Origin of the sequence: Thiorhodovibrio litoralis, from assembly GCF_033954455.1 — a bacterium.
GTDB lineage: Bacteria > Pseudomonadota > Gammaproteobacteria > Chromatiales > Chromatiaceae > Thiorhodovibrio > Thiorhodovibrio litoralis.
In genome coordinates, this window is the sequence record NZ_CP121473.1 from 3244981 (window position 1) to 3360323 (window position 115343).

Sequence of the window (115343 nt, forward strand, 5' to 3'; positions counted from 1 at the left end):
ACGGGGGCCGACCCAGAGCTGACTTCAGCTCCGCAGCTGACTGCGGCGGCAATGAAACCCGTGGCCGACGCTGCGAAAGTCGTAACTCTCGTTGCCGAGGCCACCAAGGCCTATTGCACCCGCGTGCGAACCAGCCACTCGGGACCATGCGCAGTTGTCTTTGAGGGTTTGCAGGCTGTAGCGATGATCATTGGCCCAGTCGCTGTGACGGCGCATCTGGAGCACCAGGCGGTGCTGGTTGGCCAGCTCTTGCACCCGGTCGTAGTCGGCATTCAGGCCCAGGCGCAAGGTCCCAAGGACCAGAATGCGCCATTGCGACATGCCCGGAGCCCGGTCTGGTCGCTGACGCACTCCTCGCCGTCGGCGCGCACCGGAAGCACATCGGCGAGGATGGCGAAGACCTCATTGCGCAGAGCGTCGTTGGTGTAGATGTGCTGCAAGCGCGGGATATCGTCGCGGGAGGAGCAGTCGAACTCAATCGCGGCGATGTCACTTTCGCCAAGCTGCATCTGGGCACGGAGGATGTCACGCATGGGAGAAGCTGCTATGAACGAAGTTTGGTGGAAGAAAACCGGTGGTGAGGCTTGACTGATTCAAAGTCAGGCCAGATTTTCTCAATCGATCAATAGCTTACCTCTTTGCACCTGGGCCTTGCCAGGACTTTTCCTAGTGGGAGGAGCAGGAAAACCATCAAACTTCACCAATGAGCGCGTATGCTAACGCATTGTCTTTCCTTGTGAAAATCACTTTTCGGTCAGGCACTACTTAGAGCCCTCTATCCGGACAGCACAAAGCATTTTCCAACCTTTTGTTTATCCATTTTTCGCAGTATTATTGCGGATTGATGCACTCGTCAGACACTCTTACTTGGCAGCAAGACCTGCTGGAGTTGGTCAAGGTCTCCCAGGCGCTTCCCATCCCATTCCCTATAAGTCCTGCGGTCATGGTTGCGACACGGTCCAAGTGGCTGTTTCAGCACGGCCCACCATGATTACACGCCCAGCGCAGCAGCTTGGTAACCCTCTGAGCGGTCGGACACGAAGGACTTATGGGGAATGACATGGGCGCTTCCTGATCGAGACAGGAGGGCTTTCGGGATCATACATCCAGCTCAGTCGCGGCAAGAAACAGCCAAAACACTAGGCCCGCATCGAGAAAATCGCTTTTTGAGCATGGCACCATTAGATCGCTCGAGCAGTTCCGGGCGCGCACTTCCGGCAACGCTTAACGCCTGGACGAATTTCCTCACCGACACCGAGCTGCCGGCGTTCGCGCGCACGGTCAGCGAAGTCACGCGGATAGCCGGCGACCCGGAAGCCAGCGCCTACAAGCTGGCCAGCGCCATCACCAAGGATGCCGCCATGGCTGCCCGGCTTGTCAAGCTGGCCAACAGTCCGCTGTTTCCGAGCAGCCACGGCAATATACAGACCGTCGACCGCGGTGTTGTGCTGCTCGGCTTCGATGCGGTGCGCGATCTTGCAGTATCACTCAGCGTCATCGAGCAGGTGATTCGTGGACAGAGCCGCGATGCCCTGCTTGAGGAAATGGCGCTGGCGTTTCATACCGCCACACAATCCCAGACCCTTGCCCGTTTGGCGCAGGACAAGGAATCCGCAGAGATCTTCGTGGCCGGTCTTCTCTACAGGATCGGCGTTCTCGCGGTGCTTTCCAGCCCGGACCCGAGAGTCGAGGACTACCTGGCTGAAAAAGCCGATTTTGATCCCAACGAAGCGGTCCAAATCGCGCGCATGGAGAAGCGCGTCTTTGGCTGTGATATGACCCAACTCTCGCGCCGCCTGGCGCAGCACTGGTCGCTCGGTCAGGTTCTGCAAGAAGCACTGGCGCCCGACCCAAGCCAGGCTGGCGAGCGCATAGCCGCGGGTCGGCGCATCGCCGAAGTAGCCATGCGCCGCGGCTGGGAGTCGAAGGAAGCCAATGAGCTGCTGTCGCGAGTCGCGCGCAAAATCGGACTCAAGCTCAGCGACATTCGCGAGAAAGTACACGAGAGTTCCGAGGTCGCACGCGAAATGGCAGCGCAGTTCGGCGCAACCAAAGTCGCCCCACTAATTCCGCAAACCGCGCAGGGGATAGCCAAGAGCAAACAGGCTGAGTCCGCTGCCCGCGATGGCAGGGGAACCGCAGGTAGTGCTAACACCGATGCTGCGGAGACGGAAGGGGATGCGGGGACTGACGGCCGATTCCTGCGCCCTGACCCGTTGCTGCAACTGCAGATGCTCGGGCGTATGGCGGAGCTCCTTAACGGAAAGCCGGATCTGAACCGCCTAGTCCATACCGCAGTCGAGGGCGTTCATCGCGGCATTGGCATGGACCGGACCGTCTTTGCGCTCCTAACCGGCAAGCAGGATGCGGTTGCCGCCAAGTTTGTACTCACGGAAATTGAGGAGCGTCTTCAGGCAAGCTTTCGCTTCAGTCTGCGACCCGAGGTCAACCCCTTGCTGGCCGCTGTGATCGGGCAGCGCAAGGCGTTCTGGGTGCGCAAGGACTCGCCGCCCGATGAGCGCAAACTGGTTCGCGGCCCTTTTGCTCAATTCGTCGCCAAAGAAGATTTTGTGATCCATCCCGTCTTGTTCGGCGACAAATGCATTGGCTTTCTGTATGCCGATCGTGCTAACTCGCATCGCCCGATCGAATCATCGGACGAAGCCAGCTTTCGGCAGTTCATCCAGCAACTGACTCTCGGTCTGCGCTTGCTTGGAGTGCGTTGAGGTTTCCCGTATCGCGAAGGCACTGCAGGACGAAATTTTTCAACGACTCCTCATGGGTTCCGGCTGATTGGCGCAGAACAGAGCCAACGCGATGGCATCCTGTTCGTGCGCGAGTGCATGTCACTCCGAGCTTGAACAGCGGATGACCCGAGCGTAATAGACCCGAGTTGATCCTGTTCTCTGAGGTAACGATGGTCGGTGCGACGTCATGTCGAAGTCTGTCAGTGCAATCTGAAGGTGATGTCCTTTTAGACCCGATTGGAGGTCGCAACACCGAACACACTAAGGATTGACCTGCCGGTCGCGGGCTTCCCAAACGCTGCCGAGTTGTCGGCCAATTTTGATAAGGAGGTGCGTTTCCTGCTTATCATCGAACTGTGTTAGTAGTAGTGCCGCATTTCTGCGGATAATGGGCGATTAGGCTTTCATCGCTGCCGGTGGGAGCCGAAGGGGCAAGGTCTGTTCATGGCCGGAAAGCGCCCGAGAAAAGGGCGACACCAGACCGGTAACTCCGCCCACTAGCTCGGCCGGAGAGCGGTCAATGCTCCCGGCCGAGACGCTCAGGCTTCGATATGCTCAGCGATCTCCAGAGCATCGTCGACCTCAATGCCAAGATAGCGAACCGTGCTTTCCAACTTCGTGTGCCCAAGCAAGAGCTAAACGGCGCGGAGGTTCTTGGTGCGGCGATAGATCAGCGTCGCCTTGGTTCGGCGCAAGGAATGGGTGCCGTAGTAGGCGGGCTCGAGTCCGATGAGCGCAACCCAGCGTTGCACAATCCGAGCATACTGGCGTGTCGAGAGATGTTGGGATTTGCGACTTCGACTCGGGAACAAGAAGCTCCCGGCAGCAAGGTGCTTCGCGTCGATCCAGGCGCGCACTGCCTCGCGAGTCTGCTCGGTCAACTCGAACCGCACTGGCCGGCCGGTCTTTTGTTGGATAACACTCGCGCGCGGCAGGATTTGGTTTCCATGCGCGATATCTTGAACGCGCAGGCTGACTAGGTCGCACCCGCGCAGCTTGCTGTCAATGGCCAAGTCGAATAAGGCAAGGTCGCGCAACCGCTTGGCCAACTGCAGGCGAATGCGGATCGCCCAGATTTCCTGGAGCTTCAGTGGCGGTTTTTGACCGATCAGTTTGCCTTTGTTCCAAGGCACGTGGCCAGCAGGATGCGTGCTTTCATTTTTGGTTGTCGACATCGACTGTTCCCTCCTGGGGGTTGAGGAAACAGCAGTATCTTAACTTTCCTGGCTGGGTGCGCTTATCGACCCATAGCAGACCGTCACAGAGGGACGCGCCTGGTTGGCGAGTTGTTTCGGCGCTTTGTGCAGACGAACCAGCGCCTGCAATTGGTGAACCTCTCGATCGGTGATGTAGAGTGGCTCTAGTGTTCGGAGTATCATCCTCGGTGATTTGCTTCATCATGCAAGAAATACCAGATGATAATGTATCGTTGACAGTTCACAAGATGCATCAGGGCTTTCATACGAGATCACTAGTCCGAGCCAGCGAAAAATTGACACTAAAGCGCCATTTCTTAATGCTGTTTTCAGAATCAGGAAACCTTTCTAGCCAGAGATATCAACAATCACAGTCTTGAACATCAATAGGTCGAAAACCCTCGATTTAGATCTGCATCAGAGTATTTAGACCCTGAATTTCCATATCCAAGGTTTAAACCCCCGCCTTTCAGGCGGGCAGATTTCATCTCAAGCCCTCTGGCTGGTAGGTTGGCAGGGAGTCAGCCGCAGAGGGAGGGACGATGGATTACCGTCATGGCAGTCACACGGTTTACAAGATTGAGTACCATTTTGTTTGGGTGACGAAATATCGTTACAAGGTGCTGCGTGGAGACGTTGGGCATCGTGTCCGCGAGCTTGTTCGTCAAACCTGCGAGGCGTTTGAGATTCGGATCATGAAAGGTGTGGTGAGTCAGGATCATGTCCATATTTTGGTCTCAGCGCCACCGGAATTAGCGCCTAGCGAAATCATGCGTCGGATCAAGGGCAGGTCGTCGAACAAATTGTTTGAGGAATTTCCGGCATTGAAGAAGCGCTATTGGGGCCGTCACTTTTGGGCGCATGGATACTTTTGTGCCACGGTTGGAGAGATGACCGAGGAGATGATTAAGGAGTATCTTGAGCACCATTTTGAGCCAAAGCCAGCACCGGATTTTCGGGTTGAGCCCTAACGACGCGTCGTTCAGTCGACGCGTATCCGGACTTTCAGTCCGTTATTTTAACCCACCGGCTTTCAGCCGGTGGTTGTTAAGTTCAATAGCTTCATGAAACCAATTAATTTGAGCTAGAACGATCATCTCCACGATGATCAAGGTCATTTTGTCACAGCTTTCAATCCATCTGGGCCGAAGGTGTAACATTTTTCACTAGAGAACACGTCTTCAGCTGCCTTAATATGCGAAAAAGGATTAATTTCCATATACTGAAAATCCTGCCACTGTTTTTTGAAATAAATATCTGCATTTATGCAGATTTTCGGCCTATCGCATAGATCTTGTTCGCATTTTGGAACCCATGCGGTCATCGTCGGCTCCCATAAAAAGACTGATTTTACAGCTTCGGCAAACTTTGGGTAAATAGTCCAGAAGAAATTCGGTTTTATAAACTCGGCAACCCATTCCATATGACTTTTGATATCATTCGTTTTACTGAGATCATACGCTACATCCTCGTATTTATAAGTCTTCGAGTATGAGGCTTCGCCCCCCCCAGGTTTAATCCGATCGTAAAGGTTGCGGTATGTTCTTGGTTCTTGACCCTAGGCAGCCATTCGTCCAATGTTGCACCGGAAAGTTGAGCCGCAAAGTCATAACGGTCGGTCCACCACCCACAATGATATTCACTGCCTTTGCTTTTGCACCCTATATATTTCGGCGTGGATGTCAAGCGAAAATCAAAGCGATACCAGTCTTTTTTAACTTGTGTTTCAGAGGTGAGCTTATAAAGCTCAATACTCCAGCGACCTCCATTGTCTTCAACGGTTGGGAAGCGGGTGTCGTCTTGATCGAGTTGTTGCCATCCGCTTCCACTTGCCGCGCGGCCAATTACAACAGCACCCATCTCTTTTACATCGACGTCAATCTCATCCGCCCAATCAATCGTCGCCTGCAGGATCTGTTCAAGGGGTCGGCCATTTACCGGTAGAAGTAGCTCCTCCCCACGATATAGGCATACGATTACCCATAAGTCGATGATGTCTTCAAGATCAAAGGTTTACGAGGGCGCGTTTCAGGCCGTGTCGCTAAGATGCGCTAAGCTGGAACAAGCACTTACGCCGCATTGCAACCTTAGCTGCCGGACTTATGGGTAATGGTATGACGATATAGGAGGTAGTACATCGGGCCTTCATACTCATAAGCATTGAATACAATAATGCTTTCATCCATGCCAAGAACATCGCGGAGTACTGTACCATCGGTGGTTTTGACACTAACTAAGGCGCCGGCATTGAAAAGAGTTTCTAATGCAAGTAAGTCCACGCTGCCAAGCTCGCTAATTACTCTGTTACTCGTGAAATGCAGAGTTAACTTTGCGTTGCCAGTTCTGAGGTCTTCCAAGGAATCATGATAGGCGGTTTCTACTTTGGCAAGAGTGGTATACGTTTCACTTGAATCCCACCACTGCCCATCAGAAAAGAGTTTGATTAGCTTCGCGTCATTATAACGCCTTAATAAGCTAGGGGATACGATAATAAGGTCGTAAGGCTTTGCATCTGAATCTACTTCCTCGTAGGAAACCTCAGCGCATACGTTGAGCGGTGCCGCGATTAGAAGGACTGCCATCACTACAAATAGCATGCGAATTAAAGCTTTCACTAGCGGGTCTCCTCAAAATTTTTTCTGATCCCATCATGTGACTATTCACAAGCAGTATCGACATTTATGGGGCGCAATGTGCTAGGCATCGGCTTGTCACATTGAGCAGGTGTCATTCTTCTTGAGTATAGCAGTCAGCAACGACATTTTCTGTGACTTAAAGTCCGCACCTGGCCGGCAAGCGCCCTGGGAAGGAGTCGCCGCGCATCCAGAAAAAGCGCAAGCGCCGCCTTTTGCCGCTAGGGACGGTTGCCGACCCGAACCGGTCATTGGCTCTGTGAAAGCAGACGGTGGCAGGATATCCCAAAGCAGACATAACGCCAGCTGCGATGTCGGGCTGCCAATGTGGTCGGTAATTACGAAAACTGGCATCGGGGCGAACGCAGGCCCCTCGGTGGCAGAAGCCCCTTGCATGGATCAGCGCAAAGGCAAGCCCGTCTTACCAGGACTACCTGATCCCATTCCATTCCATCCCGCCCCAGGCCCTAGCCATTTCGCGCAAACCCGCACCAAAATGGCGGTTTTAAACAGTTCGAGCTCGGCTGGGACTGCGGGAGCCTCGGCAGTCTTGGCTCTTGGCGCAGGTTTATCCAATTGGGCGCATGCAGGCACAGCCACCCGTCGCACTCGGGCACGACACAAAAAAGCCCCCGAGGGCGAACCCCGGGGGCTGGAAAGTGAAAGCCGGCGGTCTGGTAGGATCGGGAGAGCAATTCAGTAAGCTCTCCTCGGAACTCCAAAGAAAAACCCCGCCTCCTTGTGAGAGGCGGGGTTCGATGGGGTTACCTCTTGTGGAGGTTAGGGCTTGGACTGGAAATTAATTCGAGCCGGAGAGTAAGCCGGGAACTTGTCCGCGTTTAGCTGAGCGTAATCACGATAATTGCGGGACCCATTTCCAAGCCATTTGAAGGACATGGAATGCGTGTGGGATCACGGGGGCCGTTACTGGCCGACAGCGGGAAGCCGGAATCGTGAACCACGCTCCCCCCCTGAGGGGGGAGAGACGCAGCGGGTTCAGTTGCCTCTAGCGCTCTGGCGAATGGCGCGAGCGAGGGTGTAGCGGGCATAGCGCTCGGCATCGGCTCCGCGACGCGGGGACGCGCGCTCGAGCAAGCGTTGGTAGACCGTGGTCGGTGCAAGGCCGGCCTCAAGAGCGCCGCAGACCCAGCCCCATTCGCGGGCAGATTCGGACGGATCACCGGTGGATAAGCGCGCCCGTGGAGCGCAGTTGACGACCGGCGGCGGAGCCGGAGCCATCGTTGGCAAGGCCGGAGTTGGATCCCAGACGCGCTCCTGCGGGCTTGGTCGCCGAAGGACATTGACCCACTCCCCGCCACGCTTGGCATTCTTCATCCCGGCGAGCCGACCGAGGTGCTCACCGGAGACCGAGCCCGGATCGGCGCCAACGCGCGGGATCAGCCAACGCTGCACATCACAGCGCTGCGCCTCATCGAGCGCGCGGGTCAGCCGTAGCCACAGGTGGCAGCCCCCGAGCGTCGAAGTCTGCACCACCAGGGCCGCATAGTGCCGAGCGATGCGCTGCGCCATCGGCCGTGCGACATCATCGAGAAACACCATTGGCCAGGGATAGCCGCGGGCTGGACGGATATAAATATCGGCCTGTTGGACATTGCGCGCTCTGGCCAGCCCCAACGGAAGCTGATCCAAAGAGCGATCATGGAACCACAGCATCGTCGCCTTGGCGGTGCGCACCGCCAAATCGGCACGCACGATGCCAGCGTCGTGCCATGCCTCAAGCATCACGGCGGTGTGTCTTGCCGCTGTCATGGCCTGGTGCGGGCGCTCAGCGCTCAAGCGGCTCATCAGGCGCCCGCCCTGGCACTCGGGCGTTGGCGGGCGTTGCCCGCCGCTGAACCAAACACCTCAAGGTAGAGTTGTTCATCGAGCTGCGCGCGTTCGAGCCGAGCAGCCTGCGCCAGCAATTCTGCCGCCATGGTCGTGAGCACGCGATAATTGCCCAACGCATGCTCAGCGAGCGTCTTCATCAGCCCTGCGCTCATCAGACTCGCATTGCCGGCACTGTGTTGTAAATGCTCCAGGCAGGCGACCAGCGCCTCGCGACTGGCATACTCCATACTCAGGCGCGTACGGATACGACTGCCCAGCGGCAGCAACTCCTCACGGCGCAGCTTGGTCGCCAGGCGGCCATCGCCGGCCAGGATCACGCTCAACAACGTGCGCGAATCGAACTGCATGGAGGTCAGCAGACGCAGCTCATTGAGCACCGTCGGATGCATCTCCTGCGCCTCGTCGATGAGCAACACCGGGCGCAACAGCGTCGTCTCCAGATGCGCCAGCCAGCGCTCGCGCAGGATCTTGAAGCCACCCCAGCGGTTATGGGGCTTGAGGTCAACGGCGAACAGATCGCCCATCTCGCGGTAGAAGTCCGCCACCTTCGAGCTGGGATGCGTGAGCGCCCCAACGCTGATATCGGGCAGCTGGCGCAGACGCTCATCGAGCAGGCGCAGTACCGCACTCTTGCCGGTACCCGGATCACCTTGAATGAGCGCAAAACCGCCTTCGCGGATCAGGCTCTGCTCGATGCGCCAGCAAAACTGCTCCACCGGCGCGCTGCGATGCAGTGCCGCCGTCGGCAGCTCCGGGGAGAACGGATTGAACTTCAGTCCATAGAGGGCCAGCAGGGTCTTGTTCATCGACTGGATTCCAGGTCATCGTGTTTTGGCAGATAGGCCGGCGGCAGACCGGTGGCGGCATACTCGGCGAGCAAGTCGCGCAGCAACGGTGGCAGCGTCGTGGCGCGTTGTGATGGCGGTGGCGGTGCGCCGGCGGGCTCAAGGCGCCGACGCTGCCCGGAGGCATTGGCGGCTTTATCGAGGGGATAGAGGCGGCAGAGGATGGCGCCCGAGTGGGGATCAACCACGTCCACAGCACTCAGATCCCAGCGGGCATAAGCGATATGCAGTTGCTCAAGGTGACGCAAGCGCGCCGGCACCTCGAAGCGCTTGCCCGCCAGGCTGAGCGTCCCATCGCTGCGGCGCTGACGGCGTTGGACGCGACAACGAAAAGCGGCGCGGACCTGCTCGCTGTCCGGACAGGGGCGCCCCACGTTGGGCGCATCGAGAAGACGCGCAAGCGGCGTGGCGGCGGTCTCACTGTGGACCTTGCGGTGGTACTCCTGCTCCACCCACGCCTGAGTGAGGGTGTTGAGCTGAGGCAGACTCAGCTCCGCGATGTCCTTGAGCATCGCCATCAGGCGGCCTTCCAGCGTGGCCCAGAAGCGCTCCTGCTTGGCGTTCTGATACGGGCTGTACGGCAGGGTCGGCTCATGGAGGATGCCCAGGGCGTGCAATCCGGCGGTGAACTCCTCGGCCTGCATTGCCGCGCCGTTATCGCTCATCAAGGCGCGCGGCAGCCCGCGCTTGTGCAACGCCTGCCCCAGGCCATGGACCAAGGTCTCGGTGGTCTCATCGAGGTACCACTGCAGATGGCAGATCAGGCGGGAGTGATCGTCAATGACCGCCAGCAGCAGGGGCTTGACCCAGACGCCACCCCGGGTGAGGACGTTGCGCGAGCCATGATGAAAGTCCAGATGCCACAAGGCATGGACATACTGGGCTTCATAGCTGCGCACCTCGCAGGCCTCCAGGCGCCGCGCGGCCTGTTCAGCGCCCGGCGTCTTGCGCGCCGGGACACGCCGGCGGTGCAAGCCCGCGCGCTTCATGAAGCGGCGCACGGTGGCATAGGAGGGCAGCGGCCCCAGGGTCTGATCGCCCGCGCACAAGGCGGCGAGGTTGTCGTAATGCAGCTGCACCGTCCAACCGGGGTAGTCGCGGTACTGGGCTTGCACCGCATCCATCAGGCGCGGACTCAGCGCGCGCTGCTCCCCGGCATCGCTGCGCCGGCGCGGGCGCAGTGCCGCCACCGGGTCTTGGGCATCGCGTGCGAGGTAATACCAACGCTCCAAGGTGCCAAAGCTAAAACTGACCGCCCGCCCAGTCACCGGATGGCGCCATGACTTGGCCGCTAGCGCCTTCAGCCGCGCGCCCAGCGCGTTCGCCGGCGCAGGATCAGCCAATAAAGGACCAATAATGGCAAAGCGCAACCGCGCCCAACCATCGGGATCACCGAGGCCGTTGTCATCGGACATTCGTCTTCACCTCCCAGTTGTTTCACACATCACCGGGAGTCTAGAAGGCGCCGCCCAGCGGCGCGATGAGGTCTTCTGCGGGTTGGCGTTGCCCTACAGCGAGCCTGTCGCTGTCGTGCTCGGGGCGATCAATATCAGCAGTTGCACGACGCGCTCGGACAACGCTTTTGCGCTCAATTTTTCCAGCAGGGATCCTGGCAGGTGCTCGGTGGCGATCGGCGGCATCAACAGACCAGCCAAGGATCGAAAGCAGCGGGTTTGCACAAACTGCTCACGCCACCAGTGCTGCCACCGCCGCAGGGTTTGGACGGTGACACCGAGCGTCTTGATCAAGCGCTGGCGACGCGATGCGCTCAGCCCGCAATGCAGGGCGGAAATCAGCACGACGATGACCCCGAGATAGACCTTGCGGCCCAGAAACCGAACGGAAGGCGGGGTGCTGCGCCGCCGGCACCCGTCCGCGGCACAGCAGAAACTCAGACGGCTCTGGTAGCTCTCATCCAAGACGCCACGCACAACACCTCGGGGCTTACGCGGATAACGGGCGCTGTGCAACGCACCACCGCAGTCACAGCCGCCCGCGCGGACTTCCTCGGCAATCGACTCGTCGATCCGGGTGAGCAGGTGGTAAAAGTTCGTGTCGGCAAGAAAGGCGTGACACACTGGGACTGTCTCCTGGTTTTTGGCGAAATTCGGAGACAGCCCTCTCGGGCAACTTGCGTCAAGTTGTTTGAGGGGGTTTTTTGTTTTCCCTCACTGAATTTGCTCAGAATCGCGGCCGATTCCCGCAAATAGTCTGCTCAGGCTCACCCACCAGTCTGACGGCGATGTCGCCCTGTGCATGCCCCTGGAACACCCAAGTTCCAGTTTCATCATCGATATCGTAGTTAAAGGCAACCGTATCACCTTCAGCGAGCTCGTTCCCTAGGTACGCCAACGCAGCCGTCAAAGCATCTAGGCTATTGATTGGTGCAAGGGCACCAGTCTCATTATCAAACGTCACAACACCGTCTGTGATGGTCATCTCTCCAATTGTGACAGAGCCATGAGTCACGTCTTCTGCGGGACTGACGTTGCCGCTATCACTGACATTAGAGGCTACGGTCGCAGTCGGCAGGTCCAGCTTATCCGTACCCGCCTGGAAGTTGATGATGGTGTCAGCATCTCCAACGTTGGCTGGAGAGTCGGCGGCGACGCCAGTAGCTCCAGGGGTAGTATCGGCCTTCGTTGCCCCTTGGTCGTCCGTACCCCCGGTGATATTCGCCGCAGCAGCCGTCACCGCGAGCGGTGTGCCCTCGGCTGCGCCGGTGAGCACCACCGTGTCCGCGTTGGCTTCAACTGTAGCAGCAGCCTTTACCGCCACAGCCGCAGTATTCTGGGGATCGGCATTGTCAGCAGCCGCTGCGTCCAACGCGGCGACGATGGCCGTCGCAAGGTCGGTCGCATTGGCCGGCGCGGGATCCGGCACCGTGTAGGTGAAGGTTTCACCACCAACCGTCAGGGTGTAGGTGTCACCAATCTCAATCGTGCCCCCAAGCGTGTAGGTGTCAATTTCGGGCTGGGCAGCAGCCGCTTGACGATTTCCCGCAGCAGCCGTCACCGTGAGCGGTGTGCCATCGGCTGCGCCGGTGAGCACCACCGTGCCTGCGGTGGCTTCAACTGTAGCAGCAGCCTTTACCGCCACAGCCGCAGTATTCTGGGGATCGGCATTGTCAGCAGCCGCTGCGTCCGACGCGGCGACGATGGCCGTCGCAAGGTCGGTCGCATTGGCCGGCGCGGAATCAGGCACCGTGTAGGTGAAGGTGTTACCACCAACCGTCAGGGTGTAGGTGTCACCTGCCTCAATGGTGCCCCCAAGCGTGTAGGTGTCAACCTCAGCCTGCGCAGCCTTATTCCCGGCGTCCATGGTCACGGCAAGAGCTGTGCCCTCGGCTGCGCCGGTGAGCTCCACCGTGCCCGCGTTGGCTTCAACTGTAGCAGCAGCCTTTACCGCCACAGCCGCAGTATTCTGGGGATCGGCATTGTCAGCAGCCGCTGCGTCCAACGCGGCGACGATGGCCGTCGCAAGGTCGGTCGCATTGGCCGGCGCGGGATCCGGCACCGTGTAGGTGAAGGTTTCACCACCAACCGTCAGGGTGTAGGTGTCACCAATCTCAATCGTGCCCCCAAGCGTGTAGGTGTCAATTTCGGGCTGGGCAGCAGCCGCTTGACGATTTCCCGCAGCAGCCGTCACCGTGAGCGGTGTGCCATCGGCTGCGCCGGTGAGCACCACCGTGCCCGGATCCGTGGAGTTGGCTGCAACTGTAGCAGCAGCCTTTACCGCCACAGCCGCAGCATTCTGGGGATCGGTTCCATCGTCAGCCGCTGCATTCAACTCGGCGACGATGTCCGTGAGCCTGAGCAGACTATTTGCGGGAATCGGCCGCGATTCTGAGCAAATTCAGTGAGGGAAAACAAAAAACCCCCTCAAACAACTTGACGCAAGTTGCCCGAGAGGGCTGTCTCCGAATTTCGCCAAAAACCAGGAGACAGTCCCAGTGTGTCACGCCTTTCTTGCCGACACGAACTTTTACCACCTGCTCACCCGGATCGACGAGTCGATTGCCGAGGAAGTCCGCGCGGGCGGCTGTGACTGCGGTGGTGCGTTGCACAGCGCCCGTTATCCGCGTAAGCCCCGAGGTGTTGTGCGTGGCGTCTTGGATGAGAGCTACCAGAGCCGTCTGAGTTTCTGCTGTGCCGCGGACGGGTGCCGGCGGCGCAGCACCCCGCCTTCCGTTCGGTTTCTGGGCCGCAAGGTCTATCTCGGGGTCATCGTCGTGCTGATTTCCGCCCTGCATTGCGGGCTGAGCGCATCGCGTCGCCAGCGCTTGATCAAGACGCTCGGTGTCACCGTCCAAACCCTGCGGCGGTGGCAGCACTGGTGGCGTGAGCAGTTTGTGCAAACCCGCTGCTTTCGATCCTTGGCTGGTCTGTTGATGCCGCCGATCGCCACCGAGCACCTGCCAGGATCCCTGCTGGAAAAATTGAGCGCAAAAGCGTTGTCCGAGCGCGTCGTGCAACTGCTGATATTGATCGCCCCGAGCACGACAGCGACAGGCTCGCTGTAGGGCAACGCCAACCCGCAGAAGACCTCATCGCGCCGCTGGGCGGCGCCTTCTAGACTCCCGGTGATGTGTGAAACAACTGGGAGGTGAAGACGAATGTCCGATGACAACGGCCTCGGTGATCCCGATGGTTGGGCGCGGTTGCGCTTTGCCATTATTGGTCCTTTATTGGCTGATCCTGCGCCGGCGAACGCGCTGGGCGCGCGGCTGAAGGCGCTAGCGGCCAAGTCATGGCGCCATCCGGTGACTGGGCGGGCGGTCAGTTTTAGCTTTGGCACCTTGGAGCGTTGGTATTACCTCGCACGCGATGCCCAAGACCCGGTGGCGGCACTGCGCCCGCGCCGGCGCAGCGATGCCGGGGAGCAGCGCGCGCTGAGTCCGCGCCTGATGGATGCGGTGCAAGCCCAGTACCGCGACTACCCCGGTTGGACGGTGCAGCTGCATTACGACAACCTCGCCGCCTTGTGCGCGGGCGATCAGACCCTGGGGCCGCTGCCCTCCTATGCCACCGTGCGCCGCTTCATGAAGCGCGCGGGCTTGCACCGCCGGCGTGTCCCGGCGCGCAAGACGCCGGGCGCTGAACAGGCCGCGCGGCGCCTGGAGGCCTGCGAGGTGCGCAGCTATGAAGCCCAGTATGTCCATGCCTTGTGGCATCTGGACTTTCATCATGGCTCGCGCAACGTCCTCACCCGGGGTGGCGTCTGGGTCAAGCCCCTGCTGCTGGCGGTCATTGACGATCACTCCCGCCTGATCTGCCATCTGCAGTGGTACCTCGATGAGACCACCGAGACCTTGGTCCATGGCCTGGGGCAGGCGTTGCACAAGCGCGGGCTGCCGCGCGCCTTGATGAGCGATAACGGCGCGGCAATGCAGGCCGAGGAGTTCACCGCCGGATTGCACGCCCTGGGCATCCTCCATGAGCCGACCCTGCCGTACAGCCCGTATCAGAACGCCAAGCAGGAGCGCTTCTGGGCCACGCTGGAAGGCCGCCTGATGGCGATGCTCAAGGACATCGCGGAGCTGAGTCTGCCTCAGCTCAACACCCTCACTCAGGCGTGGGTGGAGCAGGAGTACCACCGCAAGGTCCACAGTGAGACCGCCGCCACGCCGCTTGCGCGTCTTCTCGATGCGCCCAACGTGGGGCGCCCCTGTCCGGACAGCGAGCAGGTCCGCGCCGCTTTTCGTTGTCGCGTCCAACGCCGTCAGCGCCGCAGCGATGGGACGCTCAGCCTGGCGGGCAAGCGCTTCGAGGTGCCGGCGCGCTTGCGTCACCTTGAGCAACTGCATATCGCTTATGCCCGCTGGGATCTGAGTGCTGTGGACGTGGTTGATCCCCACTCGGGCGCCATCCTCTGCCGCCTCTATCCCCTCGATAAAGCCGCCAATGCCTCCGGGCAGCGTCGGCGCCTTGAGCCCGCCGGCGCACCGCCACCGCCATCACAACGCGCCACGACGCTGCCACCGTTGCTGCGCGACTTGCTCGCCGAGTATGCCGCCACCGGTCTGCCGCCGGCCTATCTGCCAAAACACGATGACCTGGAATCCAGTCGATGAACAAGACCCTGCTGGCCCTCTATGGACTGAAGTTCAATCCGTTCTCCCCGGAGCTGCCGACGGCGGCACTGCATCGCAGCGCGCCGGTGGAGCAGTTTTGCTGGCGCATCGAGCAGAGCCTGATCCGCGAAGGCGGTTTTGCGCTCATTCAAGGTGATCCGGGTACCGGCAAGAGTGCGGTACTGCGCCTGCTCGATGAGCGTCTGCGCCAGCTGCCCGATATCAGCGTTGGGGCGCTCACGCATCCCAGCTCGAAGGTGGCGGACTTCTACCGCGAGATGGGCGATCTGTTCGCCGTTGACCTCAAGCCCCATAACCGCTGGGGTGGCTTCAAGATCCTGCGCGAGCGCTGGCTGGCGCATCTGGAGACGACGCTGTTGCGCCCGGTGTTGCTCATCGACGAGGCGCAGGAGATGCATCCGACGGTGCTCAATGAGCTGCGTCTGCTGACCTCCATGCAGTTCGATTCGCGCACGTTGTTGAGCGTGATCCTGGCCGGCGATGGCCGCCTGGCGACCAAGCTGCGCCGTGAGGAGTTGCTGCCGCTGGGCAGTCGTATCCGTACGCGCCTGAGTATGGAGTATGCCAGTCGCGAGGCGCTGGTCGCCTGCCTGGAGCATTTACAACACAGTGCCGGCAATGCGAGTCTGATGAGCGCAGGGCTGATGAAGACGCTCGCTGAGCATGCGTTGGGCAATTATCGCGTGCTCACGACCATGGCGGCAGAATTGCTGGCGCAGGCTGCTCGGCTCGAACGCGCGCAGCTCGATGAACAACTCTACCTTGAGGTGTTTGGTTCAGCGGCGGGCAACGCCCGCCAACGCCCGAGTGCCAGGGCGGGCGCCTGATGAGCCGCTTGAGCGCTGAGCGCCCGCACCAGGCCATGACAGCGGCAAGACACACCGCCGTGATGCTTGAGGCATGGCACGACGCTGGCATCGTGCGTGCCGATTTGGCGGTGCGCACCGCCAAGGCGACGATGCTGTGGTTCCATGATCGCTCTTTGGATCAGCTTCCGTTGGGGCTGGCCAGAGCGCGCAATGTCCAACAGGCCGATATTTATATCCGTCCAGCCCGCGGCTATCCCTGGCCAATGGTGTTTCTCGATGATGTCGCACGGCCGATGGCGCAGCGCATCGCTCGGCACTATGCGGCCCTGGTGGTGCAGACTTCGACGCTCGGGGGCTGCCACCTGTGGCTACGGCTGACCCGCGCGCTCGATGAGGCGCAGCGCTGTGATGTGCAGCGTTGGCTGATCCCGCGCGTTGGCGCCGATCCGGGCTCGGTCTCCGGTGAGCACCTCGGTCGGCTCGCCGGGATGAAGAATGCCAAGCGTGGCGGGGAGTGGGTCAATGTCCTTCGGCGACCAAGCCCGCAGGAGCGCGTCTGGGATCCAACTCCGGCCTTGCCAACGATGGCTCCGGCTCCGCCGCCAGTCGTCAACTGCGCTCCACGGGCGCGCTTATCCACCGGGGATCCGTCCGAATCCGCCCGCGAATGGGGCTGGGTCTGCGGCGCTCTTGAGGCGGGCCTTGCACCGACCACGGTCTACCAGCGCTTGCTCGAGCGCGCGTCCCCGCGTCGCGGAGCCGATGCCGAGCGCTATGCCCGCTACACCCTCGCTCGCGCCATTCGCCAGAGCGCTAGAGGCAACTGAACCCGCTGCGTCTCTCCCCCCTCAGGGGGGGAGCGTGGTTCACGATTCCGGCTTCCCGCTGTCGGCCAGTAACGGCCCCCGTGATCCCACACGCATTCCATGTCCTTCAAATGGCTTGGAAATGGGTCCCGCAATTATCGTGATTACGCTCACCGTCGCAAGCGCGCTCGCATCGCCCGGCACCGGCTCAGGCACCGTGTAGGTGAAGGTGTTACCGCCAACCGTCAGGGTGTAGGTGTCACCTGCCTCAATGGTGCCCCCAAGCGTGTAGGTGTCAACCTCAGCCTGCGCAGCCTTATTCCCGGCGTCCATGGTCACGGCAAGAGGTGTGTCAGCGTATGCGCCGGCGAGCACCAACGTGCCCGGACCCGCTGCAACTGTAGCAGCAGCCTTTACCGCCGCAGCCGCAGCATTCTGGGGATCGGTTCCATCGACAGCCGCTGCATTCAACTCGTTGACGATGGCCGTCGCAAGGTCGGTCGCATTGGCCGGCACGGGATCCGGCACCGTGTAGGTGAAGGTTTCACCACCAACCGTAAGGGTGTAGGTGTCACCTGCCTCAATCGTGCCCCCAAGCGTGTAGGTGTCAATTTCGTTCCAGACAGGATCTGGATCTTGAGTATCGGCTTTGGTGGCTGCTTGGTCATCAGTTCCCGCAGTGACTGGCGCGGTCGTATCAACCTTGACGGCTGCTTGGTCATCAATTCCTACGGTTACTTCGGTTTGACCCGCTTGAGTATCGGCTTTGTTGGCTTCTTGGTCATCAGTTCCCGCAGTGACTGGCGCGGTCGTATCAACCTTGACGGCTGCTTGGTCATCAGTTCCTACGGTTACTTCGGTTTGACCCGCCTGAGTATCGGCTTTGGTGGCTGATTGGTCATCAGTTCCCGCAGTGACTGGCGCGGTCGTATCAGCCTTGACGGCTGTTTGGTCATCAGCTCCTTCGGTTACTTCGGTTTGACCCGCCTGAGTATCGGCTTTGGTGGCTGTTTGGTCATCAGTTCCAAGCACCAAATTTGCTGCCGATACTGTAACTTCAAGCGGTGTGCCATCGGCTGCGCCGGTGAGCACCACCGTGCCCGGATCCGTGGAGTTGGCTGCAACTGTAGCAGCAGCCTTTACCGCCACAGCCTCAGCATTCTGGGGATCGGTTCCATCGTCAGCCGCTGCGTCCAACGCAGCGACGATGGCCGTCGCAAGCGCGCTGGCATCGCCCGGCGCGGGATCCGGCACCGTGTAGGTGAAGGTGTCACCACCAACCGTCAGCGTGTAAGTGTCACCAATCTCAATCGTGCCCCCGAGCGTGTAGGTGTCAACCTCAGCCACCGCAGCCGACCCCGCCGCCACAACAATCGTATCCGTGCCATCGCCTACCATGACTGAATCCTGGCCCTTGCCACCGGCGATCGAGTTGGTGCCCGTTGTTTGAACCACAACATCTTGCGATCCATCGGAACCCGTTATGATCGTATTGCCAGCGCCGGTAATATCCCTCCCGTCCGCCACCGTAGCTGGGGCAGTCAAGGTCGTACCAGACGGAACCTGAATTTCGTGGTTGGTATTAGCGGAACTTGCCTCATCGGTATCTGACCCGCTGGTAAAGGTGATGACGCCATCGCCAAGAGTGGCGGTGACAGCGGCCCCTGGATTGTTAAATGAGATGACTCCGTCGCTTTCAGTGACCGTGAAGGTCGTGGTATCACCACCACCAGTAGTCCCAGTATCAGTAGTCGGATTCAAAATCTCGTCAATATCCCTACCCAGCCCTGCGGTACTGCCAGTATCAGCCGCATCATTGAAGACTGTGACCAGCTCGGTGATCTCTGTATCAGAGTCAATCGCATCAAAGAATGCCCCCAGATCATCATCGAAGTCGGCTAGGGCTGCCTTGAAGCTGCCAGGGGTTGCCACCTCTGCTTCGGCCATCGCCACAAGCAGCTCGCCGACCTGCTCGGCCGAGAGGTTAGCGTTAGCCAGCGCGCCGGCAAATCCCGCCCCTCCATCCGCGAGCATGGCTTGGATGGCCGTAGGATTGGTGTTACCGATCTCGACCAGCCGGATGCAAGAGTCGAGTAGACCTTGGATATCAGCCGCGTTGAATTGAGACGCCATCTGCGCGGAGAGGACTGCTTCGGCGGTATCGATCGCCGTTATGCTGGCGAGGAAGAAGCGCGCGGCTTCCTTGGACTCGGGCGTGTCGAAGGACAATCCATCTTCGGCCATGGCGTCATTAAAAATAGTTGATGCCTCACGCTTGGCGTCGAGCGCAGCGGTGTCTGCGGCGCTGGCATTGTAGGCGATGGTGTAGGCCATCTCGGCGACGGAGATTACGTTATTGCTGACCAAGTCAGCCCAGTAGGCTTCCCCGTCGGGTGGGGCCTCGCGGCCAAAAACGTTTTGAAACACCTGGTCGACTTGATCCTCTGGACTGAGGCCGTCGTAGTAGGCCTTGCCCTCGTCGGATTTGTAGAAATCGTCAACAAGGATCAAGTAGTTACCGCCTGATTCATCGAGCTTCTGTGCGTAGTATTCGAGCCCGCTTGGTGAAGCTGGACGGCCCATATACGCAATAAACATTGTGTCAACCTGGACAAGATAATCAGAAGCGGCCATGGTGGAATCCTCTTGGGTTAACCGCAGCACGGGCATATTAATGGCTGAGGCGAGTATGGGGTTGGTCTTGGAAAGACGTGCTGCGCAGAAACGTGAAGTCGTTCGTGATAGATGTCCTCCAGGGTATACATAGCACTGTCGGAGTTGCTCGGCGCGGCGGGGGCGTCGAGCGGATCGACCGCCTGGGTGCCAAGGGCAGGCAGCAGCAGGGTCAGGGCCGCCAGGGTCGGCGCACGCGGGCGGGTGGTGATCGTCCCCACGGTGGCTTCCAGGCGCCAGTCGCCGCCCTGGCCGGTGCGGTTGATGGAGGCGGCGACATCCGCGTCGGTGATCTCGGCAAGGCGCTGAATGAAACGCTGCCCGACCGGGCCGGCGGCCAGCTCGCAGCCATAGAGCAACAGATCGCCATCGACCGACAAGGCCTGACCGAGTTGCTTGAGCTTGGTCTGGACATCGGCCTCGTTTAGCGTCGCTTCGACCAGCTTGTCCGACCCAAGATGCAGCCGCCTGGCGTGCCATGACTCAACAGATGCATCGCATCGTAGCCGCAGTGTCTCGCGGCCCAGGCAGCCATGCGCGCCAGCCCGCCGTGACTGGCCTCGATCAATACCACCTCGACCCCGTCCCGAACCCCATCCGCCAGGGTCGGCCAATCGGCGAGGGTGGTATCAAGAAAGACCACTTCCTTACGGGGTGCCATGGTGTTGTTCATGGTTGATCACCGGGGCCAGCATTGGGGCAGACATTGCGCATTGTAGGGACGGCTTTAGACGCATCGAGTCTGTGCGACTGAAGCCGCACCTACATGACGGCGTCGGTCATGACAGTGACTCCCGAAATTTAACCCGCCCCGACGGCGATTTCTTGTACCAGCGTCCCAGAGTTGTTTGACTCAGCGTCCCAGTCAGAGCGGAAAAAACGGGAAGTGGTCGATCGCCGGCGCAAAGCGCGCCGGTGGCTCACACAGAGAGCAGCCAGTCGCGAAAGCGGGGCAGATCGGAGGGGCGCACGGAGGGGGCGGACCCGGCGGCTAGGCGCTGGCGCGCATCGCTCGGGCTGAGTGCAAAGGTGGCGCGAAAGGCGCGGCAGAAGTGGCTTTGATCGGAGAAGCCGCAGCGCATGGCGATCTCGGCGATGCTCAGATGGCGCAGCGCCGGATTGCCCAAGAGACGATAGGCGCGGGCGAGACGACGCTGCATGATGACGGCGCCCACCCCGCCCTCGGGAGCCAGCAACCGATAGAGCACGCTGCGCGAGCAGCCAAAGACCCGGCACAGATGGGCCGCGTCGAGCGGCTGTTGCAGGTGACGGTCGATGTAGGCGAGCAAGGCGACCTGGCTGAACGGCAGCGCCGGTGGTCGCCGAGGGTCTGTCTGGGTCTGGAAGGCGATGGCTTCGGTCAGGGTATGCAGCAGCCCGTTCACCACGGCGGGCGTCTCACTTGCGGTCAGGTCGGGAAGACTGTCCCAGACGCTGAACAGGTGGGCGGTGAGAATGCGCGTGAGCGGTCGCTCGGGTGGTAGCACCAGTCCGCCAGGACGGCCGGCGCCCGCCCGCTCGCCCAGACGGGCGCGGGGCATGATCAGGGTCAGGCAGCGAAAATCATGATCCTCGGCCAGGTAGGGATAGGCGAGGTCGATGATGCTAAGCGCACCGGGCATGATCGGCATCGGGCGTCCGCCATTGGTGGCCTGTCCCTCGCCCTGGGTATGAAGCTGCACCAACAGCAGGTCGCTACTGGCGGCGCCGCGCCAGATGAAGTGGCCGCGGGAGGCGCTGTCGCTGAGCATCAGATCGCCGAGGCTGAAGGCGCGGACCTGGGCGGCGAAGTTTTGGGGGCGCTTTCCGGCGGCCGGCTCCAGGTCGAACAGCGGGTGGAGGCTTTCGCGCCAGATCTCGAAGCCCTCATCGGCAAGGAACTGGCGGGCGTCAAGCTCGACAGGGCCGGCGGTCTGATCGGTGCGGCCGGCTGGACCGAGGTTGTCGCAAGGTTCAGGGGTCAAGCCAGGTGGTGATTCAGTTATGCTCAAGTCTGTAACACTACCCTTTGTCATCGCCAGCGTCCTACCCGCCAGCCACGCGCCACACCAGCCGTTCCACTCCCAAAGCGACCACGGCAAAGGCGCGCAGGTCGGTCAAGCCATGTCGCCGGGTCAGGGTGGCACCATAATCGCTTGCTTGGGCTTCGGCTTCGTCGAGTTTCGCTGCCACCGCCGGCCGTTTGACCAATGCCTCGCGCGATTCGCCCCGCACCTGCTCGCCGCTCAGGCCCAGTTCCTTCAGACGCAGATATTTGAATTCCAGCAGCAGATCAAGTGCCTGAAAGCGACGCATGTCCGGGCGGACGATCAGGGCCAGATCGGCATAGCCGCGCTCTGTCTCCAGCTCGGAGACGGCCATGTAGAGACGGTCGTCGAACAAGAGCGTCAGGAAGGCGAATTTCACCAGCAGCTCGTTGGTCCAGCGGTAGTCGCGGTTGGACAGCACGGCGAAGTAGCTTTGTTCGATCAGCGCGCACAGAGGTGCGAGATCGCCTTGCTGACCGAGGGCGCGCACCGCATCGGGCAGCTCGCGTGCGCGTCCGCTCGGCGGCAGCCAGCGTTCGCGCAAACGCTCCACATAGAGCCCACGCGCCACCAGATTGGGAATGCGCATCTGGCACTCGTTGAAGGAGTTCAAGCCCGCTAGGGTGAGAATGCCAAAGAAATACAGCAAGGACACCATGAAGGGCTGATCCTTCACCGCCGCCAGCACATCGGCCACGCCAAAGCGTTGCACCAGTTCCGGCACCAGCACTCGGTCATCGCCGCTTAGCGCTTCGATCAATAGCTCCTCGCCATGGGGTTGCGAGGCGATATAAATCAGCTTATTGCGATCCATAGCCAGGTTTTCATCGAGCATCTGCCGGGGGTATTTGCCTTGGGTGAACAGCGCGTCGAAAAAGTACAGGCTCAGAGTGGGGTTGTAGAGACTTTCCTCGGCCTCCTCGCTGAAACGATAGCCGTTGTAGAAGGTGCGCATGGTCGCCAGCGCCTTATCCGCTGACCAGTCGCCGCCTTCTTGGGCCAGTTGATTGAGGACGGCGGCCACCTCGCGCTCGGCAAAGCCGCACAGGTCGTTGAATTGGGGCAGCAGAAACAGATCCTTGCCGACGTTGTAGCCGCTGGTCATGTCGCTCAAGACCACCGGCGAGACGCCGGTGATGAACACCCGATCCAGCCCCATACCGCCAGCGGCGGCCTTAACCGACTTGAACACGGTTTTCATCAAGCCCTCGCCTTGGAGCAGGGTCTGGTAGCGATCCTGCCCGCCCGGATGCGCGGCCATCAGCACTTCATTGGCGAAGTTGTCGTATTCGTCGATCAGCAGATAGAGTTTGTGGGGAGTTTGGGAAAGGACACTCAAGAGTGTCTCCCAAGAGGTGAGGGAATCCTCGGGATGGATCTGAATCGGTTCTGGCAATCGCTCGCGATAACGCCGGGCGAAGGCACGAATGCGCCCGTTGATATGCCGATGCAGCGCCGCCTCGATGTCGCCAATCTCCCCATGCGCAGCGACCAGCGAGAAATCCCATTTGAGCACGAAAAACTGATTGCGCAGAGGCGTCGGGTTCTGCCCCACCGCCAGGGTGGCGAACAACGCCTCGAACTGCTCAGCACGGTTGAGATCGTAATAGTGCTCCAGCATGGACAGCAGCAGGCTTTTGCCGAAGCGGCGCGGGCGCAGGAAGATGAGCTGCCGCCCAGTGTTCTCTAGTGCGTCCAGACGGTCGGTGCGGTCGAGATACCAGTACCCCTCCTGCCTCAGGGTGCCAAAATCGCTCAGACCATAGGGAAAGTGCATGGGCGCTCTGCTCCTCGGGCGCTTTCTATAGGTATTGGGGATGATGGGGGACCTTGATCATTAGATCGGCCAAGACCGACTGGATCAGTCAGGCTTAAGCAACAGAGGATTTGGCAGAGCCCTCGATTTCTCATGCCCTTGGAGGTCGATACTAACCTTGGGTCAAGAAACATGGTTGAGAACTCAGTCAAATTTGATCGTAGTGCAAATTTTGCTGATGTGCCAGGGGTAGACAGCTGTCTTGCCTGCCAAGAGCCGATCATGCCCCTCGACGCCGCGCCCGTTAAGGTCTGCTCCTGGCCGACGGCGGTGTATCGCAGACCCGAAGAGCCCCATGTCACCCGAGCTTTTGTTCGCATCAGCGCTAGTCAGTGCTCAAACGCTGAATGTGGCCTTTGACTTCGTTGAGCGCGACGCCGCTGCCGACCAGAAGGACGTTTTTGCGTGGCGCCCCCGCGCCTTCGACGTAAAGTGCTGTCGTGCCGCCGAACTTTGCGGTCCACGAGTTCTGGGCTTCTGAACCGAGGTAGACGTTCTCAATTGCGCGGACCTGCATGCAGTTGAGCACTTTACGGCCCTTCGGCGTGTCGTGCCCCGAGATCAATAGACCCTGTTCCCGGTCGAGTTCGACGAATTCAAAGGATGTCTTGTCTCCGAAAGCGCCCCAGCCCAGGACCAGGCCAATTGCGGCGAGGCCGCCACAGAGGATCACGCGGAGCCAAAAGACCTCATCGGCGTTTGCCACCGGCATGATCCAGAAAAATCCACCGGCGGCGAAGAACACAGCCGCAAAGGTCAGTCCCGCGATCCGGTCGAACGCAGGCTTTGGATCCCGGGTTTCTTGGGCGCACAGAAACACGTCATCTGCGACCAGCTCTATCGTTCCCGCTTTGAATCGATGTGTCATATTGGTCGCTGTGGCGATCGTTAGGGAAAATCGCGCATCACCGCGGGCGCGATCGCCTCGAAGAAGTCACATTGCTCATTGGCGAGTCCATCGATGAGCTGAAAATCAGAGGGACCATTGATTTCCAAGATGGATTCCTGCGCAACGGAATACTCAGGCCAGTACGGGGCTGACTGCGCCTGGGGAAAACCTGTCGCAGCAAATGAGGTCCAAAGATCCATCATTTGCGCTGATAGCTCGAAATCCTCTGGACCGTAACCCTCCTGCGTATCAAGGTTACCAAACACGTAGGCCAGTTCCGCACCGTGGTAGCTGCCAAGATATTTACCGCTGATCGTCGGGGGCACGCGGGTAAAAAAATAGCGATACACTGGCACAGACAAAGAGGCCGCCCGAGCCGTGTGCCGAACCGGCTCCTGAACGCCGGCCAAACCAAGGACTGCGCTAGCTTGCCGTTGCGCCTCATCGTCAGTCGTGGCAGGCCAGTCACTCCACACCGCATCCGCGTTCTGGCCAAACCATTGTTCCAAGGCCAACTGATAATCGGCCAGCGTCTCTATACCGTATTCCCAGACGAACAAGCTCCCTTCGTCCCTGCTGGAGCCGATCATCATGGGTGCGTGATAGGTCTCCAGGGCTGCCAGTCTTGGGTCCTGATCCAGGAAGGCACCATCCATGACCGGCCCAAAGAAAAGCTGGATCGATGCAGCGGCTTGGATAATGTCCTCGGCGTCGAGCCGCCGCATCTCCTCAATGTCCGCAGCCCCCAGATCCGCTTGCAGCGCGAGCCCGTTGGCCTCTGCCTCCAGCCAGGACCCGCTGAGGTTCAAAACATACCAGTTTGACGACCCTGTGCCGCTTTGGGCGATGGCCCGATGAAAAAGCCCCCGGGTCGCGGCGGCGGTTTGGAACAGCGTCACGCTGCAGGCACCGGCGGAATTACCAAAAATAGTCACATTGCCCGGATCGCCGCCAAAGGCCGAAATATTCTCCTGCACCCATTCCAGCGCGGCTTTCTGGTCGTAGAGACCATAGTTTCCAGCCTGGCCCTGCTCGGAGTAGAGTTCCGGATGCACCAGAAAGCCCAAAGGCCCCAGTCGGTAGTTGGCCGTCACCACAACGACGCCTTGTCGCGCCAGAGCTGCTCCGTTGTAGGATGCCTCACTGGCAGAACCGCCGATGTATTGACCGCCGTGCATGAAAAACATCACTGGCAAGGGGTCGGCCCCTGCGTTCTGCGGTATCCAGACATTCAGATAAAGACAGTCTTCAGAAACCGACGTCAAACCGTAGATATTGGTGACACCCAGATCCTGAGGGCAAGCCGGCGCCAGACTCTCCGCCTGGTAAAGGCCCTCCCAAGCGGACTCGCGTTCGGGCAGCCGCCAGCGCAAATCTCCCACTGGGGGTGCGGCGTAGGGGATACCCAAGTAAGCATCGACATCACCGTCAAAGATGCCGGACACACTTCCGGACCGAGTTTCGACGACCTTCAATTCAGGATTATTTCCCCAACCCTCGTCCCTGCAACCAGGCAAAGCCGACACCAGGCCGAAGAGGAAAGCCGCAATCAGAAAAATCCTACTTCGAGTTGACAGACTAAACATCAGATTCGTAAGTATACTTAAGCATAGAGCGGTCTACGCGGGAGCGCTATCCGAAACATCATTGGCCCGAAGACCCCGCTACCGATCAGCAGGTCCCACTCGGGCGCAAGCCAACAGATTACAACAATCCACCGGAAGATGAGTCGATGTCCGTCATTTCTGCCGACAGCGCTTTTTCTTGCCAGCCAATTCTTTGGAGCCTTATTTAATGCTCAACGGTTTTCGACGCCTTCCACGTTTCTTGCTGCTAGCGATTGTCGCTGTCGCCGGATTTTCGTTCGCGACCTCGGCGTTTGCCGCGCGGCAGTTTTGGGTCTCCCCGGATGGGGATGATCTTGCACCCGGAACGCCCGATCAGCCCTTTCGCACCTTGGAACGGGCGCGCGATGCGGTGCGCGCGTTGCCTCGCCCACTGACGGGTCCAGTGGCGGTGAATCTTGCCGACGGTGTGTATCGGCTAGAACAGCCGCTGATCTTGGACGCGCGGGATTCAGGCGAAGCATCGGCGCCGATCATCTATCGTGCCGTGACTGGCGATACCCCTGAGATTCGGGGGTCGATCCCTATTCAGGGTTGGGAGCTCGTGCCCGGAACCCTGGATCTCTATGTCGCACCGACACCGCAGGTGCGGTCGCGGCAGTTTTTTGTGAACGGCAAACGCGCCCAGCGCGCCCGCACCTCGGACGATCCCGCCAGCTTCGTTCCGTTTTTTATTCCCGATGATTTGCCAATCCCGCAGAATCGCGAAGACCCCTGTAACCCGCCCACCACCCAGGTTCCGGTCACCGGCAGTGGTGGTATCGAATATGTCGTTGATCCGCTCAATCCGTCCGCCTGGCGTGACCCCAGCAGTTGGACCAACCAGTCCGAGATAGAGGCCGTGATCCTGGCGCAATGGAAATCCATGCGCGTGCGGGTTGATCGGGTAACCGATGACCCCGGCCTACTGGATCCCGAGAGTCGGCTCATCATGATGCAAACGCCGGGCTGGTGGAACGCCAACATGTTCCGCAGCGCGCCGGTGTCGATTCCGGGCATCAGCGACGATGTCTTTCCGACGGCCGACGGAGAACCCGCGCTCTGGAGCTTCTGGAAGGTCAGCTACTTCGAAAATGCGCTCGAGTTCCTGGACGAACCCGGCGAGTGGTATCTCGATGAGGCGAAGCAGCTGCTGTATTACATCCCGCGACCGGGTGAGGATCTGACCACGGCAGAGGCCGAACTGCCCGTGCTTGAGGCCCTGATCGACGTGCGCGGCGCAGCCGATGCGCCGGTGCGGTATCTGCGCTTTGAGAACCTGACCTTTGCCTACGCCACCTGGCTTGACCCCAGCAGCGCCGATGGCTATGTCAGCGACCAGAGCGGCTTTCATGTCGTTGGTGAAGACCATCTGACCAACTTCAGCGGCCATGTCGAGAATGTCCAGCGCACGCCGGGAAACCTGCGCTTTCTCTACGCACAGGATATCGGTTTCAGCGGAAATACAGTGTGGCACATGGGCGGTGTTGGCCTGGATGCGGGCGCCGGCAGTCAGCGGCTGCGCATCGTCAACAACCGTTTTGAAGACATCTCCTCCGCCGCCATTCAGCTCGGCGGCGTGCAGAAGGCCAACGCCCGCCCGGACAGCGATACCCGCACGGTGCGCAACAACCGCATCACCGACAATCAGATTCTCTATACCGGGCAGGACTATTTCGACGCCGCAGGCATTTTCGTGGGCTTTTCGACAGAGACCCTGATCGCCCACAACAGTATCAGTCATGTGCCATGGTCCGGCATCGCGCTCGGATGGGGCTGGGGGTTACTCGATCCAGGGTCCTATCCTGGCGTGTCCAATGCCTGTTCGGGTGACTGGGGCCAATACGACACTCCGACCATCAACAGCCGCAACCGGATTATCTTCAATCGCATCGAAAACTTTCTCGAAAAGCTCTGGGATGGCGGAGCGATATACACCCTTGGCCAGCAAGGCACCAGCCTCGACAACGGCCTGATGCTGGTTGGCAATGTCGCTAGCAACAAGCGACCTGAGGCCGGCTCCAACATCTTCTACACCGATGGCGGCAGTCGCTATGTCCAATTGCTGTTCAACGCGGAATTCGACAACTCAACAGGCTCTGTCGATTTTGGTTCGGGCGGTGCGCTGACCCAGCTCCTGCCCAACGCCACTCAGGAAATTCTCGGACTAATCAGTCTCGCTGACTTTCCCTATGGGGGGTCCATCGGCGGCTGCCGCACCTATGGCGACAACCTTTACCGGCAGAATTACCTCGCCAGTCTCTCGTTTTTCGACATCTGCCCCTTCACTGAGGCCGGAATCACTTATCCGACCAATCTCCAATTTGAGGACAACACGATCATCGAATTCCGCGAACAGGTGCCGCGGCGGATTCTCGACAAAGCCGGGCCGAGGTGATTCAGCCGCGTTATATCGCGGCGGAAAACACCGAAACATGCGGTACACATCAAAATCGGATCACCCGAGGACAACCCCATGCATCCTGCTCTTGAGCTAATGAGGCGCCCATGAGCGTCAGCAATTTAAGCCGGCTTGCCCTCATCCATGGACCTTCCGCCAAAGCGCTGCAGCCAGTGCGCCATTCGCCCAGCAATCTGCTCGCCCAGCACCAGCAGACATGGCGTCAAAATGAGCGTGAGCAGTGTCGCGATGCTCAGCCCGCCCACGATGGCGCTGGCCAACTGCGTCCACCATTGCGTTGATGGAGCGCCGAAACGGATGCTGCGGCCGATCAGGTCGATGTTCATTGCCAGCACCATGGGCATCAGCCCAAGCACCGTGGTGAGCGCGGTCAGGAATACCGGTCGCAAGCGACGGCGGCCGGTTTCCAGTGCAGTCGCGACCGGGTCCGGATACTCCCGGCGCAGGCGATTGTAGGTATCGATGAGTACGATATTGTTGTTGACCACAATACCGGCGAGCGAGATCAAGCCGAGGCCAACCATCACGATGCCGAAGGGCTGGCCGGTGACCAGCAATCCCAGCAGCACGCCGGCAGTCGAGAACACAATGGCCGAGAGCACCAGCAGCGCCTGATACAGGCTGTTGAACTGGGTGACCAGGATCAGCGCCATCAAGAAAATGGCGCTGATAAATGCCTGGCTCAGGAAGGTCGCGGCCTCGCGCTGATCGGCATCCTCGCCCTTGAAGCGAATCTCCACCCCAGCAGGCAACTCGGCCGCATCCAACGCATCGCGCAGCCGCTTGAGCTCGCTGTCGGCCAAGCGATCAGCGGCGACGTCGGCCTGAATGGTGACGGCGCGGCGCCCGCCGACCCGGTGTAGAGTGCCGACCTTGGGCGCCGGTGTCAGGGTAACGAAATTGCCGATGGGCACCATGCCGCCCGCGGTCGGGACTGTTAGCGTCTTGAGCTGATCGAGATGGCGGTCAGCTGCCGGAAAGCGCACCCGAATGTCGACCTCGTCGTCACTGTCATCCGGGCGATACTCTGACAGCAGAATGCCCTGAGTGAGCATCTGCACCGCATTGCCGAGCAGGGCGACATTGGCGCCATAGCGGGCGGCGCGCTCGCGGTCGACCTCCAGCCGCCATTCGATGCCCGGCAGCGGGCGGTCGTCCTGAACATCGGCGAAGCCGCCGAGACTGTCCATGACATCGCGCACCTGCGCAACGGTCGCATCAATCAGCGCCGTGTCGCGCGCGCTGAGCTCGATCTGGATCGGCTTACCCTCCGAAGGACCGCCCTCGGCTTTGCGGGTCTCGATCAGAATGCCGGGAATGTCATCCGTGCGCTCACGGATGTCGGCGAGAATGTCTTCCGCCGGACGGCGGCGAAACCAGTCGATGAATTCGAGCTGAATGGTGCCGATCACATCCTCGGCCGTCTGGCTCATCCCACTGTTGTTGTTGTGATATGAACGCGCGTAAATGGCCTTGAGCTCCGGCATGTCGAGAACACGCTGCTCGACCTGTTGCAAAAACAGGTCCTTTTCCTGAATCGACAGATCACCGCGTGCATGAACCTGCACCAGCGCGAATTCAGGCTCCACCTCGGGGAAGAATTCCACACCTTTGCCCAACTGAGAATACGCCAGGTAGGAGCCGATGAGCGCCAGCACAGCGACGGCCAGGGTCTTGCCCGGATGGTGCAGCAGCCGCTCGAGCAGGGCCAGATAGACCCGCAGGCCAGAATTGTCCGGGTTCTGGGATAAGGGCCGGGAGGTGGGTGAATCGGCTTGCCGCTCTTCAAGCTCTTCCCTCGCCTCGCCCTCCTCTCGCTCATCGCCCCTCGCCTCCCTTCCCTTGCCCCCACTCAGCGCCCAGCCGAGCACCGGCAGAAAAATCAGTGCCATTGCGAGCGATGCCGAGAGCGCGATCAGTACAGTGATCGGCAGGTATTTCATGAACTCACCGACAATCCCGGGCCAGAACAGCAGCGGAAAGAAGACCGCCAAGGTGGTCAGCGTCGATGCGGCTACCGGCCAGGCCATGCGCTTGGCTGCGCCGGCAAAGGCATCCCGCGGCGACTGCCCTTGCCCCAGACGGCGATCGGCCAGCTCAGTGACCACGATAGCGCCGTCGACCAGCATACCGACCACCAGGATCAGGCTGAACAGCACCACGATGTTGATGGTATAGCCCATGCTCTGCAGGACCAGCATGGTCGCCAGAAAAGAGGCCGGGATGGCCATGCCGACCAGCAGCGCGGAGCGCGGACCGAGAGCGGCGATGATGACGATCATCACCAGCAGGATGGCCGAGAGCACGTTGTTCTGCAGATCGCCCAGCATTTCGCGGATGCGATCGGACTTATCCTGCATGAAGGCAACCTGTAGTGTTGGCGGCCAGTGCGCACGCTCTTCGGCAACAATGGCGCGCGCGGCAGCGATTGTCTCGATGATGTTGGCGCCGACGCGCTTTTTGACTTCTAGCGTGACCGCTGGCTGTCCACCCACCCGAGCGAAACCCTGCGGATCTTTGAAACCGCGTCGGATCTCGGCCACATCGCTGAAGTTCACCACCCGATCGTCCGCGGCCTTAACCGGCATCGCCAGCATGTCGGTGAGGTCTTCGATCACCCCCGGCACCTTGAGCACCAGCCGCCCAGCACCGGTCTCGACCGCACCGGCCGCCACCAGACGGTTGTTGCTGCTGATCAGGTCGAACAGCTCGGCGTAACTAACGCCATAGGTCTGCATCACCGCCGGGTCGACAAGAATCTCCATCAGCGCATCGCGATCACCGCCGATGTCAACCTCCAGCACCCCGGTCAGGGCTTCGATGCGGTCTTTCAGATCGCGCGCGATCTGCACCAGCCCGCGCTCGGGCAGTGGTCCGGACAGGGCGATGGTCAGCACCGGAAAGAGCGCGACATTGACCTCATGCACTGTTGGCTCATCGCTTGATGCCGGCAGCTCCGCCTTGGCGAGATCAACCCGCTCGCGCACGTCGGCGAGCGCCTTGCGGCTGTCGAAGCCGGCGGTGAACTCGAGCTGCACCGAGGCAGAACCTTCCCGGGCGGTGCTGGTCATCTCCTTGATTCCCTCGATGCTCTGCAGCTCCTTTTCCATCGGGCGCACCAGCAGGCGCTCGGCATCCTCAGGCGCGATGCCCTCATGCGTCATGGAGACATAGATAATGGGCACAGTGACATCGGGCTCGGCCTCCTTGGGGATGCTTTGATACGCACCCGCGCCCGCAATCAGAATGAACACCAGCGCAAGCAGCACCGTGCGGCTGCGGGAAAAGGCCAGCTCAATCAGCGTATTCATGAGCCATCACTCGCCGCGACCGGCGCGACCACTTCGCCCTCGCTGACGAAGCCCTGACCGCGGGTGATGATGCGCGCCGAATCCGGCAAGCCGGCGACCCACACACCATCAAGCTCGGTGCGCAACAGCCTGACCAGGACAAAATGCACCCGGTCCTGCGCATCGAGGGTGCGCACGCCGATCTCGCCTTGATCGTTTAAGGTCAGGGCCGCCGGGGAGAGGAAATGACCGCTGGCCTCACCGGTGCGGATGCGCAGCTCGACACTGACACCACCGGCCAGGCGGCGGTCCGGATTCGGCACCTCGGCCTCGACCCGAAAGCTGCGCGTTTGCGCATCGGCAACGCGCGAAATGTAACTCAGCAGCCCCTGAGTCTCCTGGCCATCAAGCAGCTCGACCTGCACTGGCGCGCCGGGCTCGAGCGCGCCGGCGCGCTGCTGCGGCACCTGTGCAGTGGCTTTGAGGCGAGCATTGTCGACCAACTCCAGAATGGCGTCGCCACGCTGCAACAGACTGCCGATTTCCACCTCGCGACTTTGCACGACCCCGGCGAAGGGCGCGCGAATGGACAAGCGCTCGATCTCCAGACGCAGCCGCTCAAGCTCGGCCTGTGCCGTGGCCAGACCAGCTTGGGCGTTCTTGATCTGGGTGCGTGCCTGCATGCCCTGCTGGCCCAGCGTCTCGGACGCCGACAGCTCCAGCGCGCGCGCGGCCACCTCGGCCTCAGCGCGGGCGAGTTGGGCCGGCCGGTCGTCCTCAGCCAGCTCAACCAGCAGGGTCCCAGCCTCGACCCAGGCGCCCTTCTCCACCGGCAGCGCGACCACCCGCCCCTCGGCCTCCGCGCGCAGGGTCACCCGGCGCCAGGGCTCGAGCTGGCCCTGAACCACCACCTCTTTGGGGATCGTCTGGGCCAGGCTGTCGGTGACCTGCACCCGCATGCGCTTGGGCGTCGGCGCGGTTGACTGCTCGCCGGCGGCCTGGTTGGCAGTGACTGACTCGCGCTCAGGCGAGGCGCTGCCAACCAGGCCGCCGGAGAGCATCCACAGGGTCACCGCCACTGCCAGAGCGAGCGACAGCACAAGCGGTCGCTTGAGCACCGAGATGATCCGACCTAGCATTGGCTGCTCCCGTTGGAGCCTTGCTCCACGGCATCGCCCTGATCGATTCTCTTACCCTGGTTGTTTTGCTGGCCCTGCTCGTTTCGCTGGCCCGCCGGCGCGGCCGATGCTTGTCCAACCAGCGCGCAGACGACAAATTCGCTCACGGCTTCGGCAACTGACTCCTCATCACCGAGCAGACACCAGTCAGCGCCAGCCCAAATCATCGACACCGCACCCCTGAAAGCGGCGCCGATGCCCAGCATCAGCCGCGCCGGTGATCGCGGCGCGATCAGCCCCTGCTCGATGCCGGCAGTCAGGATCGGCTCCACCCAGTCCTGAAATGCCTGATCGAGCAGCAGCAAATCCTCCCGCCAGCGGGGGTCGGCACGCTCCTTGAAGTCGCAGCGCTCGCAATACTCGACGACGTAACGATAAGCCTTGTGCTCAATGTGATAGCGCAGCGCACGTTCCATTGACAAGCGAATCTGGTCTGTCGGCGACCCCTGCGGAATTTGCGCGCGCAACAACTCGAGCAGGCCACGATAGAAATCCACCATCAAACGAAAGAGCAGCTCGTCCTTGCTCGCGAAGTGCATATAAACAGTGCCCTTCCCCACCTCCGCACGCTCGGCGATCTGACTGACGCTCACCGCCTCCCATGCAGGCGTCGAGCAAAGCTCGAGTGCCGCGGCCAGGATATCCCGCTCGCGCCGATTGAACTGGCGTTGTTTGCGCTCGATGGTTGGCATTTGGGCCAAGCGTTCCTAAAAATGTGACTAGCGGTCATTTTATGACTGCTGGTCATAATGACGCAAGCGCGCATGTTCACCGACATGATGGGCTTTCACCGCCCTGCGATGTGCCCGATGAACCTTAGGAACCCTGCGGGCTCCGCCTAGAAGGCAACCGAATCTCTTGGGGAAACATAAAGCCCGGTTGCATGAATGATGGCCAGCACGGCATCGGGCAGCAGATAGCGCGGGCTCTGCCCCTGGGCCAGGGCAGCGCGGATGGCGGTCGCAGAAATGGCGAGCTGGGTGACATCCTGATAAAGAATGACGCCACCGGGCGACTGGCGCAGCTGCGCGGGCTCCGGACTCTGGTGGCTAGAGAGCATGGTGCGAAGGCGCAAATCGCTCGGCGCATTCGCATCGGGGCGACGCATCACGATCAGATGGGAAAGCTTTAGAATCTCATCCGGGCGATACCAGTCGGCGAAACTCTCGAAGGCATCACCGCCGACCAGCAGGCACAGGGGCCGGTCTGAACCGAGCTCGGCACGCAGGGAGATGAGGGTGTCGAGCGTGCGCGAGGGACCTTCACGCGCGAGTTCGCGCCGATCAATCACGAAACCCGGTTGGTCGGCGACGGCCGCTTCGAGCAAGCGCAGGCGCAATTCCCCCCAAGCCACCGGCTGCGCGCGATGCACGGCCTGATTTAGCGGGATCAGCCGCAGCTCATCAAGTGCAAGTGCCTGAAACACCTCGAGCGCCGGGCGCAGATGGCCGAAGTGGACCGGGTCGAAGGTGCCGCCGAAGATGCCGATCATGAAGAAGCAATGCGTGATGAGGAGCGAGAAAAATGCATTCCTCCGTTGCCGTTAGGTGCGAATCTGCCCGTCGCCGAGCACGATGAACTTCTGGCTAGTCAGCCCCTCCAGGCCAACCGGGCCGCGGGCGTGAAATTTGTCGGTGCTGATGCCGATCTCGGCGCCTAATCCGTACTCGAAGCCATCAGCGAAGCGGGTGGAGGCATTGACCATGACCGAGCTGGAATCAACCTCGCGCAGAAAGCGGCGGGCGCGGCTGTAGTCTTCGGTCACGATGGTGTCGGTGTGGTGAGAGCCGTGGCGCTCGATATGATCAATCGCCGCATCCATGTCGGCGACTACGCGAATCGACAGGATGGGCGCGAGGTATTCGGTGTCCCAGTCTTCCTCGCTGGCGGCTTTGGCGTTTGGGATCAGGCGGCAGCTTTCGGCACAGCCGCGCAACTCGACGCCCTTTTCCGTCATTTCCACACCCAGTTTTGGCAGGATGGCCTCGGCGACCCCTTCGGCAACCAGCAGGGTTTCCAGGGTGTTGCAGGTCCCATAGCGCTGGGTTTTGGCATTCATCGCAATCGCAAAGGCCTTGTCGAGATCGGCCTTGTCGTCGATATAGACATGGCAGATGCCATCGAGGTGCTTGATCACCGGCATGCGCGCCTCGCGACTGATGCGCTCGATCAAGCCCTTGCCGCCGCGCGGGATGATGACATCGACGTATTCCGGCCGGCTCAGCATGGCGCCGACGGCAGCGCGGTCGGTGGTGGCAATGACCTGCACGGCATTGAGCGGCAAGCCGGCCTGCTCCAGCCCCGAGCGAATGCAGGCGGCGATGGCCTGATTGGAATGGAAGGCCTCGGAGCCGCCGCGCAACAGGCTAGCGTTGCCGGATTTGAGGCACAGGGCAGCGGCATCGGCAGTCACATTGGGGCGGGACTCGTAGATGATGCCGACCACGCCAAGCGGCACCCGCATGCGCCCGACCTGAATGCCGGAGGGGCGATAGTTGAGATCGGTGATGGCGCCGACCGGATCGGGCAAGGCGGCGATCTGCTGCAGGCCTTCGATCATGGCGTCGATGCGGCCCTTGGTCAGTTCGAGGCGGTCGAGCAGCGCCGCGTCCAGTCCCTTGGCGGCACCAGCGTCCAGATCCGCGCGATTGGCCTCGGCGAGCCGCTCGCGTGCGTGATCGAGTTCTGAGGCCATGGCCAGCAAGGCCTGGTTTTTTTGCTCGGTGGTCGCCCGCGCCAGGCTGCGCGCCGCCGCGCGCGCAGCGGCGCCGACCTGATCGATGTAAGCCTGAATGTCCTGGATGTTTGAGTCCTGCATCTGTGTTATCTCCGACATCTCCTGATCGCTGGGCGAATTATCTCTGAGCAAATGATCTCTGGGCGCATGCTCTCTGGGCGCATGCTCTCTTGCTAACCGCGTGCTCTCGCGCCCTGCGCGAGCCCGTCGGCGATGCGCGCGAGCATGGTCCAGGGGTCACCGTCGCCGCGGCCTTTGATGGCGAGGTCGACGGCGGCGCATTCGAGCAGCAGGCGCCACAGGTAGGGCACCGAGTATCGCTCCAGCGCCTTGAGCACGCCATCACGACGGCTGTCCCAGACTTGATGGGCCTGAAACGCCGCATTGACGTCCTGGCGCGTCCGTTTCGCGAAAGCGACCGCAGCGAGCATGCGCAGCTCGCGCGCCAGCACCCAGAGCACCAGGGGTTCGGCGGTGCCCTCCCCGGCCAGGCCGCGGACGATGCGCTGCGTGCGGGCGCGGTCTCCGGCGAGTGCCGCTCCGGTCAGGTCGAACAAGTCATAGCGCGCACTGTTGCCCACGGCGGCGCGCATGGCTTCTGGGTCGATGGGACCCGGCTCGAGCAGCAACGCGAGCTTGCTGACTTCCTGATCAGCGGCGAGCAGATTGCCTTCGACCCGCTCGGCCAGCAGCGCAGCCAATTCTGGCGTGGGCACAAAGCCTTTGGCGCGCAAGCGTCGGTCAAGCCATTGCACCAAGGCCGGTCCTTGCAGGCGGCGCACTTCAAGTATCACACCGACTTTATCCAGTGCCTGCGCCCATTTGGTCTTCAGATCTTTCCAGCCAAGCGCCGGTGCCTGGATCAGCAGCAGCACATCCTCGCCGGGCTTCTGGCAATAGGCGCGGATCGCATCGGCGCCCTCGCGGCCAAGCTTGTCATTGACTCGCAACTCGATCATGCGCCGATCGGCAAAGAGCGACAGATTACCCGCCTCGGCGGCCAGGGACGACCAGTCGAAATCCTTGGAGTGCTCTAGCACCTGCCGTTCGCTGAAACCCTGCTCACGCGCCTGGGCGCGAATCGCGTCAACAGTCTCCTTGAACTGCAGAGGCTCTTCGCCGCAGACCAGATAAACGGGCGCCAATCCCTTGCGGAATTGGCCCTGGAGTTGGTCAGGGCGCAGCTTCATGGGGCATCTGAAGCCAGCGCGGCACGTAGGCGCATCAGAATGCGGTCGGCCACATCGGCGACCAGGTCCTGATAGATGATTTCCGACTCGAGCTGCTCACCCAGCACGGCGGCATTCGGGTTGTCATCGAAGGTGCGCACCGCGCTCAGCCACTGCGGCGAGATCAAAATTTGCCCGTCGCGACCAAGCGCATCGAAACTGACCGCGTAGGTCAGTTCGTAAGCGAGGGCCTTGCCATTGCTGTCCACTGCCACGATGCGCGAGCTACGCTGCTGCCCCAACACCCGCACGATCAGTCCCGCCTGAGCGGCTACCTGGGTCAGGCTGAGACCGCCGCCCTCAAGCCGATTTTGCATCGCCTCCCCAACCGCCCCGCCAGATTGGATAAATACCGGGCTGTATTCACTTGGAAGATCCACGGTGCCGCGCAACTGAAAGCCGCAGCCGCCTGCACTCAGCAGGGCGATCGTCAGCATCCAGGCAGACATCCAGGCAGGCATCCAGCTAAGCATCCGCGAGTTACCGCGGACATGACCGAGCTGAGCAAAACCCCTGACAGCCAGTTTGCGAGTCATCATCCGTTCCTCCAGATCGCGTCAGGCAGATCGCCTCAGGCAGATCGCGTCAGGCAACCACCAGATTGACCAGTTTCGCCGGCACCAGAATCACCTTGCGCAGCCTCTTGTCCTCAAGGTGCCGGGCGACGTTCTCGTTCCCCAGGGCCGCAGCCTCGATCTCGGCACGCTCGGCAGTGGCCGGCACCTGAATCTTGCCACGCACCTTGCCATTGACCTGCACGACATATTCGATGCTGTCCTGCTCCAACGCCGCCTCGTCCACCGCCGGCCAGCCAGCCTGCAAGATATCCTCGCCGAAGCCGAGCTCGCGCCACAAATAGTGGCTGACATGGGGCGCGATGGGTGCGAGCAGCTGAAGCACCAGGGTCAGTCCCTCGCGGAAGACCGCCTGCGCCCCTTTTGGTGGCGAAGGCGGCGCTTCAGCCGGCAGCTTGTGCAGCACATTCACCATGGTCATGCAGCCCGAGACCACGGTGTTGAACTGCTGGCGTTCATAGTCGAACAGCGCCTTTTTCAGCGCCAGATGCAGCTCGCGGCGGGCGGTGGCGAGCGGCTCGGGGAGATCGGCCAATGGCGGCTGATCAGCCGATGGGGCCGCTGATGGGTCTGGCGCTGCCACCTGCGCGGTCTTGGCCTGGGTTGCGGCGAGATGCCACAGTCGTTTCAGGAAGCGTGCAGCGCCCTCGACGCCCTCGTCGTTCCACTCAAGCGACTGATCCGGCGGCGCGGTGAACATGGTATAGAGCCGCACGGTGTCAGCGCCATAGCGATCGATCAGCTGCTCGGGGTCGACGCCGTTGTTCTTGGACTTCGACATCTTCTCGATGCCACCGAAGAACACCGGCTCCCCATCGGCCTCCAGCACCGCGCCGACCACCTGGCCTTTGTCGTCCCGGGTGACCTTGATCTCTGCCGGATTGAACCAGTGCTTGCGCCCGTCGGCGCCCTCGCGATACCAGGTCTCGGCCACCACCATGCCCTGAGTGAGCAGTCTAGCGAAGGGCTCGTCGCAGTCGACCAGGCCCTCGTCACGCATCAGCTTGTGAAAAAACCGCGCATAGAGCAGATGCAGGACGGCATGCTCGATGCCGCCGACGTATTGATCGACCGGCAGCCAGTAGTTGGCGCGTTCATCAAGCATGGCTGAGTCACAGTCGGCAGAGCAGTAACGCGCGTAGTACCAGCTCGACTCGACGAAGGTATCGAAGGTGTCGGTCTCGCGTGTCTCGCCATTCGGTAACTCATAGAATGCCGGCATCTTCTTGAGCGGCGAGCCCGAGCCGTCCACGACGACGTCCTCGGGCAGGCGCACCGGCAGCTCGGTCTCGACACGCACCCCACCATCGGCGCCGCGCACGATGGGCAAGGGACACCCCCAGTAGCGCTGGCGCGACACACCCCAGTCGCGCACGCGATAGTTGACGCGCTTCTCACCACGGCCGTGCTCGGCCAGCCAGTCGGCGATGGCCTCGATCGCATCGTCCGACGCCAGGCCGTCGAAGGGGCCGGAGTCGGTCAGAATACCTTTTTCGACAAAGGCAGCCTTATCGATGCCGCAGGGCGCGCCATCGACCGGGATGATGACCTGCTTTTTCGGGATGCCATAGCGCTCGGCAAACTCCCAGTCGCGCTGGTCGTGCCCCGGCACTGCCATGACAGCACCGGTGCCATAGCCCATGAGCACGAAGTTGGCGGCATAGATGGGCACCGGCTCCCCGGTGACCGGATGCAGGGCATTGAGCCCGAGCGGATGGCCTTTTTTCTCCATCGTCTCGATCTCGGCCTCGGAAATACCGCCCTGGCGGCAGTCCTCGATGAAAGCGGTGAGTCCAGCATCCTGCTCAGCCATGCGCCGCGCCAGCGGATGCTCGGCGGCAACCGCCACATAGGTCACGCCCATCAGAGTGTCGGCGCGGGTGGTGTAGATGCCCAAGGTCTCAGCGGGCGTCGCGTCGGAACCCTCAATGCCGAAGGTCATGGCGACCCCCTCGGAGCGCCCGATCCAGTTGCGCTGCATGGTGCGCACCTGCTCAGGCCAGCCATCGAGTGTATCCAGTGCGTCGAGCAGTTCCTGGGCATAATCGGTGATGCGCACAGACCATTGTTCGATCTCGCGCTTCTCGACCGGGGCGCCTGAGCGCCAGCCGCGCCCGTCGATGACTTGCTCATTGGCGAGCACGGTCTGATCAACCGGGTCCCAGTTCACCATGGCGGTGGCCCGATAGGCGAGGCCCTTGTCCACCAGGCGCCCGAACAGCCACTGCTCCCAGCGGTAGTAGTCTGGGTCGCAGGTGGCCAGCTCGCGCGCCCAGTCGTAGCCGAAGCCAAGCTGCTTGAGCTGGGCCTTCATGTACTCGACATTCGATCGCGTCCATTGCGAGGGCGGAATGCCGTGCTTGATGGCCGCGTTCTCCGCCGGCAGGCCAAACGCATCCCAGCCCATCGGCTGCAAGACATTCTTGCCAAGCATGCGCTGATAGCGCGAAATGACATCGCCGATGGTGTAATTGCGCACATGCCCCATGTGCAACCGCCCGGATGGATAGGGAAACATCGACAGGCAGTAAAACTTCTCACGTGCCGGGTCTTCGATGGCGCGAAAGGACTGGCGGTCTTCCCAAAAGGCTTGTGCCTCGACCTCAATGGCGCGAGGATCATAATCGCTGTGCATAAACTGGCCGACAGTGAAACAGGACGAGCGAAACTCGCCTAAGATTGAATTGACCGCAAAGGATAACGCAAAACCCCCGCGAACCGCGCGCCAACGCGCGCAGGAGAATCACAATGTCCGACGACCGCTCTGACCCGCGCAAGCCCGAATCCGTCGATCGCCTGGTCGATGCCTATGAGCGGATGCTCGAGCGCACCCGCGAGCGACTTGATGCCGCCGAGGAGAGCGCCCCGAAATTGCGCGACTGGCTCGAAAAAACCCGCGACCACATGGTCGAGCTCGGCGAACTGACGCGCGAGGAAGCCAACCGCGTCGCCGAATACATCGAGCGCGACATTGAAGACGCCGCCCACTATCTCGTCGATACCGGCGAGGAGCTGAAAACCTGGTGGCGTTTTGATCTGGAGTTGATCGAAGATCGCCTGCTCGACGCCTTCACCAGCGTCGCGGATCAGACCAGAGTGCAACTGCAAGCCTGGGCCGAACGCGCCGAGCAAGCCCGTGGCGAGCGGCGTTACCAAAGCGGCGAGATTACTGGCCCAGGAACCCTAGTGTGCGCCAACTGCGGCGCCCGAGCGCATTTTCAGCGTGCGACCCGGATTTCGGACTGTGCGGAGTGCGGTGGTACGGAATTTCACCGCGAGCCGTCTTAAGCACTCGCCTGACGCGCCAGCTTTCACCCCAACGCCGGCTCCAATTTAATGCTCAAACAGCAAACGAAGCTCGGCGTGGCCGTTGCGGGAGTCCGTTTCGACGCGATCGGCAAGGTTGCGGATGAGTGACGCCGAGACCGATTGGTTTCCGCGCCAGCATCATCCGTGCGTGTCTCTGGTTCAAGCTCTGGGCGCGCAGTGCCTCGATCAAGCTTGATTTCCACTTGGCCTCAGGCGGTGCAGACTCGGTCTCTTCCTTCCGCTTTGGCCCGATAAAGGGCGCTGTCTGCGCGTGTGACGAGGGCGTTGATGCCTTCGGATGCGCGGTACTGGGCGACGCCGAAACTCGAGGTAATGGGTCTGCCAATCCCGAAGTCGCTTTCGGCAACGCGCTGTCGCAGTAGCTCGGCCAATTGGGTGGCGGATTCCAGATCGGTTTGTGGACAGAGCATCAGAAACTCCTCACCACCCCAGCGCACGACCAGATCGCAACTCCGGCTTTTGTGAACAAACAATTGCGCGAAGGCGATGAGCACGCGATCGCCAGCATCATGGCCCAGACTATCGTTGATGGTCTTGAAATGGTCGACATCGGCAATGATCAACGACAGCGCACTCTTGTAACGCTCCGCGCGGACAATCTCTTGGGTCATGATCTCAACAAACTTGTGCCGGTTGGCGACTCCGGTCAGTTGGTCGGTGGTCGAGAGCACCTCAAGCTGCCGATTGGCCTCCTGCAGGCGGCGGTTGTAGCCGGACATGACGCGATCACGATAAAACAACAGCAAGCCGATTACGCCAAGCGCGCCGAATATCTTGAACAGCAGCGGGCGATCAAGCTCCTTGACGGTCTCCATTGAGGTCCAGCGCGATACGGCCTGGTCGACCTCTTGCGTAGACAAGGACTCCACGGCTTTACGGTAGATCGACAGCAACAGGGGATCATCGCCGCGCACACCGACTGTTAGCGCATAGCGCTCCTCAAGCTTGCCGGCAATCTTGACGTCGATGAGCTGGTATTTGCGCATCGCATAGCCGATGGTCACGCTGGTGTCGATGAAACCGAATACCCGCCCCTCGCGCACAGCCGCAAGCCCGGTGCGTGGATTCTCCACCTCAATCAGTTGGATGCCAGGGTAGCGACGGCGAAAAATCTCTTCGAGTGCGTGATGGCGAATCATCGCAAAGGTTTTATCGGAAACATCCAGGATGCTATCGATAAAGGGTTGTTCTTGACGGGTGGCGACAACCAGGGGCACATCCAGAAAGGCGGGGGTAAAACTGAGAAAGGACAGGCGCTTGGGCGTCTCAACCGCCGCTGAGAGAAGATCGCAGCGATGCTCGCGGGCGGCTTGCAGCGACTGAGCCCAGGTCGCGGTCGGCAGGATCTCAAGCCGGATATTGAGCCGCTTGGCGAGCGCGTCATGGATGTCCGCAATGATCCCCCAGTAGTGGCCGTCATCGTCTAACTGCTCGTAGGGCATCCATTGCGGGTCGACGCACAGCCGCAGATGGTCCCTGTTGAGGAGATAGCTTCGTTCCTCCGCGTTCAGCGCCACCAGTGGTTCGGGGTCATTACGCGTATTGAGAAACCAGCGTCTCTGGATCGACAAGCGCTCATCTTGCGCAATAGCGGCCAGGCCTTTGTTGAGAATGCTGAGCGCCTCTGGCCAGTCGTTGCGCACGGAGAACACCTGATCCATCGGTTCGCCAAGCCCCGTCGCGACCTCCAGGGAGGGTAGATCGAGACGGTTGGCGGCAAAGAGTGTCGCACCGTTGCCGAAGGTTGCATCGGCCTCGCCGCGGTCCACCGCGAGGATGGTGTCTTCAATGCCGTCGCCAAACATGAGCTTAGCTCCGGCGACACTCCGCGCCAGCTTTTCATCAGCAAGATTGCCACGCTGAATCACCAGGGTCTTGCCGGCCAGATCCTGAGTCGAACGGATGTTTGCCGGGTTGCCACCGGCGACCAGCAGCATCTTGCGCGAGGAGATATAGGGGGTGGAGAAGCTCAGATAGTCTCTGCGCTCATCATGAACGACGCTGCTGCTGAGACCATCGATGCGTCGCTCCTGTGCTGCCTCCAGCATGTCGCTCCAGCGCCCCAGTACCAACTCGAAGTTGGCACCGGTCAGAGCATTGACGTGCTCCAGAATATCGGCATCGTAGCCACGAATGCTGCCATCCGCCGCCGCGATGACATAAGGTTCCCAGCTCGCGTCGGTGCCCAACCGAATGCTCGGATGCTGGCGGAGAAAAGCCTGTTCCGCGTCCGTCAGAACCACCTTGGTGTTAGGCTCTGCAGAGTCGGCCAAGAGCAGCTGCGGGGGCAGCATGAGCGCCGCGCAAAGAAGCGCGGCGACGGCTAGAAGACAGAGGGGGCGCCTGGAGTGGCGGTGCATGTGCATTGTTCGATTTGACTCAGAGGCCGTTCTCAACCGCTTCCGGTATGACATGCGACAGCCTGATTAGGAAGATTCCTCAGTCGCTCAAAGCCAGGGTTGCGGGCGCGGTCCCTGGCCAGTTCATGACAGCCCCTCTTGCCAGCTCGCGAGCAGGTCCGCATAGGCGATGGTGCGACCGGGCGGTTTCTCGTTCGACAGAGCTGGCTTGGGGGCGCCTGGTCGCGCCAGCCAGACCTTGGGATTCTCGGCTGGCCCGATGGCGGGTCCGCAGCGCACATCGGCGTTGGCATGTGCCAGGCGCTCGAGCGTCTCATCTTGAGCTTGGGCCAAGGCATCCATGGTCTCGCGCGGGCTGGCACGGCCGCTCACCGCTTGGCCGATCCGTGTCCACCACAGCTGCGCGAGCAAGGCGTAGTCCGGCACATTGAGGCCGGTCGGCGTCCAGGCCATGCGCGCGGGGCTGCGGTAGAACTCGACCAGTCCGCCCAGGCTTGGCGCCGCATCGCTCATGGCCTGGGATTGCAGATCGCTCTCACGAATCGGGGTGAGTCCCACCAGCGTCTTCTTCAATGACACCGTCTTGCAGACACAGAACTGCGCATAGAGCCAGGCCGCGCGGCGGCGCTCGAGCGGAGTGCCAGCAGGCAAGGTCCAGGCGCCGCAGTCCTGATAGCCCAGCTTCATGCCAGGCTCCCAGTAGGCGCCATGCGGTGAGGGCGCGACGCGCCACTTCGGCGATCCGTCAGCATTCATCACCCGCGAGTCGGCACGCACCATATCGGGGGTGAACGCGGTATACCAGAACACCTGCTGGGCGATATCGCCGCGCGCGGGGACTGGCCCGGCATCGGTAAATGTCATGCTGCGCGCTTCCGGCGGGGCGAAGCGTTCGAGCCAGTCGAGGTAGGTGCGCAAGGCATAGATCGCAGCCGGGCTGTTGGTGGCACCGCCACGGCTGACCGAGGAGCCGACCGGATGGCAGTCTTCGGCGCGGATGCCCCAGTCATCGACCGGGCTGCCGTTGGGCAGACCTTTGTCGCCGACTCCCGCCATCGACAACCAGGCATCGGTAAAGCGCCAGCCGAGCGAGGGGTCGACCTTGGCATAGTCCATGTGGCCATAGACACGCTGGCCATCGAGAGTCTTGACCTGATTGCTGAAGAAGTCGGCGATATCCTCGTAGGCGGACCAATTGAGCGGCACGCCAAGCGGGTAGCCATAGCGCTGCTGGAAAGCCTGTTTCAGATCGTCGCGCTCGAACCAGTCGAGTCGGAACCAGTAGAGGTTCGCGAATTGTTGGTCGGGCAGTTGGTAGACCTTGCCATTCGGGCCGGTGGTAAAGGACAGGCCGATGAAGTCTGGCAGGTCCAGCGTCGGTAAGGTGACTGCAGCACCTTCGCCGCTGATCCAGTCTGAGATCGGCACCACCGCATCATTGCGGCTGTGGGTGCCGATGAAATCAGAGTCGTTGATATAGGCGTCGTAGAGGTTGCGGCCTGAGCGGGTCTGCTGGCGCAAACGCTCGACGAGCTCGCCCTCGTGCAGCAAATCGTGCTGGACGCGGATACCGGTGATCTCGAAGAAGGCGCGTGCGAGGAAGCGCTGCTCGTAGACGTGGGTGGGGATGGTCTCCGAGGCGATATGGATGCGCTGACCGCTGAACGACTTGGCGGCATCGATGAAAAAGGCCATCTCGGCCATCTGCTCGGGTTCGCGCAGGGTCGAGGGTTGGAACTCACCGCGGACCCAGCGCCGCGCTGCGGCGAGGCGCTGAGGCTCGATCTCGCCGAGATGGGCGTCGCGGGCACGCGCTTGCGTTTGGTTTGAGGTTGCTGGCGTGGCTGACGCTTGGTCTGCAGCGGCTAGCGCGCGAAGCGCTGGCCAGGTGGCGAGACCGACGGCAGCAGCGGAGAGCAGTTGCCGGCGCTGGCGATCCGGGCCGTTCATCGAAACTGCACGCTGTTCGGGTCTTGCAGCAACAGATAGAGCCCGGCGGCGAGCGCCGCACCGATCAGTGGCCCGACGACGGGTATCCAGGCATAGCCCCAATCGCTGTCGCCTTTGCCGCCGGGCATCGGCAGCAGGGCATGGATGATGCGTGGCCCCAGATCGCGCGCTGGATTGATTGCGTATCCGGTAGTGCCGCCCAGACTGAGGCCGATGGCGAGCACCAGCAGCCCGACCGGCAAGGCGTCGAGCGCGCCGAGGCCGAACACCGACACAGCGAGAAAGAGCACCGCGAACACCAGCACGAAGGTGCCGATGATCTCTGAGGTCAGGTTCGAGATCGGGTCCCGGATCGCCGGCGCTGTGCAGAAGCAAGCCAGCTTCAGATCCGGATCATCGGTACAGGCGAAGTGCGGCCGGTAGACCAGCCAGACCAGAGCCGCCCCGAGCATGGCGCCGAGGAACTGAGCGGCGACATAGATCGGCACCAGCGCCCAGTCAAACTTGTTGGCGATGGCAAGCCCGATCGAGACCGCGGGATTGATATGCGCGCCGCTAAAGGCCGCCATGGTGAACACGGCGACGAATACGGCCATGCCCCAGCCCCAGGTGATCACGATCCAGCCGGAACCATTGCCTTTGGTGCCAGCGAGCACGACGTTGCCGACCACGCCGTTGCCGAGCAGGATCAGCAGTGCGGTGCCGATGAATTCGGCGAGAAACGGGGTCATGGGCGACTCCTCAGTGGTGTCGATATTTTTTGGTTATCTCTGGCTCGGAGCGGCTGGCATCTTGTTGCGCTGGCTCAGCGGCAACGGGGCAGCGGCATGGGTCTAGGCGGCATCGGTCTCATCTGCATTGAGCATCTGATGGGATTGCGCTGGCGTCACCTGGCAATCCTGGCAGAAATACTCGTCATAGCGTGCCTGAGCCTGATCGCCAAACAGGATCTTGCAGGCCTCCATCAGGCCCTCGGCCTGCTGGATGGTCTGGCGCGATACCACGAGCGCGATCTTCGAGCGTCGGCGCAGGAAGTCCTCAAGCTTGACGATCATCTCCTGGCGCTTGGCGAGCTGGATCTCGCAGCGCAGATAGTCGGTACCTTTGATCAGCACTTCGGCCTGACGCGGGTCCTCGCGGATCTGCGCCAGCAGTTCGAACGCCTGTTGGTCATAGCGGCGCCAGAGTCGGCTGGAGAGCTGCTCGATCGAATCCGACGAGGTGTAGCTGTCGAGATCCATCAGCCGCGCCTGGTGCATGTACTCCTCATACACTGAGCGATGCGGTTCGCCATACCAGCGATAGTCTGCGTGCGGCAGCTCGATACCGAGCTTGACCGCGATCTCCGAGACCTCGTTGCCGACATTGACACAGTCGGTCAGTTTGCCGCCGTAGATCGAGACATGCGCATGTGCCTGGTCGACGTCGATCTCATGTTTGCGCGACAGCTGCATCCAGTCACGTTCACCTTCAGCCTCGTTATCGCTCTTGCGCTTGACCACCAGTGGGCGCACACCGCAGCGCTCGGCGATGATGTCGGCGCGGGTCAGTGGCCGCTCAAGCTCGAGCCGCTTGTTGATATTCTCGAGCACGAAGTCCCGGTCTTCATCGGTCACTTCGGTGAACGGGCTGTCGACCCGGGTGTCGGTGGTGCCAATACAGGTGCGCACGCCCATCGGGATGACAAAGAACAGCCGTCCGTCGTCGGCGAAGAAGGTCAGGATGTGTGGCTGCGGGGTGACCTGCGGCACGATCAGATGGATGCCTTTGGAGAACAGATGCTGATGCTCGGTCTGCTCGCCGCTGCGCTGATTCAGCTCATCGACGAAGGGTCCAGCGGCATTCACCAGGATTTTCGAGCGGATCTGGAAGGACTGGCCGGTCTGGGTATCGCGCGCCTCGGTGATCCAGACTGCGTCTTTGCCCTGGCCCTCGCGCCGCGAGCCCACGGACTCGACATAGTTAGCGGCGATGGCGCCGCGATCCATGGCCGCGCGCACAAACTGGAAGACGAAGCGCGAGTCGTTGTCGTGCAGGTAGGCGTCCGAGTACTCGAAGCCGCCGACCGCCTTACTGGTGTTCACCACCGACTCCTCGCGCTTGATGCCCGCCTTGCTCAGCAAACGCGGGATGCGCGTATAGCCGTTGCCGAACAGCCAGTACACCCAGGTGCCGATCCAAAGGAACCAAGGCGAGAACCGAAAGCCCTTATCGATGGTGGTGAAGAAACGGATCTCCTGCACCCGGCTCGGATAGCTATCGATCAGGTGATTGCGGCTCAGGCACAATTTGCGCACCAGGCCATAGTCGCCGCTCTCCAGGTACTTGATCCCGCCCCAGGCGAGGTTGGACGACTGCTGACTGGTGAAGCCGGCGAAGTCACGCTGATCGATGAGGGCCACGCTCGCGCCCTTTCCTGACAGGGCTGCTGCGGCGACGGCGCCGTTAATGCCGCCGCCGATGATCAGCGCGTCAAAGACTCGGTTTGGGAGCTTGGCGATATTGCTGTCGCGCAAGTGCATCAGTCATCCTCCTTCGCCCAACCCTTCGCCAGTTCCACCGCCCGGTGCCAGCGTTTGAACAGCTTCTCGCGCTTGGCCTGTTCGATGCGCGGTCGATAGCGCACGTCCAGCGCCCACTTCTTGGCAATCTCATCGCGGCTTTCCCAGAAACCAACCGCCAGGCCCGCGAGATAGGCTGAGCCGAGCGCGGTGGTCTCGACGATGCTCGGCACCACGACATTCACGCCCAGGATGTCGGACTGGAACTGCATCAGCACACTGTTCACCGAGGCGCCGCCGTCGCAGCGGAGTTCTTTAAGACGGATGCCGGAGTCGCGCTCCATCGCCTCGATCACATCGCGCGTCTGATAGGCCATACTCTCGAGCACCGCGCGCGCCACATGGCCGCGACTGGTCCCGCGGGTGATGCCGATCAGCAATCCGCGCGCATAGGGGTCCCAATGCGGCGCGCCAAGCCCTACTAGCGCCGGCACAAAGTAGACGTCCTCGTTCTCCGGGACCGAGCGCGCCAACTCGCGGGTTTCCTTGGCGTGGCCAATCATCTGCAACCCATCGCGCAGCCATTGCACCGCCGAGCCCGTGACGAAGATGGCGCCTTCGAGGGCATATTCGACCGGCTCGTCTCCGACGCCCCAGGCGATGGTGGTCAGCAATTTCTCGTTGCTTGGGACCGCCTCGGTGCCGGTGTTCATCAGCACGAAAGAGCCGGTGCCATAGGTGTTCTTGGCCATGCCGCGCTTGTAGCAGGCCTGGCCGAAAAGCGCAGCCTGCTGATCACCGGCGATGCCAGCGATCGGGATGCCGCGGGTGCCGAAGAACATCTGCGGATCGGTCTCGCCGTAGACCTCGGATGAGGGCCTGACCTCCGGTAGCATCTCACCGGGGATGTCGAGTAGCTGCAGCAGCTCCTCATCCCATTGCAGTTCGCGGATGTTGTAGAGCAGGGTGCGCGAGGCGTTGGAATAGTCAGTGATGTGGCGCTTGCCACCGGTGAGGTTATAAACCAGCCACGAATCGATGGTGCCGAAGCAGATCTCGCCGCGCTCAGCACGCTTGCGCAGGCCGGGGGTGTTGTCCAGCATCCACTTAACCTTGGTGCCGGAAAAGTAGGGGTCGATCACCAAGCCGGTCTTCTGCTGGACCATCTCGGTGTGGCCCTGCTCCTTGAGTTCGGCGCAGTAATCGGCGGTGCGGCGATCTTGCCAGACGATGGCCCGCCCGACGGGCTTCCCGCTGGCGCGCTCCCAAAGCACCGCCGTCTCGCGTTGATTGGTGATGCCGATGCCCTGGATGTCGTTCGCGGCGATGCCGCCGACCTTCAGCGCCTCGGCAATCACCTTCATGGTGACCAGGACGATCTCCTCGGCATCGTGCTCCACCCAGCCCGGCTTCGGGTAATGCTGAGTGAATTCCGAATAGGCGCGGCCGCGAATCTGGCCGGCGTGGTCGAACAGCAGCACCGTCGAGCCGGTGGTGCCCTGGTCAATCGAGAGGATCACGCCTTCTTTCATTCGTTGCCTCCGTTAGTGGTTCATGGCCCCGACTGATCGATAATGCGACATCATCCAGACACAACGCACCTCACTCAAACGGCAACGCCCTACTCCGGGCTCTCGCCTAACGTCTGGTAGTACTGCTTGATGTCCTCGCCGATGGTGGCGGTGACCTGGTAAAAAACGTCGTGCTGGATGCGCACTGGGCTATCGTCCGCGCGGTCGGTATGCGCGCAAGTCTCGGCGATCAGCCGGTACAGATAATTCAGCACAAAGCGCGGTTGGCGTAGCCTGTCGAGTGCAGCCAGAATTTCGCGCCTTGGCATGGCATCGTCAAACAGGTTATCCAGCGAATAAGGCTGGCTTGGGTCATCCCGGCAGATGCGCAGGCGGCCTGACATCATGTCGTAGAGTTGCTTGTCGCCCCAGCGGAAGGGATAGATGATCTTCTGCTTGTCGAAGCGCGCCTCGTTCGCCTTCTCGGAGCCGGCCTTGCGCACGGCCTCGTAGAGCTGACGTGGCAGCAGCATTTTGAAGCTGAGATTTGGGTGCAACTGTAGGATGCGGTTGTTCCACAGCGGCCAGACAAAGGCCTCCATGCGATCCCTGTCGCCATTGATCAGCGACGGCTCGTCGATCTTATCCATGACGACCACGATCTGCTGGAAGTCCAGACTCAACACCACGTCGATGAACTTGGTCATGAACAGGCGCCGGCGATCAGCATCGTCGCGCCAGCCTCGGCGCTTCAAGTCCTGGTCTTTCAGATAGCCGGTCGGGATCGGACGCAGCGCACGCTTCACATCCTGGGCACCCCGGGAGCGCACCAGAATTTCGCGCTCTGCGGCGCGCCCAACGGCACCATAAAAGGACTGACAGACAAGAGGAACGACGCCGAGCGTCAGGAGCCCGACCAAGGTCCCTTTGATGCCGCGCCCCATGCGCCGGAATAGGCCCCGCGGCAGCAACCGGCGGTTCATCTCGGCCATGATACGGTTGTAGCGATCCGGCGGACCGCTAACATAGAGCGCCATTAGCATCATCAGATCGTGGCGCTGATAATCCTCAAGCTTATCCAGAGGGAGCCCTGCCTCCTTGAGCTCGGACAGCAGCGCTTCCATACCGCAGACCAGAATGGCGTCGAGATGCTGGGCGAGGCCGAAGTCCTTCAGAGTGACGGCGGTTTCGCGCTTGCGATCCTGGTCGGACTTGCGCTTAAAGGCTTCCAGAAAGCCGTTAAAATCGTCGTAATTGATCAGCAGGATGCGCTCGGGATGTTCCCGATTGAAGTGGGCGATGTTCTTCTCGAGCGCCAGACGCAGCGCGGACTTTCCGCTGCCTTTCACCCCGAAAATCATCGAGGTGCCGCGCCCTGGTGGGTCGCCAAAGAACTTGTCCCACGCCTGATGATTGAACGCGTAACCCGCCTCGTTGACAAGGTCCTCAAACACCTTGTCGTTTTGCGCTTCCTCCTCGATGAAAGGATTGCGCTGAAGCCCATGGGACTTCAGAAATTGAGCCATCGTGATGGACATGGGCCGTGATCTTAGGATTGTTTTAAGGCAAGAATCTGCAACAGTGATGGGTGCTTCACAGTCATCTATGCAGCCATCTACGCAGCCATCAGAGCTTTGAAGAGTGCTCGACCATAATGAAAGCCAGCGCAGCCAGCGAGACGACCAGCATCACAATCTGCGGCACCAGCGACTTGCTCGCGAAGCGGTGCAGTTTATGCTTGAGCTCGCAGATAAAGCTGCCTTCGCGCTCGGCACGCATCCGGCAGACGCGCACCGCAAAACGCGCCATCAGGCGACGCGAGAGATCAAACACCGAGTATAAGAAGACGACCAGCGCTACAACTAACGCCAGCCCAAACAGCCAGTTATCGAGATGTACCATGATGGGATTCAACCGGTTGGGTTGGTGGCCTGCGCCGAAATACGCGTCCCCCGCATCAAGCCGAGGATGGCCGCGGATCTCGATCCGAGCCCAAGCCGAATATCTGGCGCCTATCGTGCCACAGTCGCGCCATGCTGTCTTGCGCGACTCGCGCGCGCAGACGGCGCTGAAGCTTCACCGCATCAGCTACGCACAATGGCAAAACAGAAACCATCGCTGCAAACCTCTCATCGATACCCCTGCAACTGGTCGAGGTACTCGGGAAGGAACAGCGAAATCTGCGGCACATAGGTGATCAGCAGCAGGAAGCCGAGCAGGAGCAGCATCCAGGGCAGCACCGAGCGGATCACCCAGCCGATGGACTCGCCGGTGATGCCGGCGGTGACGAACAGATTGAGCCCGACTGGCGGGGTCAGCATGCCAATCTCCATGTTCACCACCATGATGATGCCGAGATGAATGGGGTCAATGCCCAGTTCCACCGCGATGGGGAACAAAATGGGCGCCATGATCAGCAAAATAGCGGATGGTTCCATGAAGTTGCCCGCCATCAGCAACAGAATGTTCACCACGATCAGGAACATCCAGGGTGCCAGCCCCCAGGCGACGATGGTCTCGGCGATCTGATGCGGAATGCGCTCAGTTGTCAGCACATGGGCAAACAGCATGGCATTGGCAATGATGAACAGCAGCATGATGCTGACGCGGGCGGCGTCCATCACCACCTTGCGCACTTCCGGATCGCGCACGCAGCGCGGGAAGGCTAACGTGACCTGATAGCTGTTGCGCCACAGCATGCGGCCCACACCTTCGCCCGCCTGCCGCCAAGGGATACCCTTGAGCGGCCCCATATCGCGATAGCCAATCACCGCCACCCAAAAAGCATAGACCGCAGAAACCGCGGCGGCTTCGGTCGGGCTCGCGATGCCGCCGTAGATCGACCCGAGCACAATCACAATCAGCAAAATACCGCCCGAGGCGCTAAAGCCGGAGGACAATGCCTCTCTGAACCCAGGCCATGGCTGCGCCGGCAAGTCTTTGATGCGCGCGACAATGTAAATCGCAATCATCAAAATAAGGCCCATCATCAGACCAGGGACAAAGCCGGCCATGAACATGCGCGCGGCAGAGACTTCAGTCGCCGCCGCATAAACCAGCATCACGATGGAGGGCGGGATCAGAATCCCCAGCGTGCCGGCATTGGTGATGACCCCCGCAGCAAAGCTCTTGGGATAACCGGATTTCACCATGCCGACGATCACAATGCTGCCAATGGCAGCGACCGTGGCTGGAGAAGAGCCCGACACTGCGGCAAAGAGCATGCAGGCCAGCACCGAGGCCATCGCCAGGCCCCCGCGAATATGCCCGACCGCCGCCACGGCAAAGCGGATCAACCGCTTGGCCACGCCACCAGTGGACAGAAACTGCGAGGAGAGAATAAAAAACGGGATAGCCAGCAGGGTGTAGTGCGCCGACAGGGACTCCAACAGCTTGAGCGCAATCGACGCCAGCGAATCGCTCGAGAACAGAAGGATGGTGACAATGCTCGAGAAGCCCAGCGCCAAGGCGATCGGCATGCCGATCAGCAGGCAACCGAACAGCAGCAGAAAAAGTGCAACCGTGGTCATGCGCCCTGCCCTGCCACTTGATTCTGGCCTGCTTGATGCTGGCCCGCTTGTTTCTGGCTCACCTGATTCCGGATCGCCGCAGCCAGTTCCAGGCTGTCCTCGGCCTCGTCATGATGACCAAAACCAGTTGTCTCGCCGCGCGCGATCTTCCAGAACAGTATCAGCAGCCGCACGGACAACATGCCAAATCCGACCACCAGAATGCCATCCGCCACCCAGGTTGGTACCGGGATGTCTTCGAGCTCAATGCCTATTTTTTGCATCTTGGCCAGATAGATCCAGCCACCGTAGATGAACAGTCCGCAGTAAACCAGTGCCAGAGTCACGGCAACCAGGCTCAAGAGGCGTTGCGCCAGCGGCGGCAGCAGACGCACAAAAAAATCTACTGCAATATGCGCACCCACCTTGAGCCCATAGGACACCCCAAAAAGCACGAACCAAGCCGAGAGATAGAGCGTGCCCTCCTGGCCCCAAGTCAAGCCGGTACTGAAGCCGTAGCGCAGCACCACCTCGAAGAACACCAGCAACGTCATGGTCACCAGCAACAGGGCGATGACCGCTTCCTCGAGTTGATTCAGGAGACGAAGAAGTGCACGCAATTTGGATCACCTTGTCAGTGCGCCGACAGGAAACCTCGGGGCCGCGCACGCGGCCCCGGTCACGCAGGAATCAGTCAGCCTGATTCGCGCTATAAGCCTCTTCGATCAACTCGGCACCAATTTCTTCCTCAAACTGGCCCCAGACGGGCTTCATCACCTCCACCCACTGAGCACGTTCCTTTGGTGTCAGCTCGATGATCTCGGAGCGACCAGACTCGGCGATTTTCTGCTTGTCTTCCACCGCCTTGTCACGCGCGATCTGGTTGCCGTAGACCAGGGCCTCGTCGAGCGCAGCCTTGACCTGCTCGCGCACATCATCCGGCAAGCCACTCCAGAACTCATCGGAAGTCACCACCATATAGTCAAGCAGCCCGTGGTTGGACTCGGTGATATAGGGTTGAACCTCGTAGAATTTCTTGGAGTAGATGTTCGACCAGGTATTTTCCTGTCCGTCGATGGCCTTGGTCTGCAACAGGGTAAAGACCTCAGAGAAGGGCTTTTTAATGGGCGCGGCATCAACGGCCTTGAACTGCATTTCGAGCACTTCGGAGGCCATGATGCGGAACTTCAGCCCCGACGCATCCTCCGGCACCCGCAACGGCGTGCTGGCCGAGAGTTGCTTCATACCATTGTGCAGATAGCCAAGGCCGAGCAGCCCCTTGTCTGACATCGCCGAGAGCATGGCTTGGCCATCCTCGCTCTGCTGAAAGCGATCAACCGCGTCCAGATCCTGGAACAAGAAAGGCAGATCATAGAGCGCCAGCACGTCGGTGTAGCGGCTGAACTTCGACAGCGCCGGAGCGGCCATCTGCACGTCTCCGAGCAACATCGCCTCGAGCACCTTGTCATCACCGAACAACTGGGAGTTCGGATAGACCTCAACCACCACTTGATCGCCGAGCTTTTCCTCCACCAGCGCCTTGAACTTATTGGCCATTTTTCCCTTGGGCGTATTCTCCGCCACCACATGGGCAAACTTGATCACGATGGGGTCGTCCGCGGCGCTCGCGATGAAAGCACTAAACACCATTGCGGCGCCGACCATGAAGGCCAAAATGCGCGCTGCGGAAAGCCCGCGACCGCCTGAGCGGTCGGCGTGTAAAAGGGTTCGTGTGTTCATATGTCTAACCTCACTCATCTTGGAAAAACCATACCTGGGCTTTGCGCCCATGTCACTTTCACTTGCTGGCTCGGGTAGGCTCGCTCGCTGGCCGGCTTAAGCCCACTCGACCAGCGCACGCTATCGTGCCATCGCCATCTTATCCCAAATCCGCAACCTGGCAGATCGTGCAGCCAGACCGGTCGGTCCAAAACCTCAGGCGGCCAGCGCCAGCCGCCGTGCGGCACCGAAATCTGTCTTGCCGCTGCCCAGCTTGGGGATGGCCTCAACCCGCAGGATCTCGGACGGGATCGCCAGCGGATTCACACCCGCCTTGAGCAGCTCGCCGCGCAGGGCCTCAGTGTCGATGTCCTCAGCTACCAGCAGCAGAATGCGCTCGCCCTTGCGCTCATCGGGCAGATTGATGGCCACCAGTTCGAGCTCGGCCTGTCCGAGCGCGCGGCGCACCTGCTCCTCCACCGCGCTCAGGCTGATCATCTCCCCGCCCAGTTTCGCAAAGCGCGAGTAGCGATCGACAATGGTCAGGAAGCCGTCGGTATCCAGGTGGCCTTTGTCGCCGGTCTTGTACCAGCGCAAGCCGTCAAGCTCAACCACAGCCGCGGCGGTTTTCTCCGGATCGGCGAGATAGCCCTTCATCACCTGCACGCCGCCGATCAGAATCAGACCGTCCTCGCCCGGCGGCAGCGGCTCGAGTGTCTGCGGATCAACCACCCGGAAGCTGGTGCCGGGCAACGGCAGACCAACGGTCCCCGGGCGCGCGCCGGTCTGAATCTTCCAACTGCCGGTGTCGATCGCATCCGGCACATTCACGCTGGCTACCGGGGTGGTCTCGGTGGCGCCATAGCCCTCGTAGATGGATCGGTGGAATTTGAGCTCGAAGGCATCGCGCACATCCGGGCTCAGCCGCTCGGCACCGGCGACCACCACGCGCAGGGATTGGAGCATCAGCGGATGAATGCGCTTGTTGCGGGTGTATAGCCGCAGAAAGGTCGAGGTGCTGCACAGCACGGTGACCCGGTAGCGCGCGATGGCCTTGGCACTGCCGACCGCATCGGTCGGGTCGGGATGGCAGACCATGGGCACGCCCTCAAGCAGCGGCATGAAGGTGGTCGCGGTCAGCCCGAAGGCGTGGAACAGCGGCAGATTGGACAGCACCACATCGCTGCGCTCGGTGTTGAGCACATCGGCAATCTGGCGCGCGTTGGCGCGAATGTTCCGGTGGGTGAGTTCAATGCCTTTCGGCCGCCCCTCACTGCCACTTGAAAAGAGAATCGCCGCAGTGCTGTCCGCAGAGGTCACGCGGCCAAAGAGCGCGAGCAACGCCCGCGCCGGCAGCAGACTGGCAAGCACCAGCATGCCGAGTGCCGAGAGCTTGCCAATCCCGGCGCGCATGTCCTCAAGCGCATGGAAACGCACACCCGGCATGGCCGCGCGCGGGTCAATGCCGCGCTGCCCGAGCTTGCGCAGGAAGCGCTCCGCGGTGATCACATCCGCGATGCCGGCCTGCTCGGCGGCTGCCCGCAGCGCCTCCTGGCTCGCGGTGTAGTTGAGATTGACGACAGTTCTGCCCGCCACCAGCGCGGCCAGATTCGCGATGGCCCCGGCACTGCTCGCCGGCAGCAGAATCCCCAGCGCGGGCTCCGATCCCAAGCGCCGGATGCGCGCCGCAAAAAGCATCACCGCGGTGATCACCCGCCGGTTGGACAGACGCGCATCGGTCGAGTCGATGATGGCCGTCGCGCCCAGCTCGCGCTTTGCCGCCCGCAGCCATGTCATCGGAAGCGGTTCGAAGCTCTCGACATAACTGCGCCAGGAGGTCACCGACAGCTCAAACACCGCCTGCTTCACCTGCTCCGCCGTGGCGGTCAGCGGCAACGGTGTGCCGAAGGCGACAACAACCTCGTGCGTGCGTCCCTCGCGGCGATCGGACTTCAGCTTAGTGCTGGCATAGGAGAACGCACTGCCCCAGAGCCCGCGCTGATAGAACGGCAGGATGACCCCATGCTGCGCGGCCCCAGCCGCGCGCTCAAAGCCGCGCTTGAACTCATTGAGTTGCCCGGTCTTGCTCAGTGTCCCCTCCGGGAACAGGCAGACCACCTCGCCCGCGTCGAGCAGATCGCTCACCGCCGCGATCGCCTGGCGGCTGGCCCCGCGCGAGATCGGCACCACGCCGAAGAAATCCAGAAACCGGCGCAGATACCAGCGCTCATAGAGGTTGCGCTCCATCACGAAATGCACCGGGCGCGGACTGGCCATCTGCACCATGGCCCAGTCGATCCAGCTCACATGGTTGCCTAGCAACAGCACCCCGCCCTGCGCCGGGAGATTCTTCAGGCCGATCACATGGAGCCGGTAGCGGGTCTCGATCACACGCGCGATCAGGAAGCGCACCAGAGACTGCGGCAGCTGATAAATGGTGTAGACGGCGCCAAGGGTCGCGACCACGGCCAGCCCCAGCAGAAGCACCAGACTGCCGAGTTGCAGATAAGCCGCGGCGACCGTGAGGCCGAGAAACGCGAGCATCGCCAGGTTCTGCACGAAATTATTCGCCGCCAGCACCCGCCCAAGCCCGTGCTCGCCGGCGTTGAACTGAATGAGCGCATTGAGCGGCACCAGGAAAAGCCCGCCAAGAAAACCGAGCGCGAAGAAATTCAGCCCATGGGCCAGCGCCGAGTTCAGCCCCGGCAGCAGATAGAGCGACACTGCGATGCCAATGGCGCCGATGGGGATGAGCGCGGTCTCGATATGATGGCGCGATACCCGCCCGGCCAGATAGGAGCCGAGGATAATGCCAATCCCGGAGCAAGCCAGCAGCCCCTGGATCACCACCGTATTGGTCTCCCCCAGCGTCTCCTTGGCAAAGGCCGGAAACACCGCCAACACCACCTGGGAGATCGACCAAAACACCGCCAGGCCGACAATCGACAGCCAGATGACCTGATTGCCCCAGGCCGCGCCCAGATTGTCGCGCAGATAGCGCCCGCCGAGATAGGCACCCCAGTCGAACCCAAGCGCATTGCCCGTGGCCTTTTGCGGCAACCGGTAGGCCATGAAGAGCTCGGCCAGTGAGCAGGCCACAAGCACCCAGCCGAGCGGTGCGATCAGATGCATCACCGCGCCGGGATCGGCATGCGTCTGCCCAGCGAGCCGCCCCTCAAACAGGATGGAAAAGAAAAAAATACCGGCAAGAATCGCCGTGGTGGTGGTCGCCTGCACCCAGCCATTGGCCTCGGCCAGCGCCTCCTTGCCCACCAACTCTTTGATATAACCGTACTTGGCCGGCGAGTAAAAAGCACTCTGGGCCGCGAGCAGAAAGGTCATCGCAAAAGCGGCGACAAACCAGCCCATGTAATAAAACAGCGTGATCGCCAGGGTGCAGCCCACCGCCACCCAGGCACTGATGCGCATCACCTTCTGCTTCGCGAAGCGGTCCGCGATGAAGCCAGAGGGCGTAAATAACAGCACAAAAGGCAGCAGAATAAGCGCATTGACAATGGCCGTCAGCGCAATCTGCGTATCCCCGTCGTAGGTCTTGAACAGGGTGTTTTGAATGATGATCTTATGCCCGAGATCGACAAAGGCATTCAGGAAGATCATCACCACATAAGAAAAAAAGCCACCAATGCGAAATAAGCGACCCATGTTCAAGCTCCAGTGCGGGCAAGAGACTGTCCATCAGAAGACACCGTTCTGCCCTGATGGAACGGCGCCCGGCGACTCGTCAGGTCTTCATCCGCGGATTAACACACACAATAAAGTCAAAATAGCGCCAGGATGGTTCGCATCTTGGTGCTCCCCCAATAAACATCTTGAGGTATGCTGGCAGTCGCCCCGTTAGGCGTCAAGATTGAGCCGCAAAAGGCAACCTTCGATGAACGCCGAACACTGACATCCATCGAATCAGGGCGTCAAATAAGGATCTCGACCAATGACCAGCAGCCTCCCGTCGGCAATCGCCGAACTCCGCCTTCTTGTCGGCTTTCTTGGCGAGAAATCCCAGCATCACTGGTGGCCTAGCAGTTTTCTGGCACCCACCAGCGAGGCATTCCTGCTGCCGGTTTTCCCACGCACCACCTTGCTGGCTCAGTATCACGGGGCTTGCGAGGCCGCCCGTCTCCGCCACGACGAGCACGTCGGCATCGGTCGTCATTACCATCTTTACCGTCTGCCAGAAGCGCTGGAGCAATCAATGGCCGAGGCGGTCGCCGCCCCCGACTTCGCCTCTCGCGTTAAGCCACGGCTGACATCAGTCGACTCCGCCCTTGCGCGACTGGCTGAATGGGCGAAATCAGCGGCTGCCACGCCAGCGGACGCCGCGCCAAAGACTGCCAAGCCAAACTCGGAACGCTCTGAAGGCCCGGTCCTGCTGGGCCACTTCGATAGCGACCAACTCACCGCGCTGATGCAGCGCTGCGCGGGACACTACCAAGACGCATTAGTCGCCGGTTATCAGTGCTTTCCCTATCTAAAAGCCAGTTGATGCCCGAGACCCCAGGCTTTTATACCACCCAACTCCAGGCTGGCCTGGGCATGGTGGAGGAGACCCGATTATTGCTAGGCCTCTATCAGCCCGGCATGAACAGCGCGCAGCTCTGCGACGCGGCGCTCGGTTCCGGCCAATTTCCGCTGGTGTCAGCCCGACGATTAAGAAACATCGTGGCCGAATGTTTCGCCCCGAGGTATCTGAAACATGAGGCCGCGGTTCACCTCAAGCCGCTTGCCGAGGTGCTGCCCACCCGCGAACTGGTGCAATTTCTGCTGGTGTTTACCGCCCAGGCCAATCGGATTCTGGCCGACTTTATTCGCGACATCTACTGGCCCAGCTACAGCGCGGGCCGACCTGGCATCAACAAAACCGAGGCCACGGATTTTGTAAAGAACGCCGTCCGCGACGGCAAAACCCGAACACCCTGGTCGGAATCCACCGTGCGCCGGGTCTCGGGCTACTTGCTCGGCTGTTGCGCAGATTTTGGTCTGGTCTCCGCTGGACGTTCGTCAACCAGGCACATCCAAGCGGTGCGCATTCAACCGATGACTGTGCTGTTTTTTGCCTATCATCTGCACTTTTCGGCGCTGAGCGACCATGCCGTGCTGAGCCATGATCTTTGGGGTTTATTCGGGCTTGAGCCCGCTGATGTCCGGGAAGAATTCAAGCGCCTGGCCAGCAACGGCTGGTGGATTATTCAGTCCGCCGCCGGCAGCACGCGCTTGACCTGGCCACTGCCAAACATGGAGGAGGTAACGCGTGTCATCGCCGCCCCTGTCAGCAATCAAGGCTGATTTCGATGAACTCATGCATCGCATCAAAGCCGGCCGCGACTTTGCCCATGCGAGCTTCGAGCCGATCTTCTACCTGGTGTTCTCGCCCCAGGCCCTGCTTGAAGTCAAGCGGCAGACGCCGGCCTGGGAGGCCCGGCTCGCCAATGATGGCTGGGAGGTCCAGCGCTTTTCCATCGCCGAGGCCATTCGAGCGATTCTGGACGAACAACCGGAATTCATCCGCGACCTGTGGCAACGCCAGGATGCCAAGGCGCCCTTGGACTGGACCAAGACCAACAACGCATTGACCGGCGCCATCACCAAGAATGCCGCTCTGGCATCCCGGCTGGAACAACAGCTCGAGCGCATGGAAGGCAACACCAACGCCATTTTGCTGGTCACGGACCTCGAAGCCCTGCACCCCTATCTGCGCATTGGCTCCATCGAGGGACATCTGCTCGGCCGCTTCAACGTCCCGACCATTTTTTTCTATCCCGGCGTGCGCACCGGCAAGACGCGGCTGAAATTCCTCGGCTTTTATCCAGAAGACGGCAACTATCGCTCAGTGCACGTTGGCGGCTAATTTCATTAAGGGAAGCTCGGCATGGACATCAAACAACTCTTCGACAGCAGCAAAGACATCTACCGCACCATCGAGAAGGTCATCACCTATGGTGTCGCGCAAGAGACGCGCCTGAAGGCGGAGATTTCCGAATACGTCGTCACCGACAGCATCGAGGAACAGCTCGAGAAACTGCTCGACAAGATGGAAGCCGCCATGGAGGCCGGCGGCGAGAACGAGGTCGGGATCTGGGTGTCGGGCTTCTATGGGTCGGGCAAGAGCTCCTTCACCAAGTATCTGGGCCTGGCCTTTGATGATCGCGTCACCATCGACGGTCTTCCCTTTCTGCATCACCTGCAAAATCGGCTCAAGAAAAGCACCACCAAGGCGCGCATAGCGGCTGTGGCCAAGAAATACCCCGCCGCCGTGCTGATGCTGGACCTGGCCAGCGAGCAGGTCGCCGGCGCCACCATGGAAGAAGTCTCCACCGTCCTCTACTACAAGGTGCTGCAATGGGGTGGCTATTCGCGCAATCTCAAGGTGGCCGCCTTCGAGCGCCGCGCCAAACAAGACGGCCGCCACGATGAATTCCTAAACCTCTTCGGTGAGCTCACCCAGGGTCAAGCCTGGGCCGATTATCGCAACGATGACTTGGTGGTGGACAGCGTCATGCCCGAGCTCGCCCACCGGATGTATCCCCATCTGTTCCGCACCCCCGGCGCTTTCAGCACTGAAACCAGCGAGATCATCCGCTTCGAGAACGACCGCGTGGCGGAAATGATCGAGATTGCCCGCGAGGCCAGCGGCCGCGACTACATCATCTTTGTGGTCGACGAGGTCGGGCAGTATGTAGGCTCGCGGCAAAACCTCATCCTCAACCTCGACGGCCTGGGCAAGAACCTCAAGGCCATCGGCAACGGCAAGGTGTTGTTCATCGGCACCGCCCAGCAGCGCCTGACCGAGGACGATGCCAGCGCCGCGCTCAACTCCCAGCAACTGTTCAAGCTGAAGGATCGCTTTCCCATCCAGATCGACCTGGAAGCCAGCGACATCAAAGAGATCTGCACCAACCGCCTGCTCGGCAAGTCACCCACCGGCGAGGCAGAAGTGGGCCGGCTGTTCGACCAACACGGCCAGAGCCTGCGCCACCACACCAAGCTCGAAGACGCGCGCGCCTACGGGGCCGACTTTGATCGCCAGACCTTCATCGACCTCTATCCCTTCCTGCCCGCCCATTTCGACATCTTGCTCCACCTGTTAGGTGCCCTGGCCAAGTCCACCGGCGGCATCGGTCTGCGCTCGGCCATCAAGGTGATCCAGGACATTCTGGTCGAAGGGCCGGACGGCAAAACCCCTATCGCCAACCAACCCCTGGGCTGGCTGGCCACCACCGTGACCCTGTTCGACGCTCTGGAGCGCGACATCCGCCGCGCCTTCCCCTCCTGGCACCAAGCGGTTGGCAAGGTCAAGATCCGCTTTCCGGACGCCGAACTCCATCAGCAAATCGGCAAAAGCATCTGCGTCTTGCAGATCCTCGGCAATCTGCCCATCTCGCGCCACAATGTCGCCAGCCTGATGCACCCGAGCGTGGCCTCACCCGCGCTCAACGACCGCATCGAGCCCGCCATTGAGGATCTGCTCAAGGACACCATCGTCCCCTTGGGCGAGAAAGACGGCGTGTTGGCCTTTCACAGCGAAAAACTCAACGAAATCGAGCAGGAACGCGCCAAGATTCCCCTGCGCGCCATCGAACTGCGGCGCGTCCGCAACGAGGCCCTGCAAGACACCTACACCCCGCTGCCAGCCACCCAGCTCAACAACACCTTCTCGGTGACCACCGGCCTGAAGGCGCAGTCGGCGAGCGGCATCCCCGCCAGCCTGACGGGAGACCGCAACCCCATTCAAACCCTGGTTGAACTGGTCGAGCCCAGCGAGTACGAGACCGCCAAAATCCGCCTGAGCGACGAAAGCCGCCAGCCAAGCGCCAAGCAAACCATCTTTCTGCTCGGCCGCGACGCGCCGGAGATGAACGAGCTGGTCAGCGAGATAGTCCGCGGCCGCGAAATCGTCAACAAATACCGCAACGACCCGGATCAGGAAGTCAAGGACTACTGCAACGCGCAAAGCGACCGCGCCGCCCGACTGCTGAATCAACTCGGGCGCCAGATTGGCGCCAGTCTCACCAAGGGGTCCTTCATCTTCCGCGGCGAGCTGAGCGCGGTGGACAGCTTCAACCAAGACCTGATCGAGGCCGCGCGCAAGCACCTGGCCAAGGTCGCCGCCCAGGTGTTCGACCGTCATGCCGAGGCACCGGTGCGCGCCAGCACCGATCTGGCCGAGAAGTTCCTGCGACAGGGCAACCTGGCCGGCATGACCGCCCAGATCGACCCCCTGGGCCTGGTCAAACTCCAGGGCGGCCAGGGCAGCATCGACACCCAACACAAGGCCCTGACCAGCATCAGGGACCAAATCGAACGCCAGGGTAGCCTCGAGGGCAAGCGCCTGAGCGACCTCTTTGCCGACGCCCCCTTCGGCTGGTCACCCGATACCCTGCGCTACCTGGTGGCCGCCCTGCTGGTGGCTGGGGAGATCAAGCTCAAACTGGCTGGGCGCGAGATCACCGTCAACGGCCAGCAGGCCATCGACGCGCTCAAGACCAACACCAGTTTCAAATCCGTTGGGATCAGCCTGCGCGACAACAAACCCTCGATGGAGATGCTCGCCCGCGCGGCTCAGCGCCTCACCAGCTTGGCGGGCGACAGCATCGTCCCGCTCGAAGACATCATCAGCAAAACCACCGCCAAGCTGTTCTCTGACCTCCAGCACCAGTTCGCGCCTCTGGCCGCCACCCTGCGCAGCCTCGATCTGCCCGGCGCCGAGCGGCTCGATCAACTCGCGAGCGACATCAAGGCCATTCTCGCCACCGATGCCTCCGACGCGGTGCAGCGTCTGGGCGCGGAAACCTCCGAACTGTTCGACAGCCTGGAATGGGCCAGAAGCCTCAAGCAGGCGATGACCCAGGGGCTGGAGACCACCCTGGACGACCTGCGCCGCCACCTGCGCGACATCCACGCCCTGCCAAGCCACGGCACCCCCGGGCACCTGCGCCAAGCCCTTGGCGAGCCGATGGCGGACCTCGAGCAACGTCTGCAACACCCAGACTTTTATAAATACGCCACCGACTTCGCCAGCAGTCTCACCGAGTTGCAAACCCAGGTACGCGACGCCGTCAAGCAAATGCAACACGATCAGGCCCAGCGCCTGCGCGATGCCGAGGACGACCTAGGCCGCCTACCCGAATGGCCCGAGCTCAGCCACCAAGATCGCAACAACGCCCTGGCCGATCTGCACAACCTCGCCTCCCAGGCCAGCGAGGACCTCACCGGCCTGCGCGACCTGATCAACCAGGAATACAGCATCCAGAACGAAGTCCAAGACATCAAAAACCGCATCCACCTGCGCGGCCAACAGATCCTGCAAGAGCGCCTGCGCGCGGAACAGGAACAAGCCGTCAAGGACGGCCAAGCCACCATCTGCCGCCAACAGGCCCTGAAAGCGCGCATCACCAGCATTCAGGACCTGGACCGGCTAATCCGCGACTTACAACAACTGCGCGGTGAGTTGCAGTATGCGGCTGAATTTGAATTGAAGATTGACTTGGAACCAGGCACCCTTCGCTAAGTTTCGCGCCAAATGGCGCATTCCGTTTTGGCCGCAAGCATCAGCAGACCGCAACCGCAAAAGCCTATCATCGCCTCTCTTAAGAACAGCAAGACGCCATGGAAAAAACGATGAGCACCACATTTGATCGCATCACCATCGATCCTGAGCAAATGAACGGGCAGCCATGCATCAGGAGCATGCGACTGACTGTCAAACGGGTCGTCGAAGCAGCGGCTCTTTATCCCGATCGTGCCGAGCTCAAACAGGAGTATCCCGAGCTCGAGGACGAGGATATCCGCCAAGCGCTTGAGTACGCAGCCGCGAGCCTGGATGATCAGGTGATCTATCTGGATGCGGCATGATTCGTTTTTTGTTGGATCAAGGCTTGCCTCGCAGCACCGTTCAACACTTGGCAGCCTGTGGCTTTAACGTCTGCCATGTTGCCGATATTGGTTACAGCCGCGCCTCAGACGCGGAAATCTCCAACTTGGCGCAAGAGCAAGATCGCGTGATTGTCACCCTTGACTCGGATTTTCACCGACTGCTCGCGATGAGTGGCGACAACGGCCCTTCGGTGATCCGCCTTAGACGGGAAGGACTTCGCGGCTCTGATGTCGCCAAGCTGGTTCAACGTGTTGCGGGACAATTCGCTGATCGAATCCAGAGCGGTGTGATGGTCACAATCACAAAGCGCTCAATACGCCTTCGTGGGTTGCCACTGGAAAAGGTGTCATCGACGTTTTCTCCACGCTAAGAGCCGCATTTTCACAATTTCCTAGGCGTCCTAGTCTGTAACCTGGACGATTGAGTACACCGAGCCAGCCAAGTTGTCGTATTCATTGGATATCGCAGCAAAATTTACCGTAAATCTTGATTGACGCGCCAAAAGACTCAGGAACACCCCCCCATGGCCTTCGACAAAGCCACCCGCAACGCCCTGCAGAAATTCGTCGCCCGCGCCCGGCGGCTGCTCAGCGACGAATTCACTCGCCAACTGCAGGCCAGCCATGGCATGGACCCCACCTCCGGCGTCGTCGCCGACATGGCCGCCCTGAGCCACCTCGACAACCAGCAACTGCAAACCGCCGCCATTCTGCGCGAGACCCTGCACCACTACCTGGCCGTCACCCCCGGCAAGAGCGCCCAGGAGCGCGGTCAACAGGTCCTGCAGCGCATGGTGCGCGAACAAGCCTTCACCCTGCTCAACCGGCTCGCCGCCCTGCGCATGGCCGAGTCCCGTGGCGTGCTATTCGAGTCCCTCACCAAGGGCCAAGCCTCGCAAGGCTTTCAGCTCTACCAGATGGTCGCCGGCACTGCCCTGGGCGAGGTCGGCGACGTCTATCGCCAGTATCTCCTCAGCCTGTTCGACGAACTCGGCCAGGATCTCCCCGTCCTCTTCGACCGCTACAGCCCCCAGGGCCTGCTGTTCCCCAAGGACTCGGTCCTGCTCGAACTCATCGACGCCATCAACCACCCCGACATCGTCCACCTCTGGGCCGAAGACGAAACCATCGGCTGGATCTACCAGTATTACAACGACCCGGACGAGCGCAAGAAAATGCGCGCCGCATCCGCCGCCCCGCGCAACGCGCGCGAACTGGCGGTGCGCAACCAATTCTTCACCCCGCGGTATGTGGTCGAATTCCTCACCGACAACACCCTGGGGCGCATTTGGTACGAAATGACCCAGGGCCAAACGCGGCTGGTCGACCAATGCCGCTACCTGGTGCGCCGCCCAACCGAAATCTTCCTGAACCCAGGCGAGGCCGCACCCGAGCTGCCCGAGACCGAAGGACTGAGCCAGGAGGAATTGCTCCGGCAACCGGTCTACATTCCCCACCGCCCGCTGAAAGACCCGCGCGACATACGCTTGCTCGACCCGGCCTGTGGCTCCATGCACTTCGGCCTCTATGGCTTTGACCTCTTCGAGACCATCTACGAGGAAGCCTGGGACCAAGGGCTTTGTCCAGCACTGCAACAGGCCTATGCCTCGAAAGAAGACTTTCTCAAAGACGTTCCGCGCCTGATCATCGAGCACAACATCCACGGCATCGACATCGACCCGCGCGCGGTGCAGATCGCCGGACTGTCGCTGTGGCTTCGTGCCCAACGCAGTTGGCTCAATCAGGGCGTCAAAACCGAGAATCGCCCCCGGATTCGCCGCTCCAACGTCGTCTGCGCCGAACCCATGCCCGGCAGCGCCGAACAATTGGAAGCCTTCATCGCCACCCTCGGCTCGCCGCTGCTCGGCGACCTGGTCCGGATCGTCTTCGACAAAATGCAACTGGCCGGCGAAGCCGGGGCACTGCTGAAGATCGAGGACGAGATCCGCATCGCCATCGAAGCGGCACGGGAGCAGTGGCGCACCCAACAGGACGATTTGTTTACCCGTCAGGATGCATCCGAGGCAGACTTCTTCGACACCGCCGAGCAACAGGTCATGGATGCGCTGCGCGCCTATGCCGAGCAGGCGGATGTCCATGCCTACCAACGGCGGTTGTTTGCTGAGGATGCGGCAAGGGGATTTGCTTTCATTGATTTGTGTCGGAAGCGCTATGACGTGGTGGTGATGAATCCGCCGTTTGGTGAGCCTTCTGAAGCCCTCGCTCCATGGCTTGAAAAAAGATTCACTGACTTCAATAAAAATATTCTTTGTGCATTCCTTTTCCAAGCGTATAAAATACGCACCCCTGGCGGAAAAGTTGGTTCAATTTATGATCGCACTGCCGTCATTAAAAATACGTACGAGAAATTTCGGCTTGCATTTTTTGTTGCAGATGATCGCTTACATGCTCACTGCGATCTCGGTTGGGATGTTCTTGACGCGAATGTCGAAGCCACATCATCAATACTTGGTGAAGCGCAACCACCTCATGCAGCTACGTTTTTTGACGTTCGACTCTCAACGCCCGATCAAAAGGGTCCACAATTGCTTCAGCACATCCAATCTGTTCGTAAAGAATCAGGTTCCGGATTTTGTGTCTCTTTTGGAAGTTTATTTTCACGTTTTCCAAATGCAGTTCTTGGGTACGACTTTCCAGACATCGTAAAGCAATGGTTTGCGACTTTACCAAGTTTTGAAGATCAAGGAGTGCAGGTTATCGCTGGTCACACAATTCTTTCTGATAGATATTTTCGAAGCTGGTGGGAAATTCCTCTTTATGATGCATTCCACCCTGAAGCAAGCTGGCAACGTCTTTATAATGGAGGGGAATATTCTCGGTTTAATTCTCCACTCTGTGATGCAGTTTTTTATGGTAAAGACGGGTCTCTAATCTCGGAAAACACATCCACCATTCTAAGAAATCTTCGGCTACAACAAAAAGGAGTTATTGGGTTTGGTAAACGCGGGGAATTTATCGATGCTCACGTCCTTCCCAAAGGGTTTATCTCATCAGTTGAAGGGCAGGCAGTAGTCATTCGTGCAAATGCTAACGTTAAAGCAACGCTCGCAATTTTAAATAGCACTTTGTTTCAAGCAGTAATCAACCTTTACTGCGGTCAGCACAAGTACCCTGGTTATGTTCATTTATTTCCTTGTCCGGATTGGTCAAACGACGACCTTATAGTCGCAGGCGAATCGGCTTTCCAGGCATTTCGCGCCAAAGAAAGGCTTGAAACAGGAGATGAAACTAATCCGCGTTTTTTGAACTCTGAATCACTACTTCCTTGGAATAACAAGGCAACGGAGCGATTTCGAATTATCGCAGAGGACATTAGTGTTAACGAAGCAAGGTTGAATGGAGCAATCCTTGATGCATATGGTGGCAGGGAAGCAGCCGAATCATTCATCAACCCATATATTCAACGCGAACCAAAAACAGGAGGTGCGACAACGGCTGAACCAGTCAGAATGCTTACGGAAAATCACACGTTTTTTTTCGTTGGAACGGTTTTTGGCCGCTGGGACATCCGCTACGCCACCGGCGAACGCCAACCACCCGAGTTGCCCGACCCTTTCGACCCGCTACCGGTCTGCCCGCCCGGCATGCTCCAGAACGCCGACGGTCTGCCCGCCGAACCCAAGGACCTGCCCACCGATTACCCGCTGCGCATCTCCTGGCCCGGCATCCTGGTCGATGACGAAAGTTACCCCGAGGACATCGTCGCCCGCGTCCGCGAAGCCATTGAAGTCGTCTGGAAAGACCGCGCCGGAGCCATCGAACAGGAAGCCTGCGAAATCCTCGGTGTCAAATCCCTGCGTGACTACTTCCGCCGCCCTGCCGCTTTCTTCGCCGATCACCTGAAACGCTACAGCAAAAGCCGCCGCCAGGCGCCCATCTACTGGCCGCTGTCCACCCCATCCGGCCGCTATACGCTCTGGCTGTACTACCACCGCCTCACACCCCAGACCCTCTACAGCTGCGTCAACGATTTTCTCGATGGCCCCCAGGGGAAATTAGCCCAGGTGCGCGCCAGCCGCGCCGCCTTGGCCAACAAAACCACCCGTACCCCCAAGGAAGAAAAGGACTTCGCCACCGTCGCCGACCTCGACACGGAATTGACCGCGTTCCGCGACCAGCTGCTGCGCATCGCCCGCGACTGGCAACCCAACCTCAACGACGGCGTGCAGATCACCGCCGCGCCCCTGTGGCCGCTGTTCAAGCTGCCGAAGTGGCAAAAGACGCTCAAGGACACCTGGACCAAGCTCGAACAAGGCGACTACGACTGGGCGCACCTGGCGCTGAGCTACTGGCCCGAGCGAGTGCTGCGCAAATGCCACCAAGACCGCAGCCTCGCCATCGCCCACGGCGTGGAGCAGGATTTCTGGGAGGAAGTGGAAGTGACCGAAAAGCCCAAAGGCAAAGGCCGCGGCAAGGCCAAGGGGGGCGCCAAGCTGGAATGGCGCCCCAAACCGCTGTCAGACGCCGAGCTGGCGCGATTGATCCAGCGCCTGATGAATAGCTAATCCCGACGCAGCCAGCCAGCCGCGCTCGCTGACTCCGCCGCGCGCAAGAGGATACCAATGATGAACACCTTGATCGTCGAAGCAACCGTCACCCCAGACCATCTCGTCCGGCTCCCCGACGATTGGCCCCTCGGCATGCGTGTTCGGGTCCAAGCCGAACCCCAGCCAGAAGCCGCCGCATGCTCTGATGAGGATCAGCAGCACAAGCGCGCATTCACCGGCGATGATCTCCTCGATCACTATCAACCGCGCACCGAAATTGGCCGTCTGGCCCTGGCTGCTCGCAGGGCTTACCTCGAATCCGGCGGCAAATTGCTGACGCAGGATGAGATTCTTGCTGAAGTCAATCGGCGTCGTTGCGGTGATTATCATGACTAAGCCAGGCTGGCCAGAGTCGCACAGAGTGGCAAAACAATCGTCTCGCATTCGGATGAATAGCCATGTTTGTCTTGCAGCCATGACCATCAGCGCGCACGTCTATCGCGATTATCCGTTTACTATCCAGTATCTAGCCAAGGATCCGATCTACAGCGTCAACTTCCCTGATATTCCGCAAATCATTCCCAGCGGCGAGACCCTGACCGAGGCATTCGCGAACGCCTGTGAAGCCTTGGATCTCTGCCTGGAAAGCCTGGAGCAGCTCGGCCAACCCGCTCCGCTGCGTTGAACAGCGAAACTCTGATATGCAATCCTTCGTTTTCGATTGTGAAATTGACGCCACGCACAAATTGGGTGCTGCGCCTTTCAACCACTGTGGCAACCGGCCAACATAGGATTTCTAAGAAGGCATGCGGCTATTGGATTGCGATGAAATCAACGCCGAGGTGCGCGAACGCCGTGGCGGCGCATAGCATGAACCGTGGAAGGAAAAGCAGTTCAATGAAAGAAAGCGCCAACTTTACTAAAATTGTCGCCTGGTCGGATGAAGACCAATGTTTTATCGGACATAGTCCAGGCGTGATTGGCCCCTGCTGCCATGGCGGCAATGAGAAGGCAGTCTATGCCGAACTCTGCGAAATCGTCGATGAATGGCTGGCAATGTGGAAAATGGACGGCAAGCCATTCCCCCAACCGACCGATGCACAGGCGAACAACCAAACAATGGCGAATGGCGCATGAGCGATGCCAGCGCAATCACCGCCAAATTCGCGCGACTGAGGAGCGAAACCGATGGAAGCAATCCGCACGATTCAAACCGTTGAGAATGGTCAAATCTGTCTCCAATTGCCCGAGCAATTTTGGGGGCAGGAGGTCGAGATTGTTGTTTTGCGCACTCAGGAATCTGCTCAGGCGCAAGAAACATCTGGTTCGCTTTACCCCAGGGCGGCATCAACCCCATCATCTGGGTCATCATCATGAATTCATACAGGAGCCGCAAACCATGTTGAATACCCTTCGCGCGACTGTCACACCCGCCGGCACCATTGTTTTTAAAATAAACCGACCCTGGAGCCATAAGCCGCTCACCGCTACCGTCATCAGCGAATTTCAAAGATCGGCGCTCTGGGCGTAAAAGGCAAGCGCCGCCCCTCCGGGAGCAAAAAGGCGTGCTCGAACGGGATGTCGAGCCGCGCCTCACAGAAGCCATCGGTGATTAACAAAATTGGGCCGGCGGCCGGAAATTCGCTCTGTTTGGCCAGATCGCGCAGTCGATCCAGGCCGGGTTGCAACACAGTCCCGCCACGTCCGCGCACCTGATAGCGTTCCAGCAGGGCTTCCGGCGGCACCCAGCCATGATCGAAGGCGGCGGCATCGCAGCTCACCAAGCGCACCGCCTCGACCTCGCGGGCCAGGCTGTAGCTGGCGATGGCGCCTAGGGCCTGCCCGAGGAGCTTGGGGGCCATGGATCCCGAGGTATCGAGCACCACGCCAAAGACCCGTGCCTTGCGGGTCTCCTCGGGTGGCAGCCGGGGAGATGGCCGGGGGATATCGGGCGTGGCCGATTGGCGGCGGGAAGGTTTGGCATAACTGCGCTGTCGCTCGGGTGGCGGAAACTGGGCGTCGAACCACTCCGCGAGGCGCACATCCCAGGGAATGGGAGGCTGGCTGAGACTACGGATGGCTTCGATCAATCCCGCCGGCAGGGTGCCGCGACCACTGGTAAACAGGCGCTCCATGCCTTGTGCGAGGGCGCGGCGACAGTAGGCTTCGGCATCGACGAAGGGCGGCCCCTGCTCATCACCGAGCAGATCGGGTTGACCCGTGCCGCGCAGTGTTGCCAGCTTGCGGGCGCGGCGGATATCCCGGGCCAGACGGTCGTAGATCTCCTCCGCCGACAGGTCCGTAAGCGCCGGATCGTGTAACAGCCCGAGCACAGGCGGGGTGCCAACGCGCATCTCCATCAGCCAGGCGTTGATGACGTAGTCGCAGGCCGCGTTCCAGAGAAAGGGATCACGCCCACGACGTCGGGAGCTGTGATTCAAGCCCGCGTGCAACAGCTCGTGGGCCATGACAAAGAGCGCCTCGGCATCGCTGAGATGGGCCGCGGGGTTGATCCAGATGCGCCGAGCGGCCACATCGATGGCGGCAACTTGAATCCCATAGTGTTGACACTGGCGTGGGTCTTGCTCCAAATCGAACCCAGCGGCCAAAGCCCCGAGCAAGGGATAGGCATCCATCAGGCGGCGTTTGGCCCGCTGCGCCTCGGTATCCCGGTGCAGCGCATCCCCTGGCTCCTGGTGTCCTGCCACGACCTGGAAAGCCACCCCCACGCCACGGGCAATGCCTGCCGCGAAATCAGCGCGCCAATCGTCCCGCGTCCGGCATCGACGCCAACGGGGTCGGGTCGCCTCCAGCTCGATGAACAGCGGATGGTCCACGCCGCTCCAGGCATCGCGCCAGGCGATCAATGTCGGTTCGGGAGGATTCGCCCTGAAGTGCTGAAACAGCGCCGCTTCGCCACCGGCGGGAAGGGATAGCGGTGGATGCCACAACGCCTCCGGCAGCGGCCCGATTTTGAGCCCGTCACAAAAGTGTTCCGCCGCCAGCAGGCACGCCAACTCCCAAAGCGTTTGCGGCTCCCGGCGTTGCACCGACCCCAATCCCAAACACACCAGGGCGGTGGCGATCAGCCGCGCCCATTCGGCGGGTTGAGCGCGGCGGCTGGGATGCAGCCAGATCTCGCCATGCGCGCTCAACACCAGCCAACCCACCCGCCCCAGATGTTGATGATCGGTATCGCGATGGATATGACAGGCATTGAGCAAGGGCAAGAGCACGGGCTGAGTCTGGAGCAGGCCGATCCCCGCCTGTTGCGCCTCCTGGGTCGGATGGGGACGGGACTTGGCCTTCGCCTTGGGCATCTCAGCCGCGTCCCGCCAAGCGCGGTAGATCAAACGCCTGGTTGGGGCTAAGTTGGATCGCGGCATTCATAACGCCATGTTAAGAGAATTTTTTAGCTCGCTGACAACATTGCTCGGGGGAGCCCTTCGATATTAAACGTGGTCTGTCCCGGTTTCCCACCCTGTTTCCCCCAAGCTGGGGATTATTTCCTTGAGCGAAGCAGGTTCTTTGCGATCGTATAGCAATGCAATGCGACGGGAACCACGTCGATCAAGGTTTCGTTGATCTGTAGATGTTGCGACAGCGTGCGCGTCGTCACCAGAGGTCGCCGCGAGAGGTGGTGCCGACTGGCAAGCTCGATCAAGCCGCGGAGCTCCCGGGGTTGAGTGACGATGGCGTCCGACCACTTGATCTCGATGGCAAACCGCGGTTTCTGCGTGCGCGGATCCAAAGATACAATATCAACCTCGAGATCCTGTCGGCCCTCTTTCCAGCGAGCGTAATGCAAGGAGCCACTGATACCAATATCATGCAGCCACTGCCCCCAAACAGCAGTTTCCGCCAAATGGCCCATCGCACCATCATCGTCGCGGACAAAACCAAACAGCGCCGCGCGAACAGACGGATTGGTCAAATAGACCTTAAATGTCCGCGCCCGCTTCATGCGCAAGGCATTGGCATCAATACGATGCACACGCCGAATCAAGAACGCCGCCTCCAGATATTCCAGATAGTCGCCAAGGCGCTGCTTGGAGATGCCGGAATGCTTCGACAGCGCCTCCAGTCCCAGCTCATCGCCGGTATTAAAGGCCAAGACATTAAAGAAACGATTCAGCTCCTGGGTATTGGAAATACCATAAAGGCTCGGCAAATCCTTCAACAACACCTTATCGATGATATCCTGGCGCAAAAACCGTGACGGATTCGCGCGCACGGCCTCGTTCATCACCGCCTCGGGGAAACCGCCGTAATTGAGGTAATTCAAAAATTCCGCATTCAGCGCATCGATATCGCTGGCAAGATAACGCGATGGGCCGTCATCGCTCGCCCCCGATCGAATCAGACCATCTTCGACCCCGGCAAAGTTCAAATACTCGGCAAAGGTCAGCGGTGGCAGCAGAAACTCCGTGAAGCGGCCAGCGCCTGACTCGCGGCTCTTCATTCGCAACGCCGCTGCCGCGGAGCCGCTGGCGATGAAACGCATCCGCGGATAGCTGTCGACCAACGACTTAAGATGCACCTCCCAATCCTTGTGATACTGCACCTCATCGAACAGCACCCACAGCTGCCGATCGTCTGCATGCCCCTGGGCGGTGGTAAACAAGCGCACCATGCTCTCGAGGCTGCGCCCCGAGTACAGCGGTGTATCCAGTGAGGCGTAGAGGATATCGGTCCCAGCGACGCCATCATCGAGCAGCCGCTGCACCAGATGTTTCAACATCACCGTCTTGCCAACGCGGCGAGGGCCGATCAGCACCACCGCCCGACGCACATCCAGGCTCAGCGCCAGCTGGCAGAAGTGCGGGAAATACGCCCGCCGCGGCCACGCCGCCTCCACCTGATCGATGCCAGCGCCGGCGCGCCACCAAGGGTTATCAGCACCAAGCCGACGCTGAACCTCTTGGATGGGGATATCCAGCTGTGATGCCATAGATGCGGGCTGCAACTCTTAAACTGTCAAATTAAGCAATCACAGAAAATGTTACTCTTACTTTCCAATGGAAACAATACCAAGACAGGGACTTACGCGGTTGCGTTTGCATGCGGTTGGCGACCCCGCTCGAGGGCGAGCGATGCCTCAGCGTCAGCAAGCTCGCGGACGACTTTCGCACACCACCTCCCCTGGTCCTTCGTAGTCCACGACCAACTCTGGAACCTCATCCCAGTGCCGCCCTCGGTCAACTCCGCCAAATCCAACCGCCTCCCCGCGGCCGACTATCTCGAGCCCTTCACCCGCCTCCAACACCAAGCCCTGCAAATCGCCAGCGCCGCACTCCCACCCAAAGAGACTGTGAAAGTATTCGATGTGGCAACTTTCGGTGGTGAATAGGCCTGTAAACGCACATTTGTTCAGCCGCTAACACGGATCGACGAATCGTTTGGCAAATTGAGCGAGTAGCGCGTCGATTTTCGCTCGCCGGTTCGCCGCAACACGCCAAGCGCGACGAGGTCAGCAAGATCGCGCGTCGCTGTCGGCGGTGTTGCGCCGGTGATGCTGCGGTATTTCCCGGCGCTCAATCCACCAACAAAACCGTCCGGGCCGGCCGCGAATAGCCGCAACACGGCTTTTCGTTGACGTTCGTTCAGCTGGTCGCCAATCCGGTCAAACAGCCGCGCTTTTGCAAGGGTAAATTCCAGCAGGGCGATACTGCGACGCCGAGCCTCAATGGCTTTATTCGCAAACCACTCCAGCCATTGCGTGATTTCCAGCGTCTTGCTGGCCGCGTGGAGCGCGGCGTAATAGGTCTTTCGGTGTTTGAGGAGGGTGGTGGACAGGCCGGTCAGGATTGGCGGGCGAACCCCCTGGGCGAGCGCCTTTTCAGCGATGGCGCGCCCAAGCCGGCCATTCCCGTCCTCGAACGGATGGATGCTCTCGAACCAAAGGTGGGCGATACCGGCGCGGGTCATTGGCGGCAAGGGCTGCCCGGCTTCAGCGGCCGTGTCGGCAAACCAGGTGAGAAAACGCGCCATCTCGGCGGGAACCCGCTCAGACGGGGGTGCCTCGTAATACACTGTTGGCGCATAAATGGCGCCAGAAACAATCTGCATGGGTTTCTGGTGGGTGCGGTATCGACCGATCCCATCAAGATCGCGCCGCCCGTTCATCAGCATTCGATGCCAGTTTTGGATGTCAGCATGATCGAGCGGAGATGACAGGGTCTGATACAAGTGGCTCATCAACTCGGCGATGCCGGCCTCCGCGGCGCCGACCTGGCGCCGGTCAGCGACAAGGCCGAGTTGCCGCCGAATGGAGGACTGGACGCTGTCGCGATCAAGCATTTCGCCCTCGATGGCGGACGTGTCGGTCGCCTCGAGGCAGAGCTGCTCGACAAGAAGGGTCTCGCGGTCTGCGTCATCGATGTGCCGCGATGTTCCAATGAGGATTCCCGATTCCTGGGCAAATAGGCGCTCGGCCGGGGCTAGGCGGTCCGGCGACCAGGTAAAGTTCGGCCAGTTTGGATGCTGCCAGTTCCAGCGCATGATCGATAACCCATCTGTTTATCGATCATTATAGCGCGCATCGGTGATCGATACGCCTGCATGGCGCGCTTCGGTGTGGAAGGCGCCCTCGCGCCGCTCGAGCAAACAACCGCGGGCGTTTTATTTCCTAGGAAAAATCCCGGGTGTTTGTCATTATCAGCAGACAGGTTTTGATTGATGCTAACTTTTCCACAGTGATTTGTGCACCGGTTCAGGAATGAGCGACTCCATCACCGAATTCATCAGCCAGGAAATCCTTCTCCCCCGCCTGGCCAAGCATCAGGTGCTGGCCGTCTATGACCCCGACCGGCGTTACCGCGAGCTCTGTCTGGCCTTGGCGAGTGAGCAGCGCATGGTGGTGGATGCGACGGATTCCAGTATCGACAGCCGCCTGGCGGCGCTGGACGCGCTCGCACGCATCGGCAATCAGGAGATCCACGAGCTGCTGGTTTATGTGCCCGCGCCCAAACCCATCAACGAGGAAGACCAGCAGAAAGATCCCTTTGCCATCCATGCCGCTTGCGGCGCTGTCTTCCCGGAAGGCGATGGCGATGATTTCCTGGCGCTCTGCCTCAAGGCCAAGCCGGATGATGCCACTCAGGTACGCGCCGTCTTTGCCGAGGAGCCCAACCCGAGCTTCGCGGTCATCGATGCCATCGGCGCCGGCGGTCTCGGCTGGCCGACTCTTCGCGCGCTGCTCGGCCGAGACTCGAGCCGCGATCTTCTATTCGCCCTCTTGGTGCCGAACCAGCGACAGCAAGACGAACTGAAAGGCAACGAGGCCTGGGTGAAGGAGGCGCGCGACCTGCTGAGGAACAGTCTCGGCTTGCACCTGAAGACCAAGGGCAAGACCTGGTCGAGCATCGCCGATGAGTTCTGGCGCTTTTTGTTGTTCAGCGAATTCGTCTTCGACCTGCCGGTGTCCTTGCCCGCCGGGTTGGAAAGCATTCCTCGGGCAAGTCTGCCATCTCGCCCGCTGGTTGAGGATCTTTGTGATCGGCTGCGCAGCGACCTGCGCACCCAGGCTCGCTACGTCGAACAGGCCGAGCGCGTCGAGCAGGAGCTCAATCTTGCCGACATTTGCGCCAATCTCACCGATCTGGGCACGCGCGACACCTTTGCCTTTGAAGAACGCACCTTTCTGCGCCGGGCCATGGGGGCCGTGCTGGGGGAAGACACGGATCAGGCACGCGCCATTCTGGCCCAGCATCGGGGGTCGGTTTGGACCGGCAAGGGGGAGAGCCAGGCGCAGTGGGATCTGCTACAAGCCACCGCGACCCTGGTGGAAACCTGTGCCGATCTCGATCGGGTGCTCGGCGATCACTGCGGCGGATTGGACCAGCTGGTGGACTTTTATGTGCGCCAGTTGCGCGAGATGGACCGCTTGCAGCGCGAGTTCGAGCAAGCCGTCAGTGGTTATGCCTGGCAAGACACTGAAGGACTGATGCAACCGCTGATCGACCGGGGGCGTCAGGTCTATGGCCAACTGGCCAGCAAGGTCCAGCAAGTGTTCATTAAGCATCTGCAACAGACTGGCTGGCCCTTGAACGGAAAACTCTGCAACACCGAGGTCTTCGATACCCAGGTGGCGCCGTTGCTCGCCGCCAGCGGCCAGCGGGTGGCCTACATCCTGGTGGATGCGCTGCGCTACGAGCTCGGCGTCGCCCTGGAGCGCCAGCTGGCGGAAGACGGCCAGGTGACGCTGCACGCGGCCATGGCCCCCTTGCCCAGTATCACCTCGGTCGGCATGGCCAGCCTGTTGCCCGATGCGCAGGCCGGCTTGCGCCTGGTAAAAGCCGATGGCGACGTCACGCCCCATCTGCATGGTCAGGCAGTGACCAACGTAAACCAACGCATGGAGGTGATGCGCAAGCGCTACGGGCAACGCTTTCAGCAGGGGCGGCTGGATGATTTTGTACGCAAGACCTTTACGCTCGACGCGGATGTCGACCTACTGGTCTTGCGTTCGGTCGAGATCGACAGTCAATTCGAAAATCACCCGGACAGCGCGCCGGGCGAATTGACCAATGCGCTTAAGCGCATCCGCGTTGCCGTCACCATGCTCAAGGCGCACGGCTTCCGCGAGGTCATCATCGCCACCGACCATGGTTTTTTCATCAACACCCATGCCGGCCCGGGGGACACCTGCGCCAAGCCAGCAGGTGACTGGCTGTGCGTGCATGATCGCTGCCTGCTCGGACAGGGCGCGCAAGACAGCCAGCATTTCAACCTGCCGGCGGAAAAGCTCGGCGCGCGCGGAGACTTCGCGCGCCTCGCCGGTCCTTTGAGCCTGGCGGCCTATCGCGGCGGCTTGGCCTATTTTCATGGCGGCGCATCCTTGCAGGAGTTGGTGGTGCCGGTCATCCGTCTGCGATTGAAAGCCGCCGATCAGCCCCGCGTGCAGCAGGCCAAGGTCAGCCTGAGCTACAAGCAAGGCCTGAGCCGCCGCATTACCACCCGGGTGCCTGTGTTCGAGGTGGCGGTGGAATCCCAGGATCTTTTCTCCCAGGAAGGCGAGTTTGAGATCCTGCTCGAAGCCCAGGACAAAAAAGGCAATGTGGTGGGCGAGGCCAAACCCGGTGGACTGGTCGATCCCGCCTCGGGCACCATCACTTTGAAACCCGGCGATCAGGCAAAGATTACCCTGAAGATGAGCCTGGAATATGAAGGCAAGATTAAGGTGTTGGCCTTGAACCCCAACACCATGGGCATTTTTGCCCAACTCGAACTGGAAACGGATTACACGGTTTAACCAGATGGATGCATTGGATCAACAATTGACCGCGGTCTTTGACGGCAAGGTGGTGCGCAAGGATCTGCTCCATCGCATCAAGAAAGGCACCAATGTGCCGACCTTTGTGCTCGAGTTTTTGCTCGCGCGCTTCTGTGCCAGTGATACCGATGAGGAAATCCAGGCCGGTCTGGAGGCGGTGCTCGACACCCTGCAGGATAATTATGTGCGCCCGAATGAAGCGAACATGGCGCAATCCAAGGTGGCGACCAAGGGGAAGTATCGCTTCATCGACAAGGTGCATGTGAACTATGTCGAGAAAGACAAACGCCATTGGGCGGCGCTCGAGAACTTCGACTCGCGCCGGGTGGCCATCGGCGAGAAGTTTTACCGCGATAATGATCGCCTGCTGCAAGGCGGCCTGTGGGCGGAAATCACCATCGCCTACAACGAGATTGAAGACGATGATTACACCTTCTACATCGAAGACCTGCGCCCCATCCAGCTGAGCCGCTTCGATTATGCCGCCTATTGCGAGGGCCGCGCTCAGTTCAGCCGCGAAGACTGGCTGGATGTCATTCTGCGCTCCATGGGTCTGGAACCAGCCAAACTCAGCCATCGCGTGAAGCTGCACTTCATCGCCCGCCTGCTGCCCCTGGTCGAGCCCAACTACAACTTTATTGAACTGGGGCCACGGGGAACCGGCAAGTCCTATTTCTTTAGTGAATTTTCCCCTTATTCCACCCTGATCAGTGGCGGCCAGGCGACCAAGGCGACACTCTTTTATAACAACCAGCGCAAGAAGATCGGCCTGGTCGGCTTTTGGGACACCGTGGCCTTTGATGAGGTCGGCGGGATTAAGATCAAAGACCCGGACACCATTCAGATCATGAAAGACTTCATGGCCAATGGACGCTTCTCACGCGGCGTTGAGGTGATCGCCGATGCCTCCATGGCCTTTGTCGGCAATCTTGATCTGTCCGTGTCGCAGATCGTCAATTCCGAGGTTTATGATCTGTTTCAACCCCTGCCGAAGGAATTCGACCTGGCGATCATGGACCGCTTCGCCGCCTATCTGCCCGGCTGGGAGATGCCCAAGAACAGCAGCGAATTTCTCACCGGCAATTATGGATTCATCACCGATTACCTGGCCGAAGCCTTCCACCACCAATTAAAGCATACCAACCGCTATGAGGAAGTCAGCCAGCGGATCAAGCTCGGCCAAGCCGTTGAAGGCCGTGATGAGAAGGGCATCAAGAAGACCGTAGCGGCCTTGCTCAAGATATTACATCCGTCGGGTCCACCCGATGATGACGAATTCGATGAATACGTCGCTTATGCCACCGAGAGCCGGCGCCGCGTCAAGGAGCAGATGAACAAGCGCAAGTCCGATGATGAATTCGCGCTGATCAATCTGTCCTTCATCAACAGCCAGGGGCAAGACACCATCGTCTTCTGCCCCGAGTCCAAATCAGCCCCGGCCACCCAGGAACCCGCGCGGAAGAACATCCACCACGCAACCGAGGAGCGGAATACAGCGAAAACCCGCCCAGCGGCCGCCGGCGCGCAACCGGAAGCCGATCGACCAGTTGCTGAATCAGCGGCGCCATCGATGCCATCCGCGCTCGCCTTGCCCCAACCTTATGAACCCGCTGAACCCGTCATCCCCGCCCTGAAGGAACAACATTTCACCATCCACTACGGCGCCACGGGGTTCAGCTATGAATCGCTCATGAGTCCCTATTTGGTTAATGCGAAAGCCGTATTGATCGAAGATCCCTATATCCGCGCCAATCATCAGATCCAAAATTTCGTTCGCTTCTGCGAGACCATGGTCAAGCAAGCGACCATCAGAACAATCACCTTGGTCACGTCCTATGATGACAAAACAGACCTGAAGGAAATGGCAAGCCGGCTCGATGAACTCAAACAAAGCCTGTTGGAAATTGATATTCAACTTGAAATTAAAGTCAACGAAAATTTACATGATCGGGAAATCCGCATCGACAATGGCTGGATCATCAAGATTGGCCGAGGCTTGGACTTCTACCAAAAGCCAGATAGCTGGTATGGCATTGGATCAACCGATTTAAGCTTAAGACGCTGCCTGGAAACAAAGGTCGACATCTACCAAGGATAACCGCGCTCCTCTGCTGCCCCCTGGACTGCCCAGGGTTTGTCAGGGCGCCACAGGGCGTCAGCCGCTCGGATTCTGGCCCTTGCCGCGCGACATACCTGGTGTCCACCCGACAGGTCTTTCTGATCATTGCCCTGGTCGGTAGCGGGTTCTTTCTCTGGTCGTTTTTCCTGTGAGTCGCTTTGTGCGCGGATTCGACTGCCGAAGGACCTCTGGCTTCGGGTATAGTCACCCTGAAGGGGCAGCTTCCGCTTGCGCCAGCCGCGCCCAACATGAGCCACTCGTCACCCAGGAGCCTGTTTCGCCATGACGCCTACCTTGCAGCCCATCCAGCCACGGCCCGCCAGCCCGCGCCTATTGCTTGCGGCAGGGCTGCTGTGGACGCTCGCTCAGGGGTCTATCGCACTCGCCGCACCGCTGGACGAAGCAACCGAGAGCATGCTGGTTAATGCCGTCGAAGCGGCCTTCGAGCTCGATTTCTACAACCGCCGCTGCCGCAGCGACCAATCCGGACGGCGCAGCGAGAATCTCAACAAGGAACTGGTCAGCAGCTACCGCATGACAGTGCTCGACGTGCAGGACGATTACTTCCCCGAGGGCTATTACCGCGATGCCCAGGCGCGCATGCAGGCCGATTTCCTCGAGCAACTGCGCGATCTCGGCGGCTGCGAAGGGGCCAAGGCGGCCGGGCTGCGCGACTCACTCAGAAAGCGCTATGAGGACGCCATGGCTGAGGTGGCGCGCCAGCACTGATCCGAAAGCTGGCGAACTATCTTGCGCTTAAAGTGCCATGCCTGTCGGTGCGAGTCACCGGCACGCATAGGTTGATTGACTGTCAGCAGGCCCGGCGCAGTGCCAGCGGTCAATCGAGCGGCATCACCCGCAATTGCAGGCGCCGCTCACCGGAGTCTTCCGTTGTCCAGCTTCTGACATTGGATTCTTCCAACTGCTGCTGGCCGCCGAGGTCCAGCCACTCCCCCAGATGGCCGCGCATCACGGTCTGCGCCGAGCCCCCGCGCACGCGGCCATTCGGCAGTGCCTGTTGGTCTTGCTGATAGAGCTCAATGGTGACTTCATCGCCATGGGTGCGCGGCAGGGCATAGAAGCCGGTGTCGATTGACTGATAATCCTGGCCGAGCGCCACGCCGCCGCCGTAAGGATCAACCCCAGCAAAGGTCGTGACCGGCCGCGATTCGCCGGTGCGAATCAGTGCCGGACTGCCGTCGAGCGTCTGCACCCGCTGCACCCGATCATCTTGACGCCGGGTGCGAATCTCCCGCCCCGCGGCACTGATGCTGATCTGATCGCGCCCGTCACTGCGATCCCAGGTGCCGGCGATTCGCCGTCCCGACTGGTGGCCGACCGAGCGGTCGGCCAGGCGCACCTCGATCATCAGCCGTCGCGCCGGGCGGTCGAGCCGCTCCAGCGCCTCGCTCACCGCCGCGATCTCCGCCGGAGTGCCGTTCACGATGATTTGGCTGCGATGTGCGACAACCGAGCCGCCACCAGCCATCGGACGCAGCACATCGACGAGATCCTCCGCCGGCTGCGAATAGACCGGCAGGTAGGCGAACTCGCGCTGATCCGCCGCAGCAACCGGCCAGGCGACGGCCAGCCCGAGCAGCATCAGCCACAGGCCAAGCACAGGATTCAGTCCAAGCCCAGGTCTGGCAATGGCTGGTCGGGCAATGGCTGGTCGCAACCCGGTTTCCCCGGCTCGATGATCAAAAAAGGCGCCGCCAGCGCGAGATCCTCGATCGTTAGACTGGACCACTTGATCGGCAGCCACCGCGCAGCGAACCGAAGAATCAGATATGCACAAGATCATTGCGCCCTCCCAAGGTTCGAATCCCCACCACTTGCAGCTGCAAGGTTCAAATCCGCCCCGCCCGTCGTCGATTCGACACTCGGCTGCCCGAGGAATGCCGCGGCGCGAAACAGGCCGATAAGCGTCTTGGCATCGGTGATCTCACCAGATTGGCAGCGTTCCAGCGCTGTTGCAAAGGGTACCCAATGCACCTCAATCAGCTCGCCATGCTCATGCGCCGTCTCGCCTGGGGTCAGCTCGCGCGCCAGGAACAGATGAATCACCTCGGTAAAAACCCCTGGCGAGCTGTGCATGCGCCCAAGCGACGCCCAGTCCGCCGCCGCCATGCCCGCCTCCTCGACCAGTTCCCGTTCCACCGTGACGCGCGGCGACTCGCCCGGGTCCAGCTTGCCCGCCGGCAGCTCCCACAGCCAGCCACCGGCGGCATGGCGATATTGCCGCAACAGGCACACCCGACCTTCCCCATCCAACGCCACCGCCGCCGCGCCACCTGGATGCCGGATGATATCGAGCTTCACCAGCGCTTGATTGGGCAAGCGAACGCTCTCGCTGAACACGTCAACAACGCACCCCTGGTAGCACAACCGCGACTCAGGCATTGTGTCTCCCGATGTCATCAATAAGCTCCAGGCAGCAAACCCCTCCTATGGGGATTCGTCACCGGTGTGACTAACAATTGAAAAGACCGAGGGAGTCAAGTTGGGCTTTTTCTCAAACCCGCTCATCACCCGCCATCGGAGGCGCCGACGGACTAGCCGCCAGCCAGGCATCGAAGGCGCCTAAATCGCCCCGCGCTTGCCGCTCGCGAAAATAGGCCTCAGTCTTGAGTGCCGAGACCTTCTCAGCAATGGCGGTGACGAAAAACTGGTTCATTGACACATGCTCCTCCTCGGCCACCTGCCGGGCATAGGAGTAAAGGGACTCTGGCACACGCAGGGCATAATTCGCCATTATTCGAACTCCTGGTTTAGTTCGCGGAAAAAATGCCCGGGAGTCAGCACCTTCAGCCGAAAAGCCTTGGCAGGCTCGAAATCACTGACATTCAAGGTCACCAGAACATCGGCGCGACCATTCAGGGCTGTTTCGAGAACCATCTCGTCCGCCGCGTCCCGCAATTGCGGGCGCCACAGGTAATACAGGTGGACAGGTTCCATGCAAAGACTCAAGGCATCGAGAAACGCACCCGTGGTTGCAAGATCCCGTCCGCTCGCCTCCAACTGACCCTCGCGACACAAAACTGCTTCGTACTCCAGCATCAGAGGTACCGATGCCAGCGCCTGGTAGCGACCCGCGCGCAGCGCCTCGAGCAAGGCGAAAGACGCTCCCAACCGGCTGCGGGACGCAGCAACCAGAACACTGGTATCCAAAACGCAGCGCCAGTCTTTCATATCCCCGATGATATGAGACTACCAAGACTATACACAAGTCCTGTATTCCATCAAGCAACAGGTCCGATCCTTGAAAAAATCCGGATAACCCCGGACTACCCAATCGACCTAACCCGTGGCAAGGTACTTGGTCGGGCCACGCCTGACCAGCTCGCAATGCCAAGAGAGAGCCGATCATGATCAGTGAGGACAATCCATCACAAGCGAAGAGCGCGGACAACCCGTCTGCCGCTGTGGCGACTCATGCCGCTCCATCCGACCCCGGCCTGTGCCTGGTATTTGGCGCGAGCGGCTACATTGGCAGCCATCTGGTGCCGCGCCTGCTCGCCGAGGGCATCCGGGTGCGGGCGAGCGCGCGCAATCAGGCCAGTCTGGCGGCACACTGCTGGCAACCGGTGGAGTTGGTCAGCGCCGATGCGCTCAAGCCATCAACGCTCCCCGCGGCACTCGCCGGCGTGCGCGTGGCCTATTATCTGGTTCATTCCATGAGCGCGGGGAAATCCTTCGGTCAGCTCGACCTGGAAGCGGCAAGCAATTTCGCCGAGGCCGCCGCCGATGCCGGCGTCGAGCGCATCATCTACCTGGGCGGTCTGGTGCCGGAAGATGCCTCCAGCGAGCACATCGTCTCGCGCCGCGACACCGGCGACATGCTGCGGCGTGGTTCGGTGCCGGTCACCGAGCTGCGCGCCGGCATCATCGTCGGCCCAGGCTCAGCCGCTTTCGAGGTGATGCGCGATCTGGTCTACCACCTGCCGGTCATGGTCACCCCGCGCTGGGTGCGGGCCAAGTCGCCGCCCGTCGCGCTTGAGAATCTGCTCACCTATCTGGTCGAGCTCTCGCGCCACCCCGACTCCGGCGGCCACATCTATGACGCCGCCGGCCCCGAGACCCTGACCTACCAGTCAATGATGCGCATCCTCGCCGAGGCCGGCGGCCGTCGCCCGCCGCTGATCATCCCGGTGCCGGTGCTCTCGCCCAAGCTATCGTCCTATTGGCTGCGGCTGATCACCGCGGTGCCGACCAACATCGCACGCGCGCTCATCGAGGGCCTGAAGCATGATTTCACCGCCGATGATGCCGCGCTGCGCCGTCTGATCCCGCAACGCCTGCTTAATTTCCGCGAGTCCGTCGACGCCGCCTTTGCCGCCGAGCGCGAACATCGCATTGTCACCCGCTGGGTGGAAGGAGCCTTTGCCGTGCGCAACCATCGTATCGACTATGCCTACTACGCCAAACGCGCCGGCGGCTCAGCCGAGACCAGCGCCTCGCCGGCCGCCGTCTGGCGCGTGGTCACCGCCATCGGCGGCGAGACCGGCTATTACTATCTCAACCCACTGTGGCAATTGCGCGAGCGGCTCGACTGGCTCGCCGGGGGTCCCGGCCATCGCGGCGGGCGGCGGCATCCAACAGAGCTGCGTGTCGGCGACCGCATCGACTCCTGGAAGGTGCTCGGCCTCGAGCCAGAACGCCGCCTGAGCCTCGCCTTCGGCATGAAAGCGCCCGGCGCCGGCATGCTGGAATTCGAGCTCGAGCCGCGCGCTGATGGCGGCACCAAGCTCAACCTCACCGCCTATTGGCACCCCGCCGGCGTCTGGGGGTTGTTGTATTGGTATGGTTTTGAGCCCGCGCACAAAATCATCTTCAGCGGCACCGCACGCGAGATCTGCCGACACGCAGAAGCAAGCGATGGCCATTGAGGTAATTGGCGTGCACCAGCATGCCCACTTCGCAGGTTAGAAAAGGTTTCTGGGCAAATGAATCCACCCCTGCGGGCCAAAAACCAAAACGGACAACTTCCCCCATGCGCTTTCCCTACGGTCTAAGCAACTTTGCCACCCTGCGGTATGAGGGCTACTGGTACCAGGATCGCACCGATCGGATTCCGGCACTGGAAGCCGCCGGGCGACAGCTCGTCTTCCTGCGCCCGCGCCGCTTTGGCAAGAGCCTGCTGTTGTCGCTGCTGGAGCACTATTACGATCTGAACCGGGCCGATCAATTCGATGCGCTCTTCGGTTCGCTCGCCATTGGGCAAAACCCCACCCAGCTGCACAATCAATACTTCGTGCTGCGATGGGATTTCTCCCTGGTAGCGGCGCATGGCGAACTAGGTGACATCGAAGCCTCGCTGCACCGCCACCTCAATGGGCGTCTTGCCCAGTTTGCGGCGGATTATCAGGCGCATTGGACGCGCACAATCGAAATCCACCCCGAGGACGCATTGGCCTCTTTGCAATCAGTGCTCGGCGCGGTGCGCGCGACCCCACACAAGCTCTACCTGCTGATCGACGAATACGACAACTTCGCCAACGAGATACTCACCGCCGGGCGGCCCGACAGCCAGGCGCGCTATGAGACCCTGCTGCAGGGCGAGGGGCTGATGAAAACCGTCTTCAAGCACATCAAGGCCGCTGCCGGGGGCCAGGGGCTGGATCGGGTTTTTATCGTTGGCGTTTCCCCTGTCGTGCTGAGCGATATGACCAGCGGCTATAACGTCGGCGAGGATCTGTTTCTGCTGCCCCAGTTCAATGATCTGTGCGGCTTCAACGAGCAGGAGGTCGCCGCCGTCTTGCATCAGCTCGCCGCCGAAGGCGGAGACTGGTCGGCCGAGCAGGCGCTGGCCACCATGCGCACTTTCTATAACGGCTATCGCTTCACTGAAGAGGCCGGGGACAGTCTCTACAACCCGACCTTGAGTCTGTATTTCTTCAAGGCACTCGCCACTCAAGGCAAGTACCCACGGCAATTGCTCGATGAAAACATGGCGATGGATCGCAACAAGCTGGCCTATATCGCCGCCCTACCCCATGGCGAGGACCTGCTGATCGAGGCCCTGAGCGGCGATGACCGGGTGCTGGTGCCCGAGCTGGTGCAGCGTTTCGGCGTCGCCGATGTGCTGGCGGCGGTGAAGGATCAGCCATTCATGGCATCCTTGCTGTATTTCTTCGGCATTCTCACCCTGGCGGGTTTGAATTCCTTCAATGAGTGCCAGCTGCGTATTCCCAATCTGGTGGCGCGTGGGCTCTATGTCGAACGCTTGCGCGAACGCTGGCTGCCGCCCAATGCGCGCGCCTCGGAGTTGCCAAGCGCGGTGCGCGCCCTCGGTCAGCAGGCAGATCCCACCGCGCTGTGCGACCTGATCGAGCACCAGTATTTCGCCGTGCTGTCCAACCGCGATTATCGCTGGAGCAATGAGCTGCTGGTGAAATTCGCCTTTCTAACCCTGCTCTTCGACAACCGCCTCTATATGGCGGTGTCAGAGCTCGAAACCGGGCGCGGCTATGTCGATCTGGCACTGATCGTGCGCCCGGATATGCGCCGCTTCCAGGCGCGCGACCTGTTGCTGGAATTCAAATACCTGAGCTTGAAAGCGCTGGGCCTGAGCGGCGCACAGGTGCGGGCGCAACCGCGCGAGGCGCTGATGCAATACCCGGCGGTCGCCGACAAGCTTGACGAGGCCGAGGCCCAGGCGCGCGACTACGGCGGCACGCTGATCACGCGTCATGGCCTCGCCGATCTGCGCGCCTTCGCGGTGGTGGCGCTGGGGGTGGAGCGTTTGGTGTGGCGCGTGTTGGATGACGCAGCAATGGGAAAAAAACCCACTTCAGGAGAGCATCATGGCACAGCTGATACAAGGTGACCTCGCGGTCAAAACGCCAGCTGAGTTTGAATACCATGGGTTAAGCGGCACGCCTTACTGTGTGATCTATTGCAATCGCGGATTGAAAAAAGACCGCTTGTACCTGCTCGATACGCGCGAGAAATTGTACTACCCAATTGCTGAGTGGGATGACGGCGACAGCGCGGCCTTTCAAAAATGGTATGACTATCTGCTTGGAATCAATAACAAGATTGGCGCGGAAAGGGGTCGCATCAGGGAAGCCGGTGCATCCTGGTCGGATTTGGACAAAGTCGAGCACATCGTCAAGGACGAGGACAAGATGATCAAGGATCTGAAAGACGACGATTGGTCCTGGCTACCGCCTTCCCTGCGCGACGGCGACAAAAATCCCGGGCCGGCGCGGCCATCTTGAGCGCGACAGAACCAGAGCAACCCCATCGGCAACCACGCTCATCTTCAGAGGCACCACAGGGGAGATCGGCCGCATGCCCGAGAAGAAAGACCAGCAACCCGCTTCCCCTCCCGGGAGCTAGCCAGATATCCGTTATGATTTCAGGTTGCACCGTTCGGTGCAGATCGAACAGGCATGATGCGGTGATAGGCACAAAAAACCCCGGACTTTCGGTCCAGGGTTTGTGCACATATCCGCTTTTGGGTGCCGATCAGTTTTCAAAATCAATTAAGCCTGGTTTTCTTCCTTTTCTTAAAAGAAACAGACCCAGAATCTTTTTCTGGAAATTGACCGAAACTGGCACCTTGTTTCTACTGGGTTTAATCAGATACGCCTGAAACAAACCGAACCCAGACTCTTAAATCTTCTTGGAAACTTTTTTGCTACGGGCACCAAACCCCACCAACCCAAGAAGCGCTGAACCGAAGAGCCATGCCGCGGCGGGAATAGGAACAGAAGATATGTCATTGGTTCCCCACAGGCTTGCGTGGGACAGAGAACCTCTAGGCCAATCGAATGTCCCAGACGTCTTTCCCTGCATCAAAAGAATCCCTTCGTAATTTCCGAAGTTACCATTTCCGCCTTTGAATGTCACCATTACAGCGGAGTACTCATTCCAGATGTTCTTACCTTCAGGGGTTATGATATTCCAGTCGCCGGAATCCTCTTTTACGTTAGCAGTGATCTCAAAGACCGAGCTGTTTTCGTCGGTTTTATCGAGCAACTCCCAACTTCCACCGTTAGCTAAGAAAGGCTGAGAATCTTCCGACAGAACACCTTGGTTCCCAGTGTCATTGTTGAAGTTGTCGCTCTTAAAACAGTCGCTGCCACCTTCGTACGTACCGACGCACGTTGCGCTCATCGCATCCATAGAAACGGCAGCCCCCGATAAGAGTGCGACCGGAAGAGCTAGACTACGTCCGACTCGTGTCAATATTTTCATAATTATGGCACTCCCGTCTTGCGAAACTGGGATTTGTGATTATGCGTATTCAGTGATCGAATTTGCTGTTTGAGGCAAGGTTCTTTTTCAGTGTTCCCCCCCTTCGACGAGGCACTACTGCGATAATTAACAGATTGTAACCCGAGGGGGACATTGTGGGACGCCCCGACAAGCGGCTAAAATCCCTAACAAGCTGAGTTTAGCTCCTCCCAACCCGAGCGTCAAGCTTGGTTTTCAGCAATTCCCCTGTTTCCCATTCGGTCGCACGCCCGCCGTTTGAGCGAGTGTTGCGAAACGCCGGGGCGGAGGGCAACCTCGGGGGTGAGCCATGATGGTGCAAGCTGGCTGTTGGATGTACCCTGAAAATCATCACGCGAGCGCTCGGTCACAGCGTTCCTCTAGGAGGTATCCCAGGCCAGAGCGAGCTTGGGCGGATCGAAGATGTAGCGATCCAGCGCCTCCCAGCTTCGGATCAGGCAGATATCCAAGCCTTATCTTTGGGCAAGCCATTATTTAAAGGCCGAATATATCCGCTGCCCGAATTGGCGCTGTGACCTGATTCGTTCGCTCGCCTGGCGGCGGGCATAGTCGCCTAGGGCCGCATCAATGGGTGGGCTCCCATAGTTATAGCACCTCGACCTAAAGGGCAGCCAGCAGCGAAGGGGTCGGCCAGGCGTCGGCGGGCAGGCCGCGACTGAGTTGCTCGGCGCGCACGGCGGCGCGGGTTTTGGCGCCGAGAATGCCGTCGATCTTGCCGACGTCGTGGCCGAGGTTTGTGAGCTTTCGTTGCAATTGCTTCATCTGCTCACCTGACAGGCCGGGGTCGGGCTTGCGCGGGTTGACCTTGTCGGCTCCGGCCAGGCGGGTGGCGAAGTAAGCAGCGGTGGTGGCGTAGACCAGGGACTGGTTCCATTCCAGAAACACATCCATGTTCGGGTAGGCCAGGAAAGCCGGGCCGTGGCGGCCCATGGGCAGCAGCAGGGCGGCGGGCAACTCGGGTCTGGCATAGCCATCATCGAGCAGCGGGGAGCCGTTGGCGGCGCGCACGCCGAGTTCGACCCAGCGGGAGCGCGGCAAGCGGCTGTAGAGGCCAACCTCGGCCCAGGGTAGTTGCTCGGGGATTTGCACTTCTTCCAGCCAGGGCTCGCCGGCGTGCCAGCCGAGGTCTTGCAACAGACGGGCGGCGGTTAGGATCACATCGGCCTTGGTGGCGCGCAGATCGACGCGCCCATCGCCGTTGCCGTCGGTGCCGAGGCGCAGATAGTCGGACGGCAACAGCTGAATCTGGCCAATCTCCCCGGCCCAGGCGCCTTTGAAGTCACCCGGCGCGAGATCGCCGTGGTCCAGCAGCGCCAGCGCCGCCAGCAGCTGCTCGCGAAATAAATCCGACCGGCGGCAGTCGTGCGCCAGGGTCGCCAGGGCGCGCAGGGTGTCGAAATCGCCAAGCACCTGGCCGTAGTCGGTTTCAAGCCCCCAGAATGCCGTAATGACCGGCCCCGGAACCCCGTAGCGCTGCTCGGCCAGCGCAAAGGTGCTGGCCCAGTCGCGCAGATGCTCGCGCCCCAGGCGCAGGCGATAGGCGTTGACCATGCGCCCGGCGAAGGTGAGCCAATCCTGGCTGAAGACGGCCTGGGAGCGGTCATGCGCCAGCACCTTGGAATCAGGCGACAGGCGCGCAAGCCGCGCGATGGCCTGCTCACTGCGGCCCTGCGCGCGCGCCTCGGCGACGACGCCCTGGCGCCACTCAGCGAAAGGCCCGCCGCAGTCATCCTGCGCTATCACAGGTGCTGTTGGGAGCAAAAGCGATAACAAGAGCGCACGCCAACCGATCGCGGATCTGGACGAAGGAGGCATCAAAACAGTCATCAGGTTTCTCCGGCATATCGACTTTTCCGGTTATCTCGCATCCGGGTCAAATCGTTGTTGGCTTGATCGTGTTCGGTTTGATCGCGCTTGGTCTAATCGGGGTTTGGTGCGGCGCGCACAGGCCCGTCGCGATAGAAACCGACCTCGGCGACGCAGAGCTCGGCGGTCATCTCGCGACCGATGGCAACCAGACCAAGCCGCTTGAGCCGCGCTGGGTCGAGCGGCTGGTCGATGCGGTGAGGCACAAAGTCCGCGAACGGCAGTTTCAGCGCGACCCAATCAGCCGTGCTCGAAAATCCGGCACGATAGGATTGCCAGGGCAGCCGGGTCGCTGTGGTTTTCAGATGCAGGCTGTAGTCCGCCCCGTTGCCGCGCTGGATCAGCCAGACGCCGGTGTAACCGCTGGCATCGAGCGGCCCATCGGCGCTCAGATCGAGATTGATCTGCGCAAAACCGCCGTTGTTCTCAAGACTGACGTCGCCTTCCAGGCAGATCACGTTGAGATCAGCACTTTGCAGCCGGCGCAAACTAGCCGTCGAGACCCCGCCCATGACCTGATCGCTGACCGCGCGCCATGGAGTTCCGAGCTTGGACGCGCCAGGATTGCTGAAATCGTCGATCAGCCACAGCGTTTCTGGTCGTTGTCCCGATCCGCCCGAGACCTGCGCGTCTGTAAAATGATCATTCGCCATACCAATCTCCGGCGCTGAGAAGGTTACAATGAGCCCCATTCCGATGCCGAGTATGATCCGCTTTTCAACCATGCCTGAAAACTCCGACCCTTCATCCTTACTCAGCCGCCTCAGCCGCCTCAGCCTCATGGGCAGCCGTGGCGAGCATCTGGTGGCGATTCAATTCGCGCTGATTCTGATCTTCGCGATCATGCCAGCCTGGCACCCGGGCGTCGACAGCGCGGCGCTCGCGGCCGTGCGTCCCTGGCTGCTCCCACTGGTGATTCCGGCGGCCCTGGTGGCCATTGCCTTTGCCGGTTTCGGCTCCCTGCATATCCGCGAATATCTCACGCCCCTGCCCTACCCGGTCGATCACAGCCAGCTGGTGCAGACGGGAGTTTATGGCATCGTGCGTCATCCGTTGTATGCGAGCCAGCTCTTTGCGGCCTTTGCCTGGACGCTCTACAATCTGAGCCTCACGCATCTGTTGGTGCTGGTGCTAGGCTTTGCCTTTTTCGACCACAAAGCCAACAAGGAAGAAGCCTGGCTGACCGAACGCCACCCGGATTATCCGGACTATGCCCGGCGGGTGCGCAAGTTCATCCCCTGGGTCTATTGAGACCGACCATCCCCGTCTCGCATCGCCATCGCTGGCAAGGGCGCGCCGCCTGCTCTCCAGCCCCAACATCCCACCCCAGAGGCTAGAGACCCGCAGATGTCCGCCATTGATCCGGTGACCACGCTGGCCCCGGCGCCGCCTTTCGCGCTGGTGCCATCGGACGAGAACGAGCCGCCAGCGTTGCTCGACCATTATCTGCCGCTGCCGAGCAGCTTCGATGAGATGCGCGCGGGCGACGGCAGCCTGCGCCCGCATTGGCAATATTTGCTGGAATCCCTGCGCACGCTCGGGCCTGACAACATTGCTGCGCGCTCGCGCGAGGCACGCCGCTTGGTGCGCGATAACGGCGTCACCTACAACATTTATGGCGACCCGCGCGGCATGTCACGCCCGTGGGAGCTCGACCCGATCCCGCTGCTGGTGCGGGGCGAGGAGTGGGCCGAGCTCGAACGCGGACTGATTCAGCGCGCCGAACTGCTCAACCTGATCCTGCTCGACCTGCACGGCCCGCGCCAACTGGTGCGCAAAGGTCTGGTGCCGCCGGAGTTGATCGACGGTTTCAGCGGCTATCTGCTGCCCTGTGTCGGCACCCAGGTGGCCGAAAACCAGCCGCTGGTGCTCTATGGCGCCGATCTGACCCGCGACGGCGAAGGGCGTTGGCATGTGCTGGGCGACCGCGCCCAGAGCCCGTCCGGTGCCGGCTACGCACTTGAGAACCGCGTGGTGCTCTCGCGGGTGCTGCCGAGCTTGTTCCGCGACTCCCATGTCCATCGCCTCGCCGGCTTTTTCCGCGCGGTGCGGCGCGCCCTCGCCCGGCTCGCCCCGCGCGAGCCGGACGAGGCGCGCATCGCGCTGATGACCCCGGGACCGAGCAACGAGGCCTACTTCGAGCACGCTTATCTGGCCAATTATCTTGGCTATAGCCTGGTGCAGGGCGGCGATCTTTCGGTGCGTGATGGCGCGCTTTGGCTACGCACATTAGGGCGGCTCGAGCGCATTGATGCACTCATCCGGCGTGTCGATGACGTCTGGTGCGACTCGCTCGAACTGCGCGAGGACTCCCTGCTCGGCGTGCCTGGTTTGTTGGCGGCGGTGCGTGCCGGCAACCTGACGGTTGCCAACGCGCTCGGCAGCGGCGTGCTGGAGCATCCCGGTCTGTTCGGACTGCTGCCGGGCCTGTGTCAGCATCTCCTCGGTGAGGAATTGCTGCTACCGCAAACGGGCACCTGGTGGTGTGGCGAGCCGGACAATCTCGAGCGCGCCATTGCTGATCTCGACCGGTTCACCATCAAGCAGACCGGCGGCCCCATCGGCGGCGCCACCGGGAACATCGGCGGCACCAAGACCTGGCTGCCGCAGCAACTCGCAGCGCCCGAGCGCGATGCGCTGATCGCCGCCATGCGCGCCACTCCGGCCTTGTTCGTTGCCCAGGACATGGTCAAGCCATCAACCACGCCGGCCTACATCGACGGGCGCCTGCAGCCGCGGCCTTTTGTGCTGCGCAGCTTCCTGGTGGCCGATCAAGAAGGCTATGTCGTCATGCCCGGGGGCCTGAGCCGGGTCGCGCTCAACCAGAGCACGCCCATCGTCTCCCACCAACTCGGCGGCCTCGGCAAGGACACCTGGGTACTGGCGACCGAGCCGGAACGCCAGGAAACCCTGATCATCGCCGGCGAGCGTGCGTCGCCGGCGATCGTGCACGAAAGCGAAGTCTCAAGCCGCGTCGCCGACAATCTGTTTTGGATCGGCCGCTACGCCGAACGTGCCGAAGGGCTGGTGCGCCTGCTGCGCGTCACCCTGATTAAACTCGGCGACCGATTCATCTTCCAGCCCGAACCCAATCAATCCACCTGCCTGAGGCTGCTGCTGCAAGCGCTGACCTGCCAGAGCCAAACCTATCCCGGCTTTGTCGGCGAAGGTGCCGAGGAGCGACTGGCCGAGCCAACCGAAGAAATGATCTCGCTGATCACCGACGCCGAGCGCGCCGGGGGTCTGCCGCAAACCTTGCAGGCGCTTGGCACCGCCGCCTGGTCGGTACGCGACCGGCTCTCGAACGACACCTGGCGGGTGGTGAACGCCGTTGAGAAAAGCCGCACCGCGCTGACCAAGCATCAGCCCCAGGGACTGAGCGGGGTGCTGGATGTGCTGGACCCCTTGGTGACTTCGCTCGTTGCCTTTGCCGCGCTGACAAACGAGAACATGAATCACAACGAGGGCTGGCATTTCCTCGAGGCCGGGCGCCGCATTGAGCGCGGCAGCGACATCGCCGCCCTGCTGCGCGCCACCCTGGTGCCGGTCGCCGGCGAGCCCGATGAGACCCTGACGATTGAAGCCGTGCTCGGCGTCACCGACAGCCTGATCACCTACCGCCGCCGCTACCGCTCCGGCACCCGCGTTGGCGCCCTGCTGGACCTTGTCTTTCAGGACGAAACCAATCCGCGCTCGCTAGCCTTTCAGCTCGCAAAGCTGCAGCGACTGGTCTACGAAATGCCGCGCACGCAGAACCAGCCACAGCGCAGCCAGGCGGAAAAGTTCATCATGCGCATCGTCACCGATCTGCGGCTCGCCGAGCTCGATCTACTCAGTCAGTCCAGCGTTACCGAGGAAGGCGAGCCGCCCCGGCGCGAGGCGCTCGACACCATGCTAAGCGGCATCGAGGATGGACTCGCCAATCTGTCCGACGCCCTGACCGCCCAATACTTCCGCCACGAAGAACAACCGCATTATCTGCTCGACGCCCGCAGCGGCGGTCTCGAGCCACGCGATGCCGGGAGCCACGCATGAAATATCGCGTCAGCCATGTCACCCGTTATGCCTACGCCGGCCCCGTCTCGCTCTGTCACAGCGTGGCGCACCTCAAACCCCGACCCATGCCGCATCAGCGTGTCATCAACGCCAGCCTGCGGGTAACCCCATGGCCATCGGTCACGCGCGAGCATCAGGACTTCTTCGGCAACCGGGTGAGCTATTTCTCGCTGCAGCAGTCGCATTCCATGCTCGAGATCAGCGCCATCAGCGAGGTGGAGGTTGAGGTCCCGCAAGTGCCCGCGCCCGATGCCGACCCACCCTGGGAGAGCGCCCGCGAGCAGTTGCGTGCCGGCACCGATGCAGATCATCTCGCCGCGCGCGCCTTTGCCCTGCCCTCCCCGGCCATCCCACCGATTTCAGAGGCGGTAGAGTTCGCGCAAAGCAGCTTCTCGCCCGGGCGCCCGCTGATTGAGGCCGCGCGCGACCTGATGCAGCGCATCGATGACGAGTTCGAATACGACCCGAGCTTTACCACGGTTGCCACCCCGATCAGCGAGGTGCTCGAACATCGCCGCGGTGTTTGTCAGGACTTCGCGCATCTCGGCATCGCCGCCCTGCGCGGGTTGGGTCTGGCCGCGCGCTACGTCAGCGGCTACCTCGAAACCCTGCCGCCGCCCGACAAACCCAAGCTGCGCGGTGCCGATGCCTCCCATGCCTGGTTTGCGATCTTCGCCCCAGGCCACGGGTGGATCGACTTCGACCCAACAAACAACTGCCTGATTGGTGAGCAGCACATCACCACCGCCATCGGCCGCGACTACCAGGACGTCACCCCGGTGCGCGGCGTCTTCTACGGCGGCGGTGAGCACGAACTCAAGGTTTCCGTCGATGTCGACCGCATCCAACCCACTGAAAGCGTCGCCTGATGCCGGCATCCAGGGACAATCCAACCACGCCACTCGGCGCGTCGGAGACATCCAAGGCAACCCATTTCACCCAGGGGCAATCACCCGCGCTGTTCGAATACAGTTTTCGCATCGCCCTGCACGATGTCGATGCCGCCGGGCTGATTTTCTTCGGCAATCTGTTTCGCCACCTGCACGACGCCTACGAATGTTGGATGGAAACGCTCGGCTTCCCGATCGACGCGCTTATCCGCCAGGGCGAGATCCTGCTGCCGCTCATCCATGCCGAGGCCGACTACCGCGCCCCAATGCGCCATGGAGCGCGGATTCGCATCCAACTTGGGCTCGATCAGCTTGCGGCCACCCGTTTCACCCTCACCTATCGATGTCTAAACCAAGACAACACCTTGGCCGCCACAGCACTGACACGACACTGCTGTATTGACCCTGAGCGTCACAAACCCACGCCAATACCGGGCAACCTTGCCAAGGCGCTGGTGTCAGGGGTACTGGTGTCAGGGGTAAACGAGGGCGCATGAGCAACGAGCGGAGGCTAGAACGATGACTGAGCGAATTGAAAAATCCGAGGAGCAATGGCAGCAGGAACTCACGCCAGAGCAATTCCGGGTATGCCGACAGCAGGGGACGGAACCGGCCTTTACCGGTGCCTACTGGGACCATAAGGGCGCCGGGCGCTATGCCTGCGTGGCCTGTGGCGCGCCCCTGTTCGACTCCGCGCACAAGTTCGACTCCGGCACCGGCTGGCCGAGCTATTTTGACGCCATTGATGCGGATGCTGTCGCCTGCGAGGAAGACCATCGCCATGGGATGGTTCGCACCGAGGTGCATTGCCGCCAATGTGGCTCACATCTCGGCCATTTGTTTCCGGACGGCCCAAAACCGACCGGACTGCGTTACTGCATCAATTCGGTGTCTCTGCGCTTTGAGCCTGCCGGGTCCGCCAGCAGCGATTAGCGACTCGCTGACGGGTTGGTCTCGGAACACCGCACCGCGGATGGAGGGTGGTCGAGACCATGACGCTGAGGGAACCGCCAACTGTTAGTTGAAGGTCTCCTTGTTCATCGCCTTGGCGCGCGCATCGTGCTTTTTGATCAAGCCCTTGCGCACGAGCTCTTGCAGGCATTGATCGAGCGTCTGCATGCCATGGGCCTGGCCGGTCTGAATGGACGAATACATCTGCGCGACCTTATCCTCGCGGATCAGATTGCGAATGGCCGGGGTGCCGATCATGATCTCATGCGCGGCAATCCGCCCGCCGTTTGGTCTTTTAAGCAGGGTCTGGGAGATGACCGAGCGCAGGGACTCAGACAGCATGGACCGCACCATGGTCTTCTCGGCGGCGGGGAACACATCGACGATACGGTCGATGGTCTTGGCGGCTGAGCTGGTGTGCAGTGTACCGAACACCAGATGGCCGGTCTCGGCGGCGGTCAGCGCTAGGCGGATGGTTTCCAGGTCGCGCATCTCACCGACCAGAATGATATCCGGGTCCTGACGCAAGGCCGAGCGCAGCGCCTCGCTGAAGCCCAGGGTATCGCGATGCACCTCGCGCTGGTTGATCAGGCAGCGTTTGCTGGTATGCACGAACTCGATCGGGTCCTCAATGGTGAGGATATGCTCGTAGCGGTTTTTGTTCAGGAAGTCGATCATCGCCGCCAGCGTGGTGGACTTGCCCGAGCCGGTGGGGCCCGTCACCAGCACCAGGCCGCGCGGCACTTCGACGATATCCCTGAAAATCTGCGGCGCGTCGAGTTGCTCAAGCGTGAGCACCTCGGACGGGATGGTACGGAAAACGGCTGCCGCGCCGCGCTTTTGGTTGTAGGCATTGACACGGAAGCGCGCCACGCCAGGAATCTCGAACGAAAAGTCTGTCTCCAAGAACTCCTCGTAGTCCTTGCGCTGCTTGTCGTTCATGATGTCGTAGACCAGCGCATGCACGGCACGATGCTCAAGCGGCGCCACATTGATGCGGCGCATGTCGCCATCGACGCGGATCATCGGCGGGAGACCGGCGGACAAGTGTAAGTCTGAAGCTTTGTTTTTTACGCTAAAGGCCAGAAGCTCGGCAATGTCCATCAGGAACTCCGCTGCTGAATCACAAAAAAGTCAGGGCAAGTCATTTTACGGCCCGGCGGTCCGAATCAAAACGACGCGCCCTGGTGCAAGCCATCTTGTCGGCTGAAACCAAAGAGCCCGCGCTCAGACAACCCGCCTGCTTTTGGATTCTAGCCTGCCCGCTCCAACTCTGCTGGAAATGCTGACATGCATTGCGCAAATCAGCTTGCGATATTGGGCCTGCCTTCCTCAAGCGCGGCTGCCTTGGCGAGCACTTGCTGCTCCATGCGTGCGGCGAACTGTTCCACCTGCGCACGTATTCCAAGATCAGCGATACCAAGCATTTTCGCCGCCAACAGACCGGCATTGCGCGCGCCATTGATGGCGACAGTGGCCACTGGCACGCCGGCGGGCATTTGCACAATGGACAAAAGCGAGTCCTGCCCGCTGAGGGCCGAGGTTTTGACTGGCACGCCGATGACTGGCAGCGCTGTCATGGCCGCCGTCATACCCGGCAGGTGGGCCGCGCCGCCGGCACCGGCGATGATCACCTCAAGCCCGCGCGCGCTGGCCGTGGTGGCGTAGTCGAACAAGCGCTTAGGCGTGCGGTGCGCGGAGACAATCGTTAGCTCAAATGCAATGGCGAATTCATCAAGCAGGTCCGCGGCGGCCTGCATGACGGGCAGGTCCGAGTCACTGCCCATAATGATTCCGACTCGGGCTTTGGGATTTCTGTTGCCGGCGCTCATGGATGATCCTCCCCGGTAATCTCGATCAACTCGCGCACCTGCTCGGCCTTGATCCGCGCCTGGTCGAGATCGGCATCAAGTACGGTCACATGGCCCATCTTGCGATAGGGGCGCGTTGCCGCTTTGCCGTAAATATGCACCGACACGCCAGGAATGGCCAGCGCCGCGCGCAGTCCCTTAATAACCGGGCGCCCGTGGTGACCGGGCGCGCCGAGCAGATTCACCATGGCAGCCGGGCGCATCAGGTCGGTTGCGCCGAGTGGCAAACCGGCGATGGCGCGCAGATGCTGCTCGAATTGATCGGTTACGCAAGCCTCGATGGTGTAATGTCCGGAGTTATGGGTACGGGGTGCCACCTCGTTGACCAAAAGCTCCCCGTGCGTTGTCAGAAACATCTCGATGCCGAAAATGCCCACGCCGTCGAGCGCCTCGACGGTCTTGACTGCGAGTCGCTCGGCCGCTGCGGCTGTCTCGGCATCGATGCGCGCTGGGGCCAGCAACCAATCGAGGATATTCTGCTCCGGGCACACCCGCATTTCCACCACCGGGTAGCAGCGGCAGTCGCCATCGCGACCGCGCGCGACCATGACAGCGAGCTCCTTGGCCGCCCGCACAAAGCGCTCGATCAGCGATGGCACCGGCAGATGGTGGCTGAAATCCTCAGGCCCACGCAGCACCGCCACGCCGCGCCCGTCATAGCCGCCGCGTCTGGCCTTTTGCACCAGCGGATAACCGAAGGCCGCGCACAGATTGGCATCTGGCTCCGGCATGGCGCGAAACTCGGCCACCGGCACGCCAGCGCCCGCCAGCGCCTCTTTCTGCCGCAGCTTGTCCTGCACCACGGCAAGCAGCCGCGGATGCGGAAAAATCGGCCGCCCTTCGCGGCTGAGTTCGTCCAGAATGGCGCTGTCGATGTCCTCGAGATCGAAGGTGGTGAAATCACTGGACTCGGCCAGCTCCCGCAGCGCGGCCGCATCCTGATAATTAGCGACAATCTGATGGCCGGAGACCTGACCGGCGGGAGAATTGGGTGTTGGATCGAGCACCGTGCAGGTGCAGCCAATCTGCTTGGCCGCCTTCACCATCATGCGCCCGAGCTGCCCGCCACCGATGATACCGATGCGCGCAACCGGGTAGGGAAAGCAGTCCTGTTCCTCACGCATCGTCATTGGCCAAGCCCGAAACCGATATCAGTGCGTTCATTGCCTCATTGAGCTGAGCACGGATGTCGGGCTCGCTGGCAATGGCAAAATCAAGGAAGGTGCGCGCTACCAGAGATAATTCGCGCGCGCTGGAGTAGACGATGTGCCAGCGCCTGCGAATGGGAAAGCCCTCAACATCAAGCACCGCGAAGCGCCCGCCGCCGCTTTCGAGCCGCACCGAGTGCAGGGACAGCGCCGAGATCCCCAAACCGCCGAGGATCGCATGCTTGATGGTCTCGCTGCTGCCAAGCTGCATTCGCACCCGGGGCTCGACTCCGGCGGCGGCGAAATGCCTGAGCACCGCGTCGCGCACACCGGAACCTGGCTCGCGCAACAGGATATTCTCATCGGCCAGGCGGCTCATCGGAATGTTCGACTGTCCGACCAGCGGATGGTCGCTGCGCGCGATCATCACCAGCGGATTGGGGGCAAAGGGCACGGCATCGACCTCATGGCCAAGGTCGTGATGCTGCCCCATCACATAGAGGTCATCATCCTGCGCCGACAGCCGCTCGAGCAGCTGGTCGCGATTGGTCACATTCAACGACACATCAATGCCGGTGTAACGCTGACAGAAGGCGCCAAGAATTTCCGGTGCGACATAGGTGGCCGTGGTAATCACGCCAAGACGCAGGCGCCCGCGGCGCAGGCCCTTCAGGTCGGCGAGCTTGGTCTCAAGATTGGCGAGACCATTGAGTATTCCTCGACAGGCGGCATACACCTCGCGCCCGGCATCGGTGGGCTCAACGTTGCGCCCGACATGATGAAACAGCGGTGTGCCGATAGACTCCGATAGCTTCTTGATCTGCATTGAGACCGTCGGCTGGGTCAGGAAGAGCTCCTCGGCCGCGCGGGTAAAACTGCCGAGCCGCACAATGGCTTCCAGCAGCTGGAGCTGGCGCAGCGTGCAGTGACGGACCAGATAATCCGCGCCCGAGCTGCCCAGACCTTGATCGGACAGCGCGCCCTTGATCACGATTTTTCGCGGCATCAGTGACGCCAGACGCGCATCGACCAGGAAGCTCTTAAAAGCCGCTTGGGCACGTCAAGCCGGTGTCAGTCCGGCCAAACGCGCGCACTGGTGCTGAAGGCATCGGTGCGCTTTGGGTCGAGTGCCGGACCAGGGGTCGCGCCGCCACTGCGAGCCGATGCCGCAGATTTGCGTCGCGTGCTTGCAGTGCTCGACTGCGGCTTAGCGGTCGCAGCGGTCTCAGTAGAGGTGGACGCGGTCGTCTCGGACATGGCAAATGCCTCGAAAAGCGCGGCTTGCGCGCGTGAAAATGAGAAATTGCGATGGAATTCACAACAGCGGTGACAGTCAGGACAGCTGTCGATGCGTCAGAATGATGCCCAGCAAAACCAGCCGCAACTCAGGCTCATGGTGCGGCACCGCCCCGGAGGTTGAAGCTGCTGTTTCACAGTCAGGTAGATGACCGTTCAACTCGGAGCGATCGGCTCGGCATCAAGCAGTCGATCCACACGTTCGGCAAAGGTCAGCGCTTGCTCGGTGAGCTCGCCTGACTCATCATCCGCGAACAGCGTCAGATTAACGTAGGTACGGCCAAAGCTGAGATTTGGGAAGATGTCCATCTCCTCAGACAAGGCTCCCGAGCGTTCCAGAAAGACCCGGGTAACTTCGTAGTCCGGAAACTCCAGACGCCGCTCCAGTCGCAGCGGGCGTTCCTGCCGGGTCCATGCTTGGCGGCCAGGTGCCTCGGCTGATGCGCCCTGCAATGCGGCCCCCGTTTCATTCTCACCGGATGCATTGTCACCGGATGTAGTCTCAGAAGTAGGCGCGCTCATCCCATCCCTTTGCCTGCCCCGTGCCCAGGTCTTTCAGCCAGCTATTGACCTCATCGGCGTGTGCAACCTCGTCGTTTAGCAGTCCCTGGAAGAACTCGGCATTCTCGACTTCGCCGATGCTGTGACAAAACCGGGTGGCCTCATCATAGAGTGCGACAATCTCCGCTTCGAGCACGGCATCCTGCCGCAGCAGCCCGACCAGGCTATCCGCCACGGCCACCGGGCGCAATTGCGACGCATTGGGAACAACGCCAACGCCGAGCATGCGCTTGACGATACGTTCGGCATGGCGCATTTCCTCAACCGTCTCGGTGCGAAACCGATCCGCCGCCTCACGCAGGCCCCAGGCTTCCGCCATCGCAGCCTGAGTCATGTATTGTTGCACGGCCGAGTATTCCAGGCTGAGTGCGCGCCCGAGATACCCGAGAGTGCGGGGGTGAACCCGTTGCTGTTGCATCATTTCAAGGCTGCTGTGAGCAAATCCAGTGGCAGTGCCATTGCGGTGCCGGGCTCATCTGCGCTGACGGGCTCATCGTGCTGACAAGCCCGCCGGCACAGCGGCCGAAACCAATCTGGCATTGGACTCCGGAAGGGATTTAGGCAGCAGGACCGCCAGTCGGCAGCACAGGCTCAACCTCGCGATGCGGACGCGCGATGATGTGCGCGGCAACCAAGCCGTCACCGACTCGCTCGCAGGCATCAGCGCCGGCACGCACGGCTGCGTTGACGGCACCGGTCTCGCCCCGCACCAGGACGGTAACATAGCCGCCGCCGACGAATTCGCGACCGATCAGACGCACTTCCGCCGCTTTCGTCATCGCATCCGCCGCCTCGATTGCCGGTACCAGACCGCGCGTTTCGATCATGCCAAGAGCAATACCCATGGTTTCGTTCGCCATTGTGTTTCTCCGTCTATCTACGCTCAAAAGAAAAGCTGAAAAATTGCGGCCAGTTGCGCGCGTCAGTCAGGCGTTAGCGCCTTTGCTGACCGCTGGCCTCCAGAACTGACTCCACCTCGGGGTGCGGACGCGCGATGATATGCGCGGCCACCAGACCATCGCCCACGCGCTCGCAGGCATCGGCCCCGGCACGTACGGCAGCGTTCACGGCACCTGTCTCGCCGCGCACCAACACAGTGACATAGCCGCCACCCACAAACTCACGCCCGACCAACCGCACCTCGGCGGCCTTGGTCATTGCATCGGCCGCTTCGATCGCTGGCACGAGACCACGGGTCTCGATCATACCCAGCGCGATACCGTAGTTCTCGCCTGCCATTTTCGTGTCTCCTCGTTGCAACTCGTCTGAGTTAACTGTTCCGAATTCGCTCGACCAGATCCGCTCGAACGGGCTCTCTCAAACAGATCCGGTCGCCCGGATTAGCGCGTTTGGGGCGCTGCGGCCGCGGCCGCTGCTGTTGCGATCGCTTCGCTCTCCCAATCATCAATGATTCCGCCGATGGTCAGATCGGTCAGAACTTTCGGATCTCCCATCGCATAACGCCCGGCCGATCCGTTCACCGTAAAAACCCAGTTGCCAGGCCGCACCCCGACGGGGTCGGTCGCAACCTGCAATTTACCCTTCGCATCCCGCAGCACCCGCAGACTGCAATGATCCAGTCCTGACACCCGCAGCGTGCAAACCAGGGTGTCGACGACTTGAAAAATATCCATCTCGGTGCCAGCGCCAGTGCAGCATCAGCGAAGAGCCGCTCAGCTCTCCGGATTCCAGTCGTCGATAATGCCGACGATGGTCAGATCGCTCGGGTACTCCTTGCTGCCAGCGGCCTCGCGCGCCGCCGAGCTGCCCACGCAGATCACCCAATCGTCCGGTTTCGCCCCAACGGCATCGACCGCCACCATTTTGCTGCTGCCGTCCAGCACCACCTGCAGATGCTTGTGCTCAAACCCGGCGATGCGGTTAGTCGACACCAGTGGCTTGAGCACCTTGCAAATTTTCATATCCGTTTGCTCCGCGCGTCCTGAGTGCGCTCAGTGCGCCGCCGCAGCGGGCGCTTGCAGCGAGCAGCCGACCACCTCGATGGGCGCACCGGCGTCGCAGTCGCGCACCGCGCGGAGGCAGTGCAGCAGACCATCGGCGCACAGCTTTGGATAGCGCGCCTTCAGCGCCTGCGCGATGCGCTCGCAATGCTCCACCGCGCGCTCGCGCGCACCCGGCACGCCTCCGTGGTAGTCGTAGCGCACAATGACCGGCACCGGCAGCCCGCGACTCACATTGAGCCCGGAAAAAATCTTGATGCCCACGTCCATGTCGGCCGCGCCTTCTTCGACCGTCGCCAGATAGGCGAAGTAGGTCAGATTGCGCAGTTGAATTTCTTCAAAGCCAATGCCGGCACCGATAAAGCGCTCGGCATGGCCGATATCCGCATAGCCACCCTGGTGGTAGCCACGCACATAGTCGATTTGCGAAATGTTGTTTTCAATCAGCCGCGCGATCAGCTGCAACATTCCATCGGTCGTTGCTTCAGCATTGCTCACCCGGGCTTGCTCTGCCGCATGAGCGCGCACCAGCTCCAGAATGTGCTGCCGCGCCTGCTCGGGCGCCATGCCGCGGGTGATCTCATAAACTTTTTGCGCATCGACCCAACGGGTTAAATCGATGTGACTGTCATGATCCGGCACATGCACCCGGATGGCATCGGTGTCGGTGTCCAAGCCGATCAGCAGCAGGTCAACCGAAGCACCACAGCAATAGGTGTTCTCGATGGCCTGCTGAAAGGCCTGCAGCCGCTCGAGGCCCGAACGCGCAGCCAGTTCATCATCCGAGCCGTGCGCGGCGCAGCCCTGATGGGCCGGATCGACCGAACTGAAGTGGTACATGACCGTCTTCAGATAGCGGGTTGGCGCATCGGCGGTGTTCGGCCGTCCTTCGCGAAAACGCAACATTTCCGTCTCAGCCCACTTCTGGACCGTATTTTCCACGTCGAACAGCGAGCCCGCGTAGGACTTGCGCCGCACTGCGGCATAGGGCAGGCGCAGCACATAGCTGATGGCATGCGCCAGGCGCCCGTCTGCGCAGGGCGTGACATCCAGCAGGTGAAAGCCACAGTCCTGCAAAAACTGATCGAAGTCCCGCGTGTCGCGCCCGCCGAGCGGATCATCGGCGTAAAACTCATCACTAATGCGACGGTAGGTCTTGAACACCGAGAGCGCGAACAACCGGCGCATGTCGAGGCCTTGCACCCAGGCATGTTCGACTTCCTCGGCGGGCAGCTCGTAGCCAAGCTCCGCGCGAATGACGTCGATCGCACGCTCTTCGAAGCGCGCCTCGCACTGCAGCGCCGCGACCTGCTTGAGCACCGGCACGATGCGGTCAAAGGCGTCCTTGACCCGCGACTCGTAGTCGAATAGCCGGTCGTTGGCGCGCGTATCCGTCAGCGGATGCAAGCGCTGGCTGGGGTTCGCTGAGCGGCGAGTCAAGCCCGACCATGCCGATACCGTTGAAGCCTGACCAACTGTATCCCTTGTTGCGCCCGACTTTGTGCTGCCTCTTGAACTGGCTCTTGTGCCGACCGTTGTGCTGGCGGCCCCGCCTATCCCGGCGGATGACCGCTGCTGTTTCGCTGTGACCGCAGCAGCCGGCGACCGACTTGTCGTCACCGGGCGCCGCGGACGAACCATCCCCGTCTTGCCTGCCTTGCGCGAGCGCTTTTCAGCCGATGCTGAACGCTCACGAGCCGCGGCAGCACGACGCGCTGCATCCTCGGCAGCGCGACCGCGTGGCAGCGCTCTGCTCGACTGCTCGGTCGCCGAGGCTAGAGTGCCCACCGGATCAGCCGCCGACGCCATAGCATCGGGGCTCGCAACCGGGCGCGGACGTGCCGAAGCGGCTGGCGCGGTCCGCAGACTGCGCACCCGTGGCGATTGTCGCTGGCGACCTAACATGATGGCTGCAGAGGGCCTGATACCGATACGCGGCGGCGGTTAGCCGCGCGCCCCACCGGAGTAGGTGATCAGCGAGCCGCGCTCGGTATTGCCGCTGCTGCCCGTCACACGGCTGACCGGAGCCGGGGTTTCTTCGTTGCGCTTGCGCTCAATTGGCGGCATCACGGACATCGGACCGGATCGCGTCGGATTGCGCCGCTTGGCCCAGGCGCCCTCAGTACCGGTCACATGTTCGCCACGATCCCAGTCATCACCGGTGATTTTTGACCCTGCCGATTGCCCTTCGCCTGTCACCCGAGAAGCGCTCGCCGTTGCTGGCTTACCCTCGCTGGCTGCTGCCCGCGCAGCTGCCACAGCGGCGGGTTTGGACTTGCCGAAACGAAAATCCTCGGTGCCTGTGATCTTGCCACTGGCCATCCCAAAGGGACCGGTAATCCGCCCGCCCATCTCGCTGCTAGTCCCGGTAACAGGCCCGCTGCGCGCAGCGCGATCATGGTCGGCCAGGCGCGCCGGGGAGTTGACGCTGAATTGCTGCCAAGGTGCACCACCGATTGCCTGAGGAAAATCGGGCTCATCTGGCGTTGCGGCCATGCTGCGCGCCCCCGGTTGCACTGCGGCATCCGCCGCGCAAACAGCGGATTGTTGATCGGCCCCGACATAAGGGGTACCCGTGAGAGGCTCGCAAGCACCACGCTCATCACCGGTAATCGGCCCGCCGACGCCTGGCCCCTGACCAGTCATGCCGGCATTTGCGGAGCGACGCGCCATCGGCATCATGCGCTCACGCGCCGCCTGCTGCGCTGCGGGCGGACAGTACTCCTCGACCTGCTCCATACCGGCATAAGGCGTACCCGTAACGGCTTTGCAGGTGCCGGGCTCATCGCCGGTGACTCGCGTTGAACGCCCCGTCTGGGTGCCCGAGACAAGCTGGCCGTGCGCGGTGCTGGATTCGCCGACCTTGGCCGGCTCAGGGGCGGGACGTGTGTTGCAGAAGTGCTCGTACTGCTCACCCGAGAGGTATTCATCGCCAGTGACAGCGCGGCAGCTGCCGGGCTCGTCGCCAGTCACGTGCGTGGAGCGTCCGACCAATGTGCCGGTCACGCGACCACCAGAAAGCGTCGATGACTCGCCGACCTTGCCAGGAACCTTAGTCGGAACCTTGCTGGCCGGCGCGGCACCTTGCCCCGATCGCGCGCTGCCTTGACGCGGCGGGATGCCCTCGGCAATGCTCTCGACGTTGGTGTATTGCGTGCCGGTGGTCTTGACCCCAGCGCCATGCTCGTCTCCGGTCACCTTGACCGAACGATCAACCTGGGTGCCAGACACCGACTGACCGCCCTGGGTTGCCGCCAGCCCGGTGCGACGCCCGCTCGCGGGCTCTGGCCGGGTGTCGCAGAAGGCCTCGAAATGGGCGGGCGAGAGATAATCGGTTCCGGTCACACGCTTGCAACTGCCGGGCTCATCGCCGGTCACGCGATTGGACCGGCCCACCTCGTTACCTGTGATGCGATTGCCATGACCGGACGGGCTGACGCCGACTTTCGGCACACCCCGCTGCGGCTCGCTCTGGCAGAACTCGCGGAAAATATCGGCGCCCATGTATTCGGTACCTGTCACATTGCGACAGGTGCTGGGCTCGTCACCCGTGGTCTTGATGCTGCGACCAACGCGGGTGCCAGTGACGGACTGGCCAGCCGCCGTCTCGCTGAGGCCGACCTTCCAATGTTGGTCAGTGGCGCCGCCAGCCGTGCCATTACGCCGCACCCGACCCGTCGGCGCGGATTTGGGCTCACCGGCACCGCCGTTGTGGCTGCGCTGCGCGCGCACCCGCTGGGCCAGCTCGCGCCCGGACAGTTTCGGATTGGCCTGACGCGCCAGACCGGCCGCCGAGGTTGGTTGGTTGCTGGCGGCCTTGCCGCGTCCGGATTGGGCCGTGCGACGGGCCAGCGCCACCATGCGCCCGGTTGGTTTGGTGGCCAAGGTCGCATCGCGACGGCTCGCGCGGGGACTTGCGCCCAATTTGGTGCCAAATTTGGTGCCCGATTTGGCTCCAAGGCGGGAGCGTCCGGTGTCGGAATTGGCGACAGTCGATGCATTGGCCGACGACCGAACCTGATCAACTGGCGCCGTAGGACCGTTCTGGGGGGGGCCGGCATCCGGCGCGGGCGATGCAGTGGCCGAAGCGGACACGCGTGCCGTTTCCTTGGAGCGCACCCGATCCTGCGCCTTGACCGCGCGGCGGCCCTGCCGTGACAAGGCTTCACGCCGGGCGCGTGCGGCTGATGCACTGGTTTGCGCCGACCGTTTCGTGGAGCTGGCACGATTGGCTGATCGCGCCTGAAGCTGGCCTGAGGAAAGTTGGCCTGAGGAAAGTTGGCCGGGGGAAAGTTGGCCAGGGGAGACCTGACTTGCGGACGACTGACTCAAATGCGCCTGGCCAGGAGACGGCCGGCTAGAAGACGGCTGGGCCAAAGAGCCCGGCGTGCTCGAAGGCTGAGCGCCCTGGGAAGACGATCCGTCGGAACTCACGCGCTGGCGCGCCGGGGCGCCGCGACTGCGCTCGGCGGTCGTGGCATTCGCCTTCGTCTTACCGCCGGTGGAAAGTGCGCGGCGACGGGCGAGCGCGGCCTCGCGACCGCTGGTTTTCAGGTTCGCTTTGCTTGCCATCGTGATATCCGTTGTCTGTTTCTGCAATTGCGGGCCGGATGCGCGGCCTTTGCTGGTGATGCCAGCCGCGGGACCAGCTTGCGGGCCAGTGCCGCTTTCCGTGCCGGGGCTGAAGTCGGAACTCAAATGGGGCCCGGACGGGCGATCATCCGCTAGACCAAGAGCACCTCCGGCGAGGTGCTCGAACAGCGGATACGCGGTGATCGACATCGGCGGCATTCACGCGCCGGCAGCGGCCAGCGCCGAGCACGGCGCGCCTCCGGCACAGGTGCTTTTGGATAGGTACACCTGAGGGGCCCTTCGAGTCCTGAGGCGGCCTGCTCTGCAAAAGATCAACCGCGCCCCTGGAATATCACGAAGCACGAGCCCTGGCTTTGGGTGTAGTTGTCGTAGCCGGTCAGGCGGACGTGATGATCCGGGTAGCTGCGATGGCAGGCCTCCAGCTCAGCGGCGACGTTGTCGAGCTCGGTCTCGCCGAAGAACGGGAGCTTCCACATGGTCCAGTAGTCATCCATGGCATTGCTAGGATGGACGTGCTCGATGGCCGGCGTCCAGCCCTGAGCGATGATGTACGCGATCTGGTCGTATATCTCCTGCTGCGACATGGGCGGCAGAAAGCCGAAGGTCTCCAGCGTCTGCTTGGTCTGGTAATCGCCTGTGGTGCTTTGAAAAGGCATGTTGCGGTTCTCCTGAAATCTGCGTCGAAGGAAGGTCTGGACCGAGATCCGAGGAAGTGGCTAGGTACGAGGTACCAGCCACTCGCCATTGACTTAGTTCACGTCGAGCTTGTCGACAGTGTCGAACTCGAACTTGATCTCTTTCCAGGTCTCCATAGCGATGGCCAGCTCTGGGCTGTGGCGCGCCGCCTCGGTGAGGATATCGCGGGCCTCCTTCTCGATCTCGCGGCCCTCGTTGCGAGCCTTGACCGAGGCCTCCAACGCAACACGGTTGGCGGCGGCGCCAGCGGCGTTGCCCCAGGGGTGACCCTGGGTACCACCACCGAACTGCAGCATGGAATCGTCGCCGAAGATGGTCACCAACGCCGGCATGTGCCAGACGTGGATGCCGCCCGAGGCAACGGCGAAGACGCCGGGCATCGAGCCCCAGTCCTGATCGAAGAAGACGCCGCGGGAGCGATCTTCCGGCACGAAGGACTCGCGCAACTGGTCGACGAATCCAAGGGTGGAGGCGCGATCGCCTTCGAGCTTGCCGACGACGGTGCCGGTGTGCAGGTGGTCACCACCAGACAGACGCAGGCATTTCGCCAGCACGCGGAAGTGGATTCCGTGCTTGGGATGGCGGTCGATGACGGCGTGCATCGCGCGGTGGATGTGCAGCAGCATGCCGTTCTCGCGACACCAGTTGGCCAGGCCGGTGTTGGCCGTGAAGCCGCCGGTCAGGAAGTCGTGCATCATGATCGGCGAGCCGACCTCCTTGGCGAACTCGGCGCGCTTGTACATGTCTTCCGGCGTCGCGGCGGTGACGTTCAGGTAGTGGCCCTTGCGCTCGCCGGTCTCGGCTTGTGCCTTCTGGATGGCCTCGCCGACGAACTCGAAGCGGTCACGCCAGCGCATGAAGGGCTGGGAGTTGACGTTCTCGTCGTCCTTGGTCATGTCCAGACCGCCGCGCAGGCACTCATAGACGGCACGACCGTAGTTCTTCGCAGACAGGCCGAGCTTCGGCTTGATGGTGGCGCCCAGCAGCGGACGGCCGTACTTGTTCAGGCGATCGCGCTCGAGCTGGATGCCGGCCGGCGGACCGCCGCAGGTCTTGATGTAGGCGATCGGGAAGCGGATGTCTTCCAGGCGCAGGTGACGCAGGGCCTTGAAGCCGAATACGTTACCGACCAGCGAGGTCAGCACGTTGACGACCGAGCCCTCTTCGAACAGATCGATCGGATAGGCAATGAAGGCATAGAAGGACTCACTGTCGCCGGGTACTTCCTCGATACGGTAGCAGCGGCCCTTGTAGTACTCCAGGTCGGTCAGCAACTCTGACCAGACGGTGCTCCATGTGCCGGTGGAGGATTCGGCGGCGACGGCGGCGGCTACTTCCTCACGGGGTACACCAGGCTGCCCGGTGCACTTGAAGCAGGCGAGGAGGTCGGTGTCGAGGGGGACGTAGTCCGGCGTCCAGTACATGTCCCGGTATTCTTTCACACCGGCGTCGTAACCTTTTTTACTCATGCTCAGCTCCTGTGGTCTGTTTGCGTCTGCTTCGGCCTGCCGACGCCTCAAATCCGAGATGGGAATCGGAACAAGGATAGCCGGCCGCTGACTTAAACGAAAATCGATTCTCCTGATGCGATCGATAGACGATTGCTGATGCCAGCGGCCCGCGGGGAATCGGTTTCAATGCAGCCGGGAACTTTAACCGAAGAGACACGTTCAGACAATCCTTTTCCGGCGATCCGCTCTTCGCCAAGCGCCATCCGCGCAGTGCCCTGCCCTCCCGAGGCTAGCGAGTCGCTGCTACTGGCAACCCGCGCCAAGAGATTCTAAAATCGGTGGCATATTCGTTCCCAGGCGCGGCATCTTCACGGAGGGCCCCATGCCCCAAGCTCGTCATCCCAAAACCGGCAAGCCCATCGATACAGCTAAGCTCGATCAGATCGTCGCCAGCGCGCGGCGCGCCAGCGACGACCGTGCCGCCGGCTATCGCGCCCAGGCGCTCAAGCTCTACCCCTGGGTTTGCGGGCGCTGTAGTCGGGAGTTCAATCAGCAAAACCTGCGCGAGCTGACCGTCCATCACAAGGATATGGACCACGACAACAACCCGCCCGACGGCAGCAACTGGGAATTACTCTGCCTGTACTGCCATGACAACGAGCATCAGAAGTTCGAAGAGCACCTGGCCGCGCTCGCCTCCGGCCGCGCGCCGGGCGGAGCATCCGCGGGCAGCCAGACCAGCACCACCACCCACCGGCCATTCGATGCCCTCGGCGATTTACTCAAGCAGGGCACCAAGGGCGATTGATAGATCCGCTGAAATTATAACTCTGCCCACATGCGCAGCAGGTTGTTGTAGGACCGATCCACATAGGCAGTGTGCTCGGCCTCGGGCGCGTCCTTGAGCAGATGCTCGCGCGCCAGGTTCAATTCGGAGAGCAGCTCGCGTTGAGCGGGGTCGCGCACGTAGCTTTGAATCCAAGTAAGGGCGACCAGGCGCTGGCCGCGCGTGACGGGCGCGACCCAGTGCAGGCTGGCTGAGGGATAGAGCACCGCATGGCCGGCGGGCAGCTTGACCGCGCGCTCGCCAAAGCTGGTGCGGATGGTCAACTCGCCCCCGTCATAGTCCTCTGGTGCGTTCAGAAACACCGTCAGCGACACATCGGTGCGAAAGCGCGGCCCGCTCGCTCCCATGATGGGATCATCGATGTGCGCGCCATAGGTCATGCCCGGCTCGTACCGGGCGACGATGAAGTCCGCCACCCGGTGCGGCAGCGCGCCAAAGCGAAAGGCCGGGTGATGGCCGAGGCTCGGCATCAGGATGCGTGCCAGCCGCTCCATGCGCGCTCGCTCACCGGCGAGTTCCTGATTGTGCTTGACGCGCGCAGCGGCAAATCCGGCGCTCAGCTTGCCGTCGACGAACTCAGCGCCCTCGATCACCTCGCGCACTTTGTCGAGCTGGGGCCGGTTCAGCAGTTCCGGGATGGTCAGCAGCATCGGGCGAAGTACCTCGTCTGGGTGGTGGTCATGGCGCTCGGGCGTCCTTATCATCAGTCAGACAAGATAGGAACACAGGCGCATTGGAGACTGACGCATGATCCTCGAAGCCATTGTTGAAGACCAGGTCTACAGCCTGAATGTCCCCGAGTCACTGCTCACGCAGGCCGGTGATTTTTTCGACCAGCTCGACCGCGATATGGATAACGGCTGGCAGATGAGCCGCGACTGGGTGGACGCGCCCGACCAGGTGCAGCGCGGGCAGATTGTCGCCGACAAACTGCTGACCGCGCTGGAGAACGAAAACCAGAAGCTCGGCATGCTGATGGCTGGCTATCTGCTCTCCCGGCTACCGGGGCTCAAGTCGGTCGAGTTTGACATCCAGGGTGAGATTCAGAACAACCAGTTCGATTTCCATCCGAGCGTCGATGCGCACAGCAGCCCCTTGTCCGCTGCCAGCAAGCCACCCACCGCGGCCGAACCCCCTGCCGGCGCGCCTCCCGAAACCGCAGCCGAAGCCAACACCGGTCCATCGGCCGAGCAGCTCACCGCCACGGCGCGCAATTGCGCGGGTGCCCCTCGCGGTCTCAGTAAACTGCAAGCCATGGCGCAAGCTGGGCAGGATGTGTCCAAGGTGTTCAAGGTCGGCAAGGGCTATCGCTTCTCGGTATTCGACCACGCCAGTCAAGGCTGGCAGGACGGTCCGCTACTCAAGTCCCAGGACGAGGCCGAGCGCCTACGCGAGCGGGTCTTCGCCAGCCGTTACGAAGCGCTGCAGCGCGCGGAGTAAGTTGCCACGGGGCCGCTCCGCGGAATTGCCGCGTGGTTTCTATCCTTAGCTTGCGAGTCGCTCCAGCGGGCGCAGTGCATCGATACTGGCGCCAATCTGCTCGGCTGAGACATCACTGGTCACCAGCGCGGTGCCAATGGCCTTCAGCAGCACCAGCCGCAGCGCCCCGGCCTGAACCTTCTTATCCACCGCCATCAGCTCGAGCATGCGCTGGCTGCTGAGTGCTGGAGGCGGAGCAACCGGCAAAGCGAACCGCTCGAGCAGGGCGCGGGTACGCGCGACAGCATCCGCGTTGAGCCAGCCAAGCTGGCGCGAGAGCTCCGCCGCCATGACCATACCGGCAGCCACCGCTTCGCCGTGAAGCCATGCGCCATAGCCGAGGCCCGCCTCGATCGCATGACCAAAGGTGTGGCCGAGATTGAGCAGCGCGCGCTGGCCGAGCTCGCGCTCGTCGGCCTCGACCACCTCGGCCTTGTTGCGACAGGAGCGCTCAATGGCTTCCGCCAGCACCGCGGGCTCGCGCGCCAACAGCGCCTCGGCATGGGCCTCGAGCCAGTCGAAAAATTCCGGATCGCGGATCAGCCCGTATTTGACTACCTCGGCCAGGCCGGCCGCGAGCTCCCGTTCAGGCAGTGTGCTCAGAGTGTCGGTATCGGCGATCACCGCCACCGGCTGGTGAAAGGCGCCGATCATGTTCTTGCCGGCTGGATGGTTGATGCCAGTCTTGCCGCCGACAGAGGAATCGACTTGCGCCAGCAAGGTGGTCGGCACCTGAACAAAGGACACGCCACGCTGGTAGCAAGCCGCCGCAAAGCCGGTGATATCGCCAACCACGCCGCCGCCGAGGGCGATCAGGGTGCAGTCGCGCGCGAAGCGCTGCTCGAGCAGGGCATCAAAAATCCCGTGCCAGGTGTCGACCTCCTTGTAGGCCTCACCATCGGGCAAAATCCGCTCAGCCAGTTGAAAATCACCCAGGGCCGCGCGCAGCCTGTCAAGATACAGCGGCGCCACTGTGGTATTGCTGACGACCATGACCTGATGGCCGCGGATATGGGGCCGCAGACAGTCTGGCTCGCGCAGCAGGCCCGGGCCGATGAAGATCGGATACGCCCGCGCCCCCAGATCAATTTCCAGCTGTTTGGTCATCGCACCAAGCTTGAGCATCAGAGCGATTCCTCTTCCAGCCGGCGGACGATCTCCTTGACCACAGAGGAAGTCCCGCGCCGCTCGGTCGAGACCACCATGTCCGCTACCTGCCGATAGACAGGCTCACGCTCGGCCATCAGTTCTTTGAGCTTGGCCAGCGGGTCCTCGGTGTCGAGCAGGGGCCGGTTGCGGTCGCGCGCGGTGCGCGAATGCTGCTGCTCGGCACTGCAGTGCAGGTAAATCACGAAACCGCGCGCGGCAAGCCGCTGTCGGTTCTCGGCCAGCATGATGGCACCGCCGCCGGTGGCCAGCACGACGCCGTCCTGCTCGGTCAGGTCCTCGATCACCTGGCGCTCGCGCGCGCGAAAGCCGGCTTCGCCCTCAAACTCAAACACCGTCGGAATATCAACGCCGGTGCGGCGCTGGATTTCCTGATCGCTATCGAGAAAACTGTAACCGAGCGCCTCGGCCAATTGGCGCCCGACCGTGCTTTTGCCGGCCCCCATGGGACCGACCAGAAAAATATTTGGTGGCATTGTCATAGCGCACAGGTATGCCAGATTTGCCAGCTCGGGGCAAGGTGGCCGCCGCATCCGCGCGAACGCTCTCCGACCCAAAACAAGCCGGAAGCCCGCGTCGTTCCGGTATATACTAGCGCGTCACTGACCGAGACCACCCATCAAAAAACGCAATCCGACCGATTCTCGATGAGCCTCCCCCACCGCCATACCAATGCCCCGGCGCGGCCGGTTTTTCTCGAGCCCTGGCGCATTCGCCTGCCCTTGCCGGGATTCGTCTCCATTCTGCACCGCGTCAGCGGGGTGCTGATGGTACTGGCCATTCCCATCGGCGCCTGGGCGCTCGGCGCTGCGGTGGCAAGCGAACAGGGCTTTGACCGCGTCACCGGCTTGCTCAACGTTCCGCTGGTCAAAATTGCACTACTGCTGCTGTTGTGGTCCTTCTTGCATCATCTTTTCGCGGGTCTGCGCTTTCTGCTGATGGACCTGGGATTTGCCATTGAGCTCACGCCCGCGCGGCGCACGGCCGCGCTTGCCCTGGGCGCTGGCTTGGCGGCGACTCTGCTGCTCGGTGGAGGCCTGCTATGAGCCGCCAGGCATCGGGGCTCAAAGCCTGGTTTATTCAGCGCTTGAGCGCAGTTTATATTGCGCTCTTTGGCAGCTATCTGATCATCCGCATCGTGCTGGCGCCGCCGCCCGCTTACGCAGACTTTCTCGCTTGGCTGAGCACGCCGCCGGCTGCACTTGGCATCCTGCTGTACATTCCGCTGCTGCTGGCGCATGCCTGGGTCGGCCTGCGCGATGTGCTGATCGACTACATCAAGCCGTCATCCTTGCGCTTGGGCCTGCTCGGCTTCTTTGCCTTCGTGCTGCTTGGCTCCGGCCTGTGGGCCGCGCAGGCGGTGCTGCTGGCGCGCGCGCTGGCGCTTGGAACTGGGAGTTCGGAATAGCATCATGGCACTGCAACACCGACATTTCGATGCCCTGATCATCGGCGCTGGCGGCGCCGGACTGAACGCCGCCCTGCGGCTGGCCAACGCCGATTACCGCGTCGCCGTGGTGTCCAAGGTCTTTCCCACCCGCTCCCACACGGTGGCGGCCCAGGGCGGGGTAAATGCGGCCCTGGCGAACGTGGCACCGGACAACTGGCACTGGCACATGTTCGATACCGTCAAGGGCTCGGATTATCTCGGCGATCAGGATGCGATCGAGACCATGTGCCGCGAGGCCATCCCGACCGTCTATGAGCTCGAGCATGCCGGCGTGCCCTTCTCGCGACTCGACAACGGCAAGATCTACCAGCGCGCCTTTGGCGGCATGACGCAGAACTTTGGCGGCGACCAGGCTGCGCGCACCTGTGCCGCGGCCGACCGCACCGGACATGCGATTCTGCATACCCTGTATCAGCAGAACATCCGCGCGCGCACGCATTTTTTCGATGAAGTCTTCGCGGTCGACCTGCTACGCGACGACGACGGCGTGGTGCTCGGCGCCCTGGTGCTGGACATCGAAAGCGGCGAGCCCCTGGTCATTGAAGCCAAGGCCACGCTGCTGGCCACCGGCGGCTATGGCCAGGTGTTTCGCACCTGCACCAATGCCTTCATCAACACCGGCGACGGCATGGCCATGGCACTGCGCGCCGGGGTGCCGCTGCAGGACATGGAGTTTTATCAGTTCCACCCGACCGGCGTTGCCGGCAAGGGCATGCTGATCACCGA

95 protein-coding genes and 3 pseudogenes (1 of these 98 running past the window's edge) are annotated in these 115343 nt (G+C 61.3%); 35 read left to right on the forward strand and 63 right to left on the reverse strand.

Going from position 1 to position 115343, the window contains the following annotated elements; all coding sequences use genetic code 11:
• Window positions 1–153: 153 nt before the first annotated feature.
• A pseudogene (locus Thiosp_RS14425) lies at window positions 154–533 on the reverse strand (ISNCY family transposase); the annotation flags it as partial.
• Between the two features lie 639 nt (window positions 534–1172).
• Between Thiosp_RS14425 and Thiosp_RS14430 the strand changes: the two are divergent.
• Entirely contained in the window at window positions 1173–2726 is a 1554-nt protein-coding gene (locus Thiosp_RS14430; RefSeq protein ID WP_323696492.1) for an HDOD domain-containing protein, read from the forward strand.
• Between the two features lie 656 nt (window positions 2727–3382).
• Here the strand turns inward: Thiosp_RS14430 and Thiosp_RS14435 are convergent.
• Window positions 3383–3922 (reverse strand): tyrosine-type recombinase/integrase, encoded by a 540-nt coding sequence (locus Thiosp_RS14435; protein WP_407702714.1) that lies wholly within the window; start codon window positions 3920–3922, stop codon window positions 3383–3385.
• Between the two features lie 563 nt (window positions 3923–4485).
• Between Thiosp_RS14435 and tnpA the strand changes: the two genes are divergently transcribed.
• A complete protein-coding gene (gene tnpA / locus Thiosp_RS14440) occupies window positions 4486–4914 on the forward strand; it encodes an IS200/IS605 family transposase (RefSeq protein ID WP_323696493.1) in 429 nt (142 codons plus the stop codon).
• A gap of 143 nt (window positions 4915–5057) precedes the next feature.
• On the opposite strand, the gene Thiosp_RS14445 is transcribed toward tnpA, so the two are convergent.
• From Thiosp_RS14445 to Thiosp_RS14480, 8 genes are all read right to left on the reverse strand, one after another.
• On the reverse strand, window positions 5058–5366 hold the full coding sequence (locus Thiosp_RS14445) for a hypothetical protein (protein ID WP_323696494.1): 309 nt from the start codon (window positions 5364–5366) through the stop codon (window positions 5058–5060).
• Between the two features lie 38 nt (window positions 5367–5404).
• The gene (locus Thiosp_RS14450) at window positions 5405–5803 is read right to left on the reverse strand and encodes a hypothetical protein (protein WP_323696495.1); all 399 of its coding nucleotides are present in this window, start codon (window positions 5801–5803) and stop codon (window positions 5405–5407) included.
• A 227-nt stretch (window positions 5804–6030) separates the two neighbouring features.
• Window positions 6031–6558, reverse strand: a complete 528-nt coding sequence (locus tag Thiosp_RS14455) for a hypothetical protein (protein WP_323696496.1) — start codon at window positions 6556–6558, stop codon at window positions 6031–6033.
• A gap of 1014 nt (window positions 6559–7572) precedes the next feature.
• Window positions 7573–8382: a DNA-primase RepB domain-containing protein gene (locus Thiosp_RS14460; RefSeq protein WP_323696455.1), complete on the reverse strand. Its 810-nt coding sequence runs from the start codon at window positions 8380–8382 to the stop codon at window positions 7573–7575.
• Entirely contained in the window at window positions 8382–9233 is an 852-nt protein-coding gene (locus Thiosp_RS14465) for an ExeA family protein (protein ID WP_323696456.1), read from the reverse strand. Before Thiosp_RS14465 ends, Thiosp_RS14460 begins: the two co-directional genes overlap by 1 nt.
• Window positions 9230–10687, reverse strand: coding sequence for a DDE-type integrase/transposase/recombinase (locus Thiosp_RS14470; protein WP_323696497.1), 1458 nt, complete (start codon window positions 10685–10687; stop codon window positions 9230–9232). Before Thiosp_RS14470 ends, Thiosp_RS14465 begins: the two co-directional genes overlap by 4 nt.
• A gap of 93 nt (window positions 10688–10780) precedes the next feature.
• Window positions 10781–11350: a hypothetical protein gene (locus Thiosp_RS14475; RefSeq protein WP_323696484.1), complete on the reverse strand. Its 570-nt coding sequence runs from the start codon at window positions 11348–11350 to the stop codon at window positions 10781–10783.
• Window positions 11351–11453: 103 nt separating this feature from the next.
• On the reverse strand, window positions 11454–13061 hold the full coding sequence (locus Thiosp_RS14480) for a hypothetical protein (RefSeq protein WP_323696499.1): 1608 nt from the start codon (window positions 13059–13061) through the stop codon (window positions 11454–11456).
• Window positions 13062–13224: 163 nt separating this feature from the next.
• Here Thiosp_RS14480 and Thiosp_RS14485 point away from each other — a divergent pair, with 163 nt between their 5' ends.
• The 4 genes from Thiosp_RS14485 to Thiosp_RS14500 all read left to right on the forward strand — a co-directional run bounded on the left by Thiosp_RS14485 (window position 13225) and on the right by Thiosp_RS14500 (window position 17002).
• On the forward strand, window positions 13225–13794 hold the full coding sequence (locus tag Thiosp_RS14485) for a hypothetical protein (protein WP_323696484.1): 570 nt from the start codon (window positions 13225–13227) through the stop codon (window positions 13792–13794).
• A gap of 93 nt (window positions 13795–13887) precedes the next feature.
• Complete coding sequence (locus Thiosp_RS14490) at window positions 13888–15345, forward strand: DDE-type integrase/transposase/recombinase (protein ID WP_323696497.1); 1458 nt, start codon at window positions 13888–13890, stop codon at window positions 15343–15345.
• Window positions 15342–16193 (forward strand): ExeA family protein, encoded by an 852-nt coding sequence (locus Thiosp_RS14495; protein WP_323696456.1) that lies wholly within the window; start codon window positions 15342–15344, stop codon window positions 16191–16193. Before Thiosp_RS14490 ends, Thiosp_RS14495 begins: the two co-directional genes overlap by 4 nt.
• A complete protein-coding gene (locus Thiosp_RS14500; RefSeq protein ID WP_323696455.1) occupies window positions 16193–17002 on the forward strand; it encodes a DNA-primase RepB domain-containing protein in 810 nt (269 codons plus the stop codon). The genes Thiosp_RS14495 and Thiosp_RS14500 overlap by 1 nt, the downstream gene beginning before the upstream one ends.
• 39 nt (window positions 17003–17041) lie before the next feature.
• Here the strand turns inward: Thiosp_RS14500 and Thiosp_RS14505 are convergent, their stop codons facing one another.
• From Thiosp_RS14505 to Thiosp_RS14535, 6 genes and pseudogenes are all read right to left on the reverse strand, one after another.
• A complete protein-coding gene (locus tag Thiosp_RS14505) occupies window positions 17042–19615 on the reverse strand; it encodes a DUF4214 domain-containing protein (RefSeq protein WP_201065394.1) in 2574 nt (857 codons plus the stop codon).
• Window positions 19616–19632: 17 nt separating this feature from the next.
• Window positions 19633–20327 (reverse strand): annotated as a pseudogene (locus tag Thiosp_RS14510) (DUF4347 domain-containing protein).
• Window positions 20328–20574: 247 nt separating this feature from the next.
• Entirely contained in the window at window positions 20575–21618 is a 1044-nt protein-coding gene (locus Thiosp_RS14520) for a helix-turn-helix domain-containing protein (protein ID WP_323696501.1), read from the reverse strand.
• Between the two features lie 61 nt (window positions 21619–21679).
• On the reverse strand, window positions 21680–23458 hold the full coding sequence (locus Thiosp_RS14525; RefSeq protein ID WP_201065385.1) for an AAA family ATPase: 1779 nt from the start codon (window positions 23456–23458) through the stop codon (window positions 21680–21682).
• Between the two features lie 364 nt (window positions 23459–23822).
• Window positions 23823–24365: a hypothetical protein gene (locus tag Thiosp_RS14530; RefSeq protein WP_201065382.1), complete on the reverse strand. Its 543-nt coding sequence runs from the start codon at window positions 24363–24365 to the stop codon at window positions 23823–23825.
• Window positions 24366–24385: 20 nt separating this feature from the next.
• Window positions 24386–25861, reverse strand: coding sequence for a carboxylesterase/lipase family protein (locus Thiosp_RS14535; RefSeq protein WP_201065379.1), 1476 nt, complete (start codon window positions 25859–25861; stop codon window positions 24386–24388).
• 319 nt (window positions 25862–26180) lie between these two features.
• On the opposite strand from Thiosp_RS14535, the gene Thiosp_RS14540 reads away from it, so the two are divergent.
• Complete coding sequence (locus Thiosp_RS14540) at window positions 26181–28388, forward strand: right-handed parallel beta-helix repeat-containing protein (RefSeq protein ID WP_201065376.1); 2208 nt, start codon at window positions 26181–26183, stop codon at window positions 28386–28388.
• Between the two features lie 125 nt (window positions 28389–28513).
• Here the strand turns inward: Thiosp_RS14540 and Thiosp_RS14545 are convergent, their stop codons facing one another.
• The 8 genes from Thiosp_RS14545 to leuS form a co-directional block, all read right to left on the reverse strand.
• A complete protein-coding gene (locus Thiosp_RS14545) occupies window positions 28514–31723 on the reverse strand; it encodes an efflux RND transporter permease subunit (protein WP_201065373.1) in 3210 nt (1069 codons plus the stop codon).
• Window positions 31720–32841: an efflux RND transporter periplasmic adaptor subunit gene (locus Thiosp_RS14550; RefSeq protein ID WP_201065371.1), complete on the reverse strand. Its 1122-nt coding sequence runs from the start codon at window positions 32839–32841 to the stop codon at window positions 31720–31722. Before Thiosp_RS14550 ends, Thiosp_RS14545 begins: the two co-directional genes overlap by 4 nt.
• Entirely contained in the window at window positions 32835–33572 is a 738-nt protein-coding gene (locus tag Thiosp_RS14555) for a TetR/AcrR family transcriptional regulator (protein ID WP_201065369.1), read from the reverse strand. Before Thiosp_RS14555 ends, Thiosp_RS14550 begins: the two co-directional genes overlap by 7 nt.
• Before the next feature lie 146 nt (window positions 33573–33718).
• A complete protein-coding gene (nadD, locus tag Thiosp_RS14560) occupies window positions 33719–34372 on the reverse strand; it encodes a nicotinate-nucleotide adenylyltransferase (RefSeq protein ID WP_201065366.1) in 654 nt (217 codons plus the stop codon).
• 51 nt (window positions 34373–34423) lie between these two features.
• A complete protein-coding gene (locus tag Thiosp_RS14565) occupies window positions 34424–35698 on the reverse strand; it encodes a glutamate-5-semialdehyde dehydrogenase (RefSeq protein ID WP_201065364.1) in 1275 nt (424 codons plus the stop codon).
• Window positions 35699–35790: 92 nt separating this feature from the next.
• On the reverse strand, window positions 35791–36807 hold the full coding sequence (gene holA / locus Thiosp_RS14570) for a DNA polymerase III subunit delta (RefSeq protein ID WP_201065362.1): 1017 nt from the start codon (window positions 36805–36807) through the stop codon (window positions 35791–35793).
• Window positions 36804–37295: an LPS-assembly lipoprotein LptE gene (locus tag Thiosp_RS14575; protein ID WP_242518416.1), complete on the reverse strand. Its 492-nt coding sequence runs from the start codon at window positions 37293–37295 to the stop codon at window positions 36804–36806. Before Thiosp_RS14575 ends, holA begins: the two co-directional genes overlap by 4 nt.
• A 136-nt stretch (window positions 37296–37431) precedes the next feature.
• The gene (leuS, locus tag Thiosp_RS14580) at window positions 37432–40056 is read right to left on the reverse strand and encodes a leucine--tRNA ligase (protein WP_201065360.1); all 2625 of its coding nucleotides are present in this window, start codon (window positions 40054–40056) and stop codon (window positions 37432–37434) included.
• A gap of 113 nt (window positions 40057–40169) precedes the next feature.
• Between leuS and Thiosp_RS14585 the strand changes: the two genes are divergently transcribed.
• The gene (locus Thiosp_RS14585; protein WP_201065351.1) at window positions 40170–40709 is read left to right on the forward strand and encodes a zinc ribbon-containing protein; all 540 of its coding nucleotides are present in this window, start codon (window positions 40170–40172) and stop codon (window positions 40707–40709) included.
• A gap of 230 nt (window positions 40710–40939) precedes the next feature.
• On the opposite strand, the gene Thiosp_RS14590 is transcribed toward Thiosp_RS14585, so the two are convergent.
• The 11 genes from Thiosp_RS14590 to Thiosp_RS14640 all read right to left on the reverse strand — a co-directional run bounded on the left by Thiosp_RS14590 (window position 40940) and on the right by Thiosp_RS14640 (window position 57964).
• The gene (locus Thiosp_RS14590) at window positions 40940–43024 is read right to left on the reverse strand and encodes a transporter substrate-binding domain-containing diguanylate cyclase (protein WP_242518415.1); all 2085 of its coding nucleotides are present in this window, start codon (window positions 43022–43024) and stop codon (window positions 40940–40942) included.
• A 210-nt stretch (window positions 43025–43234) separates the two neighbouring features.
• Window positions 43235–45061, reverse strand: coding sequence for an ABC transporter substrate-binding protein (locus tag Thiosp_RS14595; RefSeq protein ID WP_201065347.1), 1827 nt, complete (start codon window positions 45059–45061; stop codon window positions 43235–43237).
• Window positions 45058–45792, reverse strand: a complete 735-nt coding sequence (locus tag Thiosp_RS14600; protein ID WP_201065345.1) for an MIP/aquaporin family protein — start codon at window positions 45790–45792, stop codon at window positions 45058–45060. Before Thiosp_RS14600 ends, Thiosp_RS14595 begins: the two co-directional genes overlap by 4 nt.
• Window positions 45793–45894: 102 nt before the next feature.
• Window positions 45895–47583 carry a glycerol-3-phosphate dehydrogenase/oxidase gene (locus Thiosp_RS14605; RefSeq protein WP_201065343.1) on the reverse strand — a complete coding sequence of 563 codons (1689 nt, stop codon included), beginning with the start codon at window positions 47581–47583 and terminating at the stop codon, window positions 45895–45897.
• Window positions 47583–49094: a glycerol kinase GlpK gene (glpK, locus tag Thiosp_RS14610; protein WP_201065340.1), complete on the reverse strand. Its 1512-nt coding sequence runs from the start codon at window positions 49092–49094 to the stop codon at window positions 47583–47585. The genes Thiosp_RS14605 and glpK overlap by 1 nt, the downstream gene beginning before the upstream one ends.
• Before the next feature lie 89 nt (window positions 49095–49183).
• Window positions 49184–50611 (reverse strand): hypothetical protein, encoded by a 1428-nt coding sequence (locus tag Thiosp_RS14615; protein WP_201065336.1) that lies wholly within the window; start codon window positions 50609–50611, stop codon window positions 49184–49186.
• Window positions 50612–50699: 88 nt separating this feature from the next.
• Complete coding sequence (locus Thiosp_RS14620; protein WP_201065333.1) at window positions 50700–50975, reverse strand: hypothetical protein; 276 nt, start codon at window positions 50973–50975, stop codon at window positions 50700–50702.
• A 227-nt stretch (window positions 50976–51202) separates the two neighbouring features.
• Complete coding sequence (locus Thiosp_RS14625) at window positions 51203–52603, reverse strand: TRAP transporter large permease (RefSeq protein WP_201065328.1); 1401 nt, start codon at window positions 52601–52603, stop codon at window positions 51203–51205.
• A complete protein-coding gene (locus Thiosp_RS14630; protein ID WP_323697121.1) occupies window positions 52600–53142 on the reverse strand; it encodes a TRAP transporter small permease in 543 nt (180 codons plus the stop codon). The genes Thiosp_RS14625 and Thiosp_RS14630 overlap by 4 nt, the downstream gene beginning before the upstream one ends.
• 130 nt (window positions 53143–53272) lie before the next feature.
• Window positions 53273–54322, reverse strand: coding sequence for a TRAP transporter substrate-binding protein (locus tag Thiosp_RS14635; RefSeq protein ID WP_407702716.1), 1050 nt, complete (start codon window positions 54320–54322; stop codon window positions 53273–53275).
• Window positions 54323–54517: 195 nt separating this feature from the next.
• Window positions 54518–57964 carry an acyl-[ACP]--phospholipid O-acyltransferase gene (locus Thiosp_RS14640; RefSeq protein WP_201065323.1) on the reverse strand — a complete coding sequence of 1149 codons (3447 nt, stop codon included), beginning with the start codon at window positions 57962–57964 and terminating at the stop codon, window positions 54518–54520.
• Window positions 57965–58250: 286 nt separating this feature from the next.
• On the opposite strand from Thiosp_RS14640, the gene Thiosp_RS14645 reads away from it, so the two are divergent.
• The 7 genes from Thiosp_RS14645 (at window position 58251) to pglX (ending at window position 68715) form a co-directional block, all read left to right on the forward strand.
• The gene (locus Thiosp_RS14645; RefSeq protein ID WP_201065320.1) at window positions 58251–58802 is read left to right on the forward strand and encodes a BrxE family protein; all 552 of its coding nucleotides are present in this window, start codon (window positions 58251–58253) and stop codon (window positions 58800–58802) included.
• Entirely contained in the window at window positions 58802–59602 is an 801-nt protein-coding gene (locus tag Thiosp_RS14650; RefSeq protein WP_201065318.1) for a BrxA family protein, read from the forward strand. Before Thiosp_RS14645 ends, Thiosp_RS14650 begins: the two co-directional genes overlap by 1 nt.
• A 13-nt stretch (window positions 59603–59615) precedes the next feature.
• Window positions 59616–60164 carry a BREX protein BrxB domain-containing protein gene (locus Thiosp_RS14655; protein WP_242518413.1) on the forward strand — a complete coding sequence of 183 codons (549 nt, stop codon included), beginning with the start codon at window positions 59616–59618 and terminating at the stop codon, window positions 60162–60164.
• Between the two features lie 21 nt (window positions 60165–60185).
• Window positions 60186–63824, forward strand: coding sequence for a BREX system P-loop protein BrxC (brxC, locus tag Thiosp_RS14660; protein WP_201065314.1), 3639 nt, complete (start codon window positions 60186–60188; stop codon window positions 63822–63824).
• Between the two features lie 110 nt (window positions 63825–63934).
• Window positions 63935–64168 carry a DUF433 domain-containing protein gene (locus Thiosp_RS14665; RefSeq protein ID WP_201065311.1) on the forward strand — a complete coding sequence of 78 codons (234 nt, stop codon included), beginning with the start codon at window positions 63935–63937 and terminating at the stop codon, window positions 64166–64168.
• Complete coding sequence (locus Thiosp_RS14670; RefSeq protein WP_201065309.1) at window positions 64165–64560, forward strand: DUF5615 family PIN-like protein; 396 nt, start codon at window positions 64165–64167, stop codon at window positions 64558–64560. Before Thiosp_RS14665 ends, Thiosp_RS14670 begins: the two co-directional genes overlap by 4 nt.
• Before the next feature lie 153 nt (window positions 64561–64713).
• The gene (pglX, locus tag Thiosp_RS14675; RefSeq protein WP_201065307.1) at window positions 64714–68715 is read left to right on the forward strand and encodes a BREX-1 system adenine-specific DNA-methyltransferase PglX; all 4002 of its coding nucleotides are present in this window, start codon (window positions 64714–64716) and stop codon (window positions 68713–68715) included.
• Here pglX and Thiosp_RS14680 read toward each other — a convergent pair.
• A complete protein-coding gene (locus Thiosp_RS14680) occupies window positions 68668–69087 on the reverse strand; it encodes a hypothetical protein (RefSeq protein ID WP_201065305.1) in 420 nt (139 codons plus the stop codon). The two genes, pglX and Thiosp_RS14680, sit on opposite strands and share 48 nt — an antisense overlap.
• 31 nt (window positions 69088–69118) lie before the next feature.
• Here Thiosp_RS14680 and Thiosp_RS14685 point away from each other — a divergent pair, with 31 nt between their 5' ends.
• The 3 genes from Thiosp_RS14685 (at window position 69119) to Thiosp_RS14695 (ending at window position 70074) form a co-directional block, all read left to right on the forward strand.
• Window positions 69119–69382, forward strand: coding sequence for a type II toxin-antitoxin system HicB family antitoxin (locus tag Thiosp_RS14685; protein WP_207188020.1), 264 nt, complete (start codon window positions 69119–69121; stop codon window positions 69380–69382).
• Between the two features lie 212 nt (window positions 69383–69594).
• Window positions 69595–69834, forward strand: a complete 240-nt coding sequence (locus Thiosp_RS14690; protein ID WP_201065301.1) for a hypothetical protein — start codon at window positions 69595–69597, stop codon at window positions 69832–69834.
• Between the two features lie 51 nt (window positions 69835–69885).
• On the forward strand, window positions 69886–70074 hold the full coding sequence (locus Thiosp_RS14695) for a hypothetical protein (RefSeq protein WP_201065294.1): 189 nt from the start codon (window positions 69886–69888) through the stop codon (window positions 70072–70074).
• Between the two features lie 119 nt (window positions 70075–70193).
• Here Thiosp_RS14695 and Thiosp_RS14700 read toward each other — a convergent pair whose 3' ends face one another.
• On the reverse strand, window positions 70194–72017 hold the full coding sequence (locus Thiosp_RS14700; RefSeq protein WP_201065292.1) for a vWA domain-containing protein: 1824 nt from the start codon (window positions 72015–72017) through the stop codon (window positions 70194–70196).
• 182 nt (window positions 72018–72199) lie between these two features.
• The gene (locus Thiosp_RS14705) at window positions 72200–73477 is read right to left on the reverse strand and encodes an ATP-binding protein (protein WP_201065290.1); all 1278 of its coding nucleotides are present in this window, start codon (window positions 73475–73477) and stop codon (window positions 72200–72202) included.
• A gap of 219 nt (window positions 73478–73696) precedes the next feature.
• On the opposite strand from Thiosp_RS14705, the gene Thiosp_RS14710 reads away from it, so the two are divergent.
• On the forward strand, window positions 73697–74047 hold the full coding sequence (locus tag Thiosp_RS14710) for an HNH endonuclease domain-containing protein (RefSeq protein WP_201065288.1): 351 nt from the start codon (window positions 73697–73699) through the stop codon (window positions 74045–74047).
• A 20-nt stretch (window positions 74048–74067) separates the two neighbouring features.
• Here Thiosp_RS14710 and Thiosp_RS14715 read toward each other — a convergent pair whose 3' ends face one another.
• Complete coding sequence (locus Thiosp_RS14715) at window positions 74068–75198, reverse strand: Fic family protein (RefSeq protein WP_201065280.1); 1131 nt, start codon at window positions 75196–75198, stop codon at window positions 74068–74070.
• A gap of 217 nt (window positions 75199–75415) precedes the next feature.
• Here Thiosp_RS14715 and Thiosp_RS14720 point away from each other — a divergent pair, with 217 nt between their 5' ends.
• The 3 genes from Thiosp_RS14720 to Thiosp_RS14730 all read left to right on the forward strand — a co-directional run bounded on the left by Thiosp_RS14720 (window position 75416) and on the right by Thiosp_RS14730 (window position 80819).
• Window positions 75416–77950, forward strand: coding sequence for a PglZ domain-containing protein (locus tag Thiosp_RS14720; protein ID WP_201065277.1), 2535 nt, complete (start codon window positions 75416–75418; stop codon window positions 77948–77950).
• Between the two features lie 25 nt (window positions 77951–77975).
• A complete protein-coding gene (gene brxL / locus Thiosp_RS14725; protein WP_242518412.1) occupies window positions 77976–80069 on the forward strand; it encodes a BREX system Lon protease-like protein BrxL in 2094 nt (697 codons plus the stop codon).
• A gap of 303 nt (window positions 80070–80372) precedes the next feature.
• Window positions 80373–80819, forward strand: a complete 447-nt coding sequence (locus Thiosp_RS14730) for a hypothetical protein (protein ID WP_242518410.1) — start codon at window positions 80373–80375, stop codon at window positions 80817–80819.
• 109 nt (window positions 80820–80928) lie between these two features.
• On the opposite strand, the gene Thiosp_RS14735 is transcribed toward Thiosp_RS14730, so the two are convergent.
• The 4 genes from Thiosp_RS14735 to Thiosp_RS14750 all read right to left on the reverse strand — a co-directional run bounded on the left by Thiosp_RS14735 (window position 80929) and on the right by Thiosp_RS14750 (window position 83282).
• Window positions 80929–81768, reverse strand: coding sequence for a secretin N-terminal domain-containing protein (locus Thiosp_RS14735; protein ID WP_201065273.1), 840 nt, complete (start codon window positions 81766–81768; stop codon window positions 80929–80931).
• A gap of 122 nt (window positions 81769–81890) precedes the next feature.
• Entirely contained in the window at window positions 81891–82493 is a 603-nt protein-coding gene (locus Thiosp_RS14740) for an NUDIX domain-containing protein (protein ID WP_407702718.1), read from the reverse strand.
• Between the two features lie 112 nt (window positions 82494–82605).
• Window positions 82606–82845 (reverse strand): hypothetical protein, encoded by a 240-nt coding sequence (locus Thiosp_RS14745; protein WP_201065267.1) that lies wholly within the window; start codon window positions 82843–82845, stop codon window positions 82606–82608.
• Entirely contained in the window at window positions 82845–83282 is a 438-nt protein-coding gene (locus Thiosp_RS14750; protein ID WP_201065264.1) for a putative toxin-antitoxin system toxin component, PIN family, read from the reverse strand. Before Thiosp_RS14750 ends, Thiosp_RS14745 begins: the two co-directional genes overlap by 1 nt.
• 176 nt (window positions 83283–83458) lie before the next feature.
• Here Thiosp_RS14750 and Thiosp_RS14755 point away from each other — a divergent pair, with 176 nt between their 5' ends.
• The 3 genes from Thiosp_RS14755 to Thiosp_RS14765 all read left to right on the forward strand — a co-directional run bounded on the left by Thiosp_RS14755 (window position 83459) and on the right by Thiosp_RS14765 (window position 87313).
• Window positions 83459–84979 carry a DUF2867 domain-containing protein gene (locus tag Thiosp_RS14755; protein ID WP_201065261.1) on the forward strand — a complete coding sequence of 507 codons (1521 nt, stop codon included), beginning with the start codon at window positions 83459–83461 and terminating at the stop codon, window positions 84977–84979.
• Between the two features lie 104 nt (window positions 84980–85083).
• Window positions 85084–86919, forward strand: a complete 1836-nt coding sequence (locus tag Thiosp_RS14760; protein WP_201065258.1) for an AAA family ATPase — start codon at window positions 85084–85086, stop codon at window positions 86917–86919.
• The gene (locus tag Thiosp_RS14765) at window positions 86855–87313 is read left to right on the forward strand and encodes a hypothetical protein (RefSeq protein WP_201065255.1); all 459 of its coding nucleotides are present in this window, start codon (window positions 86855–86857) and stop codon (window positions 87311–87313) included. The genes Thiosp_RS14760 and Thiosp_RS14765 overlap by 65 nt, the downstream gene beginning before the upstream one ends.
• A gap of 397 nt (window positions 87314–87710) precedes the next feature.
• Here Thiosp_RS14765 and Thiosp_RS14770 read toward each other — a convergent pair whose 3' ends face one another.
• The 3 genes from Thiosp_RS14770 to Thiosp_RS14780 all read right to left on the reverse strand — a co-directional run bounded on the left by Thiosp_RS14770 (window position 87711) and on the right by Thiosp_RS14780 (window position 90853).
• Window positions 87711–88295: a VPLPA-CTERM sorting domain-containing protein gene (locus Thiosp_RS14770; RefSeq protein WP_201065253.1), complete on the reverse strand. Its 585-nt coding sequence runs from the start codon at window positions 88293–88295 to the stop codon at window positions 87711–87713.
• Between the two features lie 639 nt (window positions 88296–88934).
• Entirely contained in the window at window positions 88935–90077 is a 1143-nt protein-coding gene (locus tag Thiosp_RS14775; RefSeq protein ID WP_323696502.1) for a lytic murein transglycosylase, read from the reverse strand.
• Between the two features lie 176 nt (window positions 90078–90253).
• Window positions 90254–90853, reverse strand: a complete 600-nt coding sequence (locus tag Thiosp_RS14780; protein ID WP_201065249.1) for a CIA30 family protein — start codon at window positions 90851–90853, stop codon at window positions 90254–90256.
• A gap of 28 nt (window positions 90854–90881) precedes the next feature.
• On the opposite strand from Thiosp_RS14780, the gene Thiosp_RS14785 reads away from it, so the two are divergent.
• The 5 genes from Thiosp_RS14785 (at window position 90882) to msrB (ending at window position 96079) form a co-directional block, all read left to right on the forward strand.
• Window positions 90882–91451 carry a methyltransferase family protein gene (locus tag Thiosp_RS14785; RefSeq protein WP_407702719.1) on the forward strand — a complete coding sequence of 190 codons (570 nt, stop codon included), beginning with the start codon at window positions 90882–90884 and terminating at the stop codon, window positions 91449–91451.
• 96 nt (window positions 91452–91547) lie between these two features.
• Window positions 91548–94235 carry a circularly permuted type 2 ATP-grasp protein gene (locus Thiosp_RS14790; RefSeq protein WP_201065246.1) on the forward strand — a complete coding sequence of 896 codons (2688 nt, stop codon included), beginning with the start codon at window positions 91548–91550 and terminating at the stop codon, window positions 94233–94235.
• Window positions 94232–95125, forward strand: coding sequence for a transglutaminase family protein (locus Thiosp_RS14795; RefSeq protein ID WP_201065244.1), 894 nt, complete (start codon window positions 94232–94234; stop codon window positions 95123–95125). Before Thiosp_RS14790 ends, Thiosp_RS14795 begins: the two co-directional genes overlap by 4 nt.
• Window positions 95125–95643: an acyl-CoA thioesterase gene (locus Thiosp_RS14800; RefSeq protein ID WP_201065242.1), complete on the forward strand. Its 519-nt coding sequence runs from the start codon at window positions 95125–95127 to the stop codon at window positions 95641–95643. Before Thiosp_RS14795 ends, Thiosp_RS14800 begins: the two co-directional genes overlap by 1 nt.
• 22 nt (window positions 95644–95665) lie before the next feature.
• Window positions 95666–96079, forward strand: coding sequence for a peptide-methionine (R)-S-oxide reductase MsrB (gene msrB, locus Thiosp_RS14805; RefSeq protein ID WP_201065239.1), 414 nt, complete (start codon window positions 95666–95668; stop codon window positions 96077–96079).
• 84 nt (window positions 96080–96163) lie between these two features.
• On the opposite strand, the gene Thiosp_RS14810 is transcribed toward msrB, so the two are convergent.
• The 14 genes and pseudogenes from Thiosp_RS14810 to Thiosp_RS14875 form a co-directional block, all read right to left on the reverse strand.
• Window positions 96164–97201, reverse strand: coding sequence for a type IV pilus twitching motility protein PilT (locus tag Thiosp_RS14810; RefSeq protein WP_201065236.1), 1038 nt, complete (start codon window positions 97199–97201; stop codon window positions 96164–96166).
• Between the two features lie 200 nt (window positions 97202–97401).
• Window positions 97402–97929, reverse strand: a complete 528-nt coding sequence (purE, locus tag Thiosp_RS14815) for a 5-(carboxyamino)imidazole ribonucleotide mutase (protein WP_201065233.1) — start codon at window positions 97927–97929, stop codon at window positions 97402–97404.
• Entirely contained in the window at window positions 97926–99098 is a 1173-nt protein-coding gene (locus Thiosp_RS14820; protein ID WP_201065230.1) for a 5-(carboxyamino)imidazole ribonucleotide synthase, read from the reverse strand. The genes purE and Thiosp_RS14820 overlap by 4 nt, the downstream gene beginning before the upstream one ends.
• Window positions 99085–100122: a LysR family transcriptional regulator gene (locus Thiosp_RS14825; RefSeq protein ID WP_242518409.1), complete on the reverse strand. Its 1038-nt coding sequence runs from the start codon at window positions 100120–100122 to the stop codon at window positions 99085–99087. The genes Thiosp_RS14820 and Thiosp_RS14825 overlap by 14 nt, the downstream gene beginning before the upstream one ends.
• 446 nt (window positions 100123–100568) lie before the next feature.
• Window positions 100569–100934, reverse strand: a complete 366-nt coding sequence (locus tag Thiosp_RS14830) for a 4a-hydroxytetrahydrobiopterin dehydratase (protein ID WP_201065226.1) — start codon at window positions 100932–100934, stop codon at window positions 100569–100571.
• Window positions 100915–101394, reverse strand: coding sequence for a ferritin-like domain-containing protein (locus Thiosp_RS14835; protein WP_201065224.1), 480 nt, complete (start codon window positions 101392–101394; stop codon window positions 100915–100917). Before Thiosp_RS14835 ends, Thiosp_RS14830 begins: the two co-directional genes overlap by 20 nt.
• Window positions 101395–101530: 136 nt before the next feature.
• Window positions 101531–101833, reverse strand: coding sequence for a BMC domain-containing protein (locus Thiosp_RS14840; protein ID WP_274607899.1), 303 nt, complete (start codon window positions 101831–101833; stop codon window positions 101531–101533).
• A gap of 73 nt (window positions 101834–101906) precedes the next feature.
• On the reverse strand, window positions 101907–102212 hold the full coding sequence (locus tag Thiosp_RS14845) for a BMC domain-containing protein (RefSeq protein ID WP_201065221.1): 306 nt from the start codon (window positions 102210–102212) through the stop codon (window positions 101907–101909).
• 101 nt (window positions 102213–102313) lie between these two features.
• Window positions 102314–102607: a carboxysome peptide B gene (locus tag Thiosp_RS14850; RefSeq protein ID WP_201065218.1), complete on the reverse strand. Its 294-nt coding sequence runs from the start codon at window positions 102605–102607 to the stop codon at window positions 102314–102316.
• A gap of 39 nt (window positions 102608–102646) precedes the next feature.
• Window positions 102647–102895 (reverse strand): carboxysome peptide A, encoded by a 249-nt coding sequence (locus tag Thiosp_RS14855; protein WP_201065215.1) that lies wholly within the window; start codon window positions 102893–102895, stop codon window positions 102647–102649.
• A 30-nt stretch (window positions 102896–102925) separates the two neighbouring features.
• Complete coding sequence (locus Thiosp_RS14860; protein ID WP_242518402.1) at window positions 102926–104374, reverse strand: carboxysome shell carbonic anhydrase; 1449 nt, start codon at window positions 104372–104374, stop codon at window positions 102926–102928.
• A 504-nt stretch (window positions 104375–104878) separates the two neighbouring features.
• Window positions 104879–107095 (reverse strand): annotated as a pseudogene (locus Thiosp_RS14865) (CsoS2 family carboxysome shell protein); the annotation flags it as partial.
• A 743-nt stretch (window positions 107096–107838) separates the two neighbouring features.
• The gene (locus tag Thiosp_RS14870) at window positions 107839–108183 is read right to left on the reverse strand and encodes a ribulose bisphosphate carboxylase small subunit (RefSeq protein ID WP_201065213.1); all 345 of its coding nucleotides are present in this window, start codon (window positions 108181–108183) and stop codon (window positions 107839–107841) included.
• Between the two features lie 93 nt (window positions 108184–108276).
• The gene (locus tag Thiosp_RS14875) at window positions 108277–109692 is read right to left on the reverse strand and encodes a form I ribulose bisphosphate carboxylase large subunit (protein WP_201065210.1); all 1416 of its coding nucleotides are present in this window, start codon (window positions 109690–109692) and stop codon (window positions 108277–108279) included.
• A gap of 364 nt (window positions 109693–110056) precedes the next feature.
• On the opposite strand from Thiosp_RS14875, the gene Thiosp_RS14880 reads away from it, so the two are divergent.
• Complete coding sequence (locus Thiosp_RS14880; protein WP_201065207.1) at window positions 110057–110482, forward strand: YajD family HNH nuclease; 426 nt, start codon at window positions 110057–110059, stop codon at window positions 110480–110482.
• A 14-nt stretch (window positions 110483–110496) separates the two neighbouring features.
• On the opposite strand, the gene Thiosp_RS14885 is transcribed toward Thiosp_RS14880, so the two are convergent.
• The gene (locus Thiosp_RS14885; RefSeq protein WP_201065205.1) at window positions 110497–111171 is read right to left on the reverse strand and encodes a Fe2+-dependent dioxygenase; all 675 of its coding nucleotides are present in this window, start codon (window positions 111169–111171) and stop codon (window positions 110497–110499) included.
• Window positions 111172–111268: 97 nt separating this feature from the next.
• Here Thiosp_RS14885 and Thiosp_RS14890 point away from each other — a divergent pair, with 97 nt between their 5' ends.
• A complete protein-coding gene (locus tag Thiosp_RS14890) occupies window positions 111269–111961 on the forward strand; it encodes a hypothetical protein (RefSeq protein WP_201065201.1) in 693 nt (230 codons plus the stop codon).
• Window positions 111962–112006: 45 nt separating this feature from the next.
• Here Thiosp_RS14890 and aroB read toward each other — a convergent pair whose 3' ends face one another.
• Together aroB and aroK are read right to left on the reverse strand one after the other, a co-directional pair.
• A complete protein-coding gene (gene aroB / locus Thiosp_RS14895; protein WP_201065400.1) occupies window positions 112007–113107 on the reverse strand; it encodes a 3-dehydroquinate synthase in 1101 nt (366 codons plus the stop codon).
• 17 nt (window positions 113108–113124) lie between these two features.
• Window positions 113125–113649, reverse strand: a complete 525-nt coding sequence (gene aroK, locus Thiosp_RS14900; RefSeq protein WP_201065198.1) for a shikimate kinase AroK — start codon at window positions 113647–113649, stop codon at window positions 113125–113127.
• A gap of 165 nt (window positions 113650–113814) precedes the next feature.
• On the opposite strand from aroK, the gene sdhC reads away from it, so the two are divergent.
• The 3 genes in view from sdhC to sdhA are tightly spaced (at most 4 nt apart) and all read left to right on the forward strand, a layout consistent with a single transcriptional unit that may run on beyond the window.
• Window positions 113815–114213, forward strand: a complete 399-nt coding sequence (gene sdhC / locus Thiosp_RS14905) for a succinate dehydrogenase, cytochrome b556 subunit (RefSeq protein WP_201065195.1) — start codon at window positions 113815–113817, stop codon at window positions 114211–114213.
• Window positions 114210–114575 carry a succinate dehydrogenase, hydrophobic membrane anchor protein gene (sdhD, locus tag Thiosp_RS14910; RefSeq protein ID WP_201065193.1) on the forward strand — a complete coding sequence of 122 codons (366 nt, stop codon included), beginning with the start codon at window positions 114210–114212 and terminating at the stop codon, window positions 114573–114575. The genes sdhC and sdhD overlap by 4 nt, the downstream gene beginning before the upstream one ends.
• A gap of 4 nt (window positions 114576–114579) precedes the next feature.
• A protein-coding gene (sdhA, locus tag Thiosp_RS14915; protein WP_201065192.1) for a succinate dehydrogenase flavoprotein subunit crosses the window boundary here: on the forward strand, window positions 114580–115343 show its start. 1000 nt of this gene lie beyond the right edge of the window; the window shows 764 of its 1764 coding nt (coding positions 1–764); the start codon lies at window positions 114580–114582; the stop codon falls past the right edge of the window.

What these genes read in the sequence shown, in the direction of transcription:
- aroK (WP_201065198.1), bottom strand. Translation starts at nt 113,649, where the DNA reads ATGACAATGCCACCAAATATTTTTCTGGTCGGTCCCATGGGGGCCGGC.
- Thiosp_RS14745 (WP_201065267.1), bottom strand. Translation starts at nt 82,845, where the DNA reads ATGGCGAATTATGCCCTGCGTGTGCCAGAGTCCCTTTACTCCTATGCC.
- Thiosp_RS14605 (WP_201065343.1), bottom strand. Translation starts at nt 47,583, where the DNA reads ATGCACTTGCGCGACAGCAATATCGCCAAGCTCCCAAACCGAGTCTTT.
- Thiosp_RS14755 (WP_201065261.1), top strand. Translation starts at nt 83,459, where the DNA reads ATGATCAGTGAGGACAATCCATCACAAGCGAAGAGCGCGGACAACCCG.
- Thiosp_RS14470 (WP_323696497.1), bottom strand. Translation starts at nt 10,687, where the DNA reads ATGTCCGATGACAACGGCCTCGGTGATCCCGATGGTTGGGCGCGGTTG.
- Thiosp_RS14450 (WP_323696495.1), bottom strand. Translation starts at nt 5,803, where the DNA reads ATGGGTGCTGTTGTAATTGGCCGCGCGGCAAGTGGAAGCGGATGGCAA.
- Thiosp_RS14835 (WP_201065224.1), bottom strand. Translation starts at nt 101,394, where the DNA reads ATGATGCAACAGCAACGGGTTCACCCCCGCACTCTCGGGTATCTCGGG.
- Thiosp_RS14555 (WP_201065369.1), bottom strand. Translation starts at nt 33,572, where the DNA reads ATGCCAACCATCGAGCGCAAACAACGCCAGTTCAATCGGCGCGAGCGG.
- Thiosp_RS14495 (WP_323696456.1), top strand. Translation starts at nt 15,342, where the DNA reads ATGAACAAGACCCTGCTGGCCCTCTATGGACTGAAGTTCAATCCGTTC.
- aroB (WP_201065400.1), bottom strand. Translation starts at nt 113,107, where the DNA reads ATGACCAAACAGCTGGAAATTGATCTGGGGGCGCGGGCGTATCCGATC.
- Thiosp_RS14460 (WP_323696455.1), bottom strand. Translation starts at nt 8,382, where the DNA reads ATGAGCCGCTTGAGCGCTGAGCGCCCGCACCAGGCCATGACAGCGGCA.
- Thiosp_RS14530 (WP_201065382.1), bottom strand. Translation starts at nt 24,365, where the DNA reads ATGACACATCGATTCAAAGCGGGAACGATAGAGCTGGTCGCAGATGAC.
- Thiosp_RS14770 (WP_201065253.1), bottom strand. Translation starts at nt 88,295, where the DNA reads ATGAAAATATTGACACGAGTCGGACGTAGTCTAGCTCTTCCGGTCGCA.
- Thiosp_RS14525 (WP_201065385.1), bottom strand. Translation starts at nt 23,458, where the DNA reads ATGCACTTTCCCTATGGTCTGAGCGATTTTGGCACCCTGAGGCAGGAG.
- Thiosp_RS14595 (WP_201065347.1), bottom strand. Translation starts at nt 45,061, where the DNA reads ATGAACGGCCCGGATCGCCAGCGCCGGCAACTGCTCTCCGCTGCTGCC.
- Thiosp_RS14825 (WP_242518409.1), bottom strand. Translation starts at nt 100,122, where the DNA reads ATGCCGCGAAAAATCGTGATCAAGGGCGCGCTGTCCGATCAAGGTCTG.
- Thiosp_RS14890 (WP_201065201.1), top strand. Translation starts at nt 111,269, where the DNA reads ATGATCCTCGAAGCCATTGTTGAAGACCAGGTCTACAGCCTGAATGTC.
- Thiosp_RS14615 (WP_201065336.1), bottom strand. Translation starts at nt 50,611, where the DNA reads ATGTCCATCACGATGGCTCAATTTCTGAAGTCCCATGGGCTTCAGCGC.
- Thiosp_RS14810 (WP_201065236.1), bottom strand. Translation starts at nt 97,201, where the DNA reads ATGGACATTGCCGAGCTTCTGGCCTTTAGCGTAAAAAACAAAGCTTCA.
- Thiosp_RS14550 (WP_201065371.1), bottom strand. Translation starts at nt 32,841, where the DNA reads ATGCTAGGTCGGATCATCTCGGTGCTCAAGCGACCGCTTGTGCTGTCG.
- msrB (WP_201065239.1), top strand. Translation starts at nt 95,666, where the DNA reads ATGACTGAGCGAATTGAAAAATCCGAGGAGCAATGGCAGCAGGAACTC.
- Thiosp_RS14800 (WP_201065242.1), top strand. Translation starts at nt 95,125, where the DNA reads ATGCCGGCATCCAGGGACAATCCAACCACGCCACTCGGCGCGTCGGAG.
- sdhD (WP_201065193.1), top strand. Translation starts at nt 114,210, where the DNA reads ATGAGCCGCCAGGCATCGGGGCTCAAAGCCTGGTTTATTCAGCGCTTG.
- Thiosp_RS14855 (WP_201065215.1), bottom strand. Translation starts at nt 102,895, where the DNA reads ATGAAAATTTGCAAGGTGCTCAAGCCACTGGTGTCGACTAACCGCATC.
- Thiosp_RS14780 (WP_201065249.1), bottom strand. Translation starts at nt 90,853, where the DNA reads ATGGCGAATGATCATTTTACAGACGCGCAGGTCTCGGGCGGATCGGGA.
- Thiosp_RS14730 (WP_242518410.1), top strand. Translation starts at nt 80,373, where the DNA reads ATGACGCCTACCTTGCAGCCCATCCAGCCACGGCCCGCCAGCCCGCGC.
- Thiosp_RS14650 (WP_201065318.1), top strand. Translation starts at nt 58,802, where the DNA reads ATGCCCGAGACCCCAGGCTTTTATACCACCCAACTCCAGGCTGGCCTG.
- sdhC (WP_201065195.1), top strand. Translation starts at nt 113,815, where the DNA reads ATGAGCCTCCCCCACCGCCATACCAATGCCCCGGCGCGGCCGGTTTTT.
- Thiosp_RS14875 (WP_201065210.1), bottom strand. Translation starts at nt 109,692, where the DNA reads ATGAGTAAAAAAGGTTACGACGCCGGTGTGAAAGAATACCGGGACATG.
- Thiosp_RS14635 (WP_407702716.1), bottom strand. Translation starts at nt 54,322, where the DNA reads ATGAACACACGAACCCTTTTACACGCCGACCGCTCAGGCGGTCGCGGG.
- Thiosp_RS14565 (WP_201065364.1), bottom strand. Translation starts at nt 35,698, where the DNA reads ATGCAGGACTCAAACATCCAGGACATTCAGGCTTACATCGATCAGGTC.
- Thiosp_RS14690 (WP_201065301.1), top strand. Translation starts at nt 69,595, where the DNA reads ATGAAAGAAAGCGCCAACTTTACTAAAATTGTCGCCTGGTCGGATGAA.
- Thiosp_RS14840 (WP_274607899.1), bottom strand. Translation starts at nt 101,833, where the DNA reads ATGGCGAACGAAACCATGGGTATTGCTCTTGGCATGATCGAAACGCGC.
- glpK (WP_201065340.1), bottom strand. Translation starts at nt 49,094, where the DNA reads ATGAAAGAAGGCGTGATCCTCTCGATTGACCAGGGCACCACCGGCTCG.
- Thiosp_RS14740 (WP_407702718.1), bottom strand. Translation starts at nt 82,493, where the DNA reads ATGCCTGAGTCGCGGTTGTGCTACCAGGGGTGCGTTGTTGACGTGTTC.
- Thiosp_RS14545 (WP_201065373.1), bottom strand. Translation starts at nt 31,723, where the DNA reads ATGAATACGCTGATTGAGCTGGCCTTTTCCCGCAGCCGCACGGTGCTG.
- Thiosp_RS14500 (WP_323696455.1), top strand. Translation starts at nt 16,193, where the DNA reads ATGAGCCGCTTGAGCGCTGAGCGCCCGCACCAGGCCATGACAGCGGCA.
- brxC (WP_201065314.1), top strand. Translation starts at nt 60,186, where the DNA reads ATGGACATCAAACAACTCTTCGACAGCAGCAAAGACATCTACCGCACC.
- Thiosp_RS14695 (WP_201065294.1), top strand. Translation starts at nt 69,886, where the DNA reads ATGGAAGCAATCCGCACGATTCAAACCGTTGAGAATGGTCAAATCTGT.
- Thiosp_RS14655 (WP_242518413.1), top strand. Translation starts at nt 59,616, where the DNA reads ATGCATCGCATCAAAGCCGGCCGCGACTTTGCCCATGCGAGCTTCGAG.
- Thiosp_RS14445 (WP_323696494.1), bottom strand. Translation starts at nt 5,366, where the DNA reads ATGGAATGGGTTGCCGAGTTTATAAAACCGAATTTCTTCTGGACTATT.
- Thiosp_RS14625 (WP_201065328.1), bottom strand. Translation starts at nt 52,603, where the DNA reads ATGACCACGGTTGCACTTTTTCTGCTGCTGTTCGGTTGCCTGCTGATC.
- Thiosp_RS14640 (WP_201065323.1), bottom strand. Translation starts at nt 57,964, where the DNA reads ATGGGTCGCTTATTTCGCATTGGTGGCTTTTTTTCTTATGTGGTGATG.
- Thiosp_RS14665 (WP_201065311.1), top strand. Translation starts at nt 63,935, where the DNA reads ATGAGCACCACATTTGATCGCATCACCATCGATCCTGAGCAAATGAAC.
- Thiosp_RS14750 (WP_201065264.1), bottom strand. Translation starts at nt 83,282, where the DNA reads ATGAAAGACTGGCGCTGCGTTTTGGATACCAGTGTTCTGGTTGCTGCG.
- Thiosp_RS14765 (WP_201065255.1), top strand. Translation starts at nt 86,855, where the DNA reads ATGACGCAGCAATGGGAAAAAAACCCACTTCAGGAGAGCATCATGGCA.
- Thiosp_RS14790 (WP_201065246.1), top strand. Translation starts at nt 91,548, where the DNA reads ATGTCCGCCATTGATCCGGTGACCACGCTGGCCCCGGCGCCGCCTTTC.
- Thiosp_RS14670 (WP_201065309.1), top strand. Translation starts at nt 64,165, where the DNA reads ATGATTCGTTTTTTGTTGGATCAAGGCTTGCCTCGCAGCACCGTTCAA.
- Thiosp_RS14715 (WP_201065280.1), bottom strand. Translation starts at nt 75,198, where the DNA reads ATGCGCTGGAACTGGCAGCATCCAAACTGGCCGAACTTTACCTGGTCG.
- Thiosp_RS14575 (WP_242518416.1), bottom strand. Translation starts at nt 37,295, where the DNA reads ATGTCTGCCTGGATGCTGACGATCGCCCTGCTGAGTGCAGGCGGCTGC.
- Thiosp_RS14465 (WP_323696456.1), bottom strand. Translation starts at nt 9,233, where the DNA reads ATGAACAAGACCCTGCTGGCCCTCTATGGACTGAAGTTCAATCCGTTC.
- Thiosp_RS14830 (WP_201065226.1), bottom strand. Translation starts at nt 100,934, where the DNA reads ATGAGCGCGCCTACTTCTGAGACTACATCCGGTGACAATGCATCCGGT.
- Thiosp_RS14850 (WP_201065218.1), bottom strand. Translation starts at nt 102,607, where the DNA reads ATGGATATTTTTCAAGTCGTCGACACCCTGGTTTGCACGCTGCGGGTG.
- Thiosp_RS14540 (WP_201065376.1), top strand. Translation starts at nt 26,181, where the DNA reads ATGCTCAACGGTTTTCGACGCCTTCCACGTTTCTTGCTGCTAGCGATT.
- purE (WP_201065233.1), bottom strand. Translation starts at nt 97,929, where the DNA reads ATGAGCGCCGGCAACAGAAATCCCAAAGCCCGAGTCGGAATCATTATG.
- Thiosp_RS14710 (WP_201065288.1), top strand. Translation starts at nt 73,697, where the DNA reads ATGTTACTCTTACTTTCCAATGGAAACAATACCAAGACAGGGACTTAC.
- Thiosp_RS14435 (WP_407702714.1), bottom strand. Translation starts at nt 3,922, where the DNA reads ATGTCGACAACCAAAAATGAAAGCACGCATCCTGCTGGCCACGTGCCT.
- Thiosp_RS14585 (WP_201065351.1), top strand. Translation starts at nt 40,170, where the DNA reads ATGTCCGACGACCGCTCTGACCCGCGCAAGCCCGAATCCGTCGATCGC.
- Thiosp_RS14680 (WP_201065305.1), bottom strand. Translation starts at nt 69,087, where the DNA reads ATGATAATCACCGCAACGACGCCGATTGACTTCAGCAAGAATCTCATC.
- Thiosp_RS14430 (WP_323696492.1), top strand. Translation starts at nt 1,173, where the DNA reads ATGGCACCATTAGATCGCTCGAGCAGTTCCGGGCGCGCACTTCCGGCA.
- Thiosp_RS14795 (WP_201065244.1), top strand. Translation starts at nt 94,232, where the DNA reads ATGAAATATCGCGTCAGCCATGTCACCCGTTATGCCTACGCCGGCCCC.
- Thiosp_RS14720 (WP_201065277.1), top strand. Translation starts at nt 75,416, where the DNA reads ATGAGCGACTCCATCACCGAATTCATCAGCCAGGAAATCCTTCTCCCC.
- Thiosp_RS14645 (WP_201065320.1), top strand. Translation starts at nt 58,251, where the DNA reads ATGACCAGCAGCCTCCCGTCGGCAATCGCCGAACTCCGCCTTCTTGTC.
- Thiosp_RS14490 (WP_323696497.1), top strand. Translation starts at nt 13,888, where the DNA reads ATGTCCGATGACAACGGCCTCGGTGATCCCGATGGTTGGGCGCGGTTG.
- Thiosp_RS14785 (WP_407702719.1), top strand. Translation starts at nt 90,882, where the DNA reads ATGAGCCCCATTCCGATGCCGAGTATGATCCGCTTTTCAACCATGCCT.
- holA (WP_201065362.1), bottom strand. Translation starts at nt 36,807, where the DNA reads ATGAAGCTGCGCCCTGACCAACTCCAGGGCCAATTCCGCAAGGGATTG.
- Thiosp_RS14620 (WP_201065333.1), bottom strand. Translation starts at nt 50,975, where the DNA reads ATGGTACATCTCGATAACTGGCTGTTTGGGCTGGCGTTAGTTGTAGCG.
- Thiosp_RS14700 (WP_201065292.1), bottom strand. Translation starts at nt 72,017, where the DNA reads ATGCCCAAGGCGAAGGCCAAGTCCCGTCCCCATCCGACCCAGGAGGCG.
- Thiosp_RS14760 (WP_201065258.1), top strand. Translation starts at nt 85,084, where the DNA reads ATGCGCTTTCCCTACGGTCTAAGCAACTTTGCCACCCTGCGGTATGAG.
- Thiosp_RS14870 (WP_201065213.1), bottom strand. Translation starts at nt 108,183, where the DNA reads ATGCCTTTTCAAAGCACCACAGGCGATTACCAGACCAAGCAGACGCTG.
- Thiosp_RS14885 (WP_201065205.1), bottom strand. Translation starts at nt 111,171, where the DNA reads ATGCTGCTGACCATCCCGGAACTGCTGAACCGGCCCCAGCTCGACAAA.
- Thiosp_RS14505 (WP_201065394.1), bottom strand. Translation starts at nt 19,615, where the DNA reads ATGGCCGCTTCTGATTATCTTGTCCAGGTTGACACAATGTTTATTGCG.
- nadD (WP_201065366.1), bottom strand. Translation starts at nt 34,372, where the DNA reads ATGATCGGCATCTTCGGCGGCACCTTCGACCCGGTCCACTTCGGCCAT.
- Thiosp_RS14880 (WP_201065207.1), top strand. Translation starts at nt 110,057, where the DNA reads ATGCCCCAAGCTCGTCATCCCAAAACCGGCAAGCCCATCGATACAGCT.
- Thiosp_RS14600 (WP_201065345.1), bottom strand. Translation starts at nt 45,792, where the DNA reads ATGACCCCGTTTCTCGCCGAATTCATCGGCACCGCACTGCTGATCCTG.
- Thiosp_RS14845 (WP_201065221.1), bottom strand. Translation starts at nt 102,212, where the DNA reads ATGGCAGGCGAGAACTACGGTATCGCGCTGGGTATGATCGAGACCCGT.
- leuS (WP_201065360.1), bottom strand. Translation starts at nt 40,056, where the DNA reads ATGCACAGCGATTATGATCCTCGCGCCATTGAGGTCGAGGCACAAGCC.
- Thiosp_RS14820 (WP_201065230.1), bottom strand. Translation starts at nt 99,098, where the DNA reads ATGACGATGCGTGAGGAACAGGACTGCTTTCCCTACCCGGTTGCGCGC.
- pglX (WP_201065307.1), top strand. Translation starts at nt 64,714, where the DNA reads ATGGCCTTCGACAAAGCCACCCGCAACGCCCTGCAGAAATTCGTCGCC.
- tnpA (WP_323696493.1), top strand. Translation starts at nt 4,486, where the DNA reads ATGGATTACCGTCATGGCAGTCACACGGTTTACAAGATTGAGTACCAT.